The organism is Nocardia sp. CA-107356 (assembly GCF_050946365.1).
Taxonomy (GTDB): domain Bacteria; phylum Actinomycetota; class Actinomycetes; order Mycobacteriales; family Mycobacteriaceae; genus Nocardia.
In genome coordinates this window covers 115,344-230,686 of record NZ_CP191992.1, presented here as the reverse complement: position 1 = coordinate 230,686, position 115,343 = coordinate 115,344, and the positions used below count along the sequence as shown (strand labels likewise).

The window sequence follows — 115,343 nt, the reverse complement described above, 5'->3', positions numbered from 1 at the left end:
TGCCTGCCCGAAGGGCGCAGGTTGCCCATACGGTGCGGCGGATGGCTGCGCGGGCTGACCATATGGCGCGGCATACGGTTGAACCGGCTGACCGTACGGGTAGGGGGTGCGGCCCGCGGCTATCCAGCGGCCGGTGGAACTGACGCAGGCGCAGATGAGGATGGTCAGCGGGATGACTCCCAGGACGCCGATTTCGGTGCGCCCGGTGGCGACGTTCACGACGGAACCGATCAGGCTCAGCGAGGACAGCATGATCAGGATCACCCGGCCTGCTGAGCTGCGACGGAACAGCAGGATAGCGCCGAGCAGCCAGAGGAGGGCGACAACTGCGCCGAGGGCGACGAGACCGTAGACGTAGCCGGGCACTTCCGGCGCGGTCGGGCCGAAGCGGGAATAGTCGTGCGCTTTGTTGTTCGCATTGACGGTTGCGATCAGTCCGATCACGACACCGACTGCGCCGAGCAGTCCCACGATCAAGCCGAATATCGCGGCGGTGATCGCGGTGCCACCGCTCGGCGGCCGCTGATAGCCGTATGCGGGTTGCGGATAGCCATAGCCCGGTTGGCCGTACGGATAGCCCATCGAGATCTCCCCTCCCACTTCGATCGCGAAACTGTACCGCGCACAGGCATTTCGCTCGACTGCTGGCGGCATATCGCCCGGTTCAGACGCATTCACCAAGTGCTGCAACGGCTCAGCGCAGGTGGGCGTGCGCCACCGTCAGTAGATCGACGCTCGGCGAGATGGGCGAGCTGCGGTCCAACGGACGGCGTACCTGCTTGCGGCCAAGAGGAAAATGAGGAGGGGGACGGCGATGTCTATTGCGTTGCGGAGCAGGTTTTCCTGGATCAGGGCGCTCATCTGGCCGACGAGGCCGAACAAAGGTGACACCCACACGGGATGGTCTGCGGTGGACCACCAGAAGATGCCGAGGCCGAATTCGTAGTTGATGAGCGAAAAAACAAGTCCGACAATGCCGATCGCGGTCGAAACGCCCGACGCGACGATCAGCGTGTTCCGACCGGTCTCGTCCTGACGCCAGAGCTGGACGCCGCCGAAGATCAGGGCGAAGGCCATCAGTGCCGCGCCGAGTGTCGTGAAAATGACGAGGGAATTGTCGAAGCGGCTTCGATCGCCGATGAAGTCGATCAGCAGCGATGTGCCGCCGACCAGGTCGGTCGATCCGCCGAGCACCGCCAGCACTGCGGCGGTCTGCGCGACCGCACCACTCGGCATCCGATCTCCGCGCCGATACAGCATCGCCGACGCTCCTCCCCACTAGTTGCGGACCACCCGATCCTACGGCCACCGGGCTCCGCTCAGTAGCGTCGCGGCTTTGCCGCAATCCAGCGGCCGGTAGACGGCACGACGGCGGAGACGAGCGTGACCAGCGGCGCAAGCGCAATCATCAGCGCGAACGCCAGAAGATCTAATTTATCCCTGACGTGTACTGCTTGGGCGATGGCGAAGATCAGGCAGAGCGCGGAGGTGATGATCACCAGAACTCGTCCGGCCGTCGTGCGAAGGAACAGCAGTGTCGCACCGAGTAACCATAGAAATGCACCAATAGCGCCACCGACGACGATGCGGACCACCTCGCCGGACAGATACTCCCGATCGAGGTCGCCGAACGCGAACATGCCAGCGGAGCAGGTCCCGAGTGCCAGCACTGATCCGAAGATCAGCGCTAACGCCGCCGCGACGATCGCGCTGGCGCCGTTGGGTGCAGCTTCGGGACGTCTGAAGGCGGGCGGAGGCAGATCACGCCCCGGCCCACCATATGGATAATTCATCGAAATCCCCCTCTCACATCGCGAACCCTACCGCCCCATAAGCGATTCGGCTGCTCATCGAATCCGACATCACGGTGCGCCCACTCGACGTTTGCGCAGCCATGTCCCACCCACCGGGCGATCGAGCAGCTACGGGCGAATCACGAGTAGGGCGCCCGCACGCACATACGGACGCCCTACTCGATCATCCAGCAGCACTGGAGCTTTCGTGTTATCGAAGGTTGGCCTCGGCATAGGCGTTCATCGCGTCGCGCACGAATTCGCTTGTGCCTTCACCGTGTACGTCGTAGTTGGCCGCGAAGCGCGGGTCGGCGACGTACATTTCGCCGAGTCCGGTGAAGTACTCGAAGGACGGGCGGCCCTGGGAACCGACACCCACGTAGTCGTAGTGCCGTGCGACGATGGCCTGGACCTCATCGCTATCGGGGGCGAGACCGGCCGCGTGCGCCCGACCGTAGTCGGCGGCGATATCCAGGTGGGCCTGGACGTGCGCCTTCCTATCCGCCTCGCTGAGCGAACGCCACCAGCGGTCGCCGCTGTCGTAGGCGTCCTTGCCCCAGCGTTCGATCACCTCACCCTTGTACCGAGTGTGGTCGAAACCGTCGAAAACCTCTGCCGCCATGAGTTGTTCACCTCGTTCCGTCTTGTGCAGCGTGATGGTCACCGACTCGATCTGGCGCCGGATCCGATCCTGTTCCTGCCGAAGCAGTTCCAGGTGCGTGCGCAGCGCGGCGGCGGTGTCCTGTTCGCCCGCGAAAACTTCGGCGATGACCGGAAGGCCGAGGCCGAGTTCGCGCAGGAGCAGGATGCGTTGCAGCCGAACCAGGGAGCCCTGGTCGTAGAAGCGGTAGCCGTTGGTGCCGATCCGGCTCGGCGGCAGCAGCCCGAGCTGCCCGTAGTGGCGCAGTGTCCGGCTGGTGGTACCGGCCGCCTTGGCCAGATCCTGGATGGACCATTCGGTGCGCGTCGACATGACCTGTTCTCCCTTCTTTCTCGTCGGTACAACCAGCTTGCAAGTTGACGCTACGTCAAGGTCAACCCAATTCGACGCGGGTTTTCTACCGGGCCGCTACCGGCGCGGGCCGGTCCACCTCCACGGTGGGCACGACCCGCGGCTTGCCGACCATCTGGCCGAGCAGGGTGCCGCCGAGTGCGATGACGAGTCCGAGCACCTGCAGCGGGCTCAACGCCTGGCCGAGTGCGATCCACCCGATCAGCGCCGCCGAGACCGGGCTGAGCAGTCCGAGGAATGCGACCGAGGTGGCGGGCACCCGGGAGATGCCGCGGAACCAGAGGAAGTACGCCACCGCCGTGCCGATCACGCCGAGGTAGAGGTAGCCACCGATGGCCCGGCCGTCGAGCGCGGGCGGCGCACCCTCGATGAGAAAGGCGAGTGGTGTGATGAACAGGCCGCCCGCGGTGAGCTGCCATCCGGTGATCGCGAGCGGCCCGACGCCTTCTGGCCTACCCCAGCGCTGGGTGAGCACGGTGCCCAACGCCATGGACGCCGCTCCCGCGAGTCCGGCGACAATGCCGACGGTGTCGAGTTGGGCATTGGCCCGCAGCACGACGAGCGCGACACCGAAGACCCCGATCAGACCTGCAATCACCTTGCGCCCGTTGGGCTTTTCGGCGAGTACGACGGTCGCGAAGGCCAGCGCGAACATCGGGGCGACGGCGCCGAGCACTCCGGCCACACCGCCGGGGAGCCGATATGCGGCCAGGAACAGCAGCGGGAAGAACGCGCCGATATTGAGGACGCCGAGTGCCGCGGCGCGCCCGACCCAGACTCCGCGCGGCAGGACGCGGGTGATGGCGAGCAGCGCGAGTCCGACGGGCAGTGCGCGCATCAGCGCGGTGAAGAGCGGACGGTCCGGTGGCAGGAATTCGGTGGTGACCGCGTAGGTGGAGCCCCAGGCGATCGGGGCGAGTGCGGCGAGCGCCAAGGTGCCCGCGTACGAGTTACGCGTGGCGGTGGTTGTTGTCATGTCGGTCGCTCCTCATTGATAATCTCAACGTTGAAATATCTACTCGCTGTCATATATCACCGTCAAGTAGATGAATGTTGAGATAATCACTATCGAGAGGAACGCCGTGGCCGACGCGATAGATCTGTTCACCGAGCACTGGAACCGGGAACGGCCGGAGGTCGACGTGTCACCGATGGCGGTGATCGGCCGCATCCAGCGGCTCTCCCGACTGCTGGAGCAGGAGCTGAAGAAGTTCTTCGCCGGACACGGACTCGAGTTATGGGAGTTCGACATGCTCGCGACGCTGCGCCGCTCCGGCGGCTCGAAGGGACTCACCGCGGGCGCGCTGAACCAGGTCGCCATGCTCACCTCGGGCGCCATCACCAACCGCATCGACCGACTGGCCGCCAAGGGACTGGTCGAACGCGCGCCCTGCCCCGAGGACCGCAGAGCCATCCTGGTTCAGCTCACCGCAACGGGCCGCACTCTGATCGACGACCTACTGCCCTTGCACATGGCAAACGAACAACGCCTGCTCGCCATACTCGCTCAGCAAGACCGCGGCCAACTGGCAGACCTGCTCCGCACCCTGGCCGAATCGCTGGGCGATACCGCAGCCTCCTGATCCCTACCTGCCCAGATCAAGGCACCGTCTCCCGCCTCCGCGGCTACTCGCTTGTCGACCCGCCGGAGCGAGCCGGCGGGCGGGGCGGGGTCGGAGTCGATGCGGTCTTCGGTGCGACGGTATCCCCGGGCGCGATCGTGGAACCTCCTGGCGGCGTGGCACTCTCGAATCCGAGCGCACTACCGGGCGTTGCGTCCTCGGGTGAGACGCTGCTGGCAGGCGGCACCGCACCGCCCGGCTTACCCTTGTGCGTCGCGGTTCCATGCGGATCCGGCACCAATTGCATGAGGGTTGCGAAGTCGACGACCTGTACTCCGAGGGTCGGGGTCGCGATGATGACGCCGTTGGCGAAAAGTCGGTACGTGCCAGCGTTTTGGGCGAGCGCCATCTCCGGGCCGAGCGGCTGGCCGACCGCGCTGTTCGCGCCGCCGATCCGGCGATATTCGACGTCGATAGGCGATTCGACCATGAGGGTCTGCTTGCGCGGATCGACGGCCGGCGTACCCGCGCCCACCACCGGAGTGCCGAGTTCGGCCGGTGTCGGTCCGACATCGAAGGCGTAGATATCGGCCGGTTGCCCACCATCGGGCGCGGCGGAGTACTCCGAACGCAGAATCCGCCCGTCCCGCAGCAGCACCGTCCCCGCGGTCGTCGCGATGGCCCGGGCCACGCGGGGATCCTCCTTGGCGGTGCCCGGATAGACCTGGCAGTCGGTGGTGTCGCAGGTCTGCGCGTAGGGGTAGCGATGTTCGGCCAGTGCATACGAGCGCGACGCGATCGCCTGTGCGCGAAGGGCTTCCGTCGCACCCTTATCGACCCAGTTGGCCTGCACCTCGGCCGGGACGACGCCGAGCAGATAGTCCTCGACGTCGACGCGATTCACCGTGCGCGCCTCGCCGTGCTCCATCGCAACGCCGAGCGAGCCGCGATAGGCCGAACCGCCGCACAGCCTCAAGTGCTCGGCGGCGGGGCGGTTGGGCCGGGGGTTGAGCGGATAGATCCACGGGTCGCGGGTCACCGTTTGCCACAGCATCTCGCCGTCACAGCCAACCGTGACGACCGCCTTCGCGCCGCCGTCGGGTAGCGCAGTGAGATGGGCGACCTGGCCGGGTGCGAGCAGTTTGCCCGCGACGCGCAATCCCGCGTCGGCGTAGGCGTCCACGGTGGAGTCGTCCTGCTCCAGCAGCCGCACCGCGACGGTGGTTGCCGTGATCTTGTTCAGCGTTGCGCCCGGGTAGTAATGGTCGAGGATGCGCTCGGCGGCCCACCCCTCGAGGGCGCTGTCGAATGCGCCGACCTGACTCATCCCGCGCCCATGACCGGGTCCGGACAGCGGCCGATATGGCGCGTCGGTCGGCCAGACCAAGCAGGCGAGTACGGTTCCGGCCAGCATGGCCGCACCACCTGTGACCAGTACCGGACGGATGGATATCGAGGTTCGCGATATCGGCCTGCGACCAATTCGTATACGCGCCGCTGTCGTTTTCACCCGCCATTTCTTCTCCCGCGCTGTGTTGAATCGGCGGTGTTCGCGGGGCTCGCCGCGGTCACGCTTCGCTACCGCCTCCGAGCTCGCGACTCGGGCAATTCGCTGCTGTTCGCGTCGCATCCGTTCACTCCCACGGTTTTTCAGGACCTGATCGGTTCGATACCGCTCGGCATGTCGTTCCATCCGGTCGCAATCCGAGAGCTACATTCGAGCAATCACATAATCCTCAACCAGAGGTTTAAGATTTGTGACAGTTGTAAACTAGTGTGATCGTTGATGCATCAGGAAGCAACCCTGACATTCGTGCAGATGATCGCTCGGTTCGAACTGAATGGAGACGCTCGTGCCGTACCGCAAACCGAAACGTTCCTACGTGCTCCCGGTTGTCACCACTCTTGCGGTAGCGGCGCCGCTCGCGACTTTCACGCTGAGCGACTCGACCGAATACCGCTCGACCACCGGTAGCGAGCTCGCCGCAATACCCGCACAGTTGGCCGAAGTGGTCCTCACCACGGTGCCCGACATCACCCTTCCACTAGGCGACCTCACCGGGCTCGAGCTGCCCGATCTGCATCTTTCGGATCTACGGATGCTGCTTCCGGAATCCACTCCGATTCCGCAGGGGCTGCCGCGGTCGCCCGGCGTCGAACTACCGAAGGAATTTCAGGTCCCCAAGCCGAATTCCGGACAGGGCACACCGAGTCAATCCGTTCCGGGTCAATCTCTCCCCGGCCAGTTCTTCCCTGGTCAGTTCTTCCCTGGTCAGTCGCTCCCCAGTCAGTCGCTCCCCAGTCAGTCGCTCCCCAGTCAGTCGCTCCCCGGCGAAACAGCTCCGGGTCGATCCACTCCCGGCCAGACCGTTCCGGGCCAAACTCTGCCAGGTCAGAGCCCCTATACAGGGCAGGGCACCACACTCGGTGAGGGCACCACGCCCGGTCAAAGCATGGCGCCCGGCCAGAGCACCACACCTGGTCAGAACACCACACCCGGCCAGACCGTTCCGGGCCAAACTCTGCCAGGTCAGACCCCCTATACAGGGCAGGACACCACACTCGGTGAGGGCGCCACGCCCGGTCAAAGCATGGCACCCGGCCAGAACACCACACCTGGCCAGAGCACCGCGCCCGGCCAGAGCACCACACCCGGCCAGAGCACCACACTTGGTCAGGGCACCGCGCCCGGCCAAAGCACCACACCTGGTCAAAGCACCACACCTGGCCAGGGCACCACACTTGGTCAGGGCACCACACTTGGTCAGGGCACCACACTTGGTCAGGGCACCACACCCGGTGAGAGCACCACTCCCGGCCACACCGCTCCAGTCCAACCGAACCAACGCCACTCATCGGCCGCCGGCTTCATCGCAGACCCCAGCCAGCTGGAGCCCGGAATCACCCCGGACACACCCGCGCTGGCGCCGGGCGCCGTCCCTCCGGAACTGCTCAGCCAGGTCGGCGCGCAGGTCAAGGAAGTCAGCCGCGATACACCGTTCAGCGTCGTCGCACTGACCGCGCATGATCTGGTGAACACCAAGGCGATGATCCGGGCTCGCCAGTCCGACGACACCTGGGGTCCCTGGTACGACACCGAAGCCGTCGATACCCGCCGCAACGATCGGGCGACGGGCGGCACCACCGGCACCGAACCGATCTACGTGGGTGACACCAAGTCCGTGCAGATCCTGGTGACCGGCAAGCCGACCGCGGCGATCTCACCGCGTCCCCCGACAGCGGGCGATGCGGAGGGCGCCGCGCCGAAGCGGCCCAGCCAGCCTGCCGCACGCTCGGATGATCCGGCCCAGACCGCTGCCGCACTGACGGCCGTGCTGATCGATCCGGGCCGAGGGGCCATCGACGGCACGCTCAACAATGTCGCGGCGGCGCTGCCCGCCGGCGGACCCAATGTCATCACCCGATCCCAGTGGGGCGCGGACGAATCCATCCGCTGCGAAGAACCCACCTACGACGACCAGGTCGGCGGCATCACGGTGCACCACACCGCCGGCCGCAACGACTACACCCCGGCCGAATCCGCTGGCATCGTCCGCGCGATCTACGCCTATCACGCAAAGACGTTGGGCTGGTGCGATATCGGCTACAACGCGCTGGTCGACAAGTACGGCCAGATCTTCGAGGGCCGCTTCGGCGGACTGGACCGGCCGGTGCAGGGCGCGCATGCGGGTGGGTTCAACGAGAACACCTCGGGTGTGGCACTGATGGGCAACTACGAGTCCGAGGAGCCCTCGAACGAGGCGCTCGACGCGGTCGGCCGGTTCATCGGCTGGCGGTCCAAGATCGCGGGTCTCGACCCCAAGGGCTACACCACGATGTACTCCGAAGGCACCGAGTTCACCTCCTACCCGGAGGGCCAGGCGGTCCGGCTGCCGGTGGTTTTCGCGCACCGCGACGTCGGCAATACCAGCTGCCCAGGTGACGCCGCCTACGCCGATATGGACCGCATCCGCGATATCGCCGCGGGCATGTCGGCGCCCTCCGGCATATCCAGCAAGCCGCAACAGCAGGCGCAGGCACCGCAACAGCAGGCACCGCAGCAACAACAGTCGCAGACCGCCCCACGCACACAGTCCGATATCGCAACGCTCGCCGCGCTGACGGCCAAGCTGCTCGGCATGGTGAATCAGAATCCGATCGCCAAACACTGGGCCGATCGGGGTGGTCCGGACGGCCCGCTCGGCGCGGCCGTATCCGAGCCGATGCCCGCCGCCCAGGGCCAGCAGTACGCCAAATTCGTCAACGGGTATGCCTACACCGGCGCGAATGGTCAGGTGTACGAGGTGATGGGCTCGATCCTGGAGCGCTTCCTCGCCCTCGGCGCCGATACCGGGATCCTCGGCCTCCCGCTGAGTAACAGCTACGCGGTGCTGAACGGACTGCGCACCGACTTCCAGTACGGCTCACTGGTTCTCAACCAACTGACCGGCATCGTCACCGCAGTCTGGAATACCTATAACGAGACCAACCAGCAGCAGATCAGCCGCAACCCGGTCGGCCAGGTCGTCGCACCGGACCCCGCCCCGGCTGGCTGACCATCCAACGCCGAGCCCAGCTCCGACTATCGCGTCGGCCAGCTGGGCTCGACGTATTTCTCCGTCCGAAACCAAGGGCCGCTTCGATATCTGCGCCCATTCGGCCGGATTCGACTTCGACTCACCGAAATTCGGTCAGCCCCGGCACGCACGCGCATCGGGCACATCGCCGCATCTGAAGCCGACATCCCACGAGAGGATCCGGCCGCAGTGGTCTGCCGAATCGGAGCTCGCTCAGACCCACCAGCGCTCGAGTACCTGCGCCACACCGTCTTCGGAGTTCGCCGCGGTGACTTCGTCCGCGGCGGCGAGCGCTTCCGGGTGCGCGTTGGCCATCGCGACGCCGTGGCCGACCATGGCCAGCATCGGGACATCGTTGGGCATATCGCCGAATGCGATGATCGCGGAATGTTCGACGCCGAGGCGCTGGGCCACGGTCGCCAGGCCGGAGGCCTTGGTGACGCCGGGTGCGGAGAGTTCGATCAGTCCGTGGTCGGTCGAGTAGGTGATATCGGCACGGTCGCCGATCAGTGGTGCCAGGACCGCGCGCATATCGGCGCTACTGGAACCGCGTAGTCGGACCAGCATCTTGATCGCGGGCGCGTCGATGACCTCGCTGCGCGAGACCTCGGTGTCATCCGGATTGAGCCACGCGTGCTCGTATTCCGGCGAACTCACGAATTGGGGCGTCACCGCGTCGTGCGCGCTGGCGCCGACGCGTTCGGCGGCGAGACCACAGCCGGGCAGCGCGCGTTCGGCCAGATCGGCGATCCAGGACAGGGCGTCCACGTCCAGCGTCCGGCTGGCGAGCACCCGATCGGCCGCGCTGTCGTAGATCACCGCACCGTTGCCGCAGACACACAGCGGCGCGTAGCCGAGTCCGTCGACCACCGGATCGATCCAGCGTGGCGGCCTACCGGTGGCAAGGACGAACGGAACACCATCGGTGATCAGGGCGTCCACCGCCGCTTTGGTTCGCGCGGTAACCCGCTCGTCGTGATCGATGAGGGTGCCGTCCACATCGGTGGCAACCATCTTCGGCTTGGGCAGGTGCAGGCGCGTCACCTATTCCATCCTGCCGGACGACCATCTCGGCGAGGTCGCGACTATCACCACAGCCTCGAACCGCCGATCGGCTCGAGCCGTTTGCGGCTGTCACTCCGATGACGGTCGCCGCCATACGGAGTCGTCGGCCGCCGTTGTCGGATCGGACTGTTCTATCGCCGGATCGGGCTGTGGTTTCGCCGGATCGGGCTGGGGATATGTGGGGGCTGCCGGAGGGTTTGCCGACCAGTCCGAGTGCGTGCCCGCCGGGGATGCGGGCTGCGTCCCTGCCTGATCGGTTCCCGAATACACCGAACCCGCCTGCGCCGTTGCACCAGCTGACGAACCGTATTGCGGATAAACCGTCGGCGTGGGCGAGTAGGGCGTCCGGCCCGATCCGGGCGAATACGCCACTGGTCCAGCCGGAGGTATGGCGGGTCCGTACGGATACCTGGCCACAGGCGGTGCGTACGCGGCCGCCGGGTCGGAGTTCAACCAGCGCGTCGTCGGAGGTATGAGGGCGAGGACCGTGGTGGCGATCGGGAACACCAGCCCGATCAGGCCGCTGACGCCGCTGCCGATCGCCGCCGCGCCACCACCCGTGGTGGTGTAGCGCAGTGTCACCACATGCTCCGCGATCCCGGTGATCACGACCACCGCACACCCCGCAACGACCAGCGCCCGACCGAGCGGCTTCCTGGTGAACGTCATGATCGCACCGACGCCGAGCAGGATCGCCGTGATCAGCGCGAGAACGCCGGTCACCAGCGCATAGGCCTTGAACCAGTGCTGTGCGAACAGGCCGGTCGAGTCGTAGTCGGCGAGGTCGGTCCCCAGACCCGTGACCCCGAGCACGATAGTCACACCGCCGCCGAGCAATTGGCCCGCACTGCCGATACACGCGAGCACCCCGGCGGTGATCGCGGTGCCGCCGGATGCGGGCGGCAACGGAGCCGGTGGATAAGGCTCATATTGCGGATAACCCATGAAGTCCCCCCTTAGAGCGCCGGGAAAAGCCCGGACGCACCTGCGACGACAGAATAAAGGACATGCCGATCCAACGCGTGTCACGCACGGTCGCACCCACGTCCTTATGATCAGGGACTAATACTCGATGCTGGCCCGACCAGCCGTAGGACCAGAGGACTGATGACCGGCTTCCTGCTACGACGCGCGTTCAATTATGTCGTGCTGTTGCTGCTGGCTTCGTTCCTGACGTTCAGTCTGGCGTCACTGACGTTCACGCCGCTGGACAGTCTCGAACAGCGCAATCCACGTCCGCCGCAGGCGGTGATCGATGCCAAGGCCGAACAGCTGCACCTCAACGAGCCGATCCCCCAGCGCTATATCAGCTGGCTGAAGGGTATCCCGAAGGGTGACTTCGGCGAGACGCTGGCCGGACAGCCGGTCAGCGAAGAACTGCCGCGGCGGGTGCTGGTGAGTTTGCGGCTGCTCATCATCGGCTCGATCGTCGGCACGGTGCTCGGGGTCCTGATCGGTGCGGCCGGGGCGATCCGGCAATACAAATTCAGTGACTACTTCACCACGGTCGTGTCGCTGCTGGTGCTCAGCACGCCGGTGTTCCTGCTCGCCACCTTGCTGAAATACGGTGCGCTGGAAGTGAATACGCTGACCGGATCGCAGATCTTCCTCTATACCGGTGAGACCTCGGCGAACAAGATCAACGGCTTCTTCCCGCAATTGCTCGACCGCCTCCAGCATCTGGTGCTGCCGACCGCCGGTCTGGCCCTCGGCGCGATGGCCGGTTACAGCCGCTATCAGCGCAACGCCATGCTCGACGTTTTGCAGAGCGACTTCATCCGCACCGCTCGCGCCAAGGGCCTGACCCGCAATAAGGCGCTGTACAAACACGGTCTGCGGACCGCGCTGATCCCGATGGCGACGCTGTTCGCCTATAGCCTCGGCGGTTTGATCACCGGCGCGACGTTCACCGAGAAGATCTTCGGCTGGCACGGCGTCGGGGAATGGCTGGTCAACTCGATCAATGCCCAGGACCTCTACGTTGTCGTCACGGTGACGGCATTCGCCGGTCTGGTGGTCCTGGTGTCGGGTCTGCTCTCCGACATCGTGTACGCGATTCTCGACCCCAGGGTGCGTGTGGGATGACAGAAGCCGAGATCATCGTCCAGGGTGCGCCGGAGGTCGCCGCGGCCTCGGGTCGGCGCCGGCTCGTGCTGCGGCGCTTCCTGCGCAATAAGGCCGCCGTCGCCGGTGTGATCGTGCTGTTGATCCTGGTGCTGGTCAGCTATGTACTGCCGTACTTCTGGACCTGGGATTATCAGGAACTCGATGGCAAGGCGCTGCGCAAACCGCCGAATGCCGAACATCCCTTCGGCACCGACGCCATCGGTCATGACGTACTCGCGCAGACCCTGCGCGGTATGCAGAAGTCGCTGATCATCGGTTTCTGTGTCGCGATCATCAGCACCACCATCGCGGCGCTGACCGGTTCGATCGCCGGGCTCATCGGCGGTTTCACCGATAAGGCCATCATGTGGTTCGTCGACCTGCTGCTGGTGGTGCCGAGCTTCATCATCGTCGCGCTGTTCGCGCCGAAGACGAAGGGCAGCGGCTCCATCCTCCTGCTGATCCTGCTGCTGAGTGTCTTCGGCTGGATGATCAGCGCGCGCATCGTGCGCGGTCTGACGATGAGCCTGCGTGAACGCGAATTCGTCAAGGCCGCACGGTATATGGGCGCGCCCACCAGGACGGTGATCCTGAGCCACATCCTGCCGAATATCGCCTCGATCCTGATCATCGACACCACACTGTCGGTCGGTGCGTCGATCATGGCCGAAACCGGTTTGAGCTTCCTCGGATTCGGTGTGCAGTCGCCGGATGTTTCGCTCGGCACCCTCATCGCGTCGGGCACCGCATCCGCGCTCACCTTCCCCTGGCTGTTCATGTTCGCCGGTGGACTGCTGATCGTCATCGTACTGTCGGCGAATCTGGTCGGTGACGGATTGCGTGACGCATTCGATCCCAGCGCGAAACGGGCTCGCTCACGCAAGAAGGCTGCGTCGGAAAAGAAGGTCGGAGCATGACCGACGATAAGGCCGCCATCGAAAAGAACTCCACCGCACCGCTGTTGGAGGTCTCCGATCTGCGGGTCTCCTTCCCCAGCGAGGAGGGGCGCATCGACGCGGTGCGCGGGGTGAACTACACCGTCTCCGATGGCGAAGTGCTCGCCATCGTCGGCGAATCCGGTTCGGGTAAATCGGTTTCCTCGCTCGCGGTGATCGGACTGCTGCCGGAGCAGGCGCGGGTCAACGGCTCCATCCGGCTGCGCGGACGCGAACTGCTCGGACTCGGCGATCGCCAATTGTCCAAACTGCGTGGACGTTCCATCAGCATGGTGTTCCAGGACCCGCTCTCGGCGCTGACCCCGGTGTACCGGGTCGGCGATCAGGTCGCCGAAGCTCTACTCGCGCATACCGATATGACCAGCCGCGAAGCCTCGGCGCGGGCCGTCGAGCTGCTGGATCTGGTGGGGATTCCCGACCCGGCGGTGCGCGCCAAGGCATTTCCGCACGAATTCTCCGGCGGCATGCGCCAGCGGGTGGTCATCGCCATGGCCATCGCCAACGATCCCGCACTGATCATCTGTGATGAGCCGACCACCGCTCTCGATGTGACGGTGCAGAAGCAGATCCTGAATCTGCTGCGCAAGGCGCGCGATATCACCGGCGCCGGTGTCATCATGATCACCCACGATATGGGCATCGCCGCCACACTCGCCGATCGCGTCGCGGTGATGTACGCCGGTAAGATCGTCGAAACTGCACCCGCGGCAGAGCTTTTCGCCGCACCGCGAATGCCGTACACGGTCGGTCTACTCGGCTCCATTCCGCGCATGGACGGGCCGGCGCGCACTCCGCTGATCCCGATCGTCGGTGCGCCACCGGCCATGCACGCGCTGCCGCCGGGCTGCTCCTTCGCGCCGCGCTGCCCGATCGCGATCGATGACTGCCGCGCGGCCGAGCCGCCGTTGGAGAAGACCGGCCCCGGCCATTCGGCCGCCTGCATCCGCACCGCGGAGGTCACCTCGGCCGATCTGTTCACGGCCTATCGCCAGGAGATTGCGGAGCCGAGCGCCGAGGCCGAGACCGATGAGCGTGTGGTGCTGCGGGTTTCGGACCTGGTGAAGACCTATCCGATCACCTCGGGCGTGGTGTTCAAGCGCCGCAAGGGCGAGGTCCGCGCGGTCGACGGCATCAGCTTCGAGGTGCGCGCCGGGCGCACATTGGCGCTGGTCGGCGAATCGGGTTCCGGGAAGTCCACCACGCTCACCCAGATTCTCGACCTGGCGAAGCCGCAAGAGGGCACCATCGAGATCATGGGCAGCGATATCGCGACGCTGACCAAGGCGCGCAAACGCGAGATCCGTCGGAAGATGCAGATCGTCTTCCAAGATCCGACGGCCGCACTGGATCCGCGGTTGCCGATCTTCGACGTGCTCGCCGAGCCGATGCGCATCGACGGCCGGCCCCGCGCCGAAATCGCCACGCGGGTACCGGCATTGCTCGAACAGGTCGGTCTGCGGCCCGAACACGCCGATCGCTATCCCGCCGACTTTTCCGGCGGCCAGAAACAGCGCATCAGCATCGCCCGTGCGCTGGCCCTCGATCCGGAGATTCTGGTCCTCGACGAACCGGTGTCGTCGCTGGACGTATCGATCCAGGCGGGTGTACTGAACCTGCTGCGCAACCTGCAGACCGAACACGGTCTGTCCTATTTGTTCGTCTCACACGATCTTTCGGTGGTCCGCAATCTGGCCCACGATATCGCGGTGATGTATCGCGGGAAGATCGTCGAGGCCGGGCCCGCCGAACAGATCTTCGACCGTCCGAGCAACGAATACACCCGGGCGTTGATCGATGCGGTCCCGGTGCCGATCGTCAGCCGATAGAGGGAGAGCGCGATGCCATCGAGAACTCGAGCCAGCCGGATGCGCTGGGCGGTACCGGTGGTCGCGCTCGGCCTGATCGCGGCGGGCTGTGGTTCCGGCGGCGATTCGACAACGGGGCTGTCGGATACGCTCGGCACGACCAACGACATCAACCCGAGGAATGTCGACGAAGTGCGCGAAGGCGGAAATCTGCGCCTCGCGACCACGACATACCCGGCCAACTGGAACACCCTGTCCAATGACGGCAACGACGGCGAGATCGCCGATATCGAACGGCCGATGATGCCGCGCTCGTTCGACACCAACGCCGCTGGCGAATTGTCGATCAATAGGGACTATTTCACCGATATCGCGCTGACCAGCACCGACCCCCAGCAGGTCACCTACACGATCAACCCGAAGGCGGTCTGGTCCGACGGCAATCCGATCACCTGGAAAGACATCGAATCCGAGGCGAACGCGCTCAGCGGCAAGGACAAGCGCTTCCTGATCGCCATTACCAACGGCTTCGAATTCGTGGACAAGGTGGAGCGCGGTGTCGACGATCGCCAGGCCATCTTGACCTTCAGCCGTCCCTACGCCGAATGGCGCGGACAGTTCGCGGGCAACGCCTCGCTGTTCCCGAAATCCGTGACCGCCGACCCGGATGCCTTCAACAACAGCCTCGCCAATGCGATGGGGCCGAGTGCCGGACCGTTCCAGGTCGTCTCCACCGACCGGTCACAGGGCCGAATCGTCATGGGCCACAACCCGAAATGGTGGGGTGCCGAGCCCAAGCTCGACACCATCACCTACAGCGTGCTCGACCACTCCGCCTGGACGACGGCGCTGCAGAACAATGAACTCGACCTCGTACAGCTGACCACGGTCGACGACGTCCAGACCGTGCGCAATACCGGGGGCCTGGTGGTTCGCCGCGCGCCGGGTAATCGCTGGCGCCACATCACCTTCAACGGCGCACCAGGATCCATCCTTTCCGATCCCAGGGTGCGCGTGGCCATTTCGAAGGCGATTGATCGGCAGGCGATCGTCAGCGCGATCCAGAACGGGCTCGTCGAGAATCCCCAACCGCTCAACAATCACATCTTCCTGCAGGGGCAGACGGGCTATCAGGACAACAGCCTCGGCTTCGACCCGGCGGCGGCCGCGCGCGAACTCGATGAGGCCGGGTGGAAACTCAACGGGAACGTTCGGGAGAAGGACGGGCGCAAGCTCGTCATCCGCGATGTCATGTACAACGATCCGACCTGGGTGCAGATCGCCCAGATCGTGCAGCGCAATCTCGCCGATATCGGCGTGGGGCTGACCATCGACACCAAGCCCGGCGCCGGGTATTTCACCGATGTCATCCAGCCGGGCGATTTCGACGCCGCCGAGTTCATCTGGTCGGGTGATGCGTTCGCGTTCAGCAGTATCCGACAGGCGTACTACTACGACCCGAACGACCTGCAGGGCAATTACGCCCGCGTGGGCTCACCGGAACTCAATGCCCTGATCGATCGCACCCTCTCGGAACTGGATCCGAAGAAGGCGCTCGAACTGGCCAATGAGGTGGACCGCAAGGTCTTCGAGGAGGGCCATTCGCTGCCACTCATGCAGAGCGACGGCAGCTTCGGCGTTCGCGCCGATCTCGCCAATATCGGTTCCCCCGGCCTCGCGTCCTACGACTACACCAAGATCGGATTCGTGAAATGACAACAGCACGTATCGCCCGCCAGCGCCGGGTGGGAATTCGGATCGCGGCACCCGCCGTCGCCATCGCGCTGATTTTGTCCGGGTGTGGGTCGGGCGAGGACGTGACGGCAGGTTCCAGCTCGATCACCACGTCCAATGACATCAACCCGAAAGATCCGAGCGAGCTGCGCGACGGCGGTAACCTGCGCCTGGCGTTGACAAATTTCCCGGCGACCTTCAATTCCTCGCATGTCGACTCCGACGGCGAGGTCTCCGATCTGGTCGGGTGGGCGCTGCCGGGCTCCGTCAAATCCGATGCGGCAGGTGACATCACCACCGATACCAATTATTTCACCGAGATCAAGCTCACCGAGACGAACCCGCAGACGATCGTCTACACCATCAATCCCAAGGCCGTCTGGACCGATGGCACGCCGATCACCTGGGAAGACCTGAAGTCCCAGGCCGATGCGCTCAGCGGGCGCAACCCGGCCTTCCAGGTGGCCGCGACCCAGGGCTACGCCCAGATCGGCAAGGTCGAACGCGGCGTCGACGACCGGCAGGCGATCGTCACCATGGCCCAGCACTACGCCGAATGGCAGGGCATCTTCAGCACGGTGTATCCGAAGGCGTCCACTGCGACCCCGCAGGCCTTCGACGAGGTCGACCGCAATGGGCTGCCGGTGTCGGCAGGTCCGTTCACGATCACGTCGATCGATAAGGCGCAACAGCGAATCGTGTTGAGCCGCAATCCGAAATGGTGGGGCGACACCCCGAAGCTGGATACCGTCACCTACAGCGTGCTCGACTACTCGGCCAGGCTGAACGCACTGCAGAACAACGAACTGGATTCGGCGTCGGTATCGGGCATCGATGAGGTCAAGACCGCCTCGAACGCACCCGGCATCAAGGTGCGCCGCACACCGGCGCCGCGATTCTCGCACTTCACCTTCAATGGCGCGCCCGGCTCGATCCTCGCGGATCCGAAACTGCGCGTTGCCATTTCGAAGGGTATCGATCGGCAGGCCATCGCGACCTCGGCCCAGCAGGGTGTCGTGGTCGATCCCAAGCCGCTCAACAACCATATCTTCATGGTTGGGCAGAAGGGCTACCAGGACAACGCGGCCGCGGTGGCCTACAACCCCGAACTGGCCGCCAAGGAACTCGACGATCTCGGTTGGAAGCTCAACGGTGATGTCCGTGAAAAGGACGGCCGCAAGCTGGAAATCCGCGATGTGATGTACCAGCAGGAGAGCTGGGTGCAGATGGCGCAGATCGCGCAGCAGAACCTGGCAAAGATCGGCGTCAAACTGGTCATCCAGACCTACCCGGGCAATGGGCTTTTCACCGACGTGGTCGACCCGGGCAACTTCGATATCGTCCAGTTCACTTGGAACGGTGGCATTCTGCCGCTCGGCGCGCTGCCGCAGATCTACGCCTACGACCCGGCCAATCCGCAGAGCAACAAGGGCAAGATCGGGTCGCCCGAACTGAACGCCCTGATCGAGCGGACGATTGCCGAACTGGATCCCGATAAGGCCGTCGAGCTGGCGAACGAATGCGACAAGATGATCTTCGAGGAGGGCTTCTCGCTGCCCATCGTGCAGTCCGCCGGCACCGTCGCGGTGCGTGCAGGGCTGGCCAATTACGGCGCGTTCGGTCTGGCCTCGGCCGATTACACCAAGGTGGGGTTCGAGAAATGAGATTCGCGACAACGATCGCCGTCCCCGTCGTCGCGCTCGGCCTGATCGTGACCGGTTGCTCCGATAGCAGCATCACCCCGGGCACGGTCGATATCGGTAGTACCAACGACATCAACCCGAAGGATCGCGCCGAACTGCGCGACGGCGGGAATCTGCGCCTGGCCATCACCAACTTCCCGGAGAACTTCAACTATCTGCATATCGACGGCACCACCGACACCACGGCCTCGGTGATCAATCCGACGATGCCGTCCCCGTGGGTGAGCAATGCCGCGGGGGAACTCACCGTCGATCACAATTACTTCACCGACATCAAGCTGACGAATAACAGCCCTCAACAGGTCACCTATACGATCAACCCGAAGGCCGTATGGTCCGATGGCAGCCCGATCACCTGGGAGGACCTGCGATCAGAGGCGGCCGCGCTGAGCACAAAGGACCCGGGCTTCCTCATCTCCTCACCCAGCGGCTTCGATCGGGTCGAGAAGGTCGAGCGAGGCGAAGACGACCGGCAGGCGATCGTCACCTTCAATAAGCCGTATGCCGAATGGCAGGGTCAATTCAGTCCGCTGTATCCGAAGGCTGTCACTGCCACCCCGGATGCGTTCAGCAACGCCGACCACGACACTCTCCCGGTCAGCTCGGGTCCGTTCATGCTCACCAGCATCGATCGCGCACAGAACCGGATCACGCTGGGCCGCAATCCGAAATGGTGGGGCGATACCCCGAAGCTGGACACGATCACACTCAGCGTGCTCGATGATTCCGCGGTGCTGCCCGGAATCCAGAACAACGAGATCGACTATGCCTATATGTCCGGCATCGAGAATGTGACCGGCGCGAGGAACTCGAAGAACGTGGTGGTGCGACGCACGCCCGAGCCCAGCTGGTCGCATCTGACCTTCAATGGCGGCAAGGGCGCCCTGCTCGAGGATCCGCAACTGCGCATTGCCATTTCGAAGGCAATCGATCGGCAGGCCCTGGTGACCGCCGCCCAGAACGGTGTCGTCGAAAATCCGACGCCGCTGAACAACCACATCTACATGAAGGGCCAGAAGGGCTACCAGGACAACGCGGCGCCCATCGCCTACGACCCCGACGAGGCAGCGCGGATGCTCGACGCACTCGGGTGGAAGCTCAATGGCGATGTCCGCGAAAAAGACGGCCGAAAGCTGGAGCTGCGCGATGTGATGTACCAGCAGGAGGCCTGGGTGCAGACCGCGCAAATCGTGCAGCAGAACCTGGCCAAGGTCGGGGTGAAGCTGACCATCCAAACCGTACCCGGCCAAGGGTTGTTCAAGGACGTGATCGATCCGGGGAACTTCGACATCGCCCAATTCAGCTGGGGCGGTAGCGTTCTACCGCTGGGTGTGCTGCCGCAGGTCTACGCATATGACCCGAACAACCCGAACAGTCAGTTGAGCAACAAGGCCCGCATCGGATCCCCGGAACTGAACGCGCTGATCGAACAGACCATTGCCGAACTGGATCCGGCCAAGGCCATCGAACTGGCGAACAAATGCGATCAAATGATCTTCGCGGAGGGCTATTCGGTGCCACTGCAGCAGGCCTCGGGCACCTACGCCGTTCGCGATAACCTCGCCAACTTCGGCGCCTTCGGCCTCGCCTCTCCGGACTACACCAAAGTCGGCTTCCTGAAGTGAAATTCGGGCCGGGCCATCCGCTGGCCTATCCGGTCTCGGTGACGGTCGGCGCTCTGGCCGTTTGCCTGGCCTGGGCGCCGTTCGCCGACCTGGACCAAGTCGCCGCCCTGGCGACGGTGGCGCTGGGGATCCTGGGTTATACGGGTTTTCAACTCGCCGTAGCGCTGGGGTCGCTGCCCAATGGTTTGGCAGACATCGAGAAGCGCCGGGCGGACGGCACGGATGCAGCTCGCGGCGACAGCAGCACGCACGAGGACACCGACGACAACGCCGGGATCGGCAGTATTGGCGGCAAGAGCACCGCAGGCGCAAGCAGCGGCGGGACCGGCACCGACAGGAACGGCACGGACGGCATCGCCGGTCGAGACACAGCCCGTACGGTCGAGATCAAGCGGGTGCGCCAGCAGCACCGGCTCGTCAGCCGCAGCTGGCTCGAGATCACCGAGAACTACCGAACTCGCTGGTTGCCGGTATTTTTCGATCCGGCGCTGCTCGGCATGACCGAGACCGAAGCCGAGGTGACCGACCGATCCGTCGACACCGCCACCCGCCACCTCTACCCCTCTGGAAAGGCGCGCACCTCCGAACCTCCCGGCCGCCTGATCGACAACCCCTCCCGCCCCGACCCGGCCGCCCCGGTCCTCGCAACCGACTCCGCCCGGGTCCGCCGCCGCCTGCTGCTCGATGCCCAATCCACCGTCGCCGCCCCCTTCGTGGCCCTGATGTGGGTCTACGTAGCCGCGGGCGGCCTCACGGCCTTCCTCGCCGCCACCACTGTGGCCGCCGCCACCGCCGTCTGGCTCGCCGCCATCCGCGGCTCCGACCCCAGCTGACCGACGAACGCGAGTCGAACTGGTCTGACCACTTGACCTCCTGACCTTCGTGGCGCAGAGTGTGGGTATGGCGTTGCAACCTGTGGTCAAGCGGTCGGTGTCGGGAGACGTATTCGAGCAGATCGCGGCGGATGTGCTCAGTGGGGAGTTGGCCCCCGGGGCGACACTGCCCAGTGAGCGGCAGTTGGCGGAGGCGTTGGGGGTTTCCCGGCCCGCGGTTCGGGAAGCGCTGCAGCGGCTGGCGGCGGCCGGACTGGTAGCGGTGCGGCAAGGAGATGCGACGACCGTGCTGGACTATCGGCGCGGCGCCGGGCTGGAGGTGTTGCCGCGGCTACTGGTTCGGGCCGGGGAGTTGGAACCGAAGGTCGCGCGCAGCATTCTGGAGGCGCGGCTGCACAACGGGCCGAAGGTGGCCGAACTCGCGGCGACCCGGCTCGGGAAGACCGACTCCGCCACCGTGGGCGCGGCCCTGGACCGCTGCGTCGAAGCGCTCGCCGCCGAGCAGGATCCGATCGCACAGCAGCGGCATGCGATGGAGTTCTGGGATCACGTCGTCGACGCCGCCGATTCCATCGTGTTCCAGCTCATGTTCAACATGTTGCGCGGCGCCTATGAACCCGCGCTCGCGGCGTTGGCCCCGATCATGTCCGCCGAGGTGGGCAATGTCGAGGCCTATCGCGAACTGGCCGCCGCCATCGTGGCGGGTCGGCCGAAACAGGCCGCCACCACGGCCCGGGCACTACTCGAACCGGCGACCACCGCCCTGATCGAAGTATTGGGAGGGCACTGACCGCATCCATCGCCGACATCGCCAGCCGGCGTCGGCACTCCGGATCCCCTGAGCGGTTCGGAACAACTTTTGCTCGGTGCGCCACGGCACCGGCCAGCTCCACCAAGGAACGACCATGACGAAACTCCAGTCATCCAGCAAGAATGAAGTCAGCGCGCGCGTGCGTCAGGACGAACGTCCCCTGCGCCGCGGCCTCACCCTCGGCGCCGCTTTCCGCGAATTCATCCGGCACCCCTCACCCTGGCTGATCGGCACCACCCTGGTGGCGGCGCTGGTCGCCCGAATCATCGTGGGCGACTGGCAATTGACCGACGCGCTGGTGCCCGCGGTCATGCTCGCATTCTTCCCGGTCTTCGAATGGATCGTGCATGTCACGGTATTGCACTGGCGGCCGAGACAACTCGGCCCGATCCCGATCGACAGCGAACTGGCACGCAAACACCGTGAGCACCATGTGGATCCGCGCAATATCCCGCTGATCTTCATCCCGACCAAGACACTTTCGGTACTGGTCGTCGTCCTGATCGCCCTCGCCACCCTGGCCTTCCCCCGCCTCGGCCTCGGCCTGACCTTCCTGCTGATGATCACGCTGCTCGGCCTCGGCTACGAGTGGACCCACTACCTCATCCACACCGACTACAAGCCGAAAGGCTCGCTCTACCGGGCTGTTTGGCGCAATCACCGCCACCACCACTACAAGAACGAGCACTACTGGTTCACGGTCACCACCTCCGGCACCGCCGACCGCCTCCTCGGCACCTACCCGGACCCGTCGACCACCGAAACCTCCCCCACCGCCCGCGATCTCCACTCCGCCCGATAGCCGCATTCCGTCCCGACCACAGACCGCGCCCGATCCATGGCGGCACACGTCCGTTCGTCACCGCACCCGCGACATCGCACCTGTGTGGTCGCGATCGGGCGTGTGCCATGTGCTCAGGTCGCGGCGAGTAGGTGGTGGGCGATGGTGCGGGCGCGGGCCGCGGCGGCCGGGGAGCCCTCGCGGACGGCGGTGACGATGGCGCCGTCGACCAGGAGGGCGAATTCGGCGGCCAGTTCCTGGGCATCGGATCGGCCTGCGGCGGTGAGGAGTTCGGTGAGGTAGTCGATGACGCGGCGCTTGTGTCGGTCGGCCGCATGGTGGGCGGCGGAGTCCGGGTCGGCCACCTCGACCATCGTGTTGATGAAGGCGCAGCCACGGAAGTCCTTGCGGGCGAAGCGTTCCGAGAGTGCGTCGAATACCGCCAGCGGGCGGTCCGCCGGATCGCTCGCCGTGGCTTCGACGGACTCTCGCAGCCACTGCAGCCAACGCCGATCGCGATCCTCGAGCACCTCGACGACCAGGTCGTCCTTACTCTCGAAGTGTCGGTAGAAGGAAGCCCGGCCGACGCCGGACTCCTGGAGCAGACGGTCGACCCCGACCGCCCTGATGCCCTCGGCGTAGAAGAGTTCCTCGGCGGTGGTGAGTAATCGCTGCTTGGCCCGTGTTGCCATGCCTGCACACTACCAGAACGGCACCGATCGGTACCATCTGACTTGACCAATTCGGCACCGATCAGTACTGTTCCAATTCGGCACCGATCGGTACCATTATGTTCGAGTTTGGAGTCACGATGTCTCGGCTACCGCTTGTGTCCATCGAAACCGCCGATGCCGAGCAGGCCGACCTGCTCACCGAGGTGCAGCGCCAACTGGGCCGGGTTCCGAATCTCTACGCCGCCATGGCGAACAGCCCCGCGACACTACGCGGGTACCTGGCCATGCGCGACGCACTGACCCGCGGAAAGCTCTCCGCCCGCGTCCGCGAGCAGCTGGCCCTGCTGGTCGCGAGCGAAAACGGTTGCGATTACTGCGTTGCCGCGCACAGCATGCGGGCGGGCCGGATGGGTTTCACCGAGGAGGCGATCGCGGCCACCCGCGCGGCGCATGCCGAAGATCCGCATGCGGATGCGGTCCTGCAGATCGCCCGCGAGGTGCTGCGGTCCCGCGGTCGCGTCGACGACCACGTCATCGCCTCGGCCCGCGAGCGTGGCGTGAGCGATACCGAACTGAGCGAGGTCGTCGGCCATATCGCGCTGAATATCCTGTCGAACTACTTCAACCACGTCGCCCAGCCGGAACTGGACTTCCCACCGGCCGCACCCACGGAAGGCACTCAGATGACCATGAAATGGCGTAGGGCCACCAAAGTCGCTCTGGTAGAGGGCTATTCACTGCTCGACCGCGACGGAGCGCAGGTCCGTGTGATCGATGACGTCGAGGTGTCGATCGAAGGCGGATTCATGCACGTCAAGGCCTCGGATACCGCCGAGGTGCAGGTGGTTTCGGCACCGGGGGTGGCCCTGGTCAGCTACCGTCGCGAATCCTGAGTATCCACAACCACATTCATAGGACCATCCGGAGCCCGGCTCGGTGATCATTCGATCGCCGAGTCGGGCTCCGGCGCATATCGGGGCTGCTCCATTTCATACCCTCACGGGGTAGCCCTACCTTCTTGACAATGTACCCTAGGGGGGTATGGTAGATCGCAGTTCGACGGCGCGAGCCGTCATCGGAGAAGGAGAGCAGATGAGCACCGCAGCCACCACCGCCACTGTCACCGTCACCGGCATGACCTGCGGCTGCTGCGTCAACTCGGTCAGCAAGGAGGTCGGCAAGATCGACGGCGTCACCGGCGTCGATATCGACCTCGCCAGCGGCAGGGTGACCGTCGCCAGCAGCACGGCGGTCGAACTCAGCGCCATCGCGGCCGCCGTCGACAAAGCCGGATACCGGCTCGCCAACTAACGACACCAGAACGGAGCATCCCGATGAACGCGTCCAGCAAGTTCGCCGGTTACGCCCTCGGTCTCGCAGCGGTCTTCGGGATCGCACTGGCGATCGGCGCCACACTGGGACCAGAACCCACCGAATCCGCGCACGATTCGACGGCACATGGGGCCATGGGCGAGTCGAAGTCCGACCAAGTGCCCGCGGGACTGATGGCCAGCGAAAACGGATACACCCTGCGCCTGGACACCTCGCAGACCAGCGCCGCGGCGAACGTACCCCTGCGGTTGCGGATCCTGAATCGCGAGGGCGCACCCGTCACCAACTACATCCGCAGCCACGACAAGGATCTGCACCTCATCGTGGTCCGCCGCGATATGGCTGCCTTCCAGCATGTGCACCCGACGCTCGATCGGGCCGGAACCTGGAGCGTCCCCCTCGACCTCACCCGCGCCGGTGACTACCGGGTCTTCGCCGACTTCACCCCCGAAGGGGGCGAGAACCTGACCCTCGGCGCCGACCTGCGGGTCGCGGGCAACTACGACGCCCAGGCGCTGCCCGCACCGTCGACCACTGCCCAGGTCGGCGAGTACACCGTCACGCTGGACGGCACGGTCACCCCGGGCCAGCCATCGAAGGTCGTGCTCTCGGTCGACCGCAACGGCAAGCCGGTCACCGATCTGCAGCCCTACCTGGCGGCCTACGGTCACCTCGTGGCCCTGCGCGCCGCCGACCTCGGTTATCTGCACGTCCACCCGGAAGGCAGTCCGGGCGACCGCGTGACCCCGGCCGGACCAGGCATTACCTTCTACGTCGACGCGCCGAGCGCCGGTGACTACCGGCTCTTCCTCGATTTCCAGCACGAAGGCGTGGTCCACACCGCCGAATTCACCCTCTCGGTCACCGATGCCGGAGCCGCGGCGGCGGGACCTGCCGCACAGCCTGCCGGACACGGCCACTGAATCACTACCCTGAGTCGCACAGAACGGAGCACACGATGACCACCGCGACACAACCTTCCGCCGGACAGGTCGAATTGGTGATCGGTGGCATGACTTGCGCATCCTGCGCCAATCGCATCGAGAAGAAGCTGAACAGGCTCGACGGTGTGACCGCCACGGTCAATTACGCGACGGAGAAGGCGCGGGTCGATTTCAGCGGTGATATCTCACCGGAGGAGTTGATCGCCACGGTCGAACAAGCGGGTTACACCGCCGCCTTGCCCGCGCCGAAGGTCGAACAACCCGTGGAAACCGGAGCGGACGAGGATCCGACGGCGGCGCTGCGGACGCGACTGCTGGTGTCGATGGTGCTGACGGTGCCGGTCATTGCGATGGCAATGGTCCCCGTGCTGCAGTTCACCAACTGGCAGTGGCTGTCGCTGACGCTGGCCGCACCGGTCGTGGTGTGGGGTGCGCTGCCGTTCCACCGGGCCGCGTGGACCAATCTGCGTCACGGCACCGCCACCATGGACACGCTGGTGTCGATGGGAACTCTCGCGGCATTGGGCTGGTCGCTGTACGCGCTGTTCTGGGGCACCGCCGGCATGCCCGGTATGAAGCACCCGTTCGAGTTCACCATCTCGCGGATGGACGGGACCGGCAGCATCTACCTGGAGGCCGCCGCGGGGGTCGCCACATTCATCCTGGCCGGACGCTTCTTCGAGGCGCGCTCGAAGCGGCGGGCGGGCGCGGCGCTGCGGGCGCTGCTCGAGCTCGGCGCCAAGGAAGTTTCGGTGCTGCGCGGCACACGGGGACCGCAGTCTGCGGACTGGGCAAGCGCCGTCGAACAGCGCATCCCGATCGAGCAGTTGGTCGTTGGTGACATGTTCGTGGTGCGGCCGGGCGAGAAGATCGCCACCGACGGTGTGGTGGTCGAGGGTTCCTCGGCGGTCGACGCCTCGATGCTGACCGGTGAATCGGTGCCGGTCGAGGTCGGTCCCGAGGATGCCGTGGTCGGTGCGACAGTCAATGTCGGCGGACGGATCGTGGTGCGCGCCAATCGGATCGGCTCCGACACCCAGTTGGCTCAGATGGCGAAGCTGGTCGAGGACGCGCAGACCGGTAAGGCGCAGGCACAGCGATTGGCGGACCGGATCTCCGGGATCTTCGTGCCCATCGTGATCGCGCTGTCGGTCGCGACGCTCGGATTCTGGCTCGGCACCGGCGGTTCGGTTGCCGCGGCCTTCACCGCCGCGGTCGCGGTGCTGATCATCGCCTGCCCGTGCGCCCTCGGGCTGGCCACGCCGACCGCGTTGTTGGTCGGCACCGGCCGCGGTGCGCAGCTCGGCATGCTGATCAAGGGTCCGGAAGTGCTGGAGTCGACCCGTCGGGTGGACACCGTGGTACTCGATAAGACCGGCACCGTCACCACCGGCAAAATGACCCTGCTCGATGTCCTTGCCGCCGCAGACGAAGACACCGGCGAGGTACTGGCACTGGCCGGGGCGCTGGAGAATTCGTCGGAGCACCCGATCGCCCAGGCGATCGCCAAGGGGGCGCGCGAAAAGGTCGGCCCATTGCGGCCGGTCGAGGACTTCGCCAATATCGAGGGCCTCGGTGTGCAGGGCGTAGTGGACGGACACGCGGTGATCGTCGGGCGCGCCCGGCTGCTCGCCGATTGGGCCCAGCACCTCGACGCCGACCTGGAGCGGGCCCTGCAAGCGGCCGAAGCCGACGGCAAGACCGCCGTCGCGGTGGGCTGGGACGGTAGGGCCCGCGGCGTGCTCGTGGTCGCGGATGCGGTGAAACCCACCTCGGCCCAGGCGATCTCGCAGCTGAAGGAGCTCGGGCTCACCCCGATCATGCTGACCGGCGACAACACCGCCGCGGCGAAAGCCATTGCGGCGCAGGTCGGTATCGACGAGGTGATCGCGGAGGTGCTGCCCGTCGACAAGGTGGACACCGTCAGGCGGCTGCAGGACGAAGGCAAAGTGGTCGCGATGGTCGGCGACGGCGTCAACGACGCCGCGGCCCTGGCCCAAGCCGACCTCGGCCTGGCCATGGGCACCGGCACCGATGTCGCCATCGAGGCCAGCGACCTGACCCTGGTCCGCGGCGACCTGCGGGCGGCGGCCGACGCGATCCGGCTGTCCCGCAAGACCTTGGCCACCATCAAGGGCAACTTGTTCTGGGCCTTCGCCTACAACGTTGCGGCCATCCCGCTCGCCATGGCCGGACTACTGAACCCGATGCTCGCCGGTGCCGCGATGGCCTTCTCCTCGGTCTTCGTGGTCAGCAACAGCCTGCGCCTACGCACCTTCCGTTCCACCGCTCAGTAGGAACTCATCGGGCGGGATGGCCAGATGCCGTCCCGCCCGATTTCAGCGTGCGATCCGACAGCCTATGGCCGCATCTGCCTCACTGCAGGATGCCGCTATTTCCCAGTGCCATCGCAGCACTTCCGGTGGCCCAGGCGGCGGCAGCACTTCCGGTCGCGGCCAAGAGCGAGAGAACAATCATCGGGTCGACCTTTCGTAGAACAACGATCAGCAACCGAAAGTTACTGCCGCCCAATAATGTCCGCAATCAGCAGCCGACAACTCTCGGCAACCTCTCGCAACATTGCCAGTCAATTCCCAGCAAGATTTCGCACACCCACCGTCGCACGTCGGCAGAATTGTCGTTGGACGGAACCGGCGCGCTGGCGACGCAGCTTCCAACCGCGGCGACCCACATGTCCGACAGCGGCGGCCGGATCTGGTCACACCCGAGGTCATATAACCCGCCGGGTCCGGTCGCACGACCACCGAGCGACATCAGCACCGTTGTCACGGCTGTCGACTCTGCAACAGACCAACGTCATTCGGCTATCGAGGACCGTCATCGGCGATCAGTAGCGCAGCACCGTTGCCGGTGAGGAGATTTCGCGCGGCGCGGCGACCAGTGGCGAGTAGCAACAGCGCGGCGATGGGTCCTTCGATGGCGAGCCCGTCGCCGACGGTCCATTCCGTATCGGTTGCCACGAGGCGATAGCCGGCCAACTTCTTGCGGCAACCGGACATACCGGTTGTCCAGACTCGGTCGAGAGCCAATCGTGCAGCGTCGATCGGCATTTCGCGGGTGATGCCGAGTGGAACCGCAATGTCCTGGCCGTGTACGAGCAGGTCCATCAGCCGGTCCGCAGGTGTCGTGCCGACCGGAGTCACCCGTAGTTCGATGCTGTCGCGTAGCTGCGTGAGCAGCTGCGCAGTCGTCGTGTTCTCGGCGTGGCGGATGGCGGTATCGCGGATCGCTCGGTGCAGATTGCCTCGGGAGCGAATCACGTTGACCAGAATCCAGCCGATACCGGGATGTGTGGACAATACGATGTGCGCGACAACGTCACGCACGCTCCAGCCGGCACAGAGCGAGCCGTGATCCCACCCGTCTTCGGACAGCTTCTCCAGCAGTTCGACCAGGCTCGTCCGCTCGGCAGCGACCGCACGCCAAATCTGTTCGGTCGTCATCGTTTCGGTATTGGCCATTCGCTCGCTCCATCTTCGGTAGGTGTTCCAGTACGGTAGGAACTCCACCGGGGTGGAGGTTCAAGCGATCGTGACCGACAACACACACAGCTTGGTCAGCATCGGGGAGCTGTCTCGGCTGACCAGTGTTCCGGTCCGCACCATCCGCTTCTATTGCGACGAAGCGATGCTGGAGTCTCGACGCACCTCGGGCGGGCATCGGATGTTCGACCCTGCGACCGCGATCGATCGGCTCCTGCTGGTACGCCGTCTCCGGGCGCTCGGTCTCGGCCTTGCTCCGATCATGGATGTACTCACCGGCACCATGACGCTTGCCGAAGCGGTCGCCAGCGAACGGAGCGCACTCGACACCGAACTCGCCGCGTTGACATGGCGACGGGCCGCACTACTGGCAGTCGAAGACGCACCACCGGCCGAACGGGCCGCCCGCCTGGAGTTGCTCGCCGCGGTCCAGGACCGACACAGCGCTCATGACTCGATCGTGACGTTCTGGCGACGCACGCTGACCCCGTTGCCGCAGGACATGTTCGACGGCTTCATCGCAATGAACGTGCCGCACCTGCCGACCGATCCGGACCCGCACCACGTCGTGGCCTACGCCGAACTCGCCAGCCTCATCGCCGATCCCGCGCTTCGCGTCGTAATGTCACGCCAGCTGTGGCGATCGGATCGGACTCGGATCCGCCACAAGCTGGCACTACTCACCGGAGTCGCCCAGGCGTGCGAGTCCGCCGGTCACCTGCTCCTCGCGAACCAGCAGCCTGGGCCCGGCCCCGAACTCGACCAGTTCGTCGACGCCCACGCCGCCGCTAGAGGCGAACGCGACACGGCACGGTTCCGACAGCGACTTCTGATCGGCGCCACCGATTCCGATCACCGCATCCACCGATACTGGCGCCTGACCAACGAAGTCACCGGTACCGTCACGGTCGGGGCCGCTCAACACTGGCTGTACAACGCACTCTTACGATCGATCAGCCCGGACGACATTCCCACTGACACCCTTTAGTCATCTGTTCCCTTGCCCCAACTGGAATGGGGCGCAAGTTGTTTCGGATCAGTGAGACGATGCGGGTTGCCGCCGTCGCTGTTCATCACGTAGATGACGCCGCCGCGTGCGAAAGCGATGCCGGTGCCGTCGGGGGAGAACGCCGGGTGGTACCCGCCGTAGGCGAGTTTCGTGACATTGCTGCCGTCCAGATCCATTGTCGAGATCGAACGACCACCGACCACGATGTTCGAGCCATCGCAGGCAAAGCTCGGATCGCTGCCGTCGGCAAGCCGGGTGAGCAGCACCCTTCGGACCTATCTTGCGGATTCGACGAAACCCTGTGATGGCAGTGCCAACGCAGCGATATCGGTCGACTTGCCTCTAGCCGACCGGCACGGTCACGCCGGGGGACGACGGGGCGCCGTGCAGGACCAGTTCGCTGGGGACGTCAGCCTTCTTGTCGTTCTTCTTGCCGTTCTTGTCCTTGCTGGGTAGGTCGAAGGCCAGCCGGATCGTGCGGGTACTGCCGGGATCGATCTGATCGACGCCGTTGCGGGACGGGTTGAGTTCTGTGGTTGCCGTCGCGTCGGGGATGAGGGAGCGGCCGGCGGCGGTGATCAGGCGCTGATCGGCGATGCGGAAGACTTGCCCGCGTTGGGAGACGTTGGTGACCGTCAGCGTCACGATGGTGTAGGAACCGCCTGGGGTCACTGAACCGGTGCGGCTCACATTGGAAACCACCTCGGTCACGCTGAAGGCAAAGTTCCCGTCGCGCACCGCACCAGCCGGAACCGGGGATTGTGCACCGGTCGAGGGCGGCGGCGAATTGGTCGAGGCAGCAGCGGACGTCGTCGTGCCTGGAGCGGAGTCGGACCCGAGGACGCCGCTCAGCAGCCACAGTGCCGCCGCGGCGACGAGTGCCAGCCCGGCGGCGACCGGTAGCCATCGGCGCACCAGCAGCTTTCGCCGAAGATCCGGATACGCTGCCGGAGCGGCCGAGAATGTCCGAGGCTCGGGCGTTTGCGGCGTCGGCCGGGTCGCGGCCAGGGTCGGGGGCGGGCCGACGGCGGTCATGACGCGGGTAGGCGGGTGACTGCCCGATGTCGCCGGCGGGGTCGGTTGCGGTGATGTGGGCCAGCCCAACGCCGCACATGCCGCGTCGGCGAATTCACCCGCGCTGGCGTACCGTTCCCCTGGTTCCTTGGCCATACCGCGGGCGATAACAGCGTCCAGCGCTGGCGGGACACTGCGGGCGGCCCGCGAGGCACGCGGGGGGGCGGACATCAAATGTGCGTGCATCTGCTGTGCCGGGTCGCCGTCACCATATGGCAGCTTCCCGGTGAGGGTTTCATAAAGCACGCAGGCCAGCGAATAGACATCCGATCGGGGATCGGCCGTGCCGGTGAACCGCTCCGGCGCCATATAGCCCATCGTGCCCACCACCAGGCCGGTGGCCGTGAGAGCGCTGCCGTCGGCGGCGCGGGCGATACCGAAGTCGATCAGATATACGAAACCGCTGGTGTCCTCGAGGATATTGCCCGGCTTCACATCCCGATGAACAAGCCCCGCCGTATGAGCGGCATCCAGCGCCTCCGCGGCCTGGGCGATGACCTCGACCGCCCGCGCCGGCACCAGCGCACCCGCCCGCAGCCGCGTAGCCAGATCGACGCCCTCGATATAGGCCATCTCCAAAAACAGATGACCATCGACCTCGCCGAAGGCACGGATAGGCACGATGTGGGGGTTGCGCACCTGGGCACCCAGCCGGGCCTCACGCTCGAAACGGCGCCGATAGCCGAGATCGGCGGAATACGCCGCAGACAACACCTTCAATGCGACGGCGCTGCCGGTGCGGTCGCGCGCCAACCACACCTCACCCATACCGCCACGGCCCACCAAACGTTCGAGGTGGTAGTTCCCGAACGCGCCGCCAGCGCTCTGCACCGACACACCCTGACCGTATCGCCCGGGATCGCCGCCGCCGTGACCGGGAGACCCCACCCCACAGGCGGGCTCGACAGTCCCGATCCGACTGCGGGCAGCGCTCAACGGCATGCTGGACAGCAGGTTCTGCGAATGATTCGATCATCCTGCTCCTGAACCTGCTAACGACCGCGCTGGTGTCCGGTATTCGAGTGAGCGCTGAAGAGCCAGCGTCAGACCCGCAGTGGAGGAAAGCCCATGCCGTCGCACTCGCCTCCCCGATCACGCGAACGTCCTAGCCGATGAGCGGGTGCTGGCGCCACCGGGCGAAGGCTGCGGCCTGGCTCGGCTAATGGTCATGCCCTCTGCCCTATCGTCAGCGGGAACGATCCTCAACACGCTTGCGCTTGGGGTCAGGACCCCCACGCCTGTATTGCGAGAACCCCGACCACACCGCGCAGAAAGCCCGCCGGACCACCGATCCCCTGGCGTATGTGCATCGGCCACGACTCCCAGCGCACGCCCTCCAACGCCGACCGCACCGCTATTGAAACACTCGCCGCAGGAAGTCGAGACCCGCGTCGAACCCGCCGCCGACCGTGATTCCGGCGTGGTCCGTGTCGAAGGTCTGAAACTCATATGCCGTTCCGGCAGCGGTGAATTGCGCGAGCAGGGCCAGGGTGAGGGGGTACGGGGCGGAGATATCGCGTATTCCATGCCCGATGAAGATCGGCTGCTGATAGCCGGTCGTGGGAATGGCGAGGTAATCGTGGGCAATACGCCGGAATTCGGGCGTGTCCAGTGAGCGCGCCATCAGCGATCCGAGCGACGCGTCCCCGAGGACGCCATCCCATTCCGTCACACAGCGCGTGGAAATGTCGTGCAGCACTTGCTCACCACGGGCGGTGAGGTAGGGATGGATGTCGAAGTCGAGCAAGTTGGCCTCCATCCCGGCCAGGATGGCCACCACAACCGATACCGATCCGTTGATCGGCCCGAGGTTGGGCACACCCGGTCCCGCCAGTGGCACCAGCTGATCGAGCTGCGATCCGGGCGCCAGCGCCGCTGTCCCACGGAAGTCCAGTTCGGGCGCGTAGGAGGACGCGAGGTTCCCCGTTGCGAGCGCTGCCGATCCGCCTTGGGAGGCACCGAATGCCGCCCAGTTTTTCGACAGTTCCGGCACCGCGTGGCGTGCGGCGCGGACGATATCGATGGAAGCCGTTGCCTCGGTGCGGATGTGGTGGTAGGGGTGTGTCCGCGTGGAGACCTTGCTCAGGCCGAGGTAATCCGTGGCCACCGCCGCGTATCCGGCCTGGTTGAGGCGTAGCAGCAGCGGTGAATCATAGGGCGCGCCTGCCGAACTCGTCAGGCCGCACGTCGGACCGAGGCCATTGGTGCCGTGGTCCCAGGAGACGATGGGCCAGCCGCTCTCGGGGGCCGGGCCGCTCGGGAGAAATACTAGGCCGTTCGCGGTCGTCAGGCCGCCGTCGGCGGCTTCGGTGCGATAGGTGATCTCGTACCCGTTGCCGGTGCCACCCCAGCCGTCGGGCAGCTTCGTAAAGGAAACAAGGTCACCCGGCCGAGCGGCTTCAGGTGCGGCGAATGCATGTCCGGCGGTTCCGAGCAGGACCGCGAACAGGATCGTTATGACTCCAGAGATCAACTGGCGCATGTGAACCGACGATATGCGTGGCATGTGACCCTGCGGCAGACCACATTTAGGGGGTCATGCAGGAGGGCGCCGCCGAGGAAGGTTGTGGCGTACTGGCCCAACCTACCCCGCCAGATCCCCTTGGTCCTTCTCAGCCCACGCGAGTGAGCGGCGTCGGCGCCGGGAGCCCCGCCTTGCGGTAGATCAGCACGGCGACAACGAGTTTCGGGCGGCTGCTAATTGCCAGGGGTCGGGCCTGGTCCCGACCCCTGGCGACCATCTCCTCGCTGGCGGCGGGCCTGACCACGATGCGCTGATCCGTCGCGGGTGTCGGAGAAGATCGGCTCGCGCTGAAACCTCCGCGAGCTCGTCGAGCATCGCCCAGCCCTTCGGATTCTGGGCGACTTCGGTTTCTCCGGAACCCCGATTTCTCGCAGATGCTCCTCAACCCCCGACCGTTTGGCCGCTATTTCACCTGCCCGTGATCACGGCTGGCCGGTAGCAACCGCCTGTACGGCGTCGAGGAACTCCGGGCCGCCCACGACGTATCCGCCGACGGTTCCACCGATCAGCACACCCGCGGGGATGCTGATCCCCCATATCAGGGGCATACACGCCCCGAGGATGCCGCCCACGATGGCACCGCCGACGACGCCGGGCAGGTTCTTGTTGATCTGCTCCTTGAGCCGGTCGTAGGAGCTGATGTCCTTCAGTTGCGCAATATCTTCTGCCGTCGGGGTCGGGGTCAGCGTCAGGGTGCGGCCATCCGCACCGATGTGCTGCGCAATCGCGATCGAACGCCCGTCGACGGCGAAAGACTGCGGCACCTCGGTCACCGCCGCTCCGTCGCCGGACTCGAGCACCACCGCACCGTTCTGCGCGATCTCGAACTTGCCATTCTCGACGGTAGTGATAACGCCCCTGTCGACTGGCGAAACGGTGATCTGGTAATTGATTCCGTGATCCACACCGGAAGTCGTGTCCCCCGCGGTCACCGCAGTCGGCTGCTCCGTTACGGCCGGCTCTGCATGGGCGGTTGCCGCAGTGACACCCACGGCCGCGATGGCCATGAAAACAGCAGCAGTGATTTTCTCGAACTTCATTCTTCGAAACCCTCCACTCAGCTGCCCCTGATGGGCGGACCGAGTCAGACCTTAGACGGTGTCGAATTCAATGGCGTGTAGCACGCCACACACAGTTCGAAGTCACTGCACTCCTGTTCCCATGTGACCGACGGGAGAGCAGTACTCCGCACATACAGTGCGACAGCCCTGCCCCTGCATGCCGAATACCGACTACCTGAATACCGGTCCCTGCCAGTCGCCGGGTCGCGAAGACGAGCGACGATACGACGGCGTCATCGTCCCGGCGCGGGGAACTCGAGTTACCGCCGTGCCCACCGGTCGCAACGCATCGAGCGAAGAGTTGCGAGCCTGCTCCGCCAGGTAGCTCTGTCGGTGGACCATGACAGCAGCTATTCCCGAATCCTGGTGGCGTGTCGCCACGTGTATGCACCGAAGATATTCGCGAATGACGAACGGGGTCAGGTCAGCGTCTCGCGGTCGACCGAGCTTCTACCCCTCTCGAGCATCTTTCTATCCCGATGTGCGGATGCCCATTCGCCACCTACCGGCGCTATTCGCGCGAGCGCACCGGTGCTGCCCTGATCCGACGGAACCCGGCTGTCCGGTCAGGTCTGCGGTGATCACTTTGTGATGCCGGTAATGTGCGAGTTCGCCTGTAGCGCAGTATCGTCGGGCGCGGTGCGCAATAGTGGCCGCTCGATTGCTGTCTATTCATCAGAGCAGCAAGAGGCAGTCTCCCCCTGATGAAGTAGTGGAACTCGGTTGTTCCGAGGGCCCGAAAGGTTAGGAAAACAATGTTCCGTTATGCCCTGATCAAGACGAGTCGCGTCCTTGCTGTGAGTGCCCTGCCGTTGGCTGCGGCCGTCGTATTCGCGGGCGCGTCTTCCGCCGACGCGGGTCAGGCTGCTGCGGCGGCTCCGGCGGCACCGGTTGTCGCCCAGCCGATCGCCGGGCTCCCACTGGAGGATGTCAACACCAACCCCGACGCGCAGTACCCCGATCCGGTGCTGAACGGCGCGGCTGCCGGCGCTGCGATCGGCTCCGCCACCGGTTCCTTCATCGATCCTGTGCCCACCCTTCTCGGCGCCGTGATCGGCGGGATCGTCGGCGCGATCAGCCCGGGCGTCATCCCCCAGGTGCTGCCCTGATCCCCTAGGGCACAACCCTTTTCGTCGAGTCCGAGCAGCTCTCGCTGCTCGGACTCGACTCGTTCACCGACAGCACTGGAACGTCCACAACTGCCGATGAGCGTGCACTCATCGGGCTTCAACCGGAAGGATCGCTGGGTATCAACGCATCTGCATCCGTGCTGATAGAACTACGCTGATTCCCAACGACGTCGCCGAGGCGGCACCCAGCCTCGTCACCGCTTCGTCGCACCGACCAACGAACCGCCAGTCGAACCTGTCTTGCACGCGTAGTGTCGCGTGCATGGCTTGCAGGATTACCGAACTCGTCATCGACTGTGCCGATCCGCAACGGCTGGCGAACTTCTGGTGCGAAGTCCTCGACTACGTCGAACTCGGCTGGGAGGGTGATGCTTTGGAGATCGGTCCACCCGCAACCGGCTTCGGCGGGCCGCAGCCCACATTGGTGTTCATTCCCAGCACCGAACCGAAACACGGGAAACTGCCTATGCACCTAGACGTGAACCCCACTGACCGCGATCAGGGCGCCGAACTGGAACGGCTGCTCGCCGCCGGTGCGCGCAGGGTCGACATCGGCCAGACCACCACCGCATCGTGGCACGTGCTGGCCGACCCGGAGGGCAACGAATTCTGCCTGCTCCGCCGCCAGGTCGAGGTGTTGGAAGGCCATTCCAGCACACGGTGATGCCTCGACCCGCGCGTCCCGAGACAGTCACGCGACCCATCCGAGGGTCAACGGGCAGGCATCATCTCACGAGTCGACAATGCTCGCACCTGCCGCATACCGAGCTGTCCGAGCGGCATGTCACGCGGGGCGAACGTTGCTTTTCCATACCCAACATCGGTGTCGGCGGTGCACCCGATCGACTCGCCGGGAACAATGTCGATGTGACCGACTTGCTCGACGACGCTCACTTGGAACAGACCGCGGTAGTAGCGAACTCCGAGATGAACCGCGAGCGCCGCATCGCCGCATATCGCCGAGAACTCGGCTTCGACCCGACCGCATGGCTGACAGCGCGGCCAGCACCACAGCGGTGGCTGGATGTGGGATGCGGTAGTGGTCGCGCGCTATTCGACGCCGCAGCGTCACTGTCCGAGCACGTCGAGATCATCGGCTTGGACCTCGTCGACTACTTCGCCGGACCCACCCACCCCGGAGTGGACCTGATCACCGGGTCGGTGCTGACATGGCAGCCGCAGGCGCCAGTGGACCTCATCACTGCCGTCCACCTTTTGCACTACGTCGGCGACAAGATCGCCGCACTGACCCGGATGGCGTCCTGGCTCACCACCGACGGACAGCTCGTTGCCAACTTCGATGCCTCCTCGATCCGGTGGGCCGACGGGTCACCGATCGGTAGGCCATTCGCTACCTCACTGCGTCGCAACGGATTCCACTACGACGCCAGCAACCATCGACTCACTCGCACCGGACACGGCCTACCCCGCTGGGAGTTCCGGTATCTCGGCGCCGACACCCACGCAGGACCGAACTACACCGGACAAGACTGCGTCACTTCGCACTACCACCGATAACCTTCACACCTGCGCTCGACACGAAATGGCAGTAGCACCGAGGTCGGGACCGCGAAATCACTCACCAGTCGGTCCTGTCCATGGCAACCGCTCGCAGGCATCAGGAGCAAATGCCGTCTCATGCCGCGATAGCGCGCAGTCCGCTCGGTCGAATCGGTGACCGATTGTCGATGGCATATGAACGGCTACACGGGCGGGGCAAGAAGCGGCGCCTTGATCAGCCGAGGAGGGGTCGCGTCGCAGGCCGTCGACGAACGTGACCGTCTCGTCGAGCGGGGCTCGGCCGGTACGGACGTCACCTACGGTGACGTCCTCATACCCGATAGACATGCCACAGAACAGGACGAGTTCGTCCGGTGGTGACAGGACCTCGGCGACGGTCCGGTGGAACTTCGCCCACGCCATCTGCGGACAACTGTGCAGCCCTTCGGCGCGCAGCAGCAGCATGACGGTCTGCAGATACATGCCGACGTCGGCCCATTGCGCCGGGCCCATGTCGCGGTCGATGTAGCAGAACAGGGCGGCGGGCGCGCCGAAACAGTCCCAATTCGCGGCAGCGGCCCGCTGACGCGCCTCCAGGTCCTCTCTGGGGATACCGAGTGCGCCGTAACGCTGCTCGCCGAAGGCGGAGCGGCGCTCACGGTAGGGGGACTTCAGTACGGGCGGGTACATCTCGTACTCCGGCTCGTCCCAGGAGTCGCCCGAGGCCAGGCGCTCGCCAGCACGCTTCTTGATCTCGGCCAATGACGTGCCGGTCACCACATACGCATGCCATGGCTGGATATTCGATCCGGACGGCGCCCAGGTCGCGGCGGATAAAACGCGCTCCAGCGTCTCCCTCGGGACCGGGCGGTCGGTGAACCCGCGCACCGCGCGTCGACTCGTCACCGCCTCATAGATGTCCATGATCACCCGCCTCCATCTGCTCAACGGGTCTACCTTCGTTACACCCACAATAGTATCACTCGATACCGTTTCATGCGATACTATCTCGGTACCGAATCCTCAGCCCTCGGTTCCCGCCGCGGGCACTGAACCTTGGAGAAAGCCCATGGCCACGCTGCTGCACATCGACTCATCCGTGTTCCCCGACGAGGCGTCCTCGTCCCGTTCGGTCACGGCCACCTTCCGCCGGACATGGGAGGAGCAGCACCCGGACGGCACGGTGATCTACCGTGACCTCGCCGCCGACCCCGTCCCGCACATCACCGCCGACGCCTGGTCCGCCGGATACGCCGCCCCCACCCAGCGCACCCGGGAGCAGTCCGCCGCATTCGCCGCACGCGTGACGTTCATCGAGGAGCTCGAGCGGGCGGACGCCGTCCTGATCGGCGCCCCCATGTACAACTTCTCGATCCCGTCGACCCTCAAGGCATGGCTCGACAACGTGCTCCTGCTCGGCCGCACCGCCGGCGAGACCCCCTCCGCCCAGGGCACCCCGGTTGTCGTCGTCGCCAGCCGCGGCGGCTCCTACGCGCCGGGCACCCCGCGCGAGGGCTACGACTTCGTACAGAACTACCTGGCGGCCGTCCTCGAAGGCACCCTAGGCCTGGACCTCGACTTCATCGTCCCGGAACTCACCCACGCCCCCCGCAACCCGGCCATGTCCGAACTGATCCCCCGCTACGAGGCGTCGCGCCAGCACGCCCTCGAGGAGGCGACCACCAAAGCCAAAGAACTCGCGCAACGTCTCACCGCGTAACCCGCCCGGCCCGAAGACGCCGTGCGCCGGGTGCGCGGGCGCGCCTACGCCTCGTCGTCCGCGTGATGGGCAAGCCGGGTCAGCAGATCCGTCAACTGCTCGGGCTCGCCGCGCCCCAGTTCGGCAACCAGACGCTCAGCCAACGGCTCCGCCGCCACGTGGGCGGCATCGAAGAGCTCCAGTCCCCGAGGTGTGATCTCCACTGCCCGGACCCGCCGGTCCCCCGCAACGGCCTTGCGTACGGCAAGACCCTTGCGCTCCAGGTCGTCCACGATGCGCATGATCCCGGCCTTGTCCGACCCCGTCGTCGCCGCCAGATCCCGCTGCACCGTCGGCCCGTGATTGACCAGCTCGATCAGCACCGCGAAATGCCGCAACTCGATGCCGAGCGGCCGAAGCGCCTCCCCCATCACCGCGGCCGCACGCCAGTGCGCCCGGCGCAGCAACAGGCCGAGAGCGAAAGGCGAGGGATCCCCGGGACGGTCGGTCGCACGCGAGGCAGTGGTGTGATGAGGAACGTCGGCGACCATGACGCCAGACTACTTCATTCGATACGGTATCGTTTGAAACTAAATGCGGCCTATGGGACGGCTCCGCCAACCCGCGACTACCGACGCACCTTCATTGGGTGGCGAAACGGCTGGTGTTTTACTGGAGCGGATGACGGGATTCGAACCCTGGTCCGGCGCTTCACAATTCGCCTGGTCGATAGCCCGAGCTAACCCAAATATTGGGCCGCAACAGACCTTTCAGAACTTTTCAGTACGTTACGAGATCCAAAGCTACCACCTATCTGGTGACATAGTCACCACGCCTTTGCCGCTGTGGTATTCGGGGTGGTGACGACGTCACCACCCCTCACCGGGTGACGGAATGTCTCCCCGCACCGGATCACGGGACTTTGCGTGGTCGCTGCATACGATGGATGCCGAGAGTCCTTGCAGGGCAAGGGATTCAGTGACTGCCACGGATGTGTATTGCGACTGTCGACGTCCGAGTGGTGGATCAGTCCGGGCTCGACCGGATACCCGTAGTAGTTACGCCGCCACACGGCCAGGTTGAGTGCTTTGGACACCAACGCCGCCGTCCTCGTGTTCGCTGCGGTCCAGTCGACGATCGCGCGGGAGTTAGGCGTCGAACACGAACGCCACTTACCCCCACCCCGTCCAGGTCGACACGGCGCTCTCGGGATCTGGGTGTACCGAGTCGGCCGTACCCGCGTTCAGGCAGAGCGAGGCTGCCCGCACCAACCCGTAGCGCCCGCTCCGCGCCTCACGACCAGCTCGACCGGGTCAGCGGTGCATCGGCACGATGCCCCTCGTCCGCCACGAGATAGCCCAATTCGATCCGAAAGTGTTGTGCCGTAATGGGGACACCGGAATCGCTGACGGTGGACAAACTGCATGCGGATCCCGTCGGGTATCGGGAAGAATACTGGTGCGGATTCGGACACCCCCTGATGTGCGTTGCCTTTGATCCGGTCGATAAGAGTACGCGCGGTCGCCTGTTGGTCAGCCGAAGCGAAGAAATCTCGTCCAATATAGGCGCCACTTCATCGCTCCTCGAAAATACCGCTCACGCCGCTAACGCCAAGGCATTCCGTGGTGATCTACTGGAGACGTTAGGATGAGCCTCGAGGATAAGCTTGGTGGCTGGACCGGACCGTCCAGCATGACCGAGCAGGAGAAACGGGATCGCTGGGAGCGAATGATTCGCTTGGTTAGCGACGACCTCTGCTGATGCCGGAATGATGACGTCTCCCTTGTCAAGCGCTTCAGCCACGGTGGGTGCGCCCGTTCCTGTGCTATCCCCCTGAGGAATTATCGGCCGAGTCATGCAGGAATTTGATTCGCCGTTTTATTGCAGTGCTACGCAATCAAAGGTGCGGATGGATTCATGTTAACTAAAGTGAAAATCCTCGCGTCGATACGGCAAGGTGATCATGGCCAAGCGCGTCGGATCCCAAACCAGCTCGTCCGGCTTCAAGCTCAAATCGCCATTTCGCCGCAGTAGCCACACGCTTTCAGAGTCCTCCAGGTACAGAAGGGCATCACCGTCTATTCGCTCGAGCAAGCCCGAGACGACTCTAACCATATCGTCGCCTTGAGTCGAGGTTGGCATATCCTTTCCATACTCGAATCGCACCAACACGGTCGGAGTGAAACCGAAGTTCTCCTCGACCGGGTCTCCCCAGCGGGAGGGCACCGACACGGCAACGCGAATCCAAGTTCCGTACCGAGTTAGAATACCTTGGCGAATCAGAAACTCCGCAGGGGGCTCCGTATCAATAACCTCCTTGCTCCTAGCGACCTCAATCACCGTATGGGCGAAGTCTTCAACAGAGGCCGGAATTGCCATCTTGAAGATGTAGCACAGTGACACTCAAAACCTCCTATCATCACGGGAAGAAGGGGACAATGTTACCACCCTTGTCGACAACTATTACTTCCTTAAGGCCTTGAATCGGCCAGTCACGCAGCTGAGACTTAAGCGTCGTCAGGTCGACGCTGCTATCGGACAAATTCAGCACGATCCTATCGGCCTGCCCGGAAGTTACCTTTCCCTCGATCGTCGATGCAATATTCCTCGCGTTACCCGTCGTCGGTGCATAATTATCGAATATCTGGCCCTCGATCTTGTAGTCTGGATTCTTGTTACCAGGTACCGAAGGATTCTGTTCGACCTTGTAGCCACCCTTGGCCAGAGTGTCGGCGGATTCGTTCTCGCGCGTGAGGGCGCGAATGTTTGCCGGATCCTTATCATTGGGGTCTATCGGCGTTCTTCTGCCCCCAGGAGTAGCGTTCGGGTCATGGGTGCCGGAGGGTTTGGTTGTATCCGACTTGGTAAAGCCCCTCTTGAGCTTCTCGACCAATTTTGTTGAGAGTTCTTTGATGCGCTGGATGGATTCTTTGGTTTTGGTGGTAGCCCGCTCGATCTTGACCGCAGCCCGGAGCTTCGCCGCTTGAACAGCCCTCTTGATCAGATCGGCGAACTTGTCGATGATCTTGGCTACTTTCACGGCGGTTTTGGCGGCCACCGCCGCGGCGCCGACGCCGAAGCTGACGCAGGAAGTGACTGCCGCGAAGACGAGGTCAACGGCGACTTCCGTGGCGAGCTCTACGGCGAGGTCTTTGACCAGCTGCACGAGTTCGTCGCGCATGTCGTCGTGAGCTTTTTTCTGGTCCCGGCAGGCTTGGGCGAGTTCGCCATAGGCGCCCGCGAGATCGCCTGCGGCAGTTTTTAACTCGCGGAGGTCTTCATCGATGAAGTTCGCATCCGGGGAGGTGACTTGTTCGAACAGGGCCGCCGCACGTTCGATTTCACCCGGAGTGGCGGTAACGGTGCCGTTGGTGGCGAGGTTGTTCCAGACATCGCCAGAGTGTGACAGCTTGGTCGTGTCGCCATCAGGAATAGGAATGCCGACTTTCACGGCCAGGTCGAGGCCGTCGTCGACGAGTCCACGGCCAGGTCCGCCCGCAGAAGGAGGCACCAGCAGCGAGACGAGCTCTTGCGGAGAGAGGGTGAACGAGGGGTTCAGGTTGGGAGCAGTGGGCTCGAGTTGCCCGCTGTTCGGGTCGTGGTCGGCAAGCGCATGGTTGTAGCCGGCCTGCTTGAGTACCTGGGCGTAGCCGTCGAGCGCCAAAACCATGTCAATCGACATCGTGTAGATGTCTTTGCATTGCTGGTCATAGGACTCGGCCCACTTCTTACCGTCGCCGACACTGCCGGCCATGTTGGTGGTGTCGCCGAAAGACCTCATCGCGGCCTTGAACGCCTCGAAGTATCCCGAGGAGGCTTTGGCGCAGATGTCGGCGGCGTCGTAATAGGTCTGCGGCGAGACGTCGAGGACCGTCACGACCGACTGCCCGAACTACGGCCGAGCATTGCAGGTTCGTGGTGATCGCGGCCTGGTAGCGGTCCCGGGCGCCTGTCGCTGCGGTGCGCATGGTCTCGATGCCCTCGGCGACCTCTTGGGCACTGGCCACCCACTTGGTGAACGCCTCGTTGGCGGCAGTAGCGGAGGGGCCTGTCCAGCTGGACTGCAATGCGCCTGTGCGTTGCTGGATGCCGGTTAGACTTTCGGTGAGGAATCCGACGAACCCCTTGAGCTGCGTGGCGATGTCGTCGAGCTCGGTCAGATCCACCCGGAACGAATCAGCCATGAATTTCATCCTCCCCCAACGCCTTACGGCAAATCCAACGAACTGGTGCCGGCGGCGCGCTGTGTGTCGAGCGTGATGTGGGTCTCAGCGACCACGCCGAGAAGTTCAGCCAACGTCGCCAACGCCTCCAGGACGGTTTCCGCGCCCTTGCGCGTCTCCTCCCATCCGGAGCGATAGGAGGTAGCGGAGTTGCCGGTCCAGTTCTCCAGCAACTTGCTGACATCAGCGTCGATGGAGCGGAGCCCGTTCACCAGCTCCTCAGCTGTCAGTTGCACGTAACGACCAGCATCGGTGACCTCGGCTGGAGCGACATCGAACGTTCCATCCCAGGAATTCGATTGCGCCACATAACCTCCCCAAGCCAAGGACACTGCGAATCTACATCAAGTCATGCCGCTCGAAAATTCCAAGTCATTGGGGGGCGCCTCCCCGTAGCCGCCGCGCCGGTCGTCGACAACCGCAGACCCACTGCTGGAGATCCCGTTCGCCATGGGCGAACTCAACCAACGGGGCATCGCATGCGAGAAGACTGCAGGTACCTGGGTAGCGCACCCATATGTTGACGCCGTCAACAGCTGAAAGAGAAGACCGGCCAACACCGATACGAATTGTGTCTGGGCGGTGGAGCTTTCGGCAGATGCCAACTCCGTACACAACCGTGCTACCGCCTCGTCACGGACCACCCGCTTCGCCGCGATCTTGTCCTCGTCCCGGGTTGCCGCCGGATCGGCCTGCATCATCGTGATCTACATCGTCGCGAGCGCAACAGATTCCGCCCACTCCCACGTGACACCGCTCAGGCTGAGGCGATGGCCGTGCTGGGCCGTCACATCACGGCTGGCCGTCACCCTGGCGATGACGACAGCGCGCACCGGTCTGATGTCATCCTGATTCCCGACCACGGTCAGCCGGTTGATCGACAACCCCGAACACCATCCGCGATCGACACCATCCACGCCTGCTGCTCAAGCCCCGAAGCTCAACGTGCGCGATGTCGCGCACCGGACCGGTATCGCGCTCGAACTCGAGGAGGCAGACACCCCGCCAACCCGGAAGCAGCTGTCCTAGCACGACAGTTGTATTTCGTTGTTTCATAGTCGTTTTGGTCGATAGCGGAGTTGTCTGGCGTGGTGTTGGTGGTGGCGGCGCCAGTGGCAGGCAGCTAACGCGTGGGTGAGGGTGCGGGCTGGGTGCAGCGCTATCGCCAGGAGACGGCGGATATCGGCGACTGTGATTCGGCCCAGCCCGCGTGGGCTTTTGGGTCGGTGGCCGCGGTGACGGCGAGGAAGGCGTGGGCGAGCATCGCCAGGGTGATGTGGCGGTACCAGGGATACCATTTGCGGACTTGGTAGTGGTCCAGGCCGCATTGGTCTTTGGCGGCTTGGAAGCATTCCTCGACCGCCCACCTGGCGCCGGCGACGGCCACGACCTGTTCCCGCTCGATCGTGGCGGGGTGAAAGCACAGGTAGTAGGCGATATCGGCGGGGTCATCGAGGGATCGGCGGGCCAACAAGGTTCTTGTGTATCCGGCGGGGAGGTCACCGAAATGGGGGAGGGTGGCCCAGGCCCAGTCGTATTCACGTTCGCCGCGCACGCCGAGCCCGGCCGAGACTCGGTGCCAAGCTTGTGCGGGCGCTCGAGCGACGAGGGTGTCGACGCGGCGGCGGCCGTCGAGATCGGCCACGGTTTGCCGGACCGGCACCTCGAGAACGTAGGACAGGCGACGGGACTCGCAGAATGCCCGGAACCGGCCGTCGCGGCCGTAGGCAGCGTCCGCGGCCACCCACCCGGCGGCTACTCCGGCATCCAAGGTCCGGGCGATCATCATCTCCGCAAGCCTAGGCTTCGTCAGAAGACCTGAGCTGCAACGGCTTTCAGGAATTCCCGCTTCGGTACAGCGGTCACGGTCACCGATCCAGGACTCGGGCAGGTAGAGCTCTCTATCGATCAACGCCCGCCCGGTGCTCCCGGCGTAGGCGAGGAACACCCCGAGCTGAGAATTCTCCACACGCCCCGCCGTTCCGGAGTACTGGCGTTGCACACCCGCCGACTTCACTCCCTTCTTCAAGAATCCGGTCTCATCCGGGACCAGGACACCATCCGGGCAGGCCAACGCCTCAGCAACATACGAGCGCAGACAATCGCGCAGCTCATCAGCGTCCCACCGGGACCGATTCAGGAAATGCTGCAACCGGCCCGGATCCACCTCCCCAGCGGCCTCGGACAACTGCCAAGTGTTCTTCCGCTCGACCGGGGCCAGCAACCCCGTCAGATACGACCGCGCCCACCGACGCGGCTCCGCACGATAGAACACCCCCGCCACCCGCGCGAACACCTCATCGAAACCCGCCCTCCACGCCGAAACATCCTCGGCCACAACATCATCGAGCATCAGCGACAAGCTACCGCAGAATCAATCACCATGCAGCACAACGAAATACAACTGTCGTGCTAGTACTCCAGCCGCACTTAGTTATGTTGTGCTGTAGGCTCTTTCGGTGTGTCGATCGATGAGGATCTGGCCGCATGGGTTGCGGGGCTGGATGATCTGTTTGGGCGGGTAGCGGGTTATTTCTACCGGGCGGAGCCGCGGTTGCGGGCGCGGGCGTATGTGCGGGGTTTACTGGCGCCGTTGGCCGGGAAGAACGGCTGGACTTTGGCGGAGGTGGCCGGGGATGCCACTCCGGATGGGATGCAGCGGTTGTTGAACGCGGCGGCCTGGGATGCCGACGGAGTGCGTGATGGCCTGCGTGCTTATGCGGTTGAGCATCTGGGCGAACCGGACGGGGTGCTCGTCGTCGACGAAACTGGTTTTCTGAAGAAGGGCGTGAAATCTGCTGGGGTGCAACGGCAATACTCCGGGACAGCTGGCCGGATCGAGAATTGTCAGCTCGGTGTGTTCTGCGCCTACACCTCTGGAACAGGGCGCACACTGATCGATCGGGAGTTGTATCTGCCGAAGTCGTGGACAGAGGACCGGGACCGCTGCCGGGCGGCGAGCGTGCCCGACGAGGTCGAGTTCGCGACGAAGGCCACGCTGGCCAAGCGGATGCTCGCTCGCGCTCTCGATGCGGGAGTGCCGGCACGGTGGGTGACCGCTGACGAGGCCTACGGTGGGGACTCCAAGTTCCGTTCATGGCTCGAATATCGCCGCATCGGCTATGTGGTGGCGGTGCCGCGCAGCCAGGGAATCCCGTTCACTGCAGGCTCTTCTCGCGCGGATCACCTTGTCGCACAAGCACCTTCGCAGGCATGGAAACGCCTCAGCTGTGGCGAGGGCGCCAAGGGGCCACGCCTGTTCGACTGGGCCGTGGCCACCCTGCCCACCTATCCGGACACCACCGCGCCGGGCTGGAGCCGCTGGGTGCTGGCGCGGCGCGCACTGACACCGAACACCAAGGGCGAGCTGGAAATCGCCTACTACCTGTGCTGCGCGCCTACCGGCACCACCGACGACGAACTGATCCGGGTGGCCGGGGCGCGTTGGGCCGTGGAGGACTGCTTCCAAACCGCCAAGACCGAAGTCGGGCTCGACCAATACCAAGTCCGCCGCTACGACGCCTGGTACCGCCACGTCACCCTCGCGATGCTCGCGCACACCTACCTCGCAGTCACCGCCGCCATTTCCCCAAAAGCGTTGGCAGCGGCCTCATCTCACTCACGTTCGGTGAAATCCGACGTCTTCTGGCACACCTGATCACCACCACCAAGACCCTCGAACAGATCTGGCACTGGTCGATCTGGCGCCGACGCCACCAATACCGAGCCAAACAAGCCCACTACCAGCGAAGACACTCCTTATATAACTAAGTGCTGCTGGAGTACTAGGCGGCGAGCAACGCAAACACCTCACCGACCTCATCCGCGCACTTGCGGCGACGAACCGACATCCACTGCCGCCGTTGAAGATTCAGACACACATTCCCCATCCGGGTAGATCGTCTTCCCCGTGGCTATCATCGGACGCAATGCATGTCGACTTGATGCTTGATTCTTTAGATGGACTGTCCGTGGGGGACGCTTTAGGCCAGCAGTTCCCGATCATGCGCCGATCCATCGCAGATCTTCGGGCAGGAAATCTTCCCGCCGGGCCGTGGGGGTGGACCGACGACACCGAGATGGCCTGCTCTGTGGTGACCGAGCTGGGCAGTCGCGGCGAGATCGACCAGGATCGGCTTGCTACCGCTTTCGCGCGACGCTTCGACCCCGCCCGTGACTACGGCTTCAACACGGTCGCCACCTTGCGCCGAGTCCGCGATGGCGTGCATTGGCGCAAAGCGGCCGCAGCCGCGTTCGGTGACGAAGGTTCCTGCGGCAACGGTGCGGCCATGCGCGTTGCCCCGTTGGGCGCCTTTTATGCCAGCGATCCGAAAAAGGTTGTCGCCGAAGCGGTCCGGTCGGCGCAGGTGACGCATCTGCATCCCGAAGGGGTCACCGGTGCCGTCGCGGTCGCACTCGCCGCAGCCCAAGCCGCGCATGCCCGCCTGAACGGGACACGGCCCACACCGACCGAATTCATTACCAGCGTCCTGGACCGCCTCGACCACGGTGACACGACCCGGCTGATCCACCGCGCCCGCAGCCTGCTCGGAGCCCCCACCGCCGAGGCCGCGAACGAACTCGGCAACGGATCTCTGGTCACCGCACAGAACACGGTGCCGTTCACGATGTGGGTCGCGGCCACGTACCTGGACGACTACCCGGCCGCAGTCACCACATGTATTGCGGCAGACGGAGATATCGACACCACCAGCGCCATCGTCGGCGGGATCGTCGCCGCCTACACCGGCCATCGCACCGGTCCAATCGTCGGGATACCCCAGACGTGGCTTACCGCGCGAGAGCCATTGCCTCACTGGTGCAACACGATCCATCGAACACGCGGGCGCAAGAATTCCGTATTCGGCCGCGCTAGACGATGGCTATCCGGCGCATCGTCGAGATGACCACGATCGACCGGCCGGCATGCGCGGCCTGTCACCGCATTCGTGCCCAAACGCCCCGCGCCCCGGAATCGGCCTCGGCATGCGCGGCCCGGAAATCCTTCAGCCAACACTCTCCTGTGGCTGGCCTCCATCGTCCTCGGCAGTCTTTCACAAACACTCGGCCAGTTCGCGCAAGTTACTGGTTGCCCGGGAATCCCAGCACCAGGTGTCGAGCTGGTCGGTGAGGTGAGCCAGGGGCACACCGGTCTGCTGCCATGTGAGTTCCGCGTCCCGCGGCAAACGCTTTAGAAAGTGAGCCACCTCATCCGAATTCGCCCCAGTTGGGCACCGTAAGACCGCTGCGGCGCAACGTGTATCCGTCGCCGACAGCCGTTCGCCGTACTCGAGAATTCGGCCGAGCAGGGTCCGCGCCGCGCGATGCGGGGGCGACCCGATCGCGCAGTGCCGCGGTCTTCCAGCACCGGCATCGGCCACGCAGCATTGAGCCGACCCAGTAGGCAGCGACAGGTCTGGGTCTCCAGGAACACCGCCAGATGCCGCCCCGGGTCGGGATCCCCTCTACCCAAACATGTTCGAACAGCGGCTCTTGGCTGCCAGGACCGCCGTCACCGTTGCGGTGGGCATCCGCGCGCTTGCCGCGACGAACCGACATCCACAGCCGTCGTTGAAGATTCAGACCACCGGAATAATCGTCCTATCCGGCGACTAGCTTGTTCCACGAGCGGCCACCGATGCATGGTTCGGATCGAGAGGTCCCCGATGGAACCGAACGTGCGCGGTCCGCGTCTAACCTACACAGACCAAAACCAAAACCCACCGACAACTGAGAGGGTGTGCATGGCTGAAGATTCATCGGCCACCGGGTCACCTTTTGCGATTGTGCCCGACCATGTTTCCGATGCCGGACAGTATGTGCAGCGGACCGCGCAAACTCTCGTCAACGGTGTGCGATCAGCTGACGCCGACGTGCAAGGGCTGATGACGAGCTGGAAAGGCACCGCGGCCACCGCCTATGCGGCGGGCTGGGAAGAGACCCGCGACGGCGCCTTACAGGTACTCGAGGCCCTGAACACCATGGCCGAGCTGCTCGGTGTCGTAGGCGTCGAATACACGGCCACCGACACCACCAACGCCGCCGGGCTGCAGCAATCCTCCCTGGATCTCCCGTAGCTGGTGCGCCGTAACCGAACAGGACTGTGGCACATGAGGTATCAGGTCGATCTCGACCAGTTGGACAACGTGACCGCCCGCATCGGCGGACTGAACGATTTCCTGCGCGAATCGCTGCGCGAGATCGATGAACGCATGGCCGTGATGCAACAGAGCTGGAATGGCCAGGCCGCCGACAAGCAAGCCGAGGCGCATCGGAAATGGGCTGCGGCGGCGCAGGAGGTTCGGGAGGGAATCGAGGCCATGCAGGCCGCAGCCCGCACCGCGCACACCGCCTACAACGACGCGGTAACCGAGAACCTGCGCGCTCTGGGGCGCGCGTGACCGCAACCGTTCTCGACGTCGATACCAGCGTCTACTACGACGCCGGTAACAAGCTCGTCGGCCTGGCCGCCGACTGGTTCGCCAGCGTTGACGGGTTCTGGCCGACCCTCAACGAATGCGTGTCGATGACCGGGTCGTACGACGAGGCCAAGAAATGGGCCAAGACCTACGACACACGCGCCGAAGAGCTATTGGACATGTCCAACGACCTCGCCGAAGCGGTGCACGCCTACGGGTGCCTGTTGCTGGACATGGGTTACAACCACGCCCTTGCCGAGGCCGCAGCGACGATGGGCGACGATGCGGCACCGGACAAACCAGCCACCCCCGGCCCCGTGGCCTACCTGTGCCGGGTGCCGCTGCCGAGCGCCGGAGGACCCGGCCAGGGCCTGATCGATGGCGGCGTGCAGCTGGCCGAGGCCATCGGGATCACGATCCCGGACGGCAATGTGGATCTGCTCGCGCGCGCCGCCGACACTTGGACCAAGATTGCCGATGCCGAACCGGTGGCGACGATGGCGGGCGCCCTGGAGCGGGTTGCCTGGTCGTTCGAGGCGATTGTCAGCCCCGAATATGCGCATATCGATGAGGATCTGCGCGCCCTGCGTGACGCCGCCCTGGCCACTACCGCCGCAATGTACGAGCTGTCCGCCAGCGCGAAAGACCACCACGACGGGCTGGTCGAGCTGCGTGAGGGCATGAAAAAGGTCCTCGAAGATCTCGGCGAAGAGCTGTTCAAAGAACTCGTCATCACCGTGGCCATCGCGATTGCGGCAAGCGTGGTGACCTTCGGCATCGGGGCCGCCGTGGCTTCCGCGCGCGTCGTTGCCATTGCCGCCCGGTTCGCGCGGCCCATTCGTGCGCTGATCGATGCGTTCAAAGCCGCCAGACTCGGAAAGGGCGTAAAGGCCGAACAGACCCTTGCCAAACACGCGAAGGAACTGAAACGCGTCAAGGATTTAAAGGTCAAGGCGCAACCGTACAAGCGGCCGCTGGCGAACGAAATCGGCCTGACCGATGAGGAATTCGGCGTACTGCGCCGATATACCGGCTCGGGATACAAGGACCTCAATGAGGCATTGCGCCGTGGTGACCTGACGCCAGAGCAGGCCGCCAGGGTACGAGAAATCAATGCGGCACTCGACAAATTCCCCGACTATGAAGGCGTGGTAACTCGGCGCACCACGCTGCCATCAAATGTATTGGATCAATACCAGCAGGGAGCGAATGTCACCGAAGCCGCTTTCACCAGTACGTCACGGTCCGCTGATGCCGCATTCGACGGTACAACCGAATTCAACATCATTTCCAAGACCGGTAAGAATATCGAAGACGTTTCCGACCACGGCCCCTACGGCGCGAGAAACGAAATGGAAGTGCTGTTCAAATCCGGAACGCAATTTACCGTCACGAATCGCGTTGTCGACCCGGCTACAATGCGGACAGTGATTACTTTGGTGGAACGGTAGGAGTAGGAAATGGTCAAGAAAATCGCTGGCAAGACGTTCTTGTCCCCCGGTGACGAAGGCGCACCGCCGCCGCTGAGCGCCGAGGAAATCGAGGCAGCCAACCGGATGGCCGATGAATTCCGGGCGAAGTCTCTCGCGGTGCCGGACTCCGAACGTATCCACCTTCCTGAGCGGTTCCACGACGACCTCAACGGCACCGAGTTCGAGGGATGGACCCCCGACGACGACAAGCGGAAGTGACTCGCCACCCGATGAGCACCGAACCGGACACCACCGCCACGCCAGCGCGGGGCCGCGGTGGACGCCTATGCCGATGCCCTTGACCGCGCGGCCGCCCAGCTGGCCGCCGCGGCCGCCGAGGTCGCCACCGCCGACCCGCCCACATCGCTGCTGGGCTCGGCCCGCTCGGTATCGGCATGGCCGCCGAATTCGCCGACATTGCCCGCGGACAAGCCACGTCGCTGGCCGATGCCGCCGAGTCGCTGACCGGGTTCAGTCGCGCTATCCGCGGCAACCACCCCGCCGCACCAAATGATGTAACCCCCTGAAACGGAACCCGCTGACCTGGAATCTCGTTCCGGGGCAGGGGGGGTCGATCTCGGGCTCGACCTGTAGGGCGTCAGCCCGACCCCGTCACCGCGAATCACCGGGTCGAAACCGGGCAAAACCGGAAGAGAACGAACTGTGGATCCGTTGCCGAAGTGCCGTCGCCTGTGGGCTACTGGATATGTAGCGGTTGCCACAGCAATGTCGGCATCCGTTGCAAGGTAACCCTTTTCATTCTATTTCGGCTTGGAGTCGGACCATGGCACCTGTTCTCACCTCCCTGACACCCTCTTCCGGCCCTGCGACGGTTTTCAGCTCTGTGGTGATCACCGGCTCCGGGTTCAGTAATGTCGGTCCTTTGACCGTGCGGTTCGGTACCCAGGCAACCACATTCACCATCGACTCCGACACCCAGATCACGGCCATCTCCCCGACGGGGACAGGCACGGTGAACGTCACCGTCAAAGTGGAGCTGGACGGCACCAGCAACTCACTGCCCTACACCTATGTCTGACGGCCCAATCGCGTTGCGGTCGTAAGTATGGGGGCCGCCTGTCGATGTTCGAAGTCGACTGCACGGCGCCCGCTCTGCACATGAGTGCAGGTGCAAGGCTATATCCTGCGTTGTCGAACGCTTCCGGGTGCGGCTACCTCCCGAAGCCGCACCCCATCGGCTGGTCACAGGAGCAGAACGAAAGTGGCGTATGCAGCGATCAGCAGGGTGCTCGCCGCGACGAATCCTGCCGCCCCCTGCTTGAAAGCCTTGGTCCACGAGGCTCGTTCATGGCGAGCCATGCCGACGGCGACCGCCGCCACCAGGAGCCCGACCAAGACGATGATCAGGCTGACCAGAGCCCGAAGAAGGATCGAGTTGAGGGTGTTCATGATGTTCCCGTTCGGTTGCTGATGGACCGAACAGGTAACCCGCATGAAGTGATACGCCGGCGTCCTGTTCGGGGTGATCGATCAGGACGCTACGGGCGCGGAAATTCGATGTTGCAATCGAAAAGTCGCAGGTAGTAAAGCTTTTGGGTTGCTGGGTGCGGTGCGGTCGGTATCCACGGCGGGTTACTCACCGGGTCCGTCGATGGTCCGGACCCAGTCGCCGAGGGAGGTGTTCTCGGGAAGGACGATCACGCCCGCGAAATGCAGCCGAGCGAGCTTTTTCGGTGGCGCAGCAGCTTCGAGCGGATCGTGGCTGGCTTCGATCCCACGCGTATGGCTGCGTCGCCGAGGGTGATGCCCTCCTCGATGTGGAGCAGCAGAGCGTCACACAGGTCATGCGGGGCTTTGAGCAGGACGCGCTGTGCCAGGTCGACATCTTCGAGGCGGTCGTGGTCGAGGTTGGAGTGGAAGCGGTTGTCGTCGCGCAGCTGCTCGAGAAGGGCGCTGGTGTCCTGCGACCGCTCCTCTGAACATTGGCCCGAGATCCGGCGCTAAGGATCTCGGGCATCTGCACCACCACCCCTGGCCATACATGTGGGATCTGTCAGCTCTGTGTCAGCGTCCGTGTCAGCACGGGATCAGTCCGGCGTCAGGACACCGGGCGATTGTTGCTTCCGTAATCAGTTCGGCGAGCACGACATACGCCGACTTGGACAGCACAGATTCAAGGGAGCAACCACCATGTCCATCACCATCACCCTCACCGACCAGGACAAGGCCACCCTGCGGACCGCCGCGTACGGCGCCGTCTCGCTGATCGCCGCCGCTGATGCCACCGGCAAGCCCCACAAGGCTGCCACCAACGGCAGCAACGCCCTGTACGCCGCGACCGGCCTGGTCGGGCACGTGCTCGCCGCGAAGTCCAAGGACATCAAACTGAAGGGCAAGAACGTCGCCGAACTCGCCGACCAGGTGCTGCCGGCACTGACCGCAGCCATGAGCCTTCTCGGGCAGCAGGATCCGGCCGAGGCCGAGAACTTCCGCAGCACCGTCCTCGTTGCTGTCGACGCCGCGACCCGGACCCACCAGAGCCAGCCCAGCCCCACCGTGGTCGCGATGACCAGCAAGATCACCGGAGCCCTGTACGCCGCGTGAGGGGATGGGCCGGGAGAGGATGGCGCCTCTGAATATCGGCGGTGTCGCTGAACGTCGCCGTGTCGGATGTCGGCTTTACATCCGGTGCCAGGCAGACCCGTAGGCCGAATGACCGCGCCGATAACGCGCGGCCTTCGGGGAGCACCGTCGAGGCCATGGGCGCCGAACCGCGACGGGTCCCGCAGATCGAACACTATAAGCAGGAGATTGATGATGGAACACAACAACAGCGGCTTCTCCAAGGCAGGGCTGGGCAGAATGCGCGACGTGCTGGCCGGGCATGTCGAGTCCGGAAAGATTCCCGGGGTCGTCGCCCTGGTCAGCCGGGGCGGCCAGACGCATGTCGAAGCGATCGGGACGATGCGCGCCGACGGTGACGCTGCGATGCGCCGGGACACGATCTTCCGGATGGCGTCCACGTCCAAGCCGGTCACGATGGCGGCGGCGATGATCCTGCTCGACGAATGTCGTCTGCGGCTGGACGACCCGGTAGATCCGTGGCTGCCCGAACTGGCCGACCGTCAGGTGCTGCGCCGGGCCGACGGGCCGCTGGAGGACACCGTGCCGGCGCAGCGACCGATCACCGTACGGGACCTGCTGACCTCCACGTTCGGGCTCGGAGTGGATCTCACGTTGATGGGATCTCCGATCATGGACGCGGTTCTCGACCGGGCTAACTACAGCGGGGAAGCCGCATTGGCGCCCGAGCCGGACAAGTGGATGAGCCGCCTGGGCGAGCTGCCGCTGTCGTACCAGCCCGGCGAGCGGTGGCAGTACGAACTCAGCCACGATGTCCTCGCCGTGCTCGTCGCCAGGGTCTCGGGTCAGCCGTTCGGAACGTTTCTCCGCGAACGCATCTTCGAGCCGCTGGGGATGACCGACACCGGCTTCCACGTGCCCGCCGGCAAGATCGACCGGCTGCCGCCCAGCTACGCCCCCGACCCGCAGACTGGCGAGTTCATCGTGTGGGACGAGGCAGCAGGCGGAAGGTACAGCCAGCCTCCGGCGTTCCAGCATGGCGGCGGCGGGCTGGTCTCCACCGCCGACGACTATCACGCCTACTTCCAGATGCTGCTGAACCACGGGATGCACGGGACCGAACGGATCCTGTCCCGGCCCGCCGTCGAGCTGATGACCACCAACCGCCTCACGCCCGAACAGAATGCCGCCCGAAATGCGCTGGCCAAGAACAACGTCCATGTGTCGTTCGGTCAAGGGCAGCAGGGTGGCTGGGGCTTCGGGATGGCGATGCGCACCTACCGTGGCGACTACGCTCCCATCGGCCAGTTCGGTTGGGACGGCGGCACCGGCACATCCGCCTACGCCGACCCGAGCAACCAGCTCACCGGAATTCTGTTGACCCAGGTCGGGTTGTCGACCCCGGATCCGGCGTGGCTCATCCACGACTTCTGGACCACGCTCTACCAGGCACTCGACGCCTGACGAGGCCGGTCTCGACCCCGTTTGCCTCAGGCCGGGTCGCCCGAGGGTGAGATCACCTCAGGCGACCCGACCTGAGCAATCTGAACAACAGATTCATCAGCCGACGAGCTGAGCACCTGAATTCGTCGTAGTAGTGGAACGGAACCTGCCAGGCTTCGACCCGTTGCTACGGGATCGCGGGCGTGGTGTGAGCATGAAGCCTCCAGACCCGGTGGGTGCCCTGAGAAGCTGTCGTGACCGCAAGTGGTGACATGCACACCTTCACCAGGTAGCTCACGCTACTGACCTGGTGTTTTCGTGGAGCGGATGACGGGATTCGAACCTGCTGCGGCGCTTCACAAAAGCCCTGGTCAATCGCCTGAACTACCCCAAATGTCGGGCCTCAAAAGACCTTTCAGAGCTTTTCAGTACGTTGCGGGTCACCAAGCTGCCACCTGTCTGGTGACATAGAAACCACCCCTTTTGCCCGCTGCGATCTTCGGGGAGGTGACGATGTCCTCACCCCTCACCGGCTGACGGGATGTCTGCACCGGATCACGGGGCTGTCTTGATCACCGCATCATTGAACCTGATGTGCCACATAGTGTTCGGGTGGGACCGGTCACCGACTGGCAGTGGCATGACCATGACTATCCTCGCCGGGATGTTGGACACATATGGACGGGAATGTCGATGACTGTGGCGGGACGTTGGCGCATCGTGGCGATGGACTTGTGGGATCGCGAAGCCATCGATCTTGTCGAGCCTGGATTCATGGAGTTCCGCTCTGGTGGGACAGGTGAGTTCGGATTCATCGCCGTGCGCGGGTGGATGGATTGCCGCATCGGGATCCGTGACGGTCGTGAGTGCGTGGAGTTCAGTTGGGAAGGTAATGACGAGGGGGAGCCGGTCAACGGTCGCGGCTGGGCGGTCCTGACCGAATCTGCCACGCTGCGCGGACACCTGTTCTTCCATCTCGGTGATGACTCCGCTTTTACCGCAGAGCCGTTCGAGGTGCCGTCGTGAGTGAGTACCAGTACTACGAGTTCGTCGCCCTCGACCGTCCGCTGGACGACCGTCAGCAGGCGGAGGTGCGAGCCTTGTCCACCCGGGCGCGCATCACCGCGACGAGCTTCGTCAACGAATACCACTGGGGCAGTTTCCGGGGTGATATACGTCGGATGGTCGAGCGCTACTACGACGCGCACCTGTATCTGGCGAATTGGGGGACTCGCCAGCTGATGTTCCGACTGGCGCGCACACTGCTCGGTCCCGAGGTGGCAGAACAGTACTGTCTCGGCGACTGTGTTACCGCCGAAACATCCGGCAGGAACATCATTCTCGGCTTCTCGAGTGAGGACGAGTCCGGTGACTGGGTGGAGGACGCGCAGACTTCGTTGTCGGCCGTCGTCGGAGTACGCGCCGATCTTGCCGCCGGAGATCTGCGACCACTGTATTTGGCTTGGTTGGCCGGGTACGGCAGGTGGGAACGCGATGAGTGGGCCTTCGGCCGCGATCATGATGACCAACTCGAGCCGCCGGTGCCGCCGGGACTGCGTACACTCACCGGCGCTCAGCGGGCGATGGCCGACTTCCTGCGGCTGGACCGCGATCTGCTGCACGTCGCGGCGGCGGCGAGCCCCGATCTCGACGCGGTGGCCGATGATCCGCGTGCTCTCGCCGCATGGATCGCCGATCTCGATGTGGCAGAGAAAGATCGGCTGTTGCTGCGTGTCGCCGGTGACGACGCGGCGAGTGTTCATATCGAACTTCTGCGCCGATTCCGCGAGTCCACGACGGCCGCACCCGACCAGGCACCACGGCGTACCGTCGCTGACCTGCTAGACAGTACGGCCCGACACCGCAGCGAGCGGGAACGCCGTGAGGCAGCTGTCCGGGCCGAACAGCACGCTCGGCTCGAGGCCCGGCGGGCACGTCAACGCGAACGGCGGTTGAACGAGCTAGCCCGCGACCAGGACGGTGCCTGGCAACGAATTGAAGTAATGGTCGCGACCAAGAAGTCGGGCCAGTACGACGCGGCGATCGAGTTGCTCACCGACCTGCGCGATCTCGCCGAACGGGACGGCCGCACGGATGTCTTCGCGCGGCAGGCGAGAGCATTGCGTGAACGGCACACCAGCAAGCCGGCCTTCATCAGACGCCTGGTCACCGTCGACATCGAGGCGAGTCGGGGCTGATAGGCGGTGCGCGATCGACTTCGGTGCCGCGGACGGGTAAACGGCATTGAGGCGACACGGGCGGCGACTCGCCATGGGCACAGCGCGGCCGCTCCGGTCGGTGTCTTGAGCTCCGTCCGGCGAGCGGTCCCGATGTGATGTCGATCCGGGTGGTGTCGCGGTCGTAGGAGCCGTGCGTACGGTGACCCTCGTAGTCGGCGTAGACCGAGACCTTGATTGTCGTCTTGGTTTTCTCTACCTCAACCCTCGTTGTGGGGATAGGAAAGCTTGCAGCAGCCACCAGTTTGGCCACAACATCACCCGCCGTGCTGCCGCTCATACGTGCTGCGAACTCCAAGGATCTGTAGGTCTGATCGTCCACTTCGATGGTTACTCGGAACCAGATGCAGAGTCACGATTCGTATAGGCCGAATTTGCCGTCGCGGTCGGAGGCGGTGGGGTTGCGGGAGCAATCGCGTCGGTCGATTAGGCTTGTCCGCAACTCGAGCGGTGGCCGGAATGATCCACCCAATCCGATACCACCCTCAGCGGTAGAAACGACGGCACGGCACACTGGATGGCCGTGGAACGGTTCCCCGGCGAGCTCGAGGCCCTCCGTGCCGACAACGCCCGCCTGCGGCGGTTGCTCGACCTCACCGAAAACCAGGCGCGCGCAGCCGATCCGGACCAGACCGCAGTGTCGAACCCGATCGACATGCGTTCTGCTCCGGAAGCCAAGGTCCGGTTCTACCTCGACTTGTTCCGTTGCCGCCCCGATATTTACGCGATTCGCTGGGAGAACCCCCGGGACGGTCGATCGGGCTGGATGCCCGCGATCCGGGGACGTTGGCGCACCGGCATGTCGCGATCGGAGGCGTCGTACCTGCCGCTCACCGACGAGGTCGTCGCCGCCCATCTGCGCGGGGCGCACCATATCGGCTTGTATCCGCTGGGCGACGACGACACCTGCTGGTGGGTCGCCGCGGACTTCGACAAAGACACCGCGATGCTCGACGCCTTGGCATACCTCAAAGCAGCCCGCACCAAGGACATCCCCGCAGCACTCGAGGTGTCGCAATCCGGCCGAGGTGCGCATGTGTGGATCTTTTTCGCACAGGCCACCGCCGCTGCCCTGGCTCGACGGATCGCCACCGGCCTGCTCGCCGAGGCGATCCAGCTGCGCGGAAGCATGAATCTGTCCAGCTATGACCGACTGTTTCCGTCGCAGGACACGCACACCGGCCGCGGCATGGGCAATCTCATCGCCGCACCATTAAATGGAACCCGACGCCAGCACGGCACCACCTTGTTCCTGGATCCGGCCACTCTCGAACCCTTCGAGGACCAGTGGGCCTACCTCTCGAGCATCCCGCGACTGTCACCGAAACAAGTTGCCGCACTTACCGACACGCTGCCCGAACCAAAAGTCGGACACAATGTTCGGCGCCTGCAGCTGCCGACCTCTTCGCGGATCATGCCACGCCCGGCAGCCGTGGTGCGCGCAACATTCGCAGCCAGGCTCCAACTGACCGCTGCTGATCTGGGCCCCGCCATGATTTCGGCGGTCAAGCACGCCGCGTCCATCCCGAACCCCGAGTTCTACACCCGCCAGCGCGCCCGCCGAAGTACCTGGGACACACCACGATTCCTGCGCAGCTACGACGAAACCCTCGACGGCGACCTCGTCCTCCCCCGCGGACTATTGCCCTACTCACCACACTGGTCGAATCCGCCGACAGCACACTGCGAATCGAAGACAACCGAATCGAAGGCGACCCACAGTCGTTCCATTGCTCGGCGGAATTGCGGCCCGAACAGCAAGCCGCGGTAGACGACATCGAGGTCGACGACATGTGTGTAATTGTCGCACCACCCGGTACTGGCAAAACCGTCATCGCCTGCGCCGCAATCGCTTCCCGGGCCACGACCACATTGATCCTCGTCGACCGCAAAGCCCTGGCGGACCAGTGGCGGGTCCGGATCGCTGACCATCTCGGATTCAAGTGTGGACAAATCGGCGGCGGCCGATCCAAGACCACCGGCGTCATCGGTCGCCCTGCTCCCCACCCTGGCACGCCGTACCAACGTAGACGAACTCACCAACGGCTACGGATTCGTCATCGTCGACGAATGCCACCACATCGCCGCATCCGCCTTCACCGACGTACTCAACCAAATCCCCGCCAAATACTGGCTCGGACTCACGGCCACCCCCTACCGGCGCGACCAACTCGACGACCTGATCTACCACCAACTCGGCTCACGCACCCACACTGTCGACAGTCCCGCGGCAGGACAACTACAGACCAACGGTGAAACGCCTGCACCCCACCCCGTGCTCGAGATTCATCCGACGCAATTCGCCTACGACGGCGACGCCGATCCGTCCCAACCGGGCGGAATGGCCGAGATCTATCGGGCGCTGGTCGCCGACGAAGCCCGCCTAGAGCAGATCACCACCGACATCCAGACCGCGCACCACGCCGGCGCACAAATACTGGTTCTCACCACCTGGGTCAACCACCTCGAAGCGATCACCGACCGCCTCACCGACGCAGGCTGCCACGACATCATCGGGCTCCGCGGCGGCATGAAAGCCCGCGACCGCCAAGCAATTACGGAAACGATCCGCACCCGCCAAGCCAATGGATCACCGCTGCTACTCGTCGGCACCGGCTCGTTCATCGGGGAAGGCTTCGACTGCGCCGCCCTCGACACCCTCTTCCTCGCGTCCCCGATCTCGTTCAAAGGACGCCTCGTCCAATACGTCGGGCGCATCACCCGACCGCATCCCAATAAAACCACCGCCACCGTCCACGACTACTACGACATCCGTACCCCGGTGCTCGCATCATCACTGCACAAACGCGCCCCCGGCTACGTCACCCTCGGATTCCCCGACCCACGCAAACCCCACAACTGGAATACGGTCACAACGCCGCCGACAACAACTACATGAGCCATACGCACCCAAGCCGGGCAACGGAATTCGCTGAATGGCCGCGGTGAGATCTCTCAGCGGGCCGTGGTCAGTTCATGCAGCGACACCAGCAAGTCACGGTCACGGTTGAAGCCGCGTTCGGTGATCAAACGGACGGCGCTCTCAGCCTGCGCGATGTCCTCATGGGAGGCAGCTGCCAGCAGGCCATGCAGATCTGCGAGATCCTGTGGGCGCGAAACATCGTCTCGGGCCAACAGTTTGAGCGCGATGAGGTGGCCAGTAGTCGCGACCGGCAGCGTCAACCCGGGCACGATCTCCAGGTTCTCTGCGGCCCGCACGATCTCGGACTCAATTCCCGAACTGGCGAACAGGATGTCGACCAGGACCGATACGCCATCGATGGCGCGCTTCAGCCGGACGGTAGCCAGCCTGCCGTTATCGTGCTCCACCGAAGCATAGAATCCGTAGCCCTCGGCGATGAGTAGACGAACCAATTCCTCAGCACCGCGGTCATCTGCAACCGCCACCGCTACGTCAATGTCATGAGTAAACCGTGGCGCCGACCGTGCCGACACCGCAAAGCCACCCACGAGCGCCCAGGCGTAACCATGCCGACGAAGATCCGACGCCGCACGACGCAGCGCCGCCTCGAGTTGGTTCATGCGAACCGAGACGACGCATGGCCAGCTGCATCACCGAGTGGCGCGCCAGGACGTGAAAGCAGCCAGTCCTGAACGGCCTCGTCCACCTCCACCTCGGTGGCCTCCGGTCGCATCCGACGTATGCGGGCACGCTGCATACGCACACCGAACTCATACATCTCCAACGCGAGACGCAGCCGCTGGCCCGGCGATTCCTCTGCCACGATACCCACCCTACCGTCCGAAACAGCTCGAACCCCGGATCCCTGAAGACCTCCTTGCCGCCGCCTCGACCGATCAGACATGATGCAGTCCAGGTCTAGCCTCGCCCAGTCATGGAAATAGTCTCTGACCTGCGATAGAAATGGCGAAAGGTGCCCCGACCTGCGACAATTCGACTTGCGAAGGAAGAATTGATCGAAGTAGTGGAGCACCCTTCTGGTGGGCAAGTCTATCTCTGCGTATCCGCGGCTCGACATCGACGGTGACGGCTCGGGCGTGGCGTCACACACAGGCGCGGCGCTACTACTGCGCACTGCCGAGAAGACTGGGTTGACCAGCGGTTTATCGGAAAAGTTGAGGCCGTGGCGCAAACCGATGGCCATCCACGACCCCGGCAAGATCGTGCTCGATCTGGCGGTCACCCTCGCGATCGGTGGTGACTGCGCCGCGGACCTGGCGTTGTTGCGGGCCGAACCGGGTGTGTTCGGTTCGGTGGCCTCGGACCCGACCGTGTCGCGCACGATCACCGCTCTGGCCGCTGACGCACCGAAAGTGTTGGCCGCCATCGCTTCTGCCCGCGCCGACGCCCGCGCCCAGGCATGGATCCTGGCTGGATCCAACGCCCCCGATCACCGGATCAGCATCAACGATCCGCTGATCATCGATCTCGACGCCACCCTCACCGACGCGCACTCGGAAAAGCAACACGCGGCACCAACATTCAAGCGTGGCTTCGGATTTCACTCACTGTGGTCGTTCATCGACCACGGCCCGGCCGGGACCGGCGAACCCGCCGCGCCGATGCTGCGCCCGGGCAACGCCGGTAGTAATACTGCCGCCGACCACAAACGGGTCCTGTCCGATGCCCTCGCCCAGCTGCCGTGGCAGCCGTTATGGCGGGTCGGACGGAAAGTATTGGTGCGCACCGATTCCGGGGGCGGCACCCATGAGTTCCTCGACTACTGCCACCGGCGCAGGCTGCAGTACTCGATCGGGTTCACCCTCACCGACGACATCGTCACCGCCATGGACACCCACCTCACCGACCGCGACTGGACACCGGCATACGACGCCGAGGGCCGAGTCCGGCCCGGCGCATGGGTCGTCGAAGTCACCGGCATCACCGACTTGACCGGCTGGCCACCCGGCATGCGCCTGATCGTCAGGAAAGAACGCCCGCACCCCGGTGCTCAACTGCGGTTCACCGACCATGACGGATTGCGGTTGACCGCGTTCGTCACCAACACCACCCGAGGTCAACTCCCCGATTTAGAGTTGCGCCACCGGCGGCGGGCCCGCTGCGAAGACCGGATCAGAAACGCGAAAGACACCGGTCTACGGAATCTTCCGTTCCACGGGTTCGACGCCAACCGCATCTGGCTCGCGTTGGTCGCGCTCGCGTTGGACCTGACCGCGTGGCTGCAAACCATCGCCCTGCACGATCACGACGGACGCCGGTGGGAGCCGAAAACCCTTCGGCTACGGGTGTTTTCCGCTGCGGGGCGGATCGCCCGCCACGCCCGCAAGACCCGGCTACACCTGGCCCGACACGCGCCCTTCACCGACCTGATCACCACCGCCGCGGCTCGCCTGCAACCCGGCTGACCAGTAAGAACATTGTCCCTACAACCAAGGAAGCCATCCCTCCCGGGCTCGTGGAACCTGGCAGTCAGCCCGCTGCGCGGGCCGACTGCCCTGCCCAGGTCCGGGAAACTACGATCGAAGCAGCAATCCGAAGCCGCTCAAGCAACCACGTCAGCCCCGCGAAATATCGAGGCTAGCGACACGCATGGTTCTGACCACCAATCACCATCCATGGTTCATGCGATACCACGCCGACCAGAAGTCACGGGACCCAGCCAACATAAGGATCCGACAAAAGCCCATGATCAGCTCGCCTGGAGTGCCTGACAGCAATTTTGCATCAGCACGGATAACGAGACTCCAGACAGACCCAATCGCGCTGCCACACCAGGAAACCGCAAGCCAAAACGGAGGCAGCGATCACGTCCGACAGAAAGTCTTTACGGCGCAAACAGATCGAGCTAAAGTGTAGGCGAAGTGCGCTTCTGAACTCTCGCTATAATAAGAGCGGATGATGGGATTCGAAACCTGTTCCGGCGCTTCACAAAAGCCCTGGTCAATCGCCTGAGCTAACCCAAATATTGGGCCGCAACAGACCTTTCAGAACTTGTCAGTACATTTCGAGATTCAAAGCTACCACCTCGCTGGTGACCCCGTCACCACTGCCGTTGCCCGCCGCGATCTTCGGGGTGGTGACGACGTCACCACCCTCACCGGGTGCCGGGATGTCTCCCGCACCGGATCACGGGGGCTGATCCCAGACATTGGGTTGCACCGCCGTTGCGATACCTGCCCCTCAGCGGAAGCATTGCGACAGATCGGACTGGCTTGCCCGATCCCGAACGCTGCCCGACGGCAGGATGTCCGGCTTGGGGATGTTGTCGATGGAGCAGCATGCAAAGACTGCCCGGCTTCGAAAAATGATCGTGACCAGGCGGCTTCAGAGTTGCGGACGTCACTCGGTCGATCACTGACCTCAATTGAACAGCGATCGGATGATATCGACCGACCGCTCGGAAACGGATGGGCGGCAAAGACAGTCACAGATGGGCTACAGCTGGTGTTACCACACGGAAGCGCCCGGAGGAAGTTACCGTAGTTGAAGTAGATCTTGATTGCTCGGGTTGATGGGGAGGCCGCTGTGCAGGGGCAATGGTGCTTGGATCGCAATCAGCACCAAGGACACTATGGCGAGGGTTTCGTGCGTGCGCTCGCAGCAGCTGCGGGTCTGCAGGTGTGGAATCCACAACCGGACTGCACTGGGGTCGATCTGCAGCTGACTATTCCGAACGAGGACGACGACAGTGACTTTCCTTCGATCCAGGTCCAGGTAAAGAGCTGGTCAACACCAGAGGAACGGAACGGCTTCTGGCATTACAGGCGACTCAGCGAGAAACAGTTCAACGCCCTGGCCGGGAGGCGAAACATCCCGCGGTATCTCGTTGTGGTCATCGTTCCGGACAGCGCGGATAGGTACGCGCTGGCCGACAACTCGCGCCTGGCCCTCGCGCATGCTGCCTATTGGGTGTCGCTCGAAGGTGAGCAGCCTATCCAGAATGCACGCACGGATTCGTACCCGAGGATTCTGATCCCGCAGAACAACCTTTTGACCGTGAGCACATTGCTCACGCTGTTCGATCCGTGGAAGGGGTGAGCAGGCGTGAACGAACTCGCAGCGCCTGTCAGCTCGGTCGCATTGCGTAGTTACCTCGCCAGTCACGGCTGGCGGCGTGATGGCGTATGGCGTGGATCCAGCATGTGGAGTCGGAATCGTGCCCGCCTGCTCGTGCCCGAAAACGCCGAGTACGCGGACTATGACGAGCTCTTGCTTGTCGCGGTCAGCAAACTGGCGAACGCGGAGAATCGCACGACGCGAGACGTTGTCCTCGATATATCCGAACCGGATGACGATATGCCATCGTTCCATCTGCACCCGGAAACCGCATCCGGGACAATCCCGTTGCCATTGGCGCTGAAGTCGATGCAGGGCATACGTGACCTCTTCAAGGTGTCAGCGCAGACCGTTGAGTTGGGCGCAAAGCTGCACTACACGGGGCGAAGTTCGAAGTACGTTGATCACTTCATGCAGCGAGTGCGTATCGGCACGACGCGGCCGGGAAGTTACATCTTCGACGCGCGCGTGCCGATCATGGCGGCGGGCGAGCCAACGCTCGATCCGTCGCTGAACGGGGAGTTGAACGGACGGACAGTAATGACTCGGCTGTATGAGGCGACTCGAGCGGCGCATTCCGCTGCCGGCGAGGCGGTCGAACGGCGCATGTTCGATCGATTCGTGGAAGCAGTTCCGATCGGCGTGTCGTCCGACTTGTGCGCAGCGTTGGGGACGCTCGGCGGCGGTGCCAGGAACTGTTGTCCATTCGATGTCGAATTCACTTGGGCCCATGCCGATGCCGATGATCTCAGGCCGCTCACTGTGTCATTCGACAGTCCGAGGATCGGTGCTGTTATCTCCGCGGCCAAGGTCTTGGTTGAGGTTTTCAGATCTGGCCGTGCCACAGTCACGGGTCTGGTGGATATGTTGAGCTCGAGCGGTGACGAACTGCGCGTGCGGATCCGCGGAGACCTCGAGATGGGTAGCGGTTCCAACGGCATAGACGCTGTTGTCGCAGACGGCTCGGAGGACGCCGACCGGGACTCGGGTGGCCACAACGCGCCCGCCACACCAGTAGGAACGGTGTGGGTCGCGCTCTCGCCTGAGCAGTATCAGGCAGCGATTGACGCTCACCGCGACAAGAGACAACTCGAGGTGCACGGTCGCCTCATCCCAGACAGTCCACGTCTTCAAATAGCACCCGACCGCTCCGGTTTCCGAGTGCTGTGAGTCATGGCAGGACTTGCTCGTATCGCGCATCCTGCACGGTGAAAAGCTGCCGCTCAACAGATTCCGCGAGGCTCCGGTTGTCCAGGAGCAGCCCCAATTCGACGTTATGATGTTCGGCGCTACGGGAGAAGAACTTTTCAGTATGTTGCGAGGCACAAATGACTGGGCCCCGATGGCAGGTCCACCGGCTATGCGAGTTGTAGTTGCTGCTCGAACTCGGTCGGTACCCATTGCTCACGGAATGCTTGCGGGGTAAGGAAACCCAGCGATCCGTGTGGCCGGTAACTGTTGTACTCGATGCGCCAATCCTCGGCAAGGACCCGCACCTCGGTCAGGGAATGAAACACCTCGCAGGACAGGAACTCGTCGCGGAAACGCCCATTGAACGACTCACAGACACCGTTCTGCCACGGCGATCCCGGATCGATGAACGAGGCATCGACCCCGGTGAACCGGCACCAATCCCGCATCGCGTGCGCGGTCATCTCGGTGCCATTGTCCATGCGAATGTGCATCGGCTTCCGCCCGGTGGCCACGATGATCTCGTGGAGCACACCGACCAGCTGATCGGCGGTGCACGACCGGAATGCTCTGGTGGCCAAGGCTTCCCGCGTGAACTCGTCGACAATGTTAAGGAACCGGACTTGTCGACCGTCGACAGTGACATCGACCTGGAAATCCAGGGCCCACATCTGATCCGGGAACGACGCCTTCAGACGCTGATTCCGACCCGGCCCGATGCGGCGTTTCTTACGCACTCGACTCGGTCGCTTCAATCCCTCCTCACGCCAGAGTCGTTGGGTGCGTTTGTGGTTGGTTACCAGACCCTCGCCACGGCACAACGCGTGCGCCTTCCGCCAGCCCCACCGCGGATGACGCCGGGAGATCACGCGCAGCCGCTCCCTCAGCGTCCGTTCGACCTCGGCGACCGCGCGCGGCCGACGTTGCACCGACCGCGACTGCCCCACCACTCGGCAGGCGCGGCGTTGCGACACCCGAAACCGCTGCTGCAGAACCACCACGGCCCTGCGACGGCGGTCCGGGCTCAATAGTTTCCCCGGTTCACTTCCTTGAGCATGTCGATATCGAGGGCCTGCTCGGCGACCATCTTCTTCAACCGCGCGTTCTCGCGCTCCAGCTCTTTGAGCCGTTTCGCGTCGTCGGATTTCATGCCGCCGTACTGGGCTTGCCAGCGATGCCAGGAAGCCTCGGAAATCTCGAGGTGCTTGCACACCTCCTCGATCGAGAATTTCTCCCCGATCAGCTTCTCGCCCTCGCGCAGCTTGCGGATGATCTGCTCGGGGGTGTGTCGTCGTCGCGCCATGTCGTGATCTCGTCCTCCTGCACCCATTCTGGTGCATCAGAACTCTCACAACCGCTGGACCTGCTCAAAGGGCTCCAGTCACAAACCTACTGACCTGACCAATGTGAGCCATTACGGGTGCGAACGCGGATAGATATGTGCGGCAACTGTTTCGGGTTATCGCAACGAATCCCCTCAGATCCGTTGGATTCGGACCGCGAGCGTGGGCGCACGTCCCGCGAGGGTGGTACGCACACCTCTGCCCTGTAGACACACTCGCGGGCCTAATGCTCCGCGACCCGAACACTCTGACGGTCGAAGGGCCAGAGATTCGAATCAGGCCGATAGGCGTTCGGCAGGTGAAAACTATGGCGTGAACCGCTGATTTCACCGGGCTGTCGGCGATCGGCGCTCCGCTGGCGCGTCGGAGACCACCACGCACACCCCAAGCGTCAGCTCGGGTCGTTCGCTCGGCATGCCGCACTACCGCGTTCGTGCGGTGAAGATGCTCGGAGTTGCGGTTGGGGTTCGATGTGGACCGGCGGGCGGGGACGTCGAAGCCTGGCAACCGTCAGGCGAGCGTGAATCCGATCCCCGCTACGACGGGCCACAGCACACCCTCGGGAAGGCGAGGGCTCACCGGACGTATGCAATTCGGAATGAGCATGCGCCCACTTGGCTACATGAACTGCCCACCTGGCGTGTGTCGGGTCTTGACGACTCTGGATAGCTCGGACACAAACGCACTCATCGTTGACTCACGTTCCGCCAGTCGTTCCCGAACCAGCTCGTGTCGGAACTTATACATCGACCCAGGGGTAAAGAACACCGCGTGTGCAAGCGTCATCAAGGTCTGCGATCAAGTAAAACAGGTTCTCGACCAAAGGCTCTCGCGAAACCCCAACCACCATGTTGGATCGAGCGGGCCGAAAACGCAGGCCCGAAGACCACCCCGTCGCTACAGTACGAATAGGCACAGCGGGCCTATCGCTACTTGCTCGGAGGGGGTTTCCGGTGCTAGATCAGAACAACCACCAGGGCAAGTTCGGTGCCGACTACATCCGGGTCCTGGCGTCGGCGGCAGGGCTGATCTGGTCGCAGGATGACGTGGACCTCGACGCGGTCGATTTGTGCCTGAAACTGCCGGGGCGCACCCCACGCGGCTTCTCACCGCGGATCGACGTTCAGGTCAAGACCGTCCGCAAACTCGACGTCAGCGATGGACTGATCAATTACAGTCGGCTCAGCTACGCCCAGTTTAATAAGCTAGCAGGCACCGACTTCACCGTGCCGCGGTACTTGTTTGTCGTACACGTCCCACCCAGCATTGCTCTATACGCCGATCTGAGCACCTACGGACTGCTGCTGCGCCATATCGGGTATTACGTGTCGCTGAGCGACCAGCCACCGTTGCCCACATCGGATCCGAATCGGCACATCAGGGTGAAGATCCCACTGAGCAACGTGCTGACCGCAGAGAGCTTGCGGAGCCTGGTGGTCGGCAACGTCGTGCTCCCCATCGGATAGAACCCGCCGATGACGATGCCACCACGAATCGAGCACGTGACCGCATATCTGGCCGCCCGCGGATGGGCGGTCACCGGCCAGTGGCGCAACGCGAACGTCTGGAGCCGAAGCGAATTCGACGTCCTCGTCCCCCCAGCCGATACCATGGCCGACGCCGCAGAGCGGCTACGCGAGCTGGTGCGATGTGCCGCTGACGCCGAAGACCGCTCGCCCGAGGCGATTTGGCGCGACATGGCCACTCCCGCTGCCGATCTCGTGTCCTATCGCACTCAAACAGCGTTCGAAACGCTTACGCTGCCGATGGGCGCTGATGTATTGGACGCAGTGCGAGATCTCATTGCGATCAGCGCCAGAGAGTCATTGGGCGACAACCGAACCAGCCTCCAGGGAAGGCCACCGGAAGCAGTGCGCCTTCTGCTCGAGCGAACATTGCTATCGCTGAGCGAAGACACATTCGGACTCGACGTCCGGCTCCCGTTCGACAACGACCCCGAGCCACTCGGGCGCAGAACGGCGTTGCGTGTGTTGCAGATTTCTACGGCAGTGCTGTATGCGGCGCGTTCGTCAGTGACCGGCGCCTTCGAGCAAGTCATTCGGGACGGTGTCTCCGAAGCCGTGTGCAGCGCACTGGCAGTCTTGGCCGGACCGGATCGCATCGCATCCTTCGAATTGGGCTTCCGCTGGTCACAGCTGGCCCCACGAGATGATGTGGCCGTGACCTTCCCGCGCGGCGCGGGTGCCCGGATCCTCGCGGGCAGTCGAATCACCGAACCGACGGCGGATACCGTTTCAGCTGTCGTCGAAGGTCTCGTGACCAGCCTGTCCGACGATAAGGATGGCGACCGGTGGCGCATCAAAGTGCGCGGCTTCCTCACTACTGACGGCGCCGAGACCAACGGACAACGGCAGCTGGTGGCGGTGCGACTCAGCAATGCCGCAGACTACGCGGCCGCCTTGACCGCGCATAGGGATGGCCTAGTCGTGCGCGCAGTCGGCTTCCTCACCCGCACCCGACGGACGAGCGAAATCGACAGTGCAGCACAAGGATTCACCGTGACTGACCGCACGACATCATGATTGCGAAAGAACGGGAACAGACATGTCCGATGACCAGCTGACCCTGAGCGAGCGTTGCATCTTGCTCGTACTGATGGCGGAGGCTCGCGAGCTCACCAATGCCGAACTGTATTCCCGGGCCGGAGTAAAGCTCGACGGCAAGTATCGCAGGCACCTCAACGAACTCGGGCTGGTCGACAGCACTAAGGTAAACCGTGCGTACGTGCACGAGCTCACCGAACGGGGCACGATGTGGTGTGCTGCCGAGCTATCCAATGTCCGCCCTGCCCGGTCCGGCTGTACGGGTGGTGCGCTGTACGCGCTACTGGCTGGCTTAGGCCGCCATCTCGACGACACTGGGCACACGCTCGTCGAGGTCTTTCGGCCGGACGTCACAGGCCAGGTGGAAGCAGCCTACACAGCACTGACCCGCGGCAGTGGCGCTCCGGTGCGGCTCGCCATCCTACGAGAACGCCTCGACAGTGTGCCCAAAAACGAGATCGACCGGGCGCTAGAGCAGCTGGGCCGCCGCGAAGACGTCCATGTGCACGCGGAGGCCGATCAGAAGACGCTCACGGATCGCGATCGCCAGGCCGCGGTGGTGCTCGGCGGTACGGCAAGACATCTGCTGGCCATCGAGGTACCACAATGAATGATGAACAGCGAAGAGCGCTTTCAGCGATCCAATTCAGCAGCACGCTTGGCACCGACGGGATCTGGAGCTCGCTGAACTATCACGTAGACGGCTTGCACCCACGCGCAGTTGCAGCAATCGAACGGGCGGTGCGCGCCGCAAAGGACAGGCCGCGCAGCCAGCCAACCGGGCTGGTGCTCAGCGGCGAGCGCGGGGTCGGTAAGACTCACATGCTCGGTTGGCTGCGCCAGTTCGTACAGCAGCAGGGCGGCTCGTTCTTCATGCCTAAGTTGATCATCGGGGCATCGTTCTGGTCGGGTGCGGTCCACGGGATCGTCAACCAGATGCGTGGAGCCGACGGTGGGCAGCTGGGTCGGATGATCGATGCGCTCAGCGAGTACACCGAATGCGGCAAAGAGTTGCGGATCCGGCTACGCGGCACAATCCAGTTGAGCCGGCGGAATCTCGACGAATTCATCGACCGCGTCCGGCAGTGCGACTCACAGTCGATGCGCGACTACGAAGACACGCTTCGGGCGCTGGTGCTCTACCAGGCCAATAATCGCGATCTGCGCGACATCGGGCACGCTTTTCTGCTGTTGGAGGACGGTATCGAGGACTCGGACAAGATGAGGTGGGGATTCCGCAGCCGCCGCCGCGTGCCGCAGCAGATCTTCAACGACTTGTCCTGGCTCTTCGCGCTTACTGGACCAGTGGTGCTCGCGATCGACCAGGTGGATACCGTGATCACGCAATCCGGACGGACCGACGAGGTTCATCTAGCGAACGATCTCGCCGACGGCCTGATGAACATGCGCGAAGAGACAGTCCGCACCATCATCGTCGCCGCGTGCATCCCTAAGTCGTGGGAGCTCATCGAGCAACGTGCGGTGAACTCCGCCGCCGACCGCTTTACGGTGTTGAAGCTTAGGACTGCTATGCCGAGCGCCGACGTGGCTCGGTCGATCGTCGAACGTCACCTCGCGAGTCAATACGGCGAGATCGGTTTCGAACCACCGGCCCCATCCTGGCCAGTGGCGGCCAGCGCATTCGCCGACCCCGATGTCGCTCACTACACCCCACGGCAGCTGTTGAGGCAGGTAACCGACCATGTGCAGTGGTGCCTGGACCTCGACACGATCAGTGAACTCACGCATTTCGGCGGAACCATCGAGGACAGCTCCACGCCGCTGCCGGACACAAACGATCTGGGCACGTTCGACGCCGAATTCGCCCGGCTGCGCACGGCGGCAGACGTGGCTGCTCCTCTGGATCACCGTAGCGAGGACGAGCGCATGTCCGCTGTGCTGAATGCGGCCCTCCACTGTTATGCGCTCGAGCAACGTGGAAACGCCCAGGATCTGACGATCGATCCGCAGACGCGGGTCCAGCCGGCGCTGCATGCCAGGCTGCGCCAGACACTCGACGAGGCCAGCGAGGACGAGAAGCACTGGAGCTTTCGCGCCATCGGCCACACCAACGCGCGTGCAGTGCTTACTCGCCTGCGTTCAGCCTGGTTGGAAGCCGACATCCAGCCGGGCCTGAACAAGCGACACCTAGTGGTGGTGCGCAACATCCCGTTCTCGCAGGGACCGGTCACCAAACAGACACTGTCCGAATTCGAGGCAGCAGGCGGCCTCGCGTTGCCAATATGCGAAGACGACCTACGCACCTTTTCTGCACTGGAGAAAATGGCCGCCTCCGCCCGGGCCGGATTCTCCGGCTGGCTGATCGCGCGTCAGCCAGCCAGCCGATCCCAGCTGTTCAGCCAGGCTATCGGTAGCGCACTGACCGCCGCACTGCGGGCGGAACCGGCAGTCACAGCGGAGCCCACGATCACAGCAACGGCCACGGAAGCACTTGCAGATGACTCTGCCCAGCGCGATGAACTCGCGTCGACGGCACCTGCGTCAGCCGACAACGATGTACCGTCACTCTGCCTGGGCCGAAACATCAATGGTCGGGAATTCCGGATCCCCTTGGTGTTGCTCCGCAAGCATACGGCGGTATTCGCGGGCAGCGGGTCCGGGAAGACCGTCCTGCTCCGCCGACTGGTGGAAGAGGTTGCGCTGCATGGGGTGTCGTCCATCCTGATCGATAGCAACAACGATCTGGCGCGCCTGGGCGATCGGTGGCCACAACGGCCCGACGGTTGGGCATCGGCGATGCAAAGCGCGCCGAGGAGTACTTCGCGAGCGCCGACGTGGTTGTCTGGACTCCAGGACGGGAATCGGGCAGACCAATTGCATTGAACCCCTTGCCCGATTTCACGGAGGCAGGTGATGATCCAGATGAATTGCGGACTGCGGTCGATGCCGCAGTCGCGGGTTTGATCCCGAAGACAGGCCTGCCACGTGCGCAAGCACGCAGAGGCACGGCCGTGCTAACCGAAGCTCTGACGTATTTCGCCCACCAGGGCGGCGGCCAGTTGGACGATTTCGTCGCCCTGCTCGCCAATTTGCCCCAGGGGGTGAGCACAATCCGAAAGGCAGGACAGCTTGCCGAGGGCATGGCTGACGAACTACGCGCGGCCATGATCACCGATCCAGTGTTCCGTGGCGCCGGACACCGTTTAGACCCGGGCGCTTTGCTCGCCCCTGCAGTCGGCAAGCGCGCCAGGGTCTCGGTGATCAGCTGCATCGGCCTTGCGGACGGACAACCCGAAACCTTCGTCAACCAACTGCAGTTGGCATTGTTCGCCTGGATCAAGCGGCATCCTGCGGGTGATCGGCCACTCGGGGCGCTGCTCGTACTGGACGAGGCGCAGACCTTCGTTCCGGCGCAGCAGGCAGCTGCATCGAAGCAGAGCACACTCAGATTGGCCACTCAGGCCCGGAAGTATGGATTGGGCATGGTCTACGCAACCCAAGCACCAAAGGCACTGCACAACTTGGTCAGCGGCAATGCGGCCACGCAGTTCTACGGGCGACTGGGCGCCTCGGTACAGATCCGGGTGGTCGAAGAACTGGCGCGGGCCCGTGGCGGGCGAATCGACGACATCTCCAGCCTAGGCGCGGGCCAGTTCTACGGAGCAACCGAGGGCGCAACCTTCGCGAAAACCCAGACACCCATGTGCCTGAGCCACCACGGCGAAAGTGCTCTCACAGAGGAGGAGGTACTCGAGAGGGCCCGGCGCACGACTCAGTGATCTATCGGCAGTACCAGACAGCCAATGGCAATTCGGCCGAATTAGCTAGGAATCAGTTGGAATATCGGCCGTCGCGAAGTGGCACCGAAAAAGCCCAGCCTGAGCTGGGCTTTTGGTTGGCCTAACGCCAATGCCGCGCAGTTTGGCGGGTGGGTTTGATGTCAAGTGGGTGGTTTTCGCAGGTTGATGGTGATGTCGATGCTGGAGTAGTTGGTGCGGTCGATGGTGCCTTTGGCGCGGTGTTTGGAGATGGCGCGTTTGACCACGCGGGGGCTTTGCCGGGGTCGGCGGGTGGGTAGTAGATCGTGCAGGACTGCGCGTCCGATGTCGCCGACCAGGTCGATCGCGCCGCTGGTGATCACTGCGGCGGCGTGGACGACCTGGTCGCGTGCGGTGTTGAGGGCGATGGTGAAGCTGCTGTGCAGGGGTGTGGCGGCGGGGTCGGTCGCGGTGGCGTCGGCGATCGCGATGCGCAATGTCTGGTAGGTGCACAGCAGTGCGTTGACCTCTTGGGTGATCCCGGCAGGGGTGCGGGCACGCAGTACTCGCCCGCCATACGGTGTGATGATTGGGTGAACTCCGCGATGTCGGCCCAGCAAAACTGATCCAGCCGTTCGGTTTCCCAGCCGTCGACGCTGTGCTTATTCTTGCGGCGACGCTGCCAGACCACGCCGTTCTGGTAGACGAACACCCCGTTGCGGTCATCGTTGCTCGCTTTGTGCGACGCCCGCATCAGAGCTGCGGTCACCCCGGAGCCGGTCGCGTCGGAAGATTCCGGGAATGCGGCGATCAGCGGCCCTAGGTCAGCTGCCTCGACAGCGTGCGCGACCTCGACAGGAATGCTGGTGATGTCGGCCATATTCTCCCCGTGCGGCGAAACAGACTGCACTGTAACATGATTCATGAGCCGTTCAACCGCTCATAGGGCGGGCGCAGGCACGTAGCGACTGGGAATCGTCACCCCAAGGTCCATGTTGCGATAGACCCGCGGGCACATGCCGCTTGGTGACCACCTGACCGGGAGACACGCGTACCACAGCATTCGACCGGTAGATCGCCACTGCATGCGCCCTACAACCCGAATCCTCCTGGCCTAGAACCCAACTGGCGAAACTTCTCACCCGCTGGTGGAATCCGATCATGGCCAACTGGCCATGTGCCGTAACCAATGTTCACCGCGACCCCAAAGCGTGCTGCGGCTGCGGCGCGGGTCTGATCTGCGGAACCGAGGTCGGGGTGGAGCGCCGCCAGGTGTTCGACCGCGAGTTGGCCGGTGTCGCCGATACCGCCCTCTAAGGCCGGTGGTGCTGGGCCACCCAGGCCGCCGACGCCCTGGCCGACATCAACCGACTCGTCGAGGCCCCAGAGCCGACCGGACCGTCATAGACACCGACAAGCTCGCCGAACGGATCCGCCTCTACCGCAGCGCTCCGGTGAGGGTGCGCTGGCTGCCGGAGACCTTTTGGCCGATTGACATGCAACCATGGTTTCCGTGGACAGGCCCTTTCGTGAGATCCGTGGTGTATACGATGCCGATACGATTACGATGTACCAGGCGTACAGCCCGCAGATTGCCGTTCCTGCCGCGGCTTCTGGGCGGTTCCCAGCCGCGTTCAAGCGGGAGCGCATGACCTGGATCAAGCCATCATTTCTGTGGATGATGTACCGATCCGGCTGGGCCAGTAAGCCTGGGCAGGAGCATGTGCTGGCCGTCCGGATCTCGCGTTCGGGTTTCGAATGGGCACTTCGCCATTCGGCGTTCGCGCACTTCGATAGCGCTGTGCATCAGGACCATGCGCAGTGGAAGACTAGCTTGGCCGCTCCGGTTCGGATTCAGTGGGATCCCGAGCGTGACACGGCATTTCGTCCCTTACCATTCCGATCACTGCAGGTGGGGCTTTCCGGTGAAGCGGCGAATCGCTACTGCGACGAGTGGATCGTCGGGATCGAAGACGTCACTGGACTCGCCCATGAGATCGGACGTGAGGTAGCCGCCGGGAGCCACGTTCCCGATCGCCTGCCCGCGGAAAAGCCGTACCCGACCCCACCTGATCTGCGCGAGCAACTAGGAATGGGCACCGGAGTAGTCACACTCTGATCAGTGGCCGAGGTCCTATTCGTCCCTGGGCGATGACGGTTTGTAGCCATTCGTAACATGCGGCTCACTCATGTTGGACGGCGGACATGCGAACCCTTTCCTACGTTGACGTATGAGATTTTTGCCTGCGCTCGAGCTGCGCTTCGGCTCCCTTCCGCACAATCTGACTGTCCGAGTCGCGCAGCCGGACTAAGGCTGCTTCTGCTTCCGGCCCGGGTGTGTCACCGAGCGCCCAGATCGCTTTGGTTGCGAGGGCCCTGTTGTCGTCGTAGTCGAGATAATCTGGAATCCAGACCGCAGCTTGATACAACGCGTCGACCGCGGTTGGTGTCCGCAGCTGCCCGAGCAGTGATACGACGTCTTCGTGCATGTAATGCCAGTCTGCGGCACTCAACTGTAGAAGCATGTCGAGGTAGTCCATCGTGGTCCCGAACTCGTTGCTCACAATCAGGGCGAGTTCGACGCCGTCGGCATAACGACTTTCGATCGCTTCTTTCAGCAGTTTCAATCCGAGTTGCCGACCATCGCTTGCCCCGAAGTGCCGCAGCACTTCTTCGGGCGAGCCGACCCGAGTCGGATTTGCCGGGCTGTATACCAACCCTAGTATGACCTTCTCATCCTCTGGAGTCATCGTACTATCTCCCTCCACTTGACTATCGCGTCGTTGAATATCTGCAATGCGGGACCCCGACCCAACCCGATATTGACGTGCCCCGGACCTTCACCCTTGAAGTGCGCCGCAAAGTCCGCCCATCCCTTTGATACCACCGGCATATCCGGATACACATCCCGGACGGCCTTCGCGCTATTTCTGACACCGATTTCCTCTAGTTCGTCGATTGTTCCCGGACGAAGCTCGAATTCTACGAGACGTCCAGCATAGGAATCAGAAAACCCTTGAGTCGGCGAGATGAATGTTTCACTCGTCGGGGGCAATCGTCCGGTATTCTGCAATGTTTCAAAGTCCGACTCACTCATAGATCGATAATATTTGTGGTTGCATCCGTCCGGCACCAAGCCCAGAGGGTCCGCCCACACCGTCGGGTTGTGGGGATATGTGTTGGGATTCGGCGCCGGTGAAAGACCAAGTGGGTCGTCGGTGAGGAATCTTCCCGTTCCGGGGTCATATGTGCGGTGGAGATTGTAGTGGAGGCCAGTTTCGGGATCGTAGAGCTGGCCAGGGAACCGCAGCGGCGTGGCGACCTGGCCAGACCATGCCGTGCGCCCCCAGAGATCGACGGTCGAGGTAGCTACCGTTGTGGCGCTATCGGGATTGAAGATTTCGGTGGGCGTACCGACAAGGTCGGTGACTATGGCATAGAACTCGCGGTCGAAGGCGTCTTGGTCAGTGGCTTGGGTGACGGGGGTATGGGAATTCAGATGGTATTGCCATCGGGTCGAGACTCCGTCGGCGCGCTGTTCGATGAGATGCGTGCCGTCCCAGGTGTAGTCGGTGCGTTCGAGGACGGTCCCGTCGTTGGTGAGGTGTTGTTTGGTGGTTCGGCGACCGAGTGCGTCGTAGGTGTAGTGCCACCACTGATGGGCTGGGGTCCAGACATCGGTGAGTTGGTCGAAAGAGTTGTACCGGTAGTGCCATATGTCGGCTTTGCGGGACAACCGGGTGGTGGTCTTGCGGATGAGACGGCCGGCTCCGTCGTAGTGGTAGCGGGTGCGGCCGTCGCGAATGAGTAAGTTGTTGTGGTATTCGCGGCGGCCGTCGGCCTCGGATTCGGGCTGAGGCGTATAGGAATCGTGCGGGTCGGCGACTGTCGCCGTCGTGCTGGTGTTGTCAGGCGGTCCTGATTGCAGCGCGCTGGTGATGTTGCTGAGTGAGTCGTAGGTGTACTGCTCGGCGATTGTGCTGTTGCGGGTGATCGAGGTGGCGCGCCCGACGGGGTCGAGGATGTAATCGCTCACCACAGAATTGGTGTCGGGGCGCGTGAGGGTGTGGTTGATGAGGTAGCCGTCGGGGCGGTAGGTGTATTCGTCGTGACGGAGTGTCTGCGGGCTGGACCGTGGTCCGATGTCGAGGTTCAGTGATGTGGCGGGGTGGGCGATCACCTGCTGGCCGGTGACGCGGCCGATATCGGACAGCGTCCGGTCGATAGCGATTTCGCCGACACGCCAACTCTGGAGACGCCCGATCGAGTCGTAGTGGAAGGCAAGTTTGTGCCCGTCGGCGCTAAGGCCGCGGACTTTTCCGGTGCCGTCGTAGTCCCAGCCGGTGGTTGCGCCGGTGGGGGTGGTGCGGCGGATGCGGCGACTGTATTGGTCGTGGTCGTGGCGCATCGCCGGTTGATCGTCGAGTTGTTGTGAGGCGAGTTGGCCGGTGGTGGTGTAGGTGAATTCGAGGGTGTGGGTGGGGTCTTCGGTTGTTCCCGCGATCGCGGTCAGGACTCGTCCGGCGAGGTCGTGGGTGTATCGGATCCAGTCGCCAGTGTCGGTGATGACCGCGGTGAGGCGGCCGAGGAGGTCGTGGGTGTGGTGGCGGGTGATGCCGGTGGCCGGTGTGATGGTGGTGACTCGTCCGGCGGCGTCGTGGGTGTATCGGGTGGCGGCGCCGGTGTAGTCGGTTTGGGTGATCAGGCGCCCGGCAAGGTCGTAGACGTATGTCCAAACTTGGCCGAGAGGGTTGGTCACTTTGGTGAGACGACGTTGGCTGTCCCAGGTGTACTGGGTGATCGAGCCATCGGGATCGGTGCGGGAATGCAGCAGATCGAAGGCCCCATAGACGAAGCGGGTGAGATTGCCTGCGCGGTCGGTATGCGTGAGAGGGTTGCCTTCGCCGTCGTAGATCCACGACTCGGCGTAGCCGTCGGGGTCGATGCGGCGCAGCAGTTTTCCGTTCGATGCCCACTCATAGTGGGTCCGGGCGTCCATAGGATCTGTAACTCGGACGGGACGACCACAGCAGTCGCGCTCGATGCGCGTGGTCGCGCCGGTCTGGTCGACAACCTGGACAGGCAATCCGGCTGCATCGACTTCGATACGCGTCGAGGTGTTGTCGGCATTGATGAGCTCAGCGATGGCACCGTTGGAGTGGTAGACGTACTCGGTTCGAGCTCCCGCCGGGTCAACAGAAGCGGCAAGGTCCCCGTTCTTGTTCCATTCCTGTTCTTGCACAGTGCCGTCGGCGTCAGTGACTCGGGTAGGCCGGTTACGCCACATGTAGTCGATCTGTACCGTGTGGCCGTCGGGGCGGATGATTTCGGCGATATCGCCCTCGCCGGTGTACCGATATCGGGTCACCGCGCCATCGGGTGCGACGACCTTCAATGGTTTGCGGTCAGCGTTGTAATCGAAATGCGTACGACCACCGGCGGGATCGACCAGGTCGCGCAGACGGAAGTCGCGATCGAAGCCGTGGGATGTGGTGGCGCCGAGGGAGTCGGTCACGGTGGTGAGACGGCCAGTGCTGTTGGGGAATTCGAAGTAGTCGAAGTCGGTATCCAGCATCCCGGCGGTGCCGCGCTGGAAGACGACGCGGCCGGATTCGTCGTAGGTGTTGACCATCTGGTTGCCGTTGGAATCGGTCCACGACGTCAGCCGATGTTCGTCATCGTAGGTGTAGCTCGTGGTAGCGCCGACAGCGTTCACAAGCGCCGACAGCTGGCCTGCCTCGTATCCGAATTCCCTTAATTGGGATTGCGTTTCGGCACCGTTGGGACCGGTGCCGAGCACGGACAATCTGGTGACGCGTCCCGCGGCGGTGTCGATGCGTACGCGGTATCCGCCGGAGTGTGACACCTCGACCGGTGCGCCGTCGGGGCCGTAGCGGAAGCGGATCCGGTTGCGGTGGCGGTCGGTGATCGCGGAGATGGCGTAGTTGCCCAGACGGGACTCGATGCCATCGAGGGTCGGTTCGGGCGCGAAATGCCAGAGTATTTCTTGCTGTTGATCCCAGATGCGGTAACCGCCGACCTCGGTTCGGGTCAGCGTCCGCGCCTGCCCACCGGTCACCGGTTCGGCTGCGGCACCGACCTCGGCGTGTGGGTAGGCCAGCATGATGCCGTCCTCGCCGAGGAAGGTGACTCCTTCGTGCTCGACGACCAGACGCATATCTAGAGTGGTCGACCACGACGGCCCGAACCAGCGGCCGTACCGGTAGTTCGAGCGATGCGTGCGCCGCAGAGTCAGTGCGAGGACACCGGGGAGGTCGACATCGGTTTCGGGGAGCAGAAATTCACCGGTCGCGATATCGACCGGATCCTCGGAACACGTTTTGTCGCCCTCAGCACGGTCGTGGTCCGCACCGTTCTCCCGCGCCGTATCACCAGCACCTTGATCGGCCTCGGCTCGCTCCTGCGGTGTCGGGTGCTCCTGCGGTGTCGGGTGCTCCTGCGGCGAATCATGCTGGGCCGGTGGGTTTTCCGGGGAGGGATTGTCGTGTCCATTGGGGTTCCTGCCGTCCCCGTCCGGGTGGGTAGGTTCTGTCCCGTCGTGGGTTTGACGGGGACTGCCGTCACCGTGATCTGTTGGGGTGTCAGGTGAATCGGTGTGAGCAAGCGGGCTCGAGTCGGGATTAGGGTGCTGGCTGGGTGTCTCGTGGCTCGGGTTCGGTCCCGGGGAAACCTCCGCATCCGGTCGAACCGCCGGAGTGTCGGAGGGCTGCTGGTGGGGAGTTTGGGGCGCGTCACCGGGATGCTCACCGCTGGGGTGCGAGTCAGGTGCCGTCGGTTCGGGGTGCGCCTGCTGCGGTGCATCCGGCTGAGTGTGTCCCGGTGCGGGGTTGTCGGGCCCTGGTGTGCCGGAGTCCGATGTGTGCGTGGGGGTTTCAGGTTGCGGGTTGGTCGTTCCAGGTTGCGTTGGCGATTCGGTTGCCGTGTGTGGCTGTGTGCCAGGCTCGCTGGTGCTCGGGTGGGTAGCGGTCGGCGTGGCCGGCTCGCTTGCGGTCGTGGTTGGTGACGGCGCTTCCGTTGTCGGGTGCGTGCCTGTTGGTGCGCCGGATTCGTGCGGGGTCGACGAGGGAGTGTGGGGTGTGGGAGTGGAGCTCGGGGCGTGCGGGGTGGTGTGCGGGGCGTGTTCTGCCGCGCTGGCCACGGTGTGGGTCGCTTTGCTGACCTTGGAGACGTCACCGATCTTCTCGACAGCCGACAGCGCGGGCTTGGCTGCGCCCGCGCCGCCGGTGCCGATGGTCGTGATCAGATCACCGGTCAAAGAGCCGAGGAACTCCGACGGGTTCTTGCGCGCACCGGACAGGATCGAGGACACCGTCGCCCCCGGATCAGCCGCCGCGACCACCAGCCCGGTGCCCAGATCCGACATCCCCGAGAAGTATTCGGCCGGATGAGTCAGGTTGTAAGCGTCCAACGGGCTGACCTGACGCACGAACTGCACGATCCCGGTGAAACTGGTCAGCAACCCGGACGTGAAGTTCAGCTTCGCCTGATCGACCGCCCCCGACAGGTCCGAGAGATTGTCGGTCCAGCGTTCGGTGAACGGCGGCTCGGTCGGGGCGGCCTCGGTCGCCACCGCCAACGCCGCCGCAGCCGAGGCCGCCGCGTTGTCACGCTGTGAGCGTGCGCCGCGCAGGATCTCGCGGGCTTCGTTGCGGATCGAGGTCCACGTGTCGGTCAGCGGTGTCTTGCGTTTCTGCTCCTCCGACAGGGCATTCCACTGATTCTTCCTCGTGGTTTCCTCGGTGTCGGCCGCTTCCCATTTCGCGATCGCGTCAGCAGCTTTGGATTGTGCGGCGGTGACCTCGTGGTACCAGCCGTCGAGCACACCCGATGCTTTGTGCATCGCATCGGCGCCCTCCCACCACAGCTTCGGCTGTTTCGCGAACTCGGTGTGAAACTCCTCCGCCGCCGAACCGGTCCAGTCCGCAGTGTTGACCGTGCGCAACGCGTCACCGGTCTTACCGATCGAATCGCCCATCTTCTGCAGCGCCTCGACCGCATCGTGGATCGCCGAGGGCTCACCCCGGATCAGCTCTTTCGGGTCGCTGCTCTGTCCGAGTTCGCGTTCTTTGATTTCACCACCGGCGAGATCGGCGATCTTGTCCCCGAGATCGTCGAGGTCCTCCGCGACCCCGTCAGCACCGACCCGACGCGCCAGCCCCGCCGCCGCATCCAAACCAGCATCGGCGAGCTCACCCGCCTTCTGCGTGACCGACTCGACGCCATGCTCGACCGCGTCGCCGACCTTGTTGACGAAATCACCGAGACCACTCACTTATCACCCCCACCTTGGCCATTCATGATCTCCGCCGCCCGCTCGGCGGCACCGGTGTTCCAGTGCACCCCGGGCACCGCGCCCGCGAGCGCGTCCGGGCCCACCGCCTCAATCACCTTCACATTCGTGCCGATATGTGTTAAGGCATTCTCGAACGACTCGGCGCTGTAATCGGTGTGGCGGATCTGGTTGAACTGATTGTCGGCCAACGTGTCTCCCCAGGACCGCGCATCGATCTCTTCCTTCGATAGATGCGGGTTTCCCGTCAGCTGCGTGAACATCTCCTTGAACGTGTCCGAGAACTTCTCATCCATGATGTGATAGCGCCCTGCCGCCAAGCCCAACGTCTTCGCGATCTCGTTGCCCGCCTGCACCAGGGACCTGACACCCCACGACCAGCGCTCGGTGAAGGTCTCGAAAGCCTTCTGCACCGACGCCTTACCCGCCTCCATCGGCGACAAGCTCAACAGCGAGAACCCGCGCCCCATCGCCCCGGTCTCCCCCACACCTAGCTCGGAGAGTTCGCCGATGACCGCGGTGATCCCATCCGCGGCCTGCTGCAGCACCGCAGGGTCAACGTTCAACTGATCCCCCACCGCTACCTCCCCTCCCCGGCCGAATCATCCGACACCTGCGGCGGAAACGCGATCGGCGCCAAACCGGTGATATCGACAGCCACACCCGTCGGCACCGACCGCCCAGCCGCGTACTCAGCCAGCCGCCACCCCAACAGCGACTGATACCGATACTCCTGATCACCAGCGACACCCCGCGCAGCCATATACCGCGCGTACTCCTCGACACTGGTGAACGCGCAGATCCAATCGACACCCCCGAGCCGGGACGTGCACAAGCGATCGTCATCGACCAACGGCACCATCAAAGCAGCGCCCCGAAATGCCTCCGCCAGCACCTCCGGCTGCCCGAAACCTGCATAAAAGGCTGCGATCTCCGCCCGCAACGCGCCAACGCCCTCGATGTCAGCCAATCGCCTAGCCACCCCCGCTCACGATCTATTGGCACCGCCAAAGCAAGCCTTCGCAGCATACCTATCGCTCGCTGCCCGCCGCCCGGTCGACGAACGCTTGCCATCCCCGCTGGCAACCGCCAATCGGCTTCGTCCCGATTGCGCCCCAACCGAAGAGCTTCCCCAACGGCCGCTTCGAGAGCAGGCGCGCCGCCGACCACTCCACTCGAGCTCGACACGGACAGGCACTCCCGCGCGCTGGCTTCTACGTCGCCAGAACCCGAAAGCCGAAGCCACTCACGAAAAAACAGCCCCGAGCACCGAAACCCCTACCCGAACAGAACAAATTGACTTTCCGGATGAACGTTGCGAAGCAACGTAAGCCTCGCTGGGCAGGTGCGCTAGACCTCGGCTGACCTGACTGCCAACCCGGTGAGGTTCCGGGAACCAACCTCTCCTGCGCCACGTCAACCCCACCCCAACCTACAGCTGACAGGCGAAAAACATGCAGGTAGATCCCTAATTTTGGTCAACTCCTCCAAATGGACCAGCATTCGTAACGCCCCCTGCGAGTGCTCGCAGTGCCCAACCGCTCGGAGGCCGGAGGTGCCGAGTGCGGTGAGGCGAGTAGGGCTCTCCACGCACCAATACCGCGCATCCTCCCCGTCATCGCTCGATTCTCACCGAGAGATCAACCGGCACTCAGTGGTTCGCGCAAGTCGACGATGTCGAAGAAACGAACGATTCTCAACAACCCAGTCAGCCCTACGGCGGTGCCGCCACAACAGGTGGCCAGTCCTGCGGTTCAACATTGGCAGGCTTCTGACTCACGTCCACGTTCGAATCGAACACCGGCGCTGGCGGTCCCCACTGCCTCGGGCCGACAAACGAGATGGTCTCAGCGCCGAAATCCACCTCCACAAACCGGGCGGCGCCGGAGAAGGTCACGCGCTCGAATTCGGCGGCACCAGAGAAGGTCGCGTTTGCGAACTCAGCGGTGCGGAAAAGGTCGCGTCCATGAACCAGGCGGTGCCGACGAAGGTCGTGACCCGGAACCAGGCGGTGTCGGCGAAGGTCACCCGCGAACTCGGCGGTATCGGCGAACGTCACGCCCGCGAACTCGGCGGTATCGGCGAAGGTCGCGGCCGTGAACTCGGTGGTATCGGCGAAGGTCGCGGCCGTGAACTCGGTGGTGCTGGCGAAGGTCGCGCCCTCGAACCGGGCCGCACCCGAGAACCTCACAGCGTTGAAATCAACGTCCTCGAGATACGCCGTTCGGAAATCGAAATCGCTTGTTGACGATGATCTCGGCGCGATACGGCCGCTCCCAGGACATGCGCGCGAGGCCACTCGGTCCAAAGGCCAAGTTCATCCGAGTGCCCAAGGTCGCAAGATTGAGCCGTTGGGCAATGCTGCACCGGCGCACATCAGGGGCGACATCCAGAAAGGCGTCGATCACCTCGATGTCGCTCGGGGCGACCGAATCACGCGCCTGTCGTCGACCAGCCATGAATCAAGACGATGTGCCCGATTGTTGCTGCTAAAAAACAATTTTGGGATCGCTAACCCGCCTACTTACTCCCACCGGCCGTAATACGCGCGCGCAGAGGACGCGAAGAGCAGGCCGGCCATGAGGGTGACGATCCCCAGGACCGCGATCCCGAAACCGAGGGAATCCGACTCCGAATCGAACAGCATCACAACGCCATTGGCACCCAGGAGGGCGGCCAGGCCGACAGTCGCGTCGCGCCCGCGCGGATTCCCGAGCCAGAGCGTGATCGCGACTGCGGCGAGTACGGCCGCCAGGCAGACGGCGACGACGCCGAGAAGCTTGGCCATTCCACTCGCCAGGTCCATCTCCTTTGCGTCACCGAAAAACAGAAAGAGCGCGGCCACCGCGCAGGCGACTGCCACGACGAACATGATCAGGGCTGAGCCACGCACGGTGGCGGGCGGTTTTCGTTGAGCCATGGGCACTTCCGGAGGCTGATACTCGGGATATGTTGCAACCGAGGGTTTCAGGCTTGTGAGCGACGATAGTAGTTGATCGTTGGCTGGGCAGTTGTCTAAGAACCGCGGCGGCACAGGCGTGTCGCACAGGTGTCCCGTCCCGGCCATCGCGAAGAAACTCACCATCAAGACCGGGAAGAACGCGGGCGAGTCCCCGTCCGTCGCCTCCCTGTACGGAACCCTGAAGCTGTCAGGAAGTGCAAAGTAGCGCGCCGGCCCGACGCAGAGGAAAGGCCGAGGGTCGCCGCAGATGCACGCGTTCGTGGACGAGACCAAGCAGAACGGGTTGTTGATCGTGTCCACCCTCGCCGAGGTCCGCCACATCCAGCAGTCGCGCAAGGTGCTCCAGGCCCAGCGCGCCAAGGGGCAGAACAGAATCCACTTCAAGAAGGACGACGACTCGCGCCGTCGCGCGATCTGTTCGACGCTGTGCACCCTCGAGGTGCAGGTGGCCGTGTACGACGCCACCGGCATCCGGGACGCGTCCGAGGCCCGAACCGGCTGTCTCACCACGATTGTCGAGGACCTGGCCGCCGTCGGCGGCCGACGGTTGACGATCGAACAAGACGATTCACTGGTCCACAGCGACCGCCGGACCCTCTATGCCGCCGTACGGAAGTTCGACGTCGCCGACACACTGGCCTATGAGCACATGCGCCCGAATCAGGAGCCGCTGCTGTGGGTGTCGGATGCGGTGGCCTGGTGCGTCGCCAAGGGCGGTGACCGGCGCCGGCGCGTGGACCCGCTCATCACGCAGGTCCGCAAGCTGTCTTCGATACGCGAAACCCGGCTCACCAACCGTCCGGATGGCTGCCGGGTCCACTTCAAGGACGCTAGTGCATCCTGCAGCACCGTTGATACAGCGCGCCGATCCATCTGGAACAGGAAGGTATCCGGACGGAACGGAAAGTGTTCCGGCATGGCCGTCCGCAGCAGCGGCCGTCGACGAAGGAAACAGCACGGCGGTCAACGGGAACGGGATGTCGATACCCGCCAGCCGGTGGGGGCATTGCCATGCCAGCGCGCGAACAGTTGCTCACCCAGTCCGGGGCCGAAGCCGAAGTTGACCCCGAATACGCGGTCGAGCCGCACACCCTCGTCGGGCTCGAGCACCGTGAAACCGTGACTGGAGTAGTACGGAGCCAACCGCTCTGCGGGTGACGAGCTGGCCGTAGATGAGCCGGAACCCTGCCGCGTCGTACGTCTGCACGCAGTGGTCCAGCAGCGCCGCGCCAACCCCCTTGCCACGCTGATCTTTTTGCACGACGAGAGCTTTGATACGGACTGTCTCGGTCAAACCTGTCCGCATCGCGTGCATCACTTCGTCGGCGGAGTAGCCGACCATGGCGGCGGTCTGGGTGGCCTGCATGATCACAGACGCGGGCGGATAAGCCAGCATGGCGCCAACGACGCCCTGGTCGGGGTGGTCGGCGACGAGCAGCATCCCGGAGGGCACACACATCTTCAGGAATGTGTCGGCGTCCATCGCTCGGTTCCAGGCGAGCTGGATCAGTGCGAACAGCCCTGACCGATTGTCGCCGTAAACCAGGGGCAGCCCCTGGCCGAAGCTGTCCGCTCGGACTGCGGCACTGACCCATTCCTCCAGCACCACGTCGTCCAGTTGGGTCAGCAGTGCGCCGGCGGCGGGAAGGTCCGCCGCACGACATGGACGTATCTGGACGTTGCCGTCAAGGTTTCGCGGGGACTGGGGGATAGGGGCTTGCGGAGATCGGGGCACCAGGGCTCGCTGCTGCCTCGCTTCCATGTTCTGTCGCCGTGCCCGTGCCCGTGCCCGTCGTGTCTCACGCTTGGTCATAGCCGATCCGACCCCCATCCGGTGACCGAGGAACCCTGGATCGAAGGTAAGCCACCACACCGACAACAGGGCGAGATCCGAAGATGCCAGGCGCGCTTATTCCCTGCGCAGCAGTGCTTTTCGAGCCGCTATCGAGCGGCGCTGCAGGCGCTTGCCGCGCATCGAGGCGATCGCATCGGCGAAACGCTCGAGCAGATACTCCGGCTCCGCGCCCTTCCATTGCGCGTTGGGGCCGAACGGGTCGAGGTTGCCGTCGGCGAGGGCACGCAGGCGGCGCAAGGTGGGCACCCAGGCTTTGGCGTAGAAGTAGCCCGCGCTGATCGGGGTGTCGTTGCTGGTGTGGACCAGCAACTCGTCCCCCGGGCGGTCGAGGTCGAAGCGCTCGAGGGTTTCCAGCGGAACCGTGACGGTGCGAATACCGCGCGAGGACTTCGGCTTTCCCAGCTTCATCTCACCGCCGAGATACTTCCACGCCTTGTTGATGCGCACATCGCCGCTCCGCTTGTCGATGTCGCGGATCTGGATGGCGGTGACCTCGCTGGGCCGCGCCATCGAGACCAGGTTGAACTCGGCGTGCGGGCGCCACCGCGGCGGCATCAACTGCTCGAACAACTCCCACTCGTCGTTGTCGAAGATGTCCAGCTCCGGCGCATCGTGGCGCGGCAGCCGGATACCCAGGCACGGGTTGTAGGGGATCAACGGCGACGGACGTTCGGCCACAGCGGCGTTCAGACCAGCGGAGAGGAATCCGTGTTTGTTGTGAATGGTTTTCGCGCCGTTGCCCTTGTCCTGCTCCAGGTGCACGATCCACGCCGCGTCCAGATCCTGATTGAACGCCGTGATCGGCAGCGACGAGCCCATGAACGGTTCGATATCGACGTCGATGTAGCGGAGGTAGTCGCGCCGCGTGCGCTCCTCGATACCGGTCAGGCGCGCGGTGTACTTGCGCAACCACTCGACCAGCGTCGTATACCGTACTCCGGCGCCGAGTTGGACCTCCCGGATCCTGCGTGCCTCGGCGACCCCGACCACCTCGGCCAGCTCACACCAGCGCGCCGCGGCCTCGAAATCGTCGAAAGTCTCCGACGTCGACCGCCGACGCCCGAATTCGTCGTAGTAATGGAACGGAACCTGCCAGGCGATCGACCCGTTACGGCGGGGTCGCGGGCGGGGTGTGAGCATGAAGCCTCCAGAGCCGGTGGGTGCCCTGAGAAGCCGTTGTGACCGCAAGTGGTGACATGCACACCTTCACCAGGTAGCTCACGCTACTGACCTGGTGTTTTCGTGGAGCGGATGACGGGATTCGAACCCGCGACCCTCACCTTGGCAAGGTGATGCGCTACCAGCTGCGCTACATCCGCATGCGCTTTGATGTGCGATCCGGGAGGTGGACCGCATCGTTGTGCGTCCAAAACTGTAGTCGCACACTGGGCCCAAATGAAAATCGGGCATTCCGGGCAGGCGGCTCGGATGCTGCGACGCGGACGTGGTTGGTCAGCGAATGCGCTGGTCGGCGGGCGTTGAGAGGAAGGCCGCTGCGTGGTCGGTGGCCCATTCGGCGTAGGTGCGGGGTGGGCGGCCCAGGATTTGGCGGACGTCGTCGGTGACGACGGCGTTGCCGCCAGCGCGAACGTAGGCCTGGCCGGCCAGTGCGCCGTCGACGAATTCTGGGGACATACCTGCCGCGGTCATGTGTTCGCGCGCAATGTCTTCCGGCACATCGACCACGTCGAGCGGATGGCCGAGGACGGTTGCCAGTGCGGCGGCCTGGTCCGCGGTGGTGAGCAGTTCGGGGCCGGTGAGGGTGTAGACGCGGCCCGCATGGCCGGCAGTCGTCGTGGCCTCGACGGCGACCGCGGCGACATCGCGTTGGTCGATGACGCCCTGGCTACCGGTACCGGTCAGATTCGGCACGGGCTGACCGGACCGGATGGCATCGGCCCAGCTCAGCGTGTTGGAGGCGAAGCTGGACGGCCGCAGAACGGTCCACTCGAGACCGCTCGCTCTGACCGCCTCCTCGCCGGGCATGTGCCACGTGCCGACTCGGCCGAGTCCGGGTTCGCCGGTGCCGATGGCGGAAAGCTTGACGATACGGCGGACGCCGACCTCGCGGGCCACGCCGACGAGCGCACTGTCGGTCTCGGCGTATTCAGGGCCGAGGACACCAACGAGGAAGGCCGCCGCCGCGCCGGACATCGCTGCGGCCATCGACTCGAGGTCGTGGTAGTCGCCCCGGACCACCTCCACTCCGGCGGGCATCTGCGCCCGGTCCGGATTCCGGGTCACCGCGCGGACCTGCTCACCGCGGGCGGCCAGTTGACGGACGATTTCACTGCCGATGGTGCCCGTGGCACCGGTGATAACGATCATGCGGAAAGCCTGCCGCCGGACCACCCGGATCTATAGGAAATTTCGGCACGGCTTCGGGCGCTGTATCCGGCCGTGAGCTGCTTACAGTGGGTCGAGTGACCATGCTGCCCGCCGATCTCATCGAGTCGACGGTGCCCGCACCCGAATCGGTACGTCCGTGGATCACCGAATTCGGCGCCATCCCGACCGGCACGGATATGTCCGTGCCGTTCACGCATGTACCGCACGCTGGGACAACGATCGTGCTGCGCCCGCGCGACGACCGCCGCGACGCACTCGTCGTCGGGCCGCAGACCCGCGCCGCGTACACGGCCGCGGACAAACCCGCCGGATGCACCCGCTTGCGCCTAGCCCCCGGCGCCACCCGTCAACTGCTCGGTGTGCCAGCCGCCGACCTCGCCGATCGCGTCGTTCGCCTCGCCGACCTCCCCGGCGTCGCCGCCGATCTGGCGCACGAACTCGCGTCGTTGCCGACGCAGGATGTCCTGCCGTTCTTGGAAGACACTCTCCCGCAACGCATTTCCGAAGATCCGACCCAGCGGGCGCATCGCGAACTACTCCGTGACGCCGTCGCCGCCATCGCCACGGCCCCAACGGTGCACGGACTCGCCGCCGACCTCGCGGTCAGCGAACGCCAACTCCGGAACCTCTTCTCCACCGGAATCGGCGTCTCCCCCAAACATTTCGCTCGTATCGGCCGCGTTCGCCGGATTCTCACCAATGCGGGTAACACCCCATGGTCCCAATTGGCCACCGCCACCGGCTACTACGACCAATCCCACATGACCTCGGACTTTCGCACCCTGATGGGCGTTCCGCCAGCATCTTTCATCCGAGGCGACCTCCCCGCCGCCACGCCCTGCCAGGCATCGACGCTTCAGCTCGATCGTCGTTGATGTCCGCGTTCGCCGCAGGTGGCTCACCCGCAATCGGTTCCACGTCGACGATCACTGCATCGACGCAGCGGCACGGCCCGATGCGCGAGTCGATATCGGCAAACCTGCTCGGGTTCAACCGGTTCGACGTTGGGCGCGGCGGCGGGCCATCTCCTCCCGCTCGAGTACGGCGGCCTCGGCGAGGGTCGGTGCGGTACCGCCGAGGCGAGCGGGTACCCACGGCTCGCCCGCAGGCATCGGGTAGTTCGCCCGAGCTTCCTCGAGCAGTTCGCTCATTCGAGCGCGGAGTTCGGCGGTCAGATCGTCGCCCGGTTCGGCGGGCGGAATCGGATCACCGATGCGGATATTGATCGGAAAACGGTGGCGGCCCAGTCGCTTCGGGAAACCCTTGGTCCAGATGCGGTGCGCACCCCAGATGACGACGGGAATGATCGGGACGTCCGCGTCGATTGCCATGCGAGTGGCGCCGGACTTGAATTCCTTTAGTTCGAAGCTTCGACTGATCGTCGCTTCGGGGTAGACCACCACTAGTTCGCCGTGACGCAGCGCCTCGACCGCGCGACGGTAGGACGCCGCGCCCGCGGTGCGATCGACGCCGATTGCCTTGCAGTGCTTCATGAGAAAGCCCACGATGCCGTGCTCGAGTTCGGCCTTCATCATGAAGCGGACATTGCGCCGCGACTTGCGCCCGACCAGCCCGACCTCCATGAAGTCGAGGTAGGCGGTGTGATTCACGGCGAGGACGGCACCGCCTGTCCGCGGGATCCGGTCCTGTCCGGCGATATCTACGCGCAGCCCCTGCACCGCGAAGACAGTGCGGACCAGGCCGGTGAGAATGTCATAGACCGGTTCCCGCGACATAGTTCCCCTACAACGAATCCTCGGCCGCCCGCCGCGCCGCCTTTTCCTCGGCTTCGGCGGCATCCATCGCATCGGCTGCCTCGAGGGTGGGCGCACTGCCGCCCAAACGTGCCGGCACCCAATAGGCACCGGGTTCGTGCACGTAATCCTGCTGCAGATCCAGCAGCATCGCCTGCATGGTGCTGTGCAGTTGAGCGGTCAGCTCGGCGGCGGGCTCATAGGGCTGAATCGGTTCGCCCACCGCGATGGAGATCGGTGTATTGGTGCGGCCCAGACGCTTCGGGAAGCCCTTGGTCCACACCCGTTGGGCGCCCCAGATGACGATCGGGATGATCGGCACCTCCGCCTCGAGCGCCATGCGCGCGGCGCCGGACTTGAAGTCCTTGATCTCGAAGCTGCGACTGATCGTGGCCTCGGGGTAGACGCCGACCAGCTCGCCCTTGCGGAGGTATTCGACCGCCGCCTTGTACGAGTCGGCGCCCGCGGCGCGATCCACCGGAATGTGCTTGAGCGCCCGCATGATCGGACCGGAGATGTTGTTGTCGAACACCTCCTTCTTGGCCATGAAGCGGATGTAGCGCTTCGGCGTGCGCACCGGCAGGCCCGCGTAGGTGAAGTCCATATAGCCGGTGTGGTTGACCGCGATCACGGCACCACCCCGCGCGGGGATGCGTTCAGCGCCCTTGACGGTGAACTTCAGACCTTCGACGAAGAAGACGGTACGGGCCAGGCCGACGATCGTCCGGTAGACGGGTTCCACAATTCCGCTAGCGTAGTCGCAGACTGTCCCATCCGGCAGAGCCGCCGCACCCGCGCGCGCCGGACCCATCGCTCACACCGCTGAACGCCTACGAAAGAGGACCCTCGAAGTGGAACGCGCCCGCCCGATACCGCGTGAACACGACCGGAAGGATCCGCGGGAACGAAGGGCGCTCGCCGCCATCACGGCCGGCCTGGCATTGCTCAGCGCTGTCCTGCTCACCGGCTGCGACTCCGTCTCCGGCATACCGGGTGACGAGCCGGCCCACACACCGGCGCAGACCACGACACCGTCGGCCGCGATGCCCACAACCCCGCGGATAGTCGCGGATGCGCTCGCCGTGCCCGTCGGCGACGTCCCCGGCCTGCCCGGCGCGGCAGCCGTCGCGTCGCGTTTCGGCGCGGTATTGGCGGGCTCGACGCCCACCGAATTGCAGTCCAAGTGCTGGATGATGGCCCCGGGCAATGTGACCGATATGTCCGCCGACAAGAAGGCGATTCTGACCGCCCTCGCACAGCCCGCGACCGCCACGCAGCGCACCGTCACCTGGCAGAACGCGGGCACCACCGTCAGCTTCGACCGCAACGCGATCGAGTCGGGCATCAAGAACTCGACCCAGACCGTCTGCCCGTGGATGGCGCAGGACGGCGCCGACCCGGGACCCAACGAGGCAGACGCCAGGCATACCGTGCGCCGCTATCTGTCCCGTTTCGTCGGCGCCCCGCTCGATCCTTCCGATAAGGAGGGCACTTACCCGCTGGTCTGCAAGGCGAGCCCAGCGAATTGGGATCCCACCGGAACGGGCAGCCCGGCGTCGGCACCGCTGGCCAACAACCCGGGCAGGCTGACCGGACTCACGAAATTCACCGATCAGGAGATCCGCTCGGAACGGCTGCGGGCGGATTACGTCGCGGTCGAGGTCCCCGTCACCAACTCCTCCGGTGTGACGCAGACCCGCACCTTCACCCTGACCGAGGGTTCCGATGGCTACTGCATCGGCGACGTTTCGCCCTAACCACTACCCTAGGTGGCTGGTAACGGTCAGGAGGAGCAGCTCGTGCAGATCACCAGCGTCGGACACGCCGGATTCCACATCCGCACCGCGGCCGGGTCGATCCTTTGCGATCCCTGGGTCAATCCCGCGTACTTCGGTTCGTGGTTCCCCTTTCCGGACAACACCCAGCTGGACTGGGCCGAGCTGGGCAATTGCGACTTCCTGTATGTCTCGCATCTGCACCGCGACCACTTCGACGCGGAGCACCTGGCCGAGCACGTCAACAAGGACGCGACCGTACTGCTGCCGGACTATCCGGTGCCGGATCTCAAACGCGAACTGGAGACGCTCGGCTTCCACAAGTTCTTCGAGACCGCGGATTCGGTCAAGCACCGGGTGAGCGGGCCCGGCGGCGAGATCGACATCATGATCATCGCGTTGCGCGCGCCCGCCGACGGTCCGATCGGTGACTCCGGGCTGGTCGTCTCCGACGGTGAGACCACCTGCTTCAACATGAACGACGCCCGTCCGGTGGATATGGATGTGCTGCACGACGCGTTCGGGCATATCGACATCCACCTGCTGCAGTACTCGGGCGCGATCTGGTACCCGATGGTCTACGACATTCCGAGTCGCACCAAGTCGAACTTCGGTAAGCAGAAGCGTCAGCGCGGCATGGATCGCGCCCGCAGCTATATCGAACAGGTCGGCGCCACCTGGGTCGTCCCCTCGGCCGGTCCGCCGGTTTTCCTCGACGACGAGCTGCGCTACCTCAATGACGATCGCGGCGACGAGGGCAATATCTTCCCGGATCAGATGGTGTTCCTGGAGCAGATGAAGATCCACGGCAACGAGGGCGGGATCCTGATGATCCCGGGTTCGGTCGCCGATGTGCGCGGTGTGGAACTGTCGCTGACCCATCCGTTCGAACCGGGCCTGATCTACGACAACAAGGCCGAATACGTCGAGCTGATGGCCCAGCGCCTCGCGCCGGTGCTCGCGGCCGAAAAGGCCTCCTGGGCAACAACCGATGACGGGCCGCTGTTGGAACCGCTGCAGGCGCTGTTCGAGCCGATCATGAAGCAGAGCGATCTGATCTGCGAAGGGATCGGCTATCCGGTCGGCCTGGTCATCGGCGACGAAACCGTGGTGCTGGACTTCCCAGTGCGCGTGGTGCGCGGGCCGATCGAGGGCGAAGGTAAGTACCGCTACGGTTTCCGGATCGCGCCGGAATTGGTGCGCACCGTACTGCGCGATAACGAGCCGGACTGGGTGAATACCATCTTCCTGTCCACCCGTTTTCAAGCATGGCGCATCGGCGGCTACAACGAATTCCTCTACACCTTCTTCAAATGCCTCACCGATGAGCGGATCGCGTACGCGGACGGTTGGTTCGCCGAGGCACACGATGATTCCGCGTCAACGGAATTGGCGGGCTGGGAAGTTCAGCGCCGCTGCCCGCATCTGAAGGCGGATCTGTCGAAATTCGGTGTGGTCGAAGGAAGCAACCTGACCTGCAATTTGCATGGTTGGCAGTGGGATCTGGATTCCGGTCGATGCAAGACCTCCAAGGGGCACGAACTGCGCAGCCGCAAGCTCGTCTGAGTCGGTACCACAACGCCGGGCCCGCTATGGCGAGGTCGGATTCGCACGCCGTCGCGAGGAAGGTGAGGGCAGAGCCGACCGCTGCACTGCAGGCTCTGCCGGATCTGGCGGAGCCGACGCCTGCAGTGAGGTCAGATTCGCGAGCGCGTCGCGACAACGACCGCGACGAACGTCAGGGCGCAGCCGACTACTGCGGTGTGAGACAGTCCGGCACCGGTCGGCGTGAAGATATCCAAGGTGATCGAGGCCGAGAGCTGGCCTGCGACCGAAGTAAGGCCGAGCAGGAGCACACCGATCCAGCGGACGGTGAGAGCGGCCAGGGCGATGAAGGCGACACCGATGAGGCCGCCGAGGTAGAGCCATGGCTCACTGGGGAATTCGGCGGGCCAGCCGATCCCGGCGAGGATGCAGGCTTCGATGGCGAACAGCGCCACGGTGCCGATGCCGAAATTCACCAGTGTGGCGGAAAAGGGGCCACCGACCGCGCCCACACGACCATTGACCGCCTGCTGCCAGGCCAGACCGATCCCAGCGAGCGCGGGCAGGATGACCAACAGCGCGGTGGGACCGGTGCGCAGCCATTCGGGAACCGCGGCGGAACCGACCGGAGCACCAGAGCGTCCGGCGGCGAGGAGCACCGCCACCATGGCCAATGCGGCGCCGGATACGCGCACGGCAGTCACGGGAGTGCGACCGTTCGGAGCCAAACCGAGCCGGTCCACCACCAAGCTGCTCAGTAACTGGCCGCCGACAGCGGCGACGGTGAAGGCGGTAACACCGATCGCGGCCACGGTAAGTCCTTGGCACGCAACAAAGAACGCGCCGCACAGCCCGCCGAGCAACTGCCACGGCCGCAGCGCACCGCTCGACAGCGCCCCCCGGACCCGCCCCAGCCCAGCACGCAATCGCCGACTGAGACCGAATGCGATCACCAACACCACCAGCCCGAGCCCGAAACTGATACATGCGGCCGCGATCCCATCCTGCAACCGCACCCCCAGCGCACCATTGATCCGGCCCTGCACCGCCACCCCGGCCCCGATGCAGAACCCGAAGGCCAACCCCACCTTCGTCCGCGCCGTCATCCCCGCACCGTACCGCCACCCCAGCCACTCCCAGCTGACCCGCCAAAGTCCGACGCCCCCAATCCAACAGCACGTCCCGCATAACCTGTTGCCGCGTCACAGAGGGTGCAACCTCTGCGAGGCGGCCAGGGGGTTTGCGGGACCTTCAGAACGCCCAGCGGCTAACCGGCGCGCAAGGCGGTGTGGGCGGCCAAGGTGTCGTGGCGGGCGTAGGTGCGGTCGCCGCCGTTGCGGGCGATGGAGCCGTTGACCAGGCGGGCGCGTAGGCGGGCGCCGAGTCTTTCCTGGAAACGGGTGGCACCGGGAATGAGTTGGCGCGGGACCTCGAGGGCGCCGTTGACGACGGCGGTGGCCATGACGGCGCTCTGGAAGAACTTGCTGTTCTCCAGGCCGAGGAAGTCGGAGTTGGTCGGGCCGAGCACGATTCGGCTGTAGGCCACCATATAGCTGGTGATCGCGCGGCGGATGAGGCGCTTGGCGGCGGTTTCGGTGCCGATGAACAGACCGCCCGCCGCGGGAACCAAGGCCTGGGCCAGGCGGCGCGAGTCCTCGTCGGGGATGAATTCGGTATCGGCCAGGATCCAGAAGGCGCGCCAGGTATCGGTCTCGTTGGTCGGCAGGATTTCGGCGTCGATACCGAGCAGGAAGCCGACATAGCGCCAGAGCTGGAAGACGGCGTCCTTCTCCTCGGCCGAGAAGCGCAGGCCGAGTGCCTGTGCGCCAACCAGATTCGCCATCGAGAACAGGCCGAGCGTGCCGACGGTGAGTACCTGGTTCACCGGATGGTCCCAGGCCTGGTGATCCCAGTCCGGGCGGCGATTCATGCCTGCGCGGACCAGTGCGTGCATCAGCCGCACCCGCAGCACACTCTTGTAGCCGACCTGATTGCGTTGCAGCCCGCCGGGAGTCGTGACATCCAGCCACCACTGAGTGGTTTCGGCCAGGCGGCGCGGCGCCATTGCGTCGAGGTCGCCGGTCCCGACCAGGGTCTTGTCCGCGCGCGAGGCCAGGTACCCGCCCATCAACGCGAACATGCCCATGGCTATCCCGCCCCACACGCTGGTACGTTCCACGACCCGGGCACCGCGGTCGATCTTGGTGCGGTCCAACCAGTACGGATCCGCCTCGACCTGCTGGAAGAGCGCGACCAGTTCGGCCGGCGCATCCGGCACCGCATCGATACCGCGCTCGACGGCGATCTCGAACATCCGGCGACCCTCGCCGACCGACAGCCGCTTGAACATTGCGACCACATCATCCGCCAGCGGATCCCCGACCTGCGCGAACCGGCGGAACGAATCCCGCTGCGCCGCGGTGCAGCGCAGATCGCCCGGCGCCAGCACGGGCACCGCGTATCGGAACGGGAACTCCGTGAACAGCGGCGGAGTCGGCAGCAGCTGGTTGTCATGCGTCATTGCATCGCACCCATCGGAAGAGAGGTTCGCACCCGATATCACCAGCGACCTCGAGCGCATTCTGACAAGACGCTCTCACAAATTCGAATATCTGGCAAGGTTCTATGCCAGAATGGAGCGTGATGGCAACTACCTCGCGGTCCTATGGCGGCATACCGATCGAACAGCGCCGCGCCCGTCGCCGCGCGGCACTGCTGGACGCCGCGCTGGAGATCATCGGAACCTCGGGATTCGCCAAACTCACCGTCACCGGCCTGTGCACCCAGGCAAAACTCTCCGAGCGGTACTACTACGAGAGCTTCAGCGACCTCGATACCGTCTTCAGCGAGTTGTTCGACCACATCGTCGACGAGATCGGCCAGGCCGTGGTCACCGCATTTATGACCCCCGCCAGCGATATCCGCGTCAAGACCCGAGCCGCCATCGCCGCGGCCGTCGACCTGATCGCCGACGATCCACGCAAGGCCCGCATCGTCACCGTCGAGGCTCAGCTCAACCCGGCCCTGCTCATGCGCAGGGCCGAGGTGATGCGCTCATTCGCAGGCATCATGATGGCCGTCTGCGCCGAGGAGATCGGCGCCGATATCGTCGAAAGCGTGGGCGAGCAAGCCGAATTCGCCGCCACCCACCTACTCGGCGGCCTGTGGGAAACCACCAACAGCTGGCTGGCGGGCACCCTCCCGATCAGCCGCGACACCCTCGTCGACCGCTCCACCGACCAATTCCTGCTCACCGCAAGCCACCTCATCGGCGTTCCGCTCGACTGACGAACGAGCGACCCGACGGGGCAGCCATGCGGGGGTCGCCAAGGCGATCGGCAGGATCGTCGCACCGAGTAGGGCCAGGGTGGTCGACATCGACAGCCACATCGTCGCGATTGCGGCGAAACCGAAGACGGCCAGCGCGACGACCTCGGCGGCGAGGCCGGATACCGAGGTGACCGTCGCACGCGCGCGGCCTTCGATCGCGTCCTGCAGTCGAGCGCCCGCAACGACACCGGCGTTGTAGACGATGCCGTATGACGCGCCGATCGCCGTAAAACCCACTCCGACAAATACATACACCGAACCGGGCCAACGGACGGCAAGTCCGGCGACCACGGCGCCGCCGACGAACAGCACACCACCGAGCCCGACCGCGATCGCCATGGTGCGCGCCGATATTCCCTCGGTACGCCCGGCCAGCATCGAGCCGACCAGCGATCCGATCACCGTCACACCGACGAGCAGCGGTACCACCGCCGTCGCCACACCGACCTCCTCGCCGAGCAATGCGAAGTACTCATCGAAGGCCGTGATCCCGAACAGCAACGCCCCCAATGCCAGGCCGTTACGCACGGCACGCACCCGGATCGCCTCGCCGACACCGGTTCGCAGCATGCTCAGATATGTCGCGAACGATCTGGATACCGTCTCGGATACGGCACCGCCGTACCCCGCATCTTCTTCCAGATCCTCGACGTCCGCGGCAGACACCGCCTTCGGCGCACTCGGCAAGGTGAGACCGATCAGAGTGTGCACCGCCGCGATCGCCACACTGGACCAGCCGAGCAGCGGATAGCCGCCCCAGATGAACAGCGGGGTCGCGGCGAGAATGGCGATCACGATCGCGGCTTCCGATGCCGCCCTGGCATATCCGATGATGCGCGGATACGCCTGCCGCTCACCTCGGGCGACCAGTTCGTCGTAGAGCAATGCCTCGAAAGTTCCGGACACCAGTGCACCCGAAGTGCCCCACAGGAAGAAGCCGACCGCGAATCCCAGATAGGTGGGCAGTACGGTCCACGATGTGAAACCGGCGGTCAGCAGGACACCGCTCAGCACCAGCAATCCACGCCGCGACACCGTATCGGCCCAGGCACCGGATGGCACCTCGAGCAGGAACGCCGTCGCCGACCAGATCGCCAGCAATGACGAGATCTGCCCGGTATTCAGTCCGTGATCGGCGAACAACACCGCGTACAGCGCATACAGCGGGATCAGATCACCGATGCCCTTGAACAGCACCGCCCGCACCGTGAGCGCACGAAGTCCGATATCGCCCGTCGACCGGACCTGCAGCGACCTACCGAGTCAACAGCCGTAGACAAGCAAACGCATGGTCTCAGCCTGGTCACCCACCCGCACTACGTCAAGCGGTTTTCCGGCACTCAGCCGAGGGGCAGCCACCCGTTGGTGGTGTACAAGTCCCCGTCGCCGAGTTCACGATCGGTGAGCCCGGGCCCGACTCGCCCCTGATGCGCATTCAAGTCGGTGATCAGTTCCGAGACCGGATGCGAATCGCTGTAGTGGTACCCCTGGGCCAGCGCGAAACCGAGTTCGGTCAGCACGGCGGCCTGGTATTCGGTCTCCACGCCCTCGGCGATCACCTGCAGGTCCAATGCGCTGCTCAGGGCGGCGATGACACCGAGCAGCGGCGGTGCGGGCGAGTCCGAGCGGATCGCGGCGACGAAGGACTGGTCGACCTTGAGGATGTCGCTGGGCAGGGTGGCCAGGCGACTCAGCGACGAGTAACCCGTGCCGAAATCATCGATGGCGATGCGCACACCGCGCTCGCGCAGGGTGTGCAGATTGCTGATGGCCGTTTGGGATTCGGCCGCCAGCTCGCTCTCGGTCACCTCGAGCACCAGTTGGTCGGCGGGCCAGCCCGTACTCGCCAGAATCCCCGCGACACGGTCCGCATAACCGGTCTCGGCCAGTTCCAGGCCGCTGACGTTCACGTTCAGCGTCAGATCGAGTTGTGCGAAGGTCTCCTGCAATCGGGCCGCATCCGCGCAGGCCCGGCGCAACACCAACTCGTCCAGGTCGGAGATGAGGTCGTACTCCTCGGCGACGCGGATCAGCCCCTCGGTGGTGACATCCGGCTGCGCACTCGACGACCAGCGCAGCAGCGCCTCCACGCCGACCGCCTTACCGCCGCCCTCGGTAAGGCTGACGATCGGCTGATAGTGCACATCGAGTGCGCCGCGGTCGATGGCTTCGCGCAGTTCCACCGCCAATGGCAGCTGCCGCGACGACTCGAGCACCGTCCGATTGCGCCCCGCCTGCTTGGCCCGATACAGACCGACATCCGCCCGACTCACCAGCAGCGAGCCCGACTCTCCCGGCTGCCACGAGGTGACACCGGCCGAACATCCGGTGGTCACCGACGCCCGCAACTGCTCGGTCAGCAGAATCGCCGCCTGCTCGGTGGTATTCGGCAACAACAGCGCGAAGGCGTCGCCACCATAACGAGCCAGGCGCTGATCCGGCGCCAGCAATTTCGACCAGGTGTCAGCGACCCGCTGCAGCACCGCATCGCCCGCGCGATGGCCGAGGTGATCATTGATCTTCCGGAAGCGGTCGAGGTCGACGAGCACCAGCGCCAGCCCCTGCCCGGTGCGGGTGGCCGTTTCGATCGCGCCGTTCAACGCCCGGTCGAAACCGCGCCGGTTGAGCAGTCCGGTGAGCACATCGATATCGGCCTCGGAGGCCATGCGGGTCAGGATGCCGACCACCACGCCGACCCCGAAAGTCACGCCCGCCGGAATCAACCCGGACCACCACGGCAGTGCGGGGTGTATCGGCCGCATAGGCATCACCCACAGGCACATGGCCATTGCGAAGGCGATGTGCGCGAATGCCTGTGGCCATGCGAAGAACAACGCGGCATCACAGGCCACGAATACATAGAACGAGGCGAGGCTGATCGCGCCGACGGTATTCGGGAACGCGTACACCGCGATGGTCACCAACACCGTCGCGATCGCGACATAGCCATGGTGAATCCCATGCGGCAACCGCGGACCCCAGCCGAGCAGACTGAGTCCGAGCAGCAGCGCCACCGCGGCGGCGGTACCCACCAGCGCTCGATTTCCTTCGCTGCCCGGGGCAATTCCCGTGATCAGCAGGCCGAGCGCGCCCCCCATGACATAGAAGGCCCCGGTGGTCCGGGACATGACCATAGCCGTCGCCAGCGCAGACGCGGCCCGCACCCCGGTTCGGGTATCGCCGCGAGACCCGATTCCTCGCACGGGGAATAGCCTAGACATAACAATTCCTGCCGGTTGCCACATCACGCGAATCCGGCATGGCGAAACCCCTAGCTATATACCTGTTGGCAATGTGTGACGGCTATTTCGGTGGTGTCAGCAACTCGGTGCCGACAAATGGCACCAGCGCCGCGGGCACCCGCACCGAACCGTCGGCCTGCTGATGGTTCTCCAAAATCGCCACGATCCACCGGGTAGTCGCAAGCGTACCGTTCAAAGTGGCTGCGATCTGCGGCTTTCCGTTTTCGTCGCGATAGCGCACGGCGAGGCGGCGGGCCTGGAAGGTGGTGCAGTTCGAGGTCGAGGTGAGCTCGCGGTAGCTCTGCTGGCTGGGCACCCAGCCCTCGCAGTCGAATTTGCGCGCGGCCGAGCTGCCGAGGTCACCCGCGGCCACATCGATGATCCGATAAGGCACCTCGACAGCGGCAAGCATCTCCTGCTCCCACGCCAGTAGACGCTTGTGTTCGGCCGCGGCCTCCTCGGGTGTGGTGAACACGAACATCTCGACCTTGTTGAACTGGTGCACTCGGATGATGCCGCGGGTGTCCTTGCCGTAGCTGCCCGCCTCCCTGCGGAAACACGACGACCAGCCCGCATACCGCTTCGGACCGTTGCTCAGGTCCAGGATCTCGCCCGAGTGGTAGCCCGCCAGCGGCACCTCCGAAGTGCCGACGAGGTAGAGGTCGTCCTCTTCGACGCGATAGACCTCGGCCGAGTGCTGACCGAGGAAGCCGGTACCAGCCATCACCTCAGGACGCACCAGCACGGGCGGAATCATCATGGTGAAGCCGTTCGCGACCGCCTTCTGCGTGGCCAGCTGCAACAAACCGAGCTCGAGCAGCGCACCGTATCCGGTGAGGAAGTCGAAGCGGGCGCCCGACACTTTGGCGCCGCGCTCCATATCGATCAGGCCGAGCGATTCGCCGAGTTCCAGGTGGTCCTTCGGCTCGAAATCGAATTCCGTTGGCGTGCCGATGGTCTCGAGCACGATGTAATCGTCCTCGCCGCCCGCGGGCGCACCCTCCTGGACCACATTCGAGATGGCACGGTGCGCGGTGTCCATATCGGCGTCGGCGGCGTGCTGCGCGACCTCGGCCTCCTTGACCTTCGCCGACATCTCCTGCGCCTGTTCCAGCAGGATGGACCGCTCCTGCGGCTTCGCCTTGCCGATCAACTTGCCCATCGCCTTGTGCTCGGCGCGCAGGTTGTCGGCGGTGGCCACCGCCGCACGGCGCGCCGCGTCCGCCTCGAGCAGGGCGTCGACGAGGGCGGGGTCTTCGCCGCGGGCGCGCTGCGAGGCGCGGACCGCGTCGGGGTCGTCCCGCAGGAATCGGAGGTCGATCATGGGTGACCAGCCTAATGGTCGCGGTATTGCTGTTTCACGCCGATATCCCAGGATGCGGACCGTCCGGGGGTATACGCGCGCATAGTTGGCTTGTGGGCACAACTTTCGACGAAACCGCTATTGATAACGCAGTGGCCGATCTGGTCGCGGGTGAGAAGACGTGGGCGCATACCCCGCTGCGGCGCCGCCGCGAACTTCTCGACGAAATCCACACACGCACCGGCCGCTTCTCGCACGAGTGGGTGCGGGCCGCGCGCACCATAAAAGGGCTGGATCCGGACTCGCCGCTGGTCGGCGAGGAGTGGATGTCGGGTCCGATGACGCTGCTGCAGGCCACGGCCGCGCTGTCGGCCACGCTATCGGCGCTGGAGCAGGGGCACAGTCCGCTCGACGAGGTCGCGCTGGCCGAGGCGCCCGGCGAGCGGGTCGCGGTGCCGATTCTGCCGCTCGATCTCTACGACCGGCTGCTGCTCAGCGGCTTCCATGGCGAAGTGTGGTTGCGCCCCGGCGTCGACGCCGATACCGCGCGCAGGCGCGCCGGACTCGCCCAGCTCGATCCGACCGCGACCGGGGGCGTCGGCGCGGTCCTCGGCGCGGGCAACATCACCTCCATACCGCCACTGGACGTGCTGTACGAGCTCTACGCCCACAACCGGGTGGTGGCGCTCAAACTGAATCCGATCACCGACCCGCTGTACACGGTGTACGAAATGGTCTTCGCACCGCTGGTCGAACTCGGTGTGCTGCGCGTACTGACCGGCGGGCCCGAAGCGGGCGGGTACCTGGTGCACCACCCCGATATCGCACATGTCCACATGACCGGCAGCATGCGCACCCACGATGCGATCGTCTGGGGCCCGGACGGCAAGGCGCAGGGGCGGCCGCTGTTGGACAAGCCGATCACCAGCGAACTCGGCGGTGTCTCGCCGACAATCGTGGTGCCGGGCGAATGGGACGACGCCGACCTGCGCTTCCAAGCCGAACACGTCGCGACCCAGCGGCTGCACAACGGCGGCTACAACTGCGTCGCCACCCAGGCGGTGGTGGTCAGCTCGGATTGGCCGCAGAAAGACAGGTTCCTGGCCGAGTTGCGGGGCGCGATCGAACGGGCGCCGCAGCGCCGGGCCTACTACCCGGGCAGCGACGATCGGGTCGCCGCGGCGCTGGATTCGTATCCGGACGCCGAGCGGCTCGGGCCGGATCGCGGGCGTGTCCTCGTCGAGAATCTGCCGCCGACCGAAACGCCGCTGCTGCGTACCGAGTACTTCTCACCGGTGCTCGGCGTGGTCGAACTGCCCCACACCGGCGGCGAGTTCCTGCGGCATGCCGTCGATTTTGCCAACGACGAGATGATCGGGACGCTCGGCGTCAACGTGATCGCGCACCCGACCACCATCAAGCGGCTCGGCATCGCCTTCGACCGCGCCATCGAGCGGCTGCGCTACGGGGCCGTCGCGATCAATGCGTGGACCGCACTGGCCTTCTTGGCACCGCGCGCCTCCTGGGGCGCCTATCCCGGCCACACACTCGATGACGTGCAGAGCGGAATCGGCGTGGTGCACAACGCTTTTCTGCTCGACGATGTGGAACGCACGGTGGTGCGCGGGCCGTTCCGACCGTCGCCGCGGTCGCTGCTGCGTGGAGAGATGGCGCTGTCTCCGAAGCCGCCGTGGTTCGTCAGCAATGCCACCGCGGCCACAACGGGGCGCAAACTCACGGAGTTCTACGCGACCGCCAATCCGGCGCGGTTGCCGGGTTTGTTCTTGTCCGCGTTCCGCGGATGACGCGCCTCGCATAGGCACGACCGGGGCGGGTCAGATCGATTCGACCAGGTCGTGGCACTAGAGATCAGACGCTGACATGATGGACCGCGATGTCTGCTGATGATCTGACCCAGGACCCGCGGGAATCCGAGCTGCCCTCGGGCGAGTCGTCGCGCGCGGAATCATTCCCACAGTCGGTGATCATCGACCGTGACGCGGTCGCCGACGGCAAACTGCATCTGTCCGCACCGAAACTGCGCTGGGTCCTCCTCGCCGCGGCCGCGGGCGCGGTCATTATCTCGCTGGTCGGGCTGTTCATCACCGGCTACGACAATGAGAAGGGCCTGGAGGCGCACACCCCCGGCTCGCCCGGCGAGACCGCGCTGGACAAGCAGTTCGGCACCGCGTCCAAGGGCGATTGCCTCAGCTGGAGCAAACAGGATCGCGGTGATCTGGTGAAGGTCGCCTGTTCGAACAAGCATCTGTTCGAGGTCGCGGCCGATGTCGATATGGCCAAATATCCCGGCGTGGAATTCGGTCCCGGCTCGCGCTTCCCGGACTCGCTGCGGCTGACCGAACTCAAGGAAGAGCACTGCACCCCGGCGGTGGCGCAGTATCTGAGCGGCAAGTTCGATCCGCGCGGCCGCTATGTCGTCGGCCTGATGTACCCGAGCCCCGACGGCTGGAAGCACGGCGACCGGATGCTGCGCTGCGGACTCCAGTTCTCCGGCAGCACCGGCACCCCGCTGCCGACCACCGGCAGCGCCGCCGAACACGACCAGTCGAAGGTCTTCGAACCCGGCACCTGCCTCGGCATCAACCAGAATCTGCCCACCGATCCGGTGGACTGCGCGCAGGCGCACGCCGTCGAAATCATCTCCACCGTGGACCTCGGCCAGCACTTTTCCGGCGGCCCGCCCGGCAAGGACGAGCAGGACAAGTTCATGGAGGACGAATGTGGACGCGCGGCAAACGATTACCTCGGCTCACCCGACGCGGTGCGCAATAAGACGCTGACGCTGTTCTTCGACTACCTCGACGCCCGCAGCTGGATGGCGGGCAGCCGCAAGCTGGATTGCATGATCGGCAAGGGCACCGACCGGGAGGGCTTCGCGCCGATCACCGGCTCGGCGAAGGGCGACATCCTGATCAACGGCCAGGCGCCGGTCCCGCCGCCGAACTCCGGGCGCTCCACGCCGGCACCGCTTCCCGGTGCCGCGCCGCTGCCACCGCAGCCGCAACCGCGCTGATGTCGGTGACCATGTCCGCGGACCGGTTCGAGGAGCTGGTCGGCGATGCGCTCGATCTCATCCCGCCGGAGTTGGCCCGCGCCATCGACAATGTGGTCGTGCTGATCGAACCGCGCAATACGGAGGATCCACATCTGCTCGGCCTGTATCACGGGATCGCGCTGACCGAGCGCGACAGTCAATACGGCGGGTCGCTACCCGACACCGTGACCATCTATCGCGAGGCGATTTTGGACATCTGCGGCGATGAGCACGAGGTCGTCCAAGAGGTCGCGATCACGGTGATCCATGAGATTGCACACTATTTCGGCATTGACGAAGAGCGCCTGCATCAGCTGGGGTGGGGCTGAACTTTGCCGCGGGTCTCGCGACGCCTCCGGCCGGAGACGAATAGACGCTGGCCGCGATGTGCCATCGCTTCCAGATGTTCGACGGCCGTGAGTGCGGGAGTGGGTTCGGCTGAAACGCGAGCCCATGTCGTTGCGGCGTAACGCCGCCGCTCGCGTCGACTCGGCTGGATTCCGAGATCCGCTCGAAGACGCGCGGGCCGGTCGATGTCGAGGTCGGCGTGGTTGCCGAAATCATCCGCGTGAATACGGAATTCGTCGTCGCCGAACTAGAACCCAAGGCCGGGTACACGGCCCCCGCTGCGCGCCTGGTTCGCGGCGAATCTGGCACTGCTGGACGAGTATCCGAAACATCAGCAGGCGCTGGCCGGCATCGTCGCCAATGCCCGTTCCGACGATCCGCAGGCGTTCGGTCTGGTCGAGCGGCACCTCGAACTCACTCGCGCCCAGGTGCAGTGGCTGCGAGAAGGACAGCGGGCCGGGGCATTTCGTGACTTCGATCCCGCCATCATGGTGATGGCCATCCAAGGTGCGCGGGAGATGGCCGTTGCCCGCACCGCCGCCGACCCCGACTTCGATGCCCCTGCCTGCGCACGCGAACTGGCAGACATCTTCGACCACGCCACCCGCAGTCGATCATGATCACGACCGGACCACTTCGGCTACGACCGCACAGGGTTCACCGCTCAGGGATGCGGCCGTGACGACCACGACCGACCCGACGCCGACACCACCGCATGCGACGAGCTACGTCTCAGCCAGTCGGCCGGCACAGGTAGCGCGCAGTGAAGCCAGCTGAGCGCGCGAGATGATCTGCGGCCCGGTCGTATACGTCTCTGGTAGAGGCGCGTCCCCTGACCTCGATCGAAGTACCACGACGTCGCCGGTCACCGTCATCCATGAGATCTCTCACTACTTCGGCATTGACGAAGACCGGTTGCATGAGTTGGGATGGGGCTAGTCTTTACCCAGCTGTGTGGGACCGGAAACAGTTGGGACAGACCGGGAAAGAAATTTGGGGATTCGATGGAACCGATCGCATGGCTGTCGCGTCCTATCACTCGTAGGGGGAATTCTCGTGGTTCCGCCCAGTTGTCGCCACTAGAAGGAGCCGAGTCATGGTTGGCCTTGTAAACATCTCACCCGAAGCCGTCCTGCTCGCAGCAGCGGAGCTGGATCTGCTCGCCGAACGGCTCACCGCCGTACAAGCTCTGAGCGCTCCGGCAACCCATGTCGTCCCCTCCGGTATCGACGAGGTGTCACTGTTGGCCGCGCAGCACTTCAACAAGGCGGCGATCACCCACGACCAGTCGGTGGGCCAGCTCGTACTGGAGCTGCATCACGCCGCCGCGACGCTGCGCAGTCAGCTCGCCACACACATCGGCGAAGACATCGTGAAGGCCGGCGTCATGGGCGCCCAAGCCTCGACCATCTGATCTGCGATCACGGATTAAGGGGAGTTACTGAAATGACCGCAGGTGTAACCGGGGTGTTCTGGCTGCCCCGCCTGGCAGAAGCAAATTCCATCGCCCTCAATGCCGGTGCGCACGGCATTCCGATCTCGGCCGCCGCCACCGCGTGGGGCGGGCTCACCGCGGCGTGGGTGGACGCCACCGCGACTGTCGCCAGGGTGATGGCCGAACTCGGCGTCGGCATGCAGGGTGTCACCGGTCTCGCCGTGCTGGGCAGACTCGGCGGCATCACCGTATGGGCCGAACAGCAGAGCGTTATGGCGGCCACCATGGGCGCGAAGGCGGCGGCGAACGCGACCGCGTACACCGTCGCGTCGATCGCCATGCCCAGCATTCCGGAGATCGCCGCCGTGGATGCCGCGCGGGTCGCCGCGCACTCCACCGGTGGTGTGTTGAACGGCAGCTCCGAGGTCGCCGAGGCCGCCAAGGCGGCGCTGGACCTGCGGGCCGCGCTGACCATGGAGACCTACGAGGCGGCGACCAGTGCGATGGTCGTAACGCCCGGCGAATTCATCAACCCGCCGCCGATCGCCAACGGCGCGGGCACCGCGGACTCCGGCCAATCATCGGATGCCGCGTTCGGCGGCGACCCGGTGCAGGGTGCGCTCGCCGCGGCCAGCGCATTCGTGCAGAACCCAGCAGTGGTGAGCGCAGCGACCCAGGCGGCGAACGTCGCGGGCGGGGTGCTCTCCGGCGGTGTCACCACGGCCGGAAATATCGGCGCGAGCGCGATCTCGGCCGTCACCAGTGCGGCGGCGCCGTCCGCGGCCACTACGGTGGCGCCGATGGCCGCGATGGGAATCGGCGGTGTGGCCAGCGCCGCCACCGCGACCCGTTCCGCATCGTCGGTGCCGGGCGCCACGCTCAACAACGGCTCGCTCAAGATCCCCGAGGGCTGGGGTGCGAGCGCGACCAACGGTGGCAAGCCTGCCGCGGCGGCGACCGAGAACATCTCGGTGCGGCTCGATAGTGCTCCGGTGCGCAGCGCGTCGACATCGAGCAGCCCGCTGATGGGTCACGGCACTCACTCGGATGAGGACGACGAGTCCGAGCACAAGACCCCTGATTACCTGGTCGCCGATCACTTCGCCGACGGCCGGTACACCACCGACGGAGTCATCGGTGCCGACGCCTCCGGGACGGCTAAGTGACGGTGCTGGGTGCGGGCCGCGGCCCGTCGATGCTCGCGTCGGTCGTGCTGTCACTCGACGAGATGCAGTATGTCCTCGAGACACTGGAGATCGACGAGCTCCCCATCGTGCTGCAAGCGATGGGGAGCTATGACAATGTGACCGATCACGATGCGGCGATGGCCGTGGCCGCCCAGTCACTCACCGATCGGGATCTCCTGATCGATGGTGCCGTCCACCACGAACTCGAAGACCGTCTGCGTGCGCTGTACCGACCCCACTGGGTGGTCGCGGTGCGGCTGATCGTCGAGGGTCAGGTGAGTCGCATGTGCCTTGCGAAGGGCGACGACCTGGTGGCCGTTGCCCTTCGCGGGCCGCACTCCTACGTTATCGACCAAGTCGAAGAGGATCTGCCCGGTCCGATCCTCGCGGCACTCGGCCCCGCCGAACCGCTCGAGCTGACCGGTATGAACGCCCCCACCGAACAATTCGTCCCGATCTTCGACGATGCGGGCGATGCTGCGGCAACGGCGGCCCGCCTCGCCAAGGTCGGCAACCCCCCGCGAGACGCCCAGGTCCTGGCCTCGGCCATGGTGCAGATCCACTCGCAGATCGAAATCGTCGGCGTCATCTACGGCGACGGCACCAAGGACTACGCCGAGAACCACATCGCCGTATTCAATACCCGCGGTGGACGATTCATCGCCACCGCGAGCGTATCCGACGACGGCACCAAATGGACGTCGCTGAGCAGCGGAACCACTGCCCGCCTGCGAACCGCGTTGCAGGACTTGATCAATTCGCTGCCAGAGCGCGAGGAGTTTCCAAGAAATCCGAAGTTGTCCTGAGGTGGGATCGGCCGGGTGAGCGTTGGTCACCCGGCAGGTCAGCGGATCAGGCACCGAACGGCCGTCGACCTCTGGCAGACACTTGCTGATGGTGACCGCGTCTCGGATCCATGAGCACGTCGAGGGCACCTGCTCGGGTCATAGGGACCGGCGGGAACATAGCGCCCCGGCAGAAGTCAGGCCGATGGGGCGGGCACCGGCCGGGGTTGGCCGCACGGGTGAGAGGTGTAGCGCTCCAGGGGGATTCAACCCATGGGGTCGTCAGCAGTGGGGGGTACTTCGTAGCCGAAGGGTGGGGTGAAGCGGCCCCAGCGGATGCATTCCCAGCCGCCGATGGCGCGGGGGACGAGTTCGATGGTTTCGGTGTTGTCGAGGTGGTTGTTCGTGGTGAAGGGGGGTGCTACGCCGCTCAGGTTGCGGGAGACCAGGCGCATGGCGGCGCCGTGGCTGACCAGCAGGATGTCGCCGTCACTGCCGTCGGTCAGGTATTTGGTGCGCAGATCTTCGATGATGGGGAGGAAGCGGGCGAGGACGTCGTATCCGGACTCGCCGCCGGACACTCGTTCGGCCAGATCGCCCTCGTGCCAGGCACGGTAGAGCCGTTGGAACCGTGCGTGCGCTTCTTCGGAGTGCAGGCCCTCCAGTTCGCCGACCTGCACTTCGTGGACGTTGTCGAGTACCTCGACAGGTACACCGGTCGCCGCTTCGATGTATCCGGCGGTCTGTCTGGCACGCAGTGCTGCCGAGCAGAACAGCGCCTTGGGCGGTCGCATCAGGCTCGAGCCGAACGTCTTCGCTTGGGCCGCACCACGTTCGGTCAGCGGCAGGCCGGGCACCCGGGTATCCAAGATTTTCGCGACGTTGCCTTCGGTCTCGCCGTGGCGAACGAGAATCAGCTTGCCCGTCATAGGTCGGCCACCCCCTTGCGCAGCTGGGTCAGCCACTCTGCGGCAGGTTCGTCGGAGGGCGGCGGGGCTCCGGTCGCCGAGGTCGCGGGCCAGGAGCCGAGGAAACGGATCCGCGCCGTACGGTGCAGTGCCTTGAGCGCCTCGGCAACCGCGGTGTCGTCGATATGCCCGACACAGTCGAGATAGAAGCGGTAGGTGCCGAAACCCGTTCGGGTGGGACGAGATTCGATTCTGGTCAGATCGATGCCCCGAGTGGCGAATTCGGCGAACGCCCGCATCAATGAACCCGGCTCGTTGGGCAGTTCGAACACAATCGACGTGCGGTCGGCACCGGTCGCGGGAGGTGCGACCCGGGGACGGGTGACCAGTACGAAACGGGTGATCGCCTGCTCGTGGTCGGCGACACCCGACGCCAAAGCCGTCAGACCGAGCCGCGTACCGGCCAGCGCGGTGGAGACCGCCGCATCGGCACGACCGGCCGCGACGTCCTCGGCCGCGGCCGCATTCGAGGCCGAGGTGTACATCTCGACATTCGGTAGCGTGCCCGACACCCACAGCCGCACCTGCGCGGCGGCCACTGGATAGGCGGCCAGGGTGTGCACGTCCGCGAGCGTTGTCCTCGGCCTGGCCAAGATCGTGAAACTCACCTCGATTTCGGTTTCGGCGACGATCTGCAGCCGTGGGCCGATGGCCAGCGAATCCAGCGTCGCCGAGATGGAGCCCTCGACCGAACTCTCGATCGGTACGACGGCACCCTCGACGTCGCCGGACCGGATCAGGTCGAGCGCCGCCCCTTGACTGGGCGCGGCAACCCGCTCGACCGGTCCGTCGAAGGCTTGCGAGGACTCGAGTTCGGCGAGGGCCATCTCGGTGAAGGTTCCGGACGGCCCGAAGTACGCGATACGCGGCACGGTTACGAGATTACTTGCGTGTGCTGAGGATGCTCAGAGTTCCAGCTAGATCGTCGGGCGCATCGGTTTCGATCGCCAGCAAAACGCTGCGCGCCGCCTCGACCGCGGGCGGCTTCAACGAGGTCAGAAATGCGATATCGGGTTGGGCCAGCGCCGCCTGAATATCTTCACCGCACAGGGCGGCAACCGTTCCCGCGACGATAGCCAGGGCCCGCTCGCCATCGGCGGTCCGCGCGATGAACCCGCCTTCGGAGTGCGCGATCTCGGCCAGGAAATCGGCGATCTCGGTGTCGGGCGCGTCCGCGTCGAGAACCCGAACGCCGGTCTCCGCAGCCCCGATCGACCGCACCAGCCCATCGTTCAGACTGCGCCGTGCCGCCGTCGGCACCGCCAACGACAGCAGGACCGGCTCCCCCGCCACTCCGTGCGCCGCCTGCACTCCATCCGCCATGCCCCCACCGTAACCACGGCCGGTCACCGAACTGCTGGCACGGGTCCCGGTCGCCGCGGTCAGCCGAACCCTCCGTATCCACTGATTCCCCGGGAATCCGCACATCGACCATGGCCAGCTGTCGGCCTATCCGCGATTGTCGATCCGCACTTCGGTGGCGGTTTCGATAGTCGGCAGCGGCGCGCCGCCGACGGCGAAGGCGGCGTTGAGCTTGTCCTTGCCGTGGCCGCTCACGTAGGAATCACGCGACAGGCTGACCAGCGTGTCGCCCGGCGCTACGGAGGGCAATGGCAATCCGGCGACGGCGCCGCTTGCCACGACACCGACACCGGGTATCCCTGGCTGCCGATTCCGGATCTGCTCGCGATTCCTGGTCCTACCGGTCCGCAGCACCTGTGACGATGGTTCATCGCATCCGGCACCCGGGCCGCAGTCAACAGAATGGATGCGGTTGGTCGAGCACGCGTCGACGCAACTGCAGCCAGGACCGATGCGATCGAAAGGCGCGGTGAATTCTCAGCATCGGGATGACGGGAGCGGTTGCAGAAAGAACTGCCGTGACTTAGCTTAGGATAACCTAATTGAGGATCCGCACTGGAGGTCTGCATGCCGAACCCGACCGTTGCACCGTCCACCGCAGAGCGGGTTCGGAGTGCGTGTGCCCATGCGGAGCATGCGGTGCTGGCGATGCCGGGCATCGATCCGACACCGATCTCGGTGCATCACGTGCGGCAGTGCGGTGATGCGGTGATCGCGGTACCGACCGCGTCCATGGCGGCGGTGCTCGCCGGGAATTCGGGCGAGAGCGGCGCGCCAGCGGTGCTGGAGCTCACCGATCACGCACCGCTGCCGCTGCGGGAACCGGTTCGGGCGCTGGTGTGGCTTCGCGGCTGGGTACGGGCGGTGCCGACGCAGGCGCAGCGGGCGCTGGCCACCGAGGTCGCCAAGGATCATCCACATCCCGACCTGCTCGATGTCGGGTACACCTCGACCCTGCTGCGCGTGGTGATCAACTCGGCGGTAGTGGCCGACTCCACCGGCGCCGAATCCGTCTGCGTAGACGAACTCCGGCTGGCCCAACCGGATCCGTTCTGTGCCCTGGAATCCGCCTGGCTGCAGCATCTGGACGCCGACCACGCCGATACCGTCGCCCAACTCGCCCGCCACCTGCCGCCCCGCCTGCAACGCGGCACCGTGCACCCACTGGCCATCGACCGCTACGGCATGACCCTGCGTATCGAAGGCCACGACGGTGACCACGACTTCCGCCTCCCCTTCAATACCCCCGCCGATGACATCGAAGCCCTGAGTCGAGCCGTCCGCACCCTCGCGGGCTGCCCCTTCCTGAACGGCCTGCGCCGCATCTGACCCGGACAGTGCAGCCCGGCCGGTACAAGTCGACGGACACCATCGGCTGCCAGCCGCGCGGCCCGACTCCAGCGACACGGCCGGACCGCCATGGCCGACCGATACGCATCGCGAGCAGCGCGCCGACAGCGATGCGACACGTCCAGCACCCGCGCGATCAGTAAGGGCAATACATTCGGACGCATGCGTGCTGAGACCGGTCCCGGGCGGGACGAGCCGGAGCTGACCGATCGGGAGCGGCTGGGCATTCGACTCGAGATCCTGGTCGTGCTGGTCGTGACGTTCGGGCTGAGCGGGCTCAATGCGGCGCTGTCGCTGGTCGAGAGCGCATTGTCACCGGGCGGGGTCGGCGGGCAGACGGTCGCGCTCAATCCGACGCGGGCGGCACTGTCCACCATCGATCTGCTGTTCCAGCTGCTCAGTGCATTACGCCTGGCCGGGTGGGCCGCGCTGGGGTTATATCTGTTGTGGCGCAGCGGGATCGGGCCGCGGCTGATCGGATTGGCCAGGATCGGTTGGCGTTCCGATGTACTGCCGGGCCTGGCCCTCGCGGCGGTCATCGGGCTGCCGGGACTCGGACTGTATTCGACCGCGCATGCGCTCGGCTTCAGCGTGACGATCGTGCCGAGTTCGCTCGGTGACCACTGGTGGCGTTTGCCCGCGCTGATTCTGTCCGCCTGTGCGAATGCGGCGGCCGAGGAGATTCTGGTAGTGGCCTATCTCATCACCCGGCTGCGCAGGCTCGGTTGGTCGGAGAACCGGTCGCTGCTGGCCTCGGCACTATTGCGTGGCAGTTATCACCTGTATCAGGGCCTGGGCGGCGGGCTCGGCAATCTGGTGATGGGTGTGATCTTCGGCCGATTCTGGCAGCGCACCAACCGACTGTGGCCGCTCATGCTGGCGCACGCGACCATCGATGCGGTCGCCTATATCGGCTATACATTGCTGCGTGGTCACGTTTCCTGGCTGCCGTAACGCGCATGGGTCCGAACAGCGAAGTATTCAGGAGCGCTCACTCGAGCGAATGAACTCCGGCCGCTCGTCAAGCCCCCCGGCGGCCGTCGATCAGTAAAGTCTGTGTGATGAACGGCGACGACCCCCAGCGCAACGAGCGGACGCGCCGGGTGCCGCAACCCTTCGGAAACCCCGGTGCGCCGTCCATGGCGCCGCAGCGACGCGAGCCACACCACCCGGGCCGCCGCGAACCGCATTTACCGGGACACCCCGGCCAGGACCCGACGCGCATCGAACCCACCAAGGTCATCCGGCGCGACGGGTCTAACCACGCATCTCCACTGGCATATTCACAGGTGCCGCCGGAGCCGGCGGCAACCCGGATGCCGCCACCGGCCCGCAAACCCAGACCTGGGCCGTCCTATGCGCCGCCCCAGCAGCCGCAGCCGTACCACGATCCGCAGGCTCGGCGCGGCGTCCCGGGCTATGCGCCACCCCAGCAGCCGGTCCCCTATCAGGATCCCCAGCACCTGCGCCCGCGTCGCGACATCCCACCGCCGCCACCACCGGCCCTGCCGCCGTCACGCCAGGAGCGCGAACCCCGCCCGCCGCGCCGTCGCCGCAAACTGCACCTGTTCCGCTGGTTCCTGGTGCTGTTGGTGGTGCTCGTACTTGCGGTGGTCGGCGCGATCGTCAAACTCGATGGTTCGCTCAATCGGATCGACGCACTGGCGAAATACACCGACCGCGTCGGCGACACCCCCGGCACCAACTGGCTGCTCGTCGGTTCCGACGGCCGCGGCGGGCTGACCCCCGCACAGGAGCAGGAACTCGCCACCGGCGGTGAGGTCGGGCCCGAACGCACCGACACGATCATGCTGGTGCACGTCCCGAAGTCGGGTGCGACCACACTGGTCAGCCTGCCCCGCGATTCTTACGTGAGCATTCCCGGCCACGGCAAGGACAAGCTCAACGCCGCCTTCGCCTTCGGCGGCGCGCCGCTGCTGGTGCAGACCGTCGAAACCGCCACCGGAGTGCGGATCGATCACTATGCGCAGATCGGCTTCGGCGGATTCGCTGGCATCGTCGATACGCTCGGCGGCATCGATGTCTGCGTACCCAAGGCCATCGACGATCCGCTCGCCGGTATCGATCTGCAGGCGGGCTGCCAGAGGTTGGACGGCCCGCAGGCGCTGGGTTTCGTGCGCAGCCGCGCGACCGCGCTCGCCGACATCGACCGGATGAACAACCAGCGCCTGTTCATGGCCGCCCTGTTGAAGAAGGCGACCGGTGCTGGCACGCTCTCCAACCCGTTCACGCTGTGGCCGCTGGCCCGCGACACCGCGAAATCGCTGAAGGTCGACAAGGGCGATCACATCTGGAACCTCGGCCAGCTCGGTTGGGCACTGCGCGGCGATACGGTGACGACCACCGTTCCGATCGGCGGGTTCACCGATACCGACAGTGGAAACGTGCTGCTGTGGGATAAGCAACGAGCGGGTCAATTCTTCGATGACATCGCCAAGGACCAACCGATTCCGGAAGATCTTCTGACGAGGTAGCGTCGGGCCTATGCCCGACACCGACAGTGACCAGCCCTTCCCCGACCTGCTGCGTGACCAGATCCGTCGTGGCTTCACCGCCGCGCAGCAGTACCTGGCCGCGGCCGTCTATTTCGATTCGAATCGCTTGCCACAGTTGGCCAAACACAGCTATGGCAAGTCCACCGAGCACCGCTCGCACGCCCTGCGCATGGTGCAGTACCTGTTGGACCGCGATCTGCCGGTGCAGGTCGGCGCCTTGGACGACGTACAACCCACATTCGAGTCGCCGCGTGGGGCCGTCGTTTTCCTGTTGGAATCCGAGCGCGCCCGCAATGCGCAGATCACCGAACTGGCCCGGACCGCCCGTGCCTCGGGCGACTATCTCGGCGAGCGGTTCATCCAATGGTTCCTGAAGGAACAGGTGGAAGATGTCGCCGGGATGACCACGCTGCTGACGGTGATCGACCGTGCCGCGGGCGATCTGTTCGATGTCGAGGACTTCATCTCGCGCGAGATGCGCAGCACATCGGCCGCCGACATCACCGCACCCAAAATGGCTGGTGCAGCCAGGAATTAATTAGGCAACACTAGCCTCAATAAGGCTGTACTTGGATGACACGCGGCCTGACCAGCGCTAATGTCGCATCCATGTCCAGCCATCCGGAGTCCCCACGCAGCAAATTCCACGGCCTGCTCCACGACCAGATTCGGCATGAATTCAATGCCGAGCATCAATACATCGCGATCGCGGTGTGGTTCGACAATGCGGATCTGCCACAGCTGGCCAAACGTTTCTATGCGCAGGCGGTCGAAGAGCGCAATCACGCGATGATGATCGTGCGGTACTTCCTCGATCGGGATATCAGCGTCGAACTTTCCGGTATCGACGCAGCGAAATCCCATTTCGAGAATGCGCGCGAACCGATCGCGCTTGCCCTCGCACAGGAAAAGAATGTCACCGACCAGATCATCCAATTGGCGA

At 64.6% G+C, this 115,343-nt stretch carries 107 protein-coding genes, 1 tRNA gene and 5 pseudogenes (2 of these 113 cut by a window edge); 64 read left to right on the top strand and 49 right to left on the bottom strand.

Annotated features, from left to right (window positions below; all coding sequences use genetic code 11):
- The 5 genes from ACQP1G_RS01085 to ACQP1G_RS01065 form a co-directional block, all read right to left on the bottom strand.
- A protein-coding gene (locus ACQP1G_RS01085) for a hypothetical protein (RefSeq protein WP_433197468.1) crosses the window boundary here: on the bottom strand, positions 1-582 show its 5' portion. Its footprint begins 102 nt before the window's first position; the window shows 582 of its 684 coding nt (coding positions 1-582); it begins with the start codon at positions 580-582; the stop codon falls past the left edge of the window.
- A gap of 138 nt (positions 583-720) precedes the next feature.
- On the bottom strand, positions 721-1,203 hold the full coding sequence (locus ACQP1G_RS01080; RefSeq protein WP_433197466.1) for a hypothetical protein: 483 nt from the start codon (positions 1,201-1,203) through the stop codon (positions 721-723).
- Between the two features lie 116 nt (positions 1,204-1,319).
- Positions 1,320-1,670, bottom strand: a complete 351-nt coding sequence (locus tag ACQP1G_RS01075; RefSeq protein ID WP_433197464.1) for a hypothetical protein — start codon at positions 1,668-1,670, stop codon at positions 1,320-1,322.
- 334 nt (positions 1,671-2,004) lie between these two features.
- A complete protein-coding gene (locus tag ACQP1G_RS01070) occupies positions 2,005-2,766 on the bottom strand; it encodes a MerR family transcriptional regulator (protein WP_433197462.1) in 762 nt (253 codons plus the stop codon).
- A gap of 85 nt (positions 2,767-2,851) precedes the next feature.
- Positions 2,852-3,781 carry an EamA family transporter gene (locus ACQP1G_RS01065; protein ID WP_433197460.1) on the bottom strand — a complete coding sequence of 310 codons (930 nt, stop codon included), beginning with the start codon at positions 3,779-3,781 and terminating at the stop codon, positions 2,852-2,854.
- 70 nt (positions 3,782-3,851) lie between these two features.
- Here ACQP1G_RS01065 and ACQP1G_RS01060 point away from each other — a divergent pair, with 70 nt between their 5' ends.
- Positions 3,852-4,388 (top strand): MarR family winged helix-turn-helix transcriptional regulator, encoded by a 537-nt coding sequence (locus ACQP1G_RS01060; RefSeq protein ID WP_433197458.1) that lies wholly within the window; start codon positions 3,852-3,854, stop codon positions 4,386-4,388.
- 43 nt (positions 4,389-4,431) lie between these two features.
- On the opposite strand, the gene ACQP1G_RS01055 is transcribed toward ACQP1G_RS01060, so the two are convergent.
- A complete protein-coding gene (locus ACQP1G_RS01055; protein WP_433197456.1) occupies positions 4,432-5,781 on the bottom strand; it encodes a SpoIID/LytB domain-containing protein in 1,350 nt (449 codons plus the stop codon).
- Between the two features lie 439 nt (positions 5,782-6,220).
- On the opposite strand from ACQP1G_RS01055, the gene ACQP1G_RS01050 reads away from it, so the two are divergent.
- The gene (locus tag ACQP1G_RS01050) at positions 6,221-8,923 is read left to right on the top strand and encodes an N-acetylmuramoyl-L-alanine amidase (RefSeq protein WP_433197454.1); all 2,703 of its coding nucleotides are present in this window, start codon (positions 6,221-6,223) and stop codon (positions 8,921-8,923) included.
- 234 nt (positions 8,924-9,157) lie between these two features.
- Here the strand turns inward: ACQP1G_RS01050 and ACQP1G_RS01045 are convergent, their stop codons facing one another.
- Complete coding sequence (locus tag ACQP1G_RS01045; protein ID WP_433209492.1) at positions 9,158-9,958, bottom strand: HAD family hydrolase; 801 nt, start codon at positions 9,956-9,958, stop codon at positions 9,158-9,160.
- A 120-nt stretch (positions 9,959-10,078) separates the two neighbouring features.
- Positions 10,079-10,954 (bottom strand): hypothetical protein, encoded by an 876-nt coding sequence (locus ACQP1G_RS01040; RefSeq protein ID WP_433197452.1) that lies wholly within the window; start codon positions 10,952-10,954, stop codon positions 10,079-10,081.
- A 162-nt stretch (positions 10,955-11,116) separates the two neighbouring features.
- Here ACQP1G_RS01040 and ACQP1G_RS01035 point away from each other — a divergent pair, with 162 nt between their 5' ends.
- The 9 genes from ACQP1G_RS01035 to ACQP1G_RS00995 all read left to right on the top strand — a co-directional run bounded on the left by ACQP1G_RS01035 (position 11,117) and on the right by ACQP1G_RS00995 (position 22,384).
- A complete protein-coding gene (locus tag ACQP1G_RS01035; protein WP_433197450.1) occupies positions 11,117-12,094 on the top strand; it encodes an ABC transporter permease in 978 nt (325 codons plus the stop codon).
- Positions 12,091-13,032 (top strand): ABC transporter permease, encoded by a 942-nt coding sequence (locus ACQP1G_RS01030; protein ID WP_433197448.1) that lies wholly within the window; start codon positions 12,091-12,093, stop codon positions 13,030-13,032. Before ACQP1G_RS01035 ends, ACQP1G_RS01030 begins: the two co-directional genes overlap by 4 nt.
- On the top strand, positions 13,029-14,897 hold the full coding sequence (locus ACQP1G_RS01025) for an ABC transporter ATP-binding protein (protein ID WP_433197446.1): 1,869 nt from the start codon (positions 13,029-13,031) through the stop codon (positions 14,895-14,897). Before ACQP1G_RS01030 ends, ACQP1G_RS01025 begins: the two co-directional genes overlap by 4 nt.
- A 12-nt stretch (positions 14,898-14,909) precedes the next feature.
- Positions 14,910-16,592, top strand: coding sequence for an ABC transporter family substrate-binding protein (locus ACQP1G_RS01020; protein ID WP_433197444.1), 1,683 nt, complete (start codon positions 14,910-14,912; stop codon positions 16,590-16,592).
- A complete protein-coding gene (locus ACQP1G_RS01015; RefSeq protein WP_433197442.1) occupies positions 16,589-18,274 on the top strand; it encodes an ABC transporter family substrate-binding protein in 1,686 nt (561 codons plus the stop codon). Before ACQP1G_RS01020 ends, ACQP1G_RS01015 begins: the two co-directional genes overlap by 4 nt.
- Complete coding sequence (locus ACQP1G_RS01010; protein ID WP_433197440.1) at positions 18,271-19,938, top strand: ABC transporter family substrate-binding protein; 1,668 nt, start codon at positions 18,271-18,273, stop codon at positions 19,936-19,938. Before ACQP1G_RS01015 ends, ACQP1G_RS01010 begins: the two co-directional genes overlap by 4 nt.
- Positions 19,935-20,771 (top strand): hypothetical protein, encoded by an 837-nt coding sequence (locus ACQP1G_RS01005; protein ID WP_433197438.1) that lies wholly within the window; start codon positions 19,935-19,937, stop codon positions 20,769-20,771. Before ACQP1G_RS01010 ends, ACQP1G_RS01005 begins: the two co-directional genes overlap by 4 nt.
- 67 nt (positions 20,772-20,838) lie before the next feature.
- Entirely contained in the window at positions 20,839-21,561 is a 723-nt protein-coding gene (locus tag ACQP1G_RS01000; protein ID WP_433197436.1) for a FadR/GntR family transcriptional regulator, read from the top strand.
- Between the two features lie 115 nt (positions 21,562-21,676).
- The gene (locus ACQP1G_RS00995) at positions 21,677-22,384 is read left to right on the top strand and encodes a sterol desaturase family protein (protein WP_433197434.1); all 708 of its coding nucleotides are present in this window, start codon (positions 21,677-21,679) and stop codon (positions 22,382-22,384) included.
- A gap of 113 nt (positions 22,385-22,497) precedes the next feature.
- On the opposite strand, the gene ACQP1G_RS00990 is transcribed toward ACQP1G_RS00995, so the two are convergent.
- Positions 22,498-23,055 (bottom strand): TetR/AcrR family transcriptional regulator, encoded by a 558-nt coding sequence (locus tag ACQP1G_RS00990; RefSeq protein ID WP_433197432.1) that lies wholly within the window; start codon positions 23,053-23,055, stop codon positions 22,498-22,500.
- A 137-nt stretch (positions 23,056-23,192) separates the two neighbouring features.
- Here ACQP1G_RS00990 and ACQP1G_RS00985 point away from each other — a divergent pair, with 137 nt between their 5' ends.
- The 4 genes from ACQP1G_RS00985 (at position 23,193) to ACQP1G_RS00970 (ending at position 27,610) form a co-directional block, all read left to right on the top strand.
- Positions 23,193-23,930, top strand: coding sequence for a carboxymuconolactone decarboxylase family protein (locus ACQP1G_RS00985; protein WP_433197430.1), 738 nt, complete (start codon positions 23,193-23,195; stop codon positions 23,928-23,930).
- A 199-nt stretch (positions 23,931-24,129) separates the two neighbouring features.
- Entirely contained in the window at positions 24,130-24,348 is a 219-nt protein-coding gene (locus ACQP1G_RS00980; RefSeq protein WP_433197428.1) for a heavy-metal-associated domain-containing protein, read from the top strand.
- Between the two features lie 23 nt (positions 24,349-24,371).
- Positions 24,372-25,292 carry a hypothetical protein gene (locus ACQP1G_RS00975; RefSeq protein WP_433197426.1) on the top strand — a complete coding sequence of 307 codons (921 nt, stop codon included), beginning with the start codon at positions 24,372-24,374 and terminating at the stop codon, positions 25,290-25,292.
- 35 nt (positions 25,293-25,327) lie between these two features.
- The gene (locus ACQP1G_RS00970; RefSeq protein ID WP_433197424.1) at positions 25,328-27,610 is read left to right on the top strand and encodes a heavy metal translocating P-type ATPase; all 2,283 of its coding nucleotides are present in this window, start codon (positions 25,328-25,330) and stop codon (positions 27,608-27,610) included.
- Positions 27,611-28,138: 528 nt separating this feature from the next.
- On the opposite strand, the gene ACQP1G_RS00965 is transcribed toward ACQP1G_RS00970, so the two are convergent.
- Positions 28,139-28,795 carry a maleylpyruvate isomerase family mycothiol-dependent enzyme gene (locus tag ACQP1G_RS00965; protein ID WP_433197422.1) on the bottom strand — a complete coding sequence of 219 codons (657 nt, stop codon included), beginning with the start codon at positions 28,793-28,795 and terminating at the stop codon, positions 28,139-28,141.
- Positions 28,796-28,865: 70 nt separating this feature from the next.
- Between ACQP1G_RS00965 and ACQP1G_RS00960 the strand changes: the two genes are divergently transcribed.
- Positions 28,866-29,804 carry a MerR family transcriptional regulator gene (locus tag ACQP1G_RS00960; RefSeq protein WP_433197420.1) on the top strand — a complete coding sequence of 313 codons (939 nt, stop codon included), beginning with the start codon at positions 28,866-28,868 and terminating at the stop codon, positions 29,802-29,804.
- On the opposite strand, the gene ACQP1G_RS00955 is transcribed toward ACQP1G_RS00960, so the two are convergent.
- From ACQP1G_RS00955 to ACQP1G_RS00940, 4 genes are all read right to left on the bottom strand, one after another.
- Positions 29,801-30,091 (bottom strand): TolB family protein, encoded by a 291-nt coding sequence (locus ACQP1G_RS00955; RefSeq protein ID WP_433197418.1) that lies wholly within the window; start codon positions 30,089-30,091, stop codon positions 29,801-29,803. The two genes, ACQP1G_RS00960 and ACQP1G_RS00955, sit on opposite strands and share 4 nt — an antisense overlap.
- A gap of 76 nt (positions 30,092-30,167) precedes the next feature.
- Positions 30,168-31,736 carry a protein kinase domain-containing protein gene (locus ACQP1G_RS00950; protein ID WP_433197416.1) on the bottom strand — a complete coding sequence of 523 codons (1,569 nt, stop codon included), beginning with the start codon at positions 31,734-31,736 and terminating at the stop codon, positions 30,168-30,170.
- Positions 31,737-32,253: 517 nt separating this feature from the next.
- Positions 32,254-33,381, bottom strand: a complete 1,128-nt coding sequence (locus ACQP1G_RS00945; protein ID WP_433197414.1) for a lipase family protein — start codon at positions 33,379-33,381, stop codon at positions 32,254-32,256.
- Between the two features lie 464 nt (positions 33,382-33,845).
- Positions 33,846-34,463 (bottom strand): hypothetical protein, encoded by a 618-nt coding sequence (locus tag ACQP1G_RS00940; protein ID WP_433197411.1) that lies wholly within the window; start codon positions 34,461-34,463, stop codon positions 33,846-33,848.
- 776 nt (positions 34,464-35,239) lie between these two features.
- Between ACQP1G_RS00940 and ACQP1G_RS00935 the strand changes: the two genes are divergently transcribed.
- From ACQP1G_RS00935 to ACQP1G_RS00925, 3 genes are all read left to right on the top strand, one after another.
- Positions 35,240-35,593 carry a hypothetical protein gene (locus ACQP1G_RS00935; RefSeq protein ID WP_433197408.1) on the top strand — a complete coding sequence of 118 codons (354 nt, stop codon included), beginning with the start codon at positions 35,240-35,242 and terminating at the stop codon, positions 35,591-35,593.
- Positions 35,594-35,876: 283 nt separating this feature from the next.
- A complete protein-coding gene (locus tag ACQP1G_RS00930; RefSeq protein WP_433197405.1) occupies positions 35,877-36,278 on the top strand; it encodes a VOC family protein in 402 nt (133 codons plus the stop codon).
- A 203-nt stretch (positions 36,279-36,481) separates the two neighbouring features.
- Positions 36,482-37,132: a class I SAM-dependent methyltransferase gene (locus ACQP1G_RS00925; RefSeq protein WP_433197403.1), complete on the top strand. Its 651-nt coding sequence runs from the start codon at positions 36,482-36,484 to the stop codon at positions 37,130-37,132.
- 249 nt (positions 37,133-37,381) lie between these two features.
- Here the strand turns inward: ACQP1G_RS00925 and ACQP1G_RS00920 are convergent.
- A pseudogene (locus tag ACQP1G_RS00920) lies at positions 37,382-38,038 on the bottom strand (nitroreductase); the annotation flags it as partial.
- A 145-nt stretch (positions 38,039-38,183) separates the two neighbouring features.
- Here ACQP1G_RS00920 and ACQP1G_RS00915 point away from each other — a divergent pair.
- A complete protein-coding gene (locus tag ACQP1G_RS00915; protein ID WP_433197400.1) occupies positions 38,184-38,834 on the top strand; it encodes an FMN-dependent NADH-azoreductase in 651 nt (216 codons plus the stop codon).
- A 44-nt stretch (positions 38,835-38,878) separates the two neighbouring features.
- Here ACQP1G_RS00915 and ACQP1G_RS00910 read toward each other — a convergent pair whose 3' ends face one another.
- From ACQP1G_RS00910 to ACQP1G_RS00875, 8 genes and pseudogenes are all read right to left on the bottom strand, one after another.
- Positions 38,879-39,364: a MarR family winged helix-turn-helix transcriptional regulator gene (locus tag ACQP1G_RS00910; protein WP_433197397.1), complete on the bottom strand. Its 486-nt coding sequence runs from the start codon at positions 39,362-39,364 to the stop codon at positions 38,879-38,881.
- Between the two features lie 1,369 nt (positions 39,365-40,733).
- On the bottom strand, positions 40,734-41,216 hold the full coding sequence (locus ACQP1G_RS00905; protein WP_433197395.1) for a SitI3 family protein: 483 nt from the start codon (positions 41,214-41,216) through the stop codon (positions 40,734-40,736).
- A 16-nt stretch (positions 41,217-41,232) separates the two neighbouring features.
- Positions 41,233-42,690 carry a hypothetical protein gene (locus ACQP1G_RS00900; protein WP_433197392.1) on the bottom strand — a complete coding sequence of 486 codons (1,458 nt, stop codon included), beginning with the start codon at positions 42,688-42,690 and terminating at the stop codon, positions 41,233-41,235.
- A gap of 58 nt (positions 42,691-42,748) precedes the next feature.
- Positions 42,749-42,997: pseudogene (locus tag ACQP1G_RS00895) on the bottom strand (WXG100 family type VII secretion target); the annotation flags it as partial.
- A 23-nt stretch (positions 42,998-43,020) separates the two neighbouring features.
- Positions 43,021-43,344 carry a WXG100 family type VII secretion target gene (locus ACQP1G_RS00890; protein ID WP_433197389.1) on the bottom strand — a complete coding sequence of 108 codons (324 nt, stop codon included), beginning with the start codon at positions 43,342-43,344 and terminating at the stop codon, positions 43,021-43,023.
- Between the two features lie 36 nt (positions 43,345-43,380).
- Positions 43,381-43,737, bottom strand: coding sequence for a hypothetical protein (locus ACQP1G_RS00885; RefSeq protein WP_433197387.1), 357 nt, complete (start codon positions 43,735-43,737; stop codon positions 43,381-43,383).
- A gap of 6 nt (positions 43,738-43,743) precedes the next feature.
- Complete coding sequence (locus tag ACQP1G_RS00880; RefSeq protein WP_433197385.1) at positions 43,744-43,920, bottom strand: hypothetical protein; 177 nt, start codon at positions 43,918-43,920, stop codon at positions 43,744-43,746.
- A 275-nt stretch (positions 43,921-44,195) separates the two neighbouring features.
- Complete coding sequence (locus tag ACQP1G_RS00875) at positions 44,196-45,389, bottom strand: IS701 family transposase (RefSeq protein ID WP_433197383.1); 1,194 nt, start codon at positions 45,387-45,389, stop codon at positions 44,196-44,198.
- 114 nt (positions 45,390-45,503) lie between these two features.
- Between ACQP1G_RS00875 and ACQP1G_RS00870 the strand changes: the two are divergent.
- The 8 genes and pseudogenes from ACQP1G_RS00870 (at position 45,504) to ACQP1G_RS00835 (ending at position 51,966) form a co-directional block, all read left to right on the top strand.
- A pseudogene (locus ACQP1G_RS00870) lies at positions 45,504-46,807 on the top strand (IS701 family transposase).
- Positions 46,808-47,007: 200 nt separating this feature from the next.
- Complete coding sequence (locus ACQP1G_RS00865; protein WP_433197381.1) at positions 47,008-47,943, top strand: ADP-ribosylglycohydrolase family protein; 936 nt, start codon at positions 47,008-47,010, stop codon at positions 47,941-47,943.
- An 879-nt stretch (positions 47,944-48,822) separates the two neighbouring features.
- Positions 48,823-49,113: a WXG100 family type VII secretion target gene (locus ACQP1G_RS00860; protein WP_433197379.1), complete on the top strand. Its 291-nt coding sequence runs from the start codon at positions 48,823-48,825 to the stop codon at positions 49,111-49,113.
- 33 nt (positions 49,114-49,146) lie between these two features.
- Positions 49,147-49,437, top strand: a complete 291-nt coding sequence (locus tag ACQP1G_RS00855; RefSeq protein WP_433197376.1) for a WXG100 family type VII secretion target — start codon at positions 49,147-49,149, stop codon at positions 49,435-49,437.
- Positions 49,438-49,562: 125 nt separating this feature from the next.
- Positions 49,563-50,906, top strand: coding sequence for an ADP-ribosyltransferase (locus ACQP1G_RS00850; RefSeq protein WP_433197374.1), 1,344 nt, complete (start codon positions 49,563-49,565; stop codon positions 50,904-50,906).
- A gap of 9 nt (positions 50,907-50,915) precedes the next feature.
- On the top strand, positions 50,916-51,146 hold the full coding sequence (locus tag ACQP1G_RS00845; protein ID WP_433197372.1) for a hypothetical protein: 231 nt from the start codon (positions 50,916-50,918) through the stop codon (positions 51,144-51,146).
- 57 nt (positions 51,147-51,203) lie between these two features.
- A complete protein-coding gene (locus ACQP1G_RS00840; protein WP_433197370.1) occupies positions 51,204-51,392 on the top strand; it encodes a hypothetical protein in 189 nt (62 codons plus the stop codon).
- A 319-nt stretch (positions 51,393-51,711) separates the two neighbouring features.
- Positions 51,712-51,966: an IPT/TIG domain-containing protein gene (locus tag ACQP1G_RS00835; protein ID WP_433197368.1), complete on the top strand. Its 255-nt coding sequence runs from the start codon at positions 51,712-51,714 to the stop codon at positions 51,964-51,966.
- A gap of 164 nt (positions 51,967-52,130) precedes the next feature.
- Here ACQP1G_RS00835 and ACQP1G_RS00830 read toward each other — a convergent pair whose 3' ends face one another.
- Complete coding sequence (locus ACQP1G_RS00830; protein WP_433197366.1) at positions 52,131-52,337, bottom strand: hypothetical protein; 207 nt, start codon at positions 52,335-52,337, stop codon at positions 52,131-52,133.
- A 284-nt stretch (positions 52,338-52,621) separates the two neighbouring features.
- Between ACQP1G_RS00830 and ACQP1G_RS00825 the strand changes: the two genes are divergently transcribed.
- The 8 genes and pseudogenes from ACQP1G_RS00825 (at position 52,622) to ACQP1G_RS00790 (ending at position 60,050) form a co-directional block, all read left to right on the top strand.
- Positions 52,622-52,867, top strand: coding sequence for a hypothetical protein (locus ACQP1G_RS00825; protein ID WP_433197364.1), 246 nt, complete (start codon positions 52,622-52,624; stop codon positions 52,865-52,867).
- A gap of 211 nt (positions 52,868-53,078) precedes the next feature.
- The gene (locus ACQP1G_RS00820; protein ID WP_433197362.1) at positions 53,079-53,492 is read left to right on the top strand and encodes a hypothetical protein; all 414 of its coding nucleotides are present in this window, start codon (positions 53,079-53,081) and stop codon (positions 53,490-53,492) included.
- 210 nt (positions 53,493-53,702) lie between these two features.
- On the top strand, positions 53,703-54,935 hold the full coding sequence (locus tag ACQP1G_RS00815) for a serine hydrolase domain-containing protein (protein ID WP_433197360.1): 1,233 nt from the start codon (positions 53,703-53,705) through the stop codon (positions 54,933-54,935).
- A gap of 591 nt (positions 54,936-55,526) precedes the next feature.
- The gene (locus tag ACQP1G_RS00810) at positions 55,527-55,940 is read left to right on the top strand and encodes a hypothetical protein (RefSeq protein WP_433197358.1); all 414 of its coding nucleotides are present in this window, start codon (positions 55,527-55,529) and stop codon (positions 55,938-55,940) included.
- Positions 55,937-57,112: a hypothetical protein gene (locus ACQP1G_RS00805; RefSeq protein WP_433197356.1), complete on the top strand. Its 1,176-nt coding sequence runs from the start codon at positions 55,937-55,939 to the stop codon at positions 57,110-57,112. The genes ACQP1G_RS00810 and ACQP1G_RS00805 overlap by 4 nt, the downstream gene beginning before the upstream one ends.
- Positions 57,113-57,668: 556 nt before the next feature.
- Entirely contained in the window at positions 57,669-58,922 is a 1,254-nt protein-coding gene (locus ACQP1G_RS00800) for a TOTE conflict system archaeo-eukaryotic primase domain-containing protein (protein WP_433197354.1), read from the top strand.
- A 20-nt stretch (positions 58,923-58,942) separates the two neighbouring features.
- Positions 58,943-59,050, top strand: a pseudogene (locus tag ACQP1G_RS00795) (DEAD/DEAH box helicase family protein); the annotation flags it as partial.
- A 46-nt stretch (positions 59,051-59,096) separates the two neighbouring features.
- Positions 59,097-60,050, top strand: coding sequence for a DEAD/DEAH box helicase (locus tag ACQP1G_RS00790; RefSeq protein ID WP_433197352.1), 954 nt, complete (start codon positions 59,097-59,099; stop codon positions 60,048-60,050).
- 56 nt (positions 60,051-60,106) lie between these two features.
- On the opposite strand, the gene ACQP1G_RS00785 is transcribed toward ACQP1G_RS00790, so the two are convergent.
- Both ACQP1G_RS00785 and ACQP1G_RS00780 read right to left on the bottom strand, forming a co-directional pair.
- Positions 60,107-60,694 (bottom strand): nucleotidyl transferase AbiEii/AbiGii toxin family protein, encoded by a 588-nt coding sequence (locus tag ACQP1G_RS00785; protein WP_433197350.1) that lies wholly within the window; start codon positions 60,692-60,694, stop codon positions 60,107-60,109.
- Positions 60,691-60,897 carry a hypothetical protein gene (locus ACQP1G_RS00780; RefSeq protein WP_063047351.1) on the bottom strand — a complete coding sequence of 69 codons (207 nt, stop codon included), beginning with the start codon at positions 60,895-60,897 and terminating at the stop codon, positions 60,691-60,693. Before ACQP1G_RS00780 ends, ACQP1G_RS00785 begins: the two co-directional genes overlap by 4 nt.
- Before the next feature lie 217 nt (positions 60,898-61,114).
- Between ACQP1G_RS00780 and ACQP1G_RS00775 the strand changes: the two genes are divergently transcribed.
- From ACQP1G_RS00775 to ACQP1G_RS00765, 3 genes are all read left to right on the top strand, one after another.
- On the top strand, positions 61,115-62,500 hold the full coding sequence (locus tag ACQP1G_RS00775) for an IS1380 family transposase (protein WP_433192986.1): 1,386 nt from the start codon (positions 61,115-61,117) through the stop codon (positions 62,498-62,500).
- A gap of 1,120 nt (positions 62,501-63,620) precedes the next feature.
- Positions 63,621-64,133, top strand: coding sequence for a DUF4365 domain-containing protein (locus ACQP1G_RS00770; RefSeq protein ID WP_433197348.1), 513 nt, complete (start codon positions 63,621-63,623; stop codon positions 64,131-64,133).
- Positions 64,134-64,445: 312 nt separating this feature from the next.
- A complete protein-coding gene (locus tag ACQP1G_RS00765) occupies positions 64,446-65,321 on the top strand; it encodes a hypothetical protein (RefSeq protein WP_433197346.1) in 876 nt (291 codons plus the stop codon).
- 188 nt (positions 65,322-65,509) lie between these two features.
- Here the strand turns inward: ACQP1G_RS00765 and ACQP1G_RS00760 are convergent.
- Positions 65,510-66,645 (bottom strand): IS3 family transposase gene (locus ACQP1G_RS00760; RefSeq protein WP_433191779.1). Its coding sequence is split into 2 segments (ribosomal slippage): positions 65,510-66,384 and positions 66,384-66,645, totalling 1,137 coding nucleotides; the frame shifts between segments, so codons are not numbered across the junction.
- A gap of 993 nt (positions 66,646-67,638) precedes the next feature.
- Here ACQP1G_RS00760 and ACQP1G_RS00755 point away from each other — a divergent pair.
- The 5 genes from ACQP1G_RS00755 to ACQP1G_RS00735 all read left to right on the top strand — a co-directional run bounded on the left by ACQP1G_RS00755 (position 67,639) and on the right by ACQP1G_RS00735 (position 72,989).
- A complete protein-coding gene (locus ACQP1G_RS00755; RefSeq protein WP_433197344.1) occupies positions 67,639-68,151 on the top strand; it encodes a DUF4365 domain-containing protein in 513 nt (170 codons plus the stop codon).
- 9 nt (positions 68,152-68,160) lie between these two features.
- Positions 68,161-69,228, top strand: a complete 1,068-nt coding sequence (locus ACQP1G_RS00750) for a hypothetical protein (protein WP_433197342.1) — start codon at positions 68,161-68,163, stop codon at positions 69,226-69,228.
- Between the two features lie 22 nt (positions 69,229-69,250).
- Positions 69,251-69,859, top strand: coding sequence for a hypothetical protein (locus tag ACQP1G_RS00745; RefSeq protein ID WP_433197340.1), 609 nt, complete (start codon positions 69,251-69,253; stop codon positions 69,857-69,859).
- A 491-nt stretch (positions 69,860-70,350) separates the two neighbouring features.
- A complete protein-coding gene (locus ACQP1G_RS00740; RefSeq protein ID WP_433197338.1) occupies positions 70,351-72,093 on the top strand; it encodes a helicase HerA domain-containing protein in 1,743 nt (580 codons plus the stop codon).
- Positions 71,994-72,989: an ATP-binding protein gene (locus ACQP1G_RS00735; protein ID WP_433197336.1), complete on the top strand. Its 996-nt coding sequence runs from the start codon at positions 71,994-71,996 to the stop codon at positions 72,987-72,989. The genes ACQP1G_RS00740 and ACQP1G_RS00735 overlap by 100 nt, the downstream gene beginning before the upstream one ends.
- 161 nt (positions 72,990-73,150) lie before the next feature.
- Here ACQP1G_RS00735 and ACQP1G_RS00730 read toward each other — a convergent pair whose 3' ends face one another.
- A complete protein-coding gene (locus tag ACQP1G_RS00730) occupies positions 73,151-73,588 on the bottom strand; it encodes a hypothetical protein (RefSeq protein WP_433197334.1) in 438 nt (145 codons plus the stop codon).
- A 541-nt stretch (positions 73,589-74,129) separates the two neighbouring features.
- On the opposite strand from ACQP1G_RS00730, the gene ACQP1G_RS00725 reads away from it, so the two are divergent.
- Both ACQP1G_RS00725 and ACQP1G_RS00720 read left to right on the top strand, forming a co-directional pair.
- Positions 74,130-74,285 carry a hypothetical protein gene (locus tag ACQP1G_RS00725; protein WP_433197332.1) on the top strand — a complete coding sequence of 52 codons (156 nt, stop codon included), beginning with the start codon at positions 74,130-74,132 and terminating at the stop codon, positions 74,283-74,285.
- Between the two features lie 187 nt (positions 74,286-74,472).
- Positions 74,473-75,087 carry a DUF4291 domain-containing protein gene (locus tag ACQP1G_RS00720; RefSeq protein WP_433197330.1) on the top strand — a complete coding sequence of 205 codons (615 nt, stop codon included), beginning with the start codon at positions 74,473-74,475 and terminating at the stop codon, positions 75,085-75,087.
- Between the two features lie 100 nt (positions 75,088-75,187).
- Here the strand turns inward: ACQP1G_RS00720 and ACQP1G_RS00715 are convergent, their stop codons facing one another.
- From ACQP1G_RS00715 to ACQP1G_RS00690, 6 genes are all read right to left on the bottom strand, one after another.
- On the bottom strand, positions 75,188-75,718 hold the full coding sequence (locus ACQP1G_RS00715) for a HEAT repeat domain-containing protein (protein WP_433197328.1): 531 nt from the start codon (positions 75,716-75,718) through the stop codon (positions 75,188-75,190).
- Entirely contained in the window at positions 75,715-81,261 is a 5,547-nt protein-coding gene (locus tag ACQP1G_RS00710) for a putative T7SS-secreted protein (protein ID WP_433197326.1), read from the bottom strand. Before ACQP1G_RS00710 ends, ACQP1G_RS00715 begins: the two co-directional genes overlap by 4 nt.
- The gene (locus ACQP1G_RS00705) at positions 81,258-81,857 is read right to left on the bottom strand and encodes a type VII secretion target (RefSeq protein WP_433197324.1); all 600 of its coding nucleotides are present in this window, start codon (positions 81,855-81,857) and stop codon (positions 81,258-81,260) included. The genes ACQP1G_RS00710 and ACQP1G_RS00705 overlap by 4 nt, the downstream gene beginning before the upstream one ends.
- Before the next feature lie 2 nt (positions 81,858-81,859).
- Positions 81,860-82,249 (bottom strand): hypothetical protein, encoded by a 390-nt coding sequence (locus ACQP1G_RS00700; protein ID WP_433197322.1) that lies wholly within the window; start codon positions 82,247-82,249, stop codon positions 81,860-81,862.
- Positions 82,250-82,993: 744 nt separating this feature from the next.
- Positions 82,994-83,470: a pentapeptide repeat-containing protein gene (locus tag ACQP1G_RS00695; RefSeq protein ID WP_433197320.1), complete on the bottom strand. Its 477-nt coding sequence runs from the start codon at positions 83,468-83,470 to the stop codon at positions 82,994-82,996.
- A gap of 333 nt (positions 83,471-83,803) precedes the next feature.
- Entirely contained in the window at positions 83,804-84,199 is a 396-nt protein-coding gene (locus ACQP1G_RS00690; RefSeq protein WP_433197318.1) for a hypothetical protein, read from the bottom strand.
- Between the two features lie 289 nt (positions 84,200-84,488).
- On the opposite strand from ACQP1G_RS00690, the gene ACQP1G_RS00685 reads away from it, so the two are divergent.
- A complete protein-coding gene (locus tag ACQP1G_RS00685; RefSeq protein ID WP_433197316.1) occupies positions 84,489-85,364 on the top strand; it encodes a hypothetical protein in 876 nt (291 codons plus the stop codon).
- On the opposite strand, the gene ACQP1G_RS00680 is transcribed toward ACQP1G_RS00685, so the two are convergent.
- A complete protein-coding gene (locus ACQP1G_RS00680; RefSeq protein WP_433209489.1) occupies positions 85,275-85,547 on the bottom strand; it encodes a GNAT family N-acetyltransferase in 273 nt (90 codons plus the stop codon). The genes ACQP1G_RS00685 and ACQP1G_RS00680 overlap by 90 nt on opposite strands.
- Between ACQP1G_RS00680 and ACQP1G_RS00675 the strand changes: the two genes are divergently transcribed.
- The gene (locus tag ACQP1G_RS00675) at positions 85,452-85,766 is read left to right on the top strand and encodes a hypothetical protein (RefSeq protein ID WP_433209566.1); all 315 of its coding nucleotides are present in this window, start codon (positions 85,452-85,454) and stop codon (positions 85,764-85,766) included. The genes ACQP1G_RS00680 and ACQP1G_RS00675 overlap by 96 nt on opposite strands.
- 384 nt (positions 85,767-86,150) lie before the next feature.
- Here the strand turns inward: ACQP1G_RS00675 and ACQP1G_RS00670 are convergent, their stop codons facing one another.
- The 3 genes from ACQP1G_RS00670 to ACQP1G_RS00660 all read right to left on the bottom strand — a co-directional run bounded on the left by ACQP1G_RS00670 (position 86,151) and on the right by ACQP1G_RS00660 (position 88,424).
- Positions 86,151-87,236, bottom strand: a complete 1,086-nt coding sequence (locus ACQP1G_RS00670) for a site-specific integrase (RefSeq protein ID WP_433197314.1) — start codon at positions 87,234-87,236, stop codon at positions 86,151-86,153.
- Between the two features lie 103 nt (positions 87,237-87,339).
- Positions 87,340-87,415, bottom strand: a tRNA-Gly gene (locus ACQP1G_RS00665).
- A gap of 133 nt (positions 87,416-87,548) precedes the next feature.
- On the bottom strand, positions 87,549-88,424 hold the full coding sequence (locus ACQP1G_RS00660) for an NAD(P)H-binding protein (protein ID WP_433197312.1): 876 nt from the start codon (positions 88,422-88,424) through the stop codon (positions 87,549-87,551).
- Positions 88,425-88,525: 101 nt separating this feature from the next.
- On the opposite strand from ACQP1G_RS00660, the gene ACQP1G_RS00655 reads away from it, so the two are divergent.
- The gene (locus tag ACQP1G_RS00655) at positions 88,526-89,320 is read left to right on the top strand and encodes a helix-turn-helix domain-containing protein (RefSeq protein ID WP_433209486.1); all 795 of its coding nucleotides are present in this window, start codon (positions 88,526-88,528) and stop codon (positions 89,318-89,320) included.
- Positions 89,321-89,434: 114 nt separating this feature from the next.
- On the opposite strand, the gene ACQP1G_RS00650 is transcribed toward ACQP1G_RS00655, so the two are convergent.
- Both ACQP1G_RS00650 and ACQP1G_RS00645 read right to left on the bottom strand, forming a co-directional pair.
- On the bottom strand, positions 89,435-90,181 hold the full coding sequence (locus tag ACQP1G_RS00650; protein WP_433197310.1) for a lysophospholipid acyltransferase family protein: 747 nt from the start codon (positions 90,179-90,181) through the stop codon (positions 89,435-89,437).
- 7 nt (positions 90,182-90,188) lie between these two features.
- Positions 90,189-90,941 carry a lysophospholipid acyltransferase family protein gene (locus ACQP1G_RS00645; RefSeq protein WP_433197308.1) on the bottom strand — a complete coding sequence of 251 codons (753 nt, stop codon included), beginning with the start codon at positions 90,939-90,941 and terminating at the stop codon, positions 90,189-90,191.
- 109 nt (positions 90,942-91,050) lie between these two features.
- On the opposite strand from ACQP1G_RS00645, the gene ACQP1G_RS00640 reads away from it, so the two are divergent.
- The gene (locus ACQP1G_RS00640) at positions 91,051-91,956 is read left to right on the top strand and encodes a hypothetical protein (protein WP_433197306.1); all 906 of its coding nucleotides are present in this window, start codon (positions 91,051-91,053) and stop codon (positions 91,954-91,956) included.
- 42 nt (positions 91,957-91,998) lie between these two features.
- Positions 91,999-93,540: a Rieske 2Fe-2S domain-containing protein gene (locus ACQP1G_RS00635; RefSeq protein ID WP_433197304.1), complete on the top strand. Its 1,542-nt coding sequence runs from the start codon at positions 91,999-92,001 to the stop codon at positions 93,538-93,540.
- A 131-nt stretch (positions 93,541-93,671) separates the two neighbouring features.
- Here ACQP1G_RS00635 and ACQP1G_RS00630 read toward each other — a convergent pair whose 3' ends face one another.
- From ACQP1G_RS00630 to serS, 5 genes are all read right to left on the bottom strand, one after another.
- Positions 93,672-94,625 (bottom strand): DMT family transporter, encoded by a 954-nt coding sequence (locus ACQP1G_RS00630; RefSeq protein WP_433197302.1) that lies wholly within the window; start codon positions 94,623-94,625, stop codon positions 93,672-93,674.
- 161 nt (positions 94,626-94,786) lie between these two features.
- A complete protein-coding gene (locus ACQP1G_RS00625) occupies positions 94,787-96,040 on the bottom strand; it encodes an oxygenase MpaB family protein (RefSeq protein WP_433197300.1) in 1,254 nt (417 codons plus the stop codon).
- 629 nt (positions 96,041-96,669) lie between these two features.
- Positions 96,670-98,046, bottom strand: coding sequence for an MFS transporter (locus ACQP1G_RS00620; protein WP_433197298.1), 1,377 nt, complete (start codon positions 98,044-98,046; stop codon positions 96,670-96,672).
- Positions 98,047-98,189: 143 nt separating this feature from the next.
- Entirely contained in the window at positions 98,190-99,977 is a 1,788-nt protein-coding gene (locus tag ACQP1G_RS00615; protein WP_433197296.1) for a putative bifunctional diguanylate cyclase/phosphodiesterase, read from the bottom strand.
- Between the two features lie 175 nt (positions 99,978-100,152).
- Positions 100,153-101,415, bottom strand: a complete 1,263-nt coding sequence (serS, locus tag ACQP1G_RS00610) for a serine--tRNA ligase (protein WP_433197294.1) — start codon at positions 101,413-101,415, stop codon at positions 100,153-100,155.
- Positions 101,416-101,507: 92 nt separating this feature from the next.
- Here serS and ACQP1G_RS00605 point away from each other — a divergent pair, with 92 nt between their 5' ends.
- The 8 genes and pseudogenes from ACQP1G_RS00605 (at position 101,508) to ACQP1G_RS00570 (ending at position 108,225) form a co-directional block, all read left to right on the top strand.
- Positions 101,508-103,199 carry an aldehyde dehydrogenase family protein gene (locus tag ACQP1G_RS00605; RefSeq protein WP_433197292.1) on the top strand — a complete coding sequence of 564 codons (1,692 nt, stop codon included), beginning with the start codon at positions 101,508-101,510 and terminating at the stop codon, positions 103,197-103,199.
- Positions 103,200-103,330: 131 nt separating this feature from the next.
- Positions 103,331-104,428: a septum formation family protein gene (locus tag ACQP1G_RS00600; protein WP_433209483.1), complete on the top strand. Its 1,098-nt coding sequence runs from the start codon at positions 103,331-103,333 to the stop codon at positions 104,426-104,428.
- The gene (locus ACQP1G_RS00595; RefSeq protein ID WP_433197290.1) at positions 104,428-104,778 is read left to right on the top strand and encodes a metallopeptidase family protein; all 351 of its coding nucleotides are present in this window, start codon (positions 104,428-104,430) and stop codon (positions 104,776-104,778) included. The genes ACQP1G_RS00600 and ACQP1G_RS00595 overlap by 1 nt, the downstream gene beginning before the upstream one ends.
- 447 nt (positions 104,779-105,225) lie before the next feature.
- Positions 105,226-105,417 (top strand): hypothetical protein, encoded by a 192-nt coding sequence (locus ACQP1G_RS00590; RefSeq protein ID WP_433197288.1) that lies wholly within the window; start codon positions 105,226-105,228, stop codon positions 105,415-105,417.
- A gap of 244 nt (positions 105,418-105,661) precedes the next feature.
- A pseudogene (locus tag ACQP1G_RS00585) lies at positions 105,662-105,736 on the top strand (metallopeptidase family protein); the annotation flags it as partial.
- Positions 105,737-105,893: 157 nt separating this feature from the next.
- Positions 105,894-106,211 (top strand): PE family protein, encoded by a 318-nt coding sequence (locus ACQP1G_RS00580; RefSeq protein WP_433197286.1) that lies wholly within the window; start codon positions 105,894-105,896, stop codon positions 106,209-106,211.
- Positions 106,212-106,243: 32 nt separating this feature from the next.
- On the top strand, positions 106,244-107,398 hold the full coding sequence (locus ACQP1G_RS00575) for a PPE domain-containing protein (RefSeq protein ID WP_433197284.1): 1,155 nt from the start codon (positions 106,244-106,246) through the stop codon (positions 107,396-107,398).
- Positions 107,395-108,225: an ESX secretion-associated protein EspG gene (locus ACQP1G_RS00570; protein WP_433197282.1), complete on the top strand. Its 831-nt coding sequence runs from the start codon at positions 107,395-107,397 to the stop codon at positions 108,223-108,225. Before ACQP1G_RS00575 ends, ACQP1G_RS00570 begins: the two co-directional genes overlap by 4 nt.
- A gap of 245 nt (positions 108,226-108,470) precedes the next feature.
- Here the strand turns inward: ACQP1G_RS00570 and ACQP1G_RS00565 are convergent, their stop codons facing one another.
- The 4 genes from ACQP1G_RS00565 to ACQP1G_RS00550 all read right to left on the bottom strand — a co-directional run bounded on the left by ACQP1G_RS00565 (position 108,471) and on the right by ACQP1G_RS00550 (position 110,813).
- The gene (locus ACQP1G_RS00565; protein WP_433197280.1) at positions 108,471-109,133 is read right to left on the bottom strand and encodes a histidine phosphatase family protein; all 663 of its coding nucleotides are present in this window, start codon (positions 109,131-109,133) and stop codon (positions 108,471-108,473) included.
- Positions 109,130-110,044 carry a prephenate dehydratase gene (gene pheA, locus ACQP1G_RS00560; RefSeq protein ID WP_433197278.1) on the bottom strand — a complete coding sequence of 305 codons (915 nt, stop codon included), beginning with the start codon at positions 110,042-110,044 and terminating at the stop codon, positions 109,130-109,132. The genes ACQP1G_RS00565 and pheA overlap by 4 nt, the downstream gene beginning before the upstream one ends.
- 10 nt (positions 110,045-110,054) lie before the next feature.
- Positions 110,055-110,495: a hypothetical protein gene (locus ACQP1G_RS00555; RefSeq protein ID WP_433197276.1), complete on the bottom strand. Its 441-nt coding sequence runs from the start codon at positions 110,493-110,495 to the stop codon at positions 110,055-110,057.
- A gap of 126 nt (positions 110,496-110,621) precedes the next feature.
- Positions 110,622-110,813, bottom strand: coding sequence for a hypothetical protein (locus ACQP1G_RS00550; RefSeq protein ID WP_433197274.1), 192 nt, complete (start codon positions 110,811-110,813; stop codon positions 110,622-110,624).
- A 288-nt stretch (positions 110,814-111,101) separates the two neighbouring features.
- Here ACQP1G_RS00550 and ACQP1G_RS00545 point away from each other — a divergent pair, with 288 nt between their 5' ends.
- From ACQP1G_RS00545 to ACQP1G_RS00525, 5 genes are all read left to right on the top strand, one after another.
- Positions 111,102-111,863 (top strand): DUF2470 domain-containing protein, encoded by a 762-nt coding sequence (locus tag ACQP1G_RS00545; protein WP_433197272.1) that lies wholly within the window; start codon positions 111,102-111,104, stop codon positions 111,861-111,863.
- 183 nt (positions 111,864-112,046) lie between these two features.
- Positions 112,047-112,838 carry a CPBP family intramembrane glutamic endopeptidase gene (locus ACQP1G_RS00540; RefSeq protein WP_433197270.1) on the top strand — a complete coding sequence of 264 codons (792 nt, stop codon included), beginning with the start codon at positions 112,047-112,049 and terminating at the stop codon, positions 112,836-112,838.
- A 107-nt stretch (positions 112,839-112,945) separates the two neighbouring features.
- Positions 112,946-114,379 (top strand): LCP family protein, encoded by a 1,434-nt coding sequence (locus tag ACQP1G_RS00535; RefSeq protein WP_433197268.1) that lies wholly within the window; start codon positions 112,946-112,948, stop codon positions 114,377-114,379.
- Between the two features lie 10 nt (positions 114,380-114,389).
- The gene (locus ACQP1G_RS00530) at positions 114,390-114,938 is read left to right on the top strand and encodes a ferritin (RefSeq protein WP_433197266.1); all 549 of its coding nucleotides are present in this window, start codon (positions 114,390-114,392) and stop codon (positions 114,936-114,938) included.
- Between the two features lie 71 nt (positions 114,939-115,009).
- Positions 115,010-115,343, top strand: partial view of a ferritin gene (locus ACQP1G_RS00525; protein WP_062981203.1) — the 5' portion only. The gene runs 215 nt beyond the window's last position; the window shows 334 of its 549 coding nt (coding positions 1-334); the start codon lies at positions 115,010-115,012; the stop codon falls past the right edge of the window.

Excerpts from the sequence above, each read along its gene's own strand:
- ACQP1G_RS01070 (WP_433197462.1), bottom strand. The coding sequence starts at position 2,766 with ATGTCGACGCGCACCGAATGGTCCATCCAGGATCTGGCCAAGGCGGCC.
- ACQP1G_RS01065 (WP_433197460.1), bottom strand. The coding sequence starts at position 3,781 with ATGACAACAACCACCGCCACGCGTAACTCGTACGCGGGCACCTTGGCG.
- ACQP1G_RS01060 (WP_433197458.1), top strand. The coding sequence starts at position 3,852 with ATGAATGTTGAGATAATCACTATCGAGAGGAACGCCGTGGCCGACGCG.
- ACQP1G_RS01055 (WP_433197456.1), bottom strand. The coding sequence starts at position 5,781 with ATGCTGGCCGGAACCGTACTCGCCTGCTTGGTCTGGCCGACCGACGCG.
- ACQP1G_RS01045 (WP_433209492.1), bottom strand. The coding sequence starts at position 9,958 with ATGGTTGCCACCGATGTGGACGGCACCCTCATCGATCACGACGAGCGG.
- ACQP1G_RS01040 (WP_433197452.1), bottom strand. The coding sequence starts at position 10,954 with ATGGGTTATCCGCAATATGAGCCTTATCCACCGGCTCCGTTGCCGCCC.
- ACQP1G_RS01035 (WP_433197450.1), top strand. The coding sequence starts at position 11,117 with ATGACCGGCTTCCTGCTACGACGCGCGTTCAATTATGTCGTGCTGTTG.
- ACQP1G_RS01030 (WP_433197448.1), top strand. The coding sequence starts at position 12,091 with ATGACAGAAGCCGAGATCATCGTCCAGGGTGCGCCGGAGGTCGCCGCG.
- ACQP1G_RS01025 (WP_433197446.1), top strand. The coding sequence starts at position 13,029 with ATGACCGACGATAAGGCCGCCATCGAAAAGAACTCCACCGCACCGCTG.
- ACQP1G_RS01020 (WP_433197444.1), top strand. The coding sequence starts at position 14,910 with ATGCCATCGAGAACTCGAGCCAGCCGGATGCGCTGGGCGGTACCGGTG.
- ACQP1G_RS01015 (WP_433197442.1), top strand. The coding sequence starts at position 16,589 with ATGACAACAGCACGTATCGCCCGCCAGCGCCGGGTGGGAATTCGGATC.
- ACQP1G_RS01010 (WP_433197440.1), top strand. The coding sequence starts at position 18,271 with ATGAGATTCGCGACAACGATCGCCGTCCCCGTCGTCGCGCTCGGCCTG.
- ACQP1G_RS01000 (WP_433197436.1), top strand. The coding sequence starts at position 20,839 with ATGGCGTTGCAACCTGTGGTCAAGCGGTCGGTGTCGGGAGACGTATTC.
- ACQP1G_RS00995 (WP_433197434.1), top strand. The coding sequence starts at position 21,677 with ATGACGAAACTCCAGTCATCCAGCAAGAATGAAGTCAGCGCGCGCGTG.
- ACQP1G_RS00990 (WP_433197432.1), bottom strand. The coding sequence starts at position 23,055 with ATGGCAACACGGGCCAAGCAGCGATTACTCACCACCGCCGAGGAACTC.
- ACQP1G_RS00980 (WP_433197428.1), top strand. The coding sequence starts at position 24,130 with ATGAGCACCGCAGCCACCACCGCCACTGTCACCGTCACCGGCATGACC.
- ACQP1G_RS00975 (WP_433197426.1), top strand. The coding sequence starts at position 24,372 with ATGAACGCGTCCAGCAAGTTCGCCGGTTACGCCCTCGGTCTCGCAGCG.
- ACQP1G_RS00970 (WP_433197424.1), top strand. The coding sequence starts at position 25,328 with ATGACCACCGCGACACAACCTTCCGCCGGACAGGTCGAATTGGTGATC.
- ACQP1G_RS00965 (WP_433197422.1), bottom strand. The coding sequence starts at position 28,795 with ATGGCCAATACCGAAACGATGACGACCGAACAGATTTGGCGTGCGGTC.
- ACQP1G_RS00945 (WP_433197414.1), bottom strand. The coding sequence starts at position 33,381 with ATGCGCCAGTTGATCTCTGGAGTCATAACGATCCTGTTCGCGGTCCTG.
- ACQP1G_RS00940 (WP_433197411.1), bottom strand. The coding sequence starts at position 34,463 with ATGAAGTTCGAGAAAATCACTGCTGCTGTTTTCATGGCCATCGCGGCC.
- ACQP1G_RS00935 (WP_433197408.1), top strand. The coding sequence starts at position 35,240 with ATGTTCCGTTATGCCCTGATCAAGACGAGTCGCGTCCTTGCTGTGAGT.
- ACQP1G_RS00930 (WP_433197405.1), top strand. The coding sequence starts at position 35,877 with ATGGCTTGCAGGATTACCGAACTCGTCATCGACTGTGCCGATCCGCAA.
- ACQP1G_RS00915 (WP_433197400.1), top strand. The coding sequence starts at position 38,184 with ATGGCCACGCTGCTGCACATCGACTCATCCGTGTTCCCCGACGAGGCG.
- ACQP1G_RS00910 (WP_433197397.1), bottom strand. The coding sequence starts at position 39,364 with ATGGTCGCCGACGTTCCTCATCACACCACTGCCTCGCGTGCGACCGAC.
- ACQP1G_RS00885 (WP_433197387.1), bottom strand. The coding sequence starts at position 43,737 with ATGATGCAGGCCGATCCGGCGGCAACCCGGGACGAGGACAAGATCGCG.
- ACQP1G_RS00875 (WP_433197383.1), bottom strand. The coding sequence starts at position 45,389 with ATGCTCGATGATGTTGTGGCCGAGGATGTTTCGGCGTGGAGGGCGGGT.
- ACQP1G_RS00855 (WP_433197376.1), top strand. The coding sequence starts at position 49,147 with ATGAGGTATCAGGTCGATCTCGACCAGTTGGACAACGTGACCGCCCGC.
- ACQP1G_RS00850 (WP_433197374.1), top strand. The coding sequence starts at position 49,563 with ATGACCGGGTCGTACGACGAGGCCAAGAAATGGGCCAAGACCTACGAC.
- ACQP1G_RS00845 (WP_433197372.1), top strand. The coding sequence starts at position 50,916 with ATGGTCAAGAAAATCGCTGGCAAGACGTTCTTGTCCCCCGGTGACGAA.
- ACQP1G_RS00835 (WP_433197368.1), top strand. The coding sequence starts at position 51,712 with ATGGCACCTGTTCTCACCTCCCTGACACCCTCTTCCGGCCCTGCGACG.
- ACQP1G_RS00830 (WP_433197366.1), bottom strand. The coding sequence starts at position 52,337 with ATGAACACCCTCAACTCGATCCTTCTTCGGGCTCTGGTCAGCCTGATC.
- ACQP1G_RS00820 (WP_433197362.1), top strand. The coding sequence starts at position 53,079 with ATGTCCATCACCATCACCCTCACCGACCAGGACAAGGCCACCCTGCGG.
- ACQP1G_RS00815 (WP_433197360.1), top strand. The coding sequence starts at position 53,703 with ATGATGGAACACAACAACAGCGGCTTCTCCAAGGCAGGGCTGGGCAGA.
- ACQP1G_RS00800 (WP_433197354.1), top strand. The coding sequence starts at position 57,669 with ATGGCCGTGGAACGGTTCCCCGGCGAGCTCGAGGCCCTCCGTGCCGAC.
- ACQP1G_RS00785 (WP_433197350.1), bottom strand. The coding sequence starts at position 60,694 with ATGAACCAACTCGAGGCGGCGCTGCGTCGTGCGGCGTCGGATCTTCGT.
- ACQP1G_RS00750 (WP_433197342.1), top strand. The coding sequence starts at position 68,161 with ATGACGATGCCACCACGAATCGAGCACGTGACCGCATATCTGGCCGCC.
- ACQP1G_RS00745 (WP_433197340.1), top strand. The coding sequence starts at position 69,251 with ATGTCCGATGACCAGCTGACCCTGAGCGAGCGTTGCATCTTGCTCGTA.
- ACQP1G_RS00740 (WP_433197338.1), top strand. The coding sequence starts at position 70,351 with ATGCGCGACTACGAAGACACGCTTCGGGCGCTGGTGCTCTACCAGGCC.
- ACQP1G_RS00725 (WP_433197332.1), top strand. The coding sequence starts at position 74,130 with ATGGCCAACTGGCCATGTGCCGTAACCAATGTTCACCGCGACCCCAAA.
- ACQP1G_RS00720 (WP_433197330.1), top strand. The coding sequence starts at position 74,473 with ATGGTTTCCGTGGACAGGCCCTTTCGTGAGATCCGTGGTGTATACGAT.
- ACQP1G_RS00715 (WP_433197328.1), bottom strand. The coding sequence starts at position 75,718 with ATGACTCCAGAGGATGAGAAGGTCATACTAGGGTTGGTATACAGCCCG.
- ACQP1G_RS00690 (WP_433197318.1), bottom strand. The coding sequence starts at position 84,199 with ATGGCTCAACGAAAACCGCCCGCCACCGTGCGTGGCTCAGCCCTGATC.
- ACQP1G_RS00685 (WP_433197316.1), top strand. The coding sequence starts at position 84,489 with ATGCACGCGTTCGTGGACGAGACCAAGCAGAACGGGTTGTTGATCGTG.
- ACQP1G_RS00680 (WP_433209489.1), bottom strand. The coding sequence starts at position 85,547 with ATGCGGACAGGTTTGACCGAGACAGTCCGTATCAAAGCTCTCGTCGTG.
- ACQP1G_RS00670 (WP_433197314.1), bottom strand. The coding sequence starts at position 87,236 with ATGCTCACACCCCGCCCGCGACCCCGCCGTAACGGGTCGATCGCCTGG.
- ACQP1G_RS00660 (WP_433197312.1), bottom strand. The coding sequence starts at position 88,424 with ATGATCGTTATCACCGGTGCCACGGGCACCATCGGCAGTGAAATCGTC.
- ACQP1G_RS00655 (WP_433209486.1), top strand. The coding sequence starts at position 88,526 with ATGCTGCCCGCCGATCTCATCGAGTCGACGGTGCCCGCACCCGAATCG.
- ACQP1G_RS00650 (WP_433197310.1), bottom strand. The coding sequence starts at position 90,181 with ATGTCGCGGGAACCGGTCTATGACATTCTCACCGGCCTGGTCCGCACT.
- ACQP1G_RS00630 (WP_433197302.1), bottom strand. The coding sequence starts at position 94,625 with ATGACGGCGCGGACGAAGGTGGGGTTGGCCTTCGGGTTCTGCATCGGG.
- ACQP1G_RS00625 (WP_433197300.1), bottom strand. The coding sequence starts at position 96,040 with ATGACGCATGACAACCAGCTGCTGCCGACTCCGCCGCTGTTCACGGAG.
- ACQP1G_RS00615 (WP_433197296.1), bottom strand. The coding sequence starts at position 99,977 with ATGTCCCGGACCACCGGGGCCTTCTATGTCATGGGGGGCGCGCTCGGC.
- serS (WP_433197294.1), bottom strand. The coding sequence starts at position 101,415 with ATGATCGACCTCCGATTCCTGCGGGACGACCCCGACGCGGTCCGCGCC.
- ACQP1G_RS00595 (WP_433197290.1), top strand. The coding sequence starts at position 104,428 with ATGTCGGTGACCATGTCCGCGGACCGGTTCGAGGAGCTGGTCGGCGAT.
- ACQP1G_RS00580 (WP_433197286.1), top strand. The coding sequence starts at position 105,894 with ATGGTTGGCCTTGTAAACATCTCACCCGAAGCCGTCCTGCTCGCAGCA.
- ACQP1G_RS00575 (WP_433197284.1), top strand. The coding sequence starts at position 106,244 with ATGACCGCAGGTGTAACCGGGGTGTTCTGGCTGCCCCGCCTGGCAGAA.
- ACQP1G_RS00565 (WP_433197280.1), bottom strand. The coding sequence starts at position 109,133 with ATGACGGGCAAGCTGATTCTCGTTCGCCACGGCGAGACCGAAGGCAAC.
- ACQP1G_RS00555 (WP_433197276.1), bottom strand. The coding sequence starts at position 110,495 with ATGGCGGATGGAGTGCAGGCGGCGCACGGAGTGGCGGGGGAGCCGGTC.
- ACQP1G_RS00545 (WP_433197272.1), top strand. The coding sequence starts at position 111,102 with ATGCCGAACCCGACCGTTGCACCGTCCACCGCAGAGCGGGTTCGGAGT.
- ACQP1G_RS00540 (WP_433197270.1), top strand. The coding sequence starts at position 112,047 with ATGCGTGCTGAGACCGGTCCCGGGCGGGACGAGCCGGAGCTGACCGAT.
- ACQP1G_RS00535 (WP_433197268.1), top strand. The coding sequence starts at position 112,946 with ATGAACGGCGACGACCCCCAGCGCAACGAGCGGACGCGCCGGGTGCCG.
- ACQP1G_RS00530 (WP_433197266.1), top strand. The coding sequence starts at position 114,390 with ATGCCCGACACCGACAGTGACCAGCCCTTCCCCGACCTGCTGCGTGAC.